Origin of the sequence: Methylobacillus caricis, assembly GCF_020532705.1 — a bacterium.
In the GTDB taxonomy this organism is placed as follows: Bacteria; Pseudomonadota; Gammaproteobacteria; order Burkholderiales; family Methylophilaceae; genus Methylobacillus; species Methylobacillus caricis.
This window is the reverse complement of the sequence record NZ_JAJAVD010000001.1, coordinates 1665708-1781050: the sequence shown is the minus strand read 5'-3', so window position 1 is coordinate 1781050 and position 115343 is coordinate 1665708. Positions and strand designations below refer to the sequence as shown.

Sequence of the window (115343 nt, the reverse complement as noted above, 5' to 3'; positions counted from 1 at the left end):
GTCTCCCGCCAATGCGCTCGCAGTCTGCTCCCGCACCGTCGCCACATTGGCTTTCCAGCCGAAACGCCCGATGACCTGTTGTTGCTGTTCAATACTCCAAACGCGGTTTACCCGGCCTTTGATACTGCCTGGTTTTGGCTGGGCTTGCAGCGCAAGCAAGGTGTCATCCGCAATCGCCTCCAGCAGGCCCATGCCATAGATGGCAGGCGCAATGCGGGCTGAAGTTTGAATATTGCCGGGGAGAGGGCCATAGGCGAGACCGCTGAATTTTAAGGTAGGCTTGCGCAGCCGAACGGTTTCACCGCCATTCAGCGTTACCTCGGTTTCTTCATAATGCAGATGGGCCCGGCCTTCAGCCTCGATGCCGGGAGCGCCGAATTCCTGCAATTGGTCGCCATAGGCTGGATGGGGCACGGGCGCGCCCGTATGCGTTTTGCCCGGCAGGCTCAAGCGTACCAGCATGGCACGCATGGATTCTTCCGGGCCGTCGGGTGCGAAGCCCCGGCCGTTCTTGGCATGACAGGCGATGCAGGCGTTGCGGTTGTATAAAGGCCCCAGCCCGGCAATATCGTTATCCATCGCGGGCGAAATGATCCAGCTCTGCCTGACCAGGCTGCGTCCTTGCAGGAACTGCTGCCTTTCTTCGGCGGAAAGCGGGTTGATCGCTTGGGCGTATGCTTCCCGGCTGGTGTTGTTGGTCACGACCTGCGCTGGCTCATTGCCGCTGGCCTTGATAGTGAACAGGGTGGCGAGGGCTATCGTCAGTGACAGGATGCTGCGCATTGCGTGTTAATGCGGTGATGCAATGCGTATAGCTTCTTCGTAACGGTCATGCATGATGCGCTGCCATCGGGTGATATCGGCAGGACTCAGCGTTTGTATCGCTTCCGCGCCTGCTTCATCAATCGGCAGGGAGTGCAGCAATTGTTTTGCCTTCACGACCGCCGGAGCGTCAGGACCGGATTTATTGCTGGCATCCCGGATTGCGCTGACCGCGTTTTGCAAGGAGGGCAGGTTGAACGTAATGATGGCATCAAACAAGGCATTGGTGATCTCCTGGCGGGCAAGCCCGCGCCGGGTGTCATATACGAACGCAGGATTGTTCTCGAAGGGATTGAAGTAAGCCGCGGGCTTGTCTGCATAGACGGACGGCCTGACCGGCAGTTTGCGGATATCGGGGTGGAACAACAGCCGTTGGCCTTGTTCAGAAAGCACGAATTTGCTGAATGCCCGGGCTCCTTCGAGATTGCCGGCATTTTTCATGATGGCGAGATGGGCGGGCGAATAGCCGGTCAGTTCCGGGTAAACGAACTGCAAAGGGGCGCCGTTGGCGATAGCCGAGGCGGTGAAGAAATCAATGGTGAGCCCGGCCAACAAGCGGCCGCTGGCAACATCGTCGCTGACAAATGTGGCGCCTGAAGTCACCAGTTCGGCATTGGCGGCAATGGCCTGCAACAGGTTCCATCCATCCTGCCAGCCATAGCCCTGGAGCAGGATATCTATGAGGGGAGGCGCATAGCCTACCTTCGAGGGCACGGGTAATGCAATCTTGCCCTTGAGTGCAGGATGGCTGAGGTCTGTCCAGTTTCTGGGAATGGGAAGCCCGGCCTTTGCCAGCGCCTGTGGGTTGCTCACGATGCCATACCCGGCAATTTCAGTGGCGATGTGATTGCCTTCTCGCAAGGCAAACCCGTTTACAGCGGCAGGCAGGCCGTCTAGATCAAGGTTCAGCGGCTGGAACGCCTGCATCTTCTCAAGTTGGGCAAAGTTGCGTTGGGCAGGGGTCCAATAGACATCCACAGGTTGCCCGGACTCCTTGAAGTAAGCCATGGCATCGCGCGACTGCCGCCATAGCACTTCCAGCTTGTATTGCGGATATTGCTTCTCAAATGCCGCTTCGAATTGCGAAACGACTTCCTGAGGGTAGCTGGTCATCACGACGACTTTGGCCTTGTCTGCCAATGACACCTGGCTGACGAGCATCAACCAGATAATGAGAATTCGGATCGGCCAGCGCAATGCTGCCTTGATAGTGAGAGCGCTGGCCATTGGATTTCCTATCTAAATGATTGCTTAGAACTTGCGTGTGACATTGATGAACATATTACGACCTTGAAGATAGAAACCTTCCATATAGGCATAATTCTTGTCAAGCAGGTTGTTCACTCCTAGGTCGGCTACCCAGTCTTGATTGAACTGATAGCTGCCTTTGAGATTAAGTAGGGCATAACCATTACTGGCCGACCAATACGCTGTAGTACCCGGTGGTAGGCTACCAGTGCGTAATCTTGAGTTGTTGCTCCCATCGCTGGCTTCAAGATTGCCGCTTAATGCCAATTGGCTAGTCGCCTGCCAGCGACCATAGGCAAACAGTTTGTTACGTGGTACGCCGAGCAACTTGTATTGTGGTTCATTTTTATTATCGCGGTCTATGTAGCTGTAAGTGAGCCCAAATTCCAATGTTTCACTAGCCTGGTAATTGGCACCAAGTTCAATGCCGGTACTGATGACCTGTCCAACATTCTGCTGCTGGAAACACCCTGATCCGGCGAGACAGCCGGTCAAGCCACTTACCTGCTGAATCATATCCTTTGTGTTGTAATAGAACACCGCTCCCTGCAGGCGCAACTGGGATGTAACCATGCCGGAAGCGCCAATCTCGTAATTGGTGGAGGACTCGGACTTAAGATTGGGGTTTTGTATACCTTGATTGGTAAGGCCGGTAGATAGCCTATCTTTCAAAGTGGCAAAGCGGCTCTTGCGAGCAACAGTGAAATGGATTTCGCTATCCTCGGTTGGGCGATAGAACAATCCAGCCTGGGGGTTCCATGCTTGATCGCTGCCATGCATGAACTGGAATGGCTGATTGCTATTAGTAAACGCCGAGGCATCAAGGTTCTTGCGCTTGTCATAGCTAACGCCAGTGACGAGTGACAATTTTTCACTAAACTCATGGGTGTCTTCAATACCCAAGGAAATGGTGCGGTCTTCAGAACGCTCCTTGGGATTGCCAATTGCATTCGAGCGATGCACATCCCATTTTACGTGAGCAGACAGTTTGAGAGTGTTGTTCTCGCTGAGCTTGGTGCCAAATTCAGTACTGCCACCATAGGAGTGGTCACTGTAGTAGCTTGGAAACCCGTTGGAGTAAACTGTACGTGTCACATTAGTGAAACTTTCCAATTCATTCTTGAATGAGTCATGGAAGCCACGGAATTTGATGTAGCTATCATTTCCCAGCTTGGTATTGGAAATGAAGTAGATGCTTTCCTTGTCCCAGCGTGGCCAGTCCCAGTAGTTGACAGGTTGATCAGTCTTGCCTGCATAGGGAGGCGACCCCTTGGATGCCTGCTGGTTGATGTAGTTGATTGAGTATTCGTCACCTTCGCGTGGCGTGATGCCGAATTTCAGGTTGATCTTGCCATCGCGGCTGTATGAATTATCGCGCACACCGCCATCTTCAAAACGGTTGGGGTTGAAGTCCGCAGACATGCGATAACGGTTGATGTCAATCAGCGAAGCATTCGCTTGCCAGTACCAGGTGCCTTGGTTGCCACCAAAGCTGGCATCAGTAGTATAGCCGTTGTATTTGAAATCGCGGTCGGTCTTAAGGCCAGCGGTTACACTGCCTTCAAACTCCTTGACCGGCTTTCTGCTTACCAGGTTGATGGCTCCCCCGAGGGTATTGGCACCATACAACACGGAACTGAAACCCTTAGAAACTTGGATTTTGGAAAGATCATAAGTCGTGAAGCGGCCTAGGTCGATATAACCGTCATAGCTGACATAAACCGGGATGCCATCAATATAAATGGGCACTTGTCGTAGATTGAAACCGCGGATATTGGCCATCATTTCATTGCGCTGTGCGCCAGCACCATTTTGCTGAGCACCTGTTAGGTTAACGCCGGGTAGCAGATTAAGAGCACTATCTAGGGTCTCGCGATTGAATAATCGCAAGTCATCCTGGGTAATGGTGTCATTTGCCAGTCTGGCAGCGTCTTCTTTGAATGTAGTAACGTTGATTTCGCCTAAGGTATAAGGTGCCACCTCGGCCTGCGCGATATGCGCGTTGGCCGACACTGTGGCTAGTACCGCCAGTGTCAGCGGCTTGATGTAGTTTGGCATGATGCTCCCCGATGATTGTTAACTAACTGAAATAAAGGCGAGATTAGATAATAATTCATTATATTTGTAAATATATAACGATGGCTATCCACGGGTTACTGGTTGAAATACAACACATTTGATTAACATGGCGTTGTTTGGGGTATGCAGGAGGCTGCTTGAAATAATGATCTGATCTGGTAGGCTTGGCTGGATATTATGAAAGGTATTGCCGTGCCGCCATTATCCGAAATTCGCCATTACCTTGAGTCCGAAGCCCGGAGCCCAATGGGGGATGTATATGCAATAAATCCTTCCAGCCTTAAGGTCATGACGGTGATTGTGAATGGCGAGGCAGGTTATACCGCTGATGTGCGGCTTGATGAATTGCTGCATGCTTTGGGGCAATGGCCTGTCAGGACATTATTGGATTCTGTACAACCAGGTCAGTTGCTCATCGATTTGACTTCAAAACTGGTTGAACTGGATAGTTATTTCGACCAGTTCCGTCTGCTGATGGTCACGATAGAAGGGCAGAGGCGGCTGATAGTGATGTGGGACGGCCGTGCATTCAGCCAGCATATCCTAAGGGCCTTGAATGACGGTGAGTCCAAGCTGAGTGCCATGATTTCAAATACGCCTGGTGTGGTATACCAGGCGCGTATGGATATAACGGGAGAGCTTGTGTTCCTGTATTTGAATGATGCATGCAAGCCGTTGCTGGGTCAGGATGCAGAGGCATTTATCCGTCAACCGACTTTGTTTGGCTCAATGATTGATAAAGACGATCTGGCCGGCTATGAGAAAACCATGCGCAAGTCTGCTCAGACTTTAAATGTATTTAACTGGACTGGCCGCTTTTGGATTGAAGAGTGGCAGGATATCAAATGGATCAATCTGCGCGCCAGTCCAAGAAAAATGATGGACGATACCATCTTATGGGAGGGTATCATGACCAACATCACGCAAAGCCGGCAGGAGCAGCAGGCAATCAGGCAGTCTCATCAGCGCCTGTCCGAGCTTTCAGCGCATATGGCGCAGATCAAGGAAAAAGAGCGGTTGAAAATTGCCCGTGAGATTCATGATGACCTGGGAGGCAATCTGACTGCAATTCGGCTGGGTTTGTCTTCAATTACCAAGCATCTTGGACCTGAACAGGAAATATTGCTGGCAAAAGTCCGCCAACTTGAATCAATCGTGAATGATACGTTTGAGTCAGCACACCGTATTGCCAGCGATTTGCGCCCAAATGTCCTTGAGCTTGGGATAGTGGCAGCCTTGGAGTGGCAGGCGGTCCAGTTTTCTGAGCAAATCGGGATTCCTTGCGACTTTGTCAGCAGTCATGCCGAGGTTCCATTGACGACGGAATATGCAATTACCCTGTTCCGTATTTGTCAGGAAGCAATGTCCAATATTGCGAAATATGCACAGGCGACGCAGGTTGAGATAACACTGGAATATTCTGAAGATCAGATCGTGATGCGCGTGATCGACAATGGGATTGGCATTGCCCCTGTGGATACCTTGAAGCCTGATGCCTTTGGTTTGCGTGGCATGGCAGAGCGGGCGGTAGCCTTATCAGGATCTTGCAAGGTGCAGGTGGGGCTGCAAGGGGGTACAATCGTTACAACGACATTGCCTGTGATCGCAGGGTAAGTGATGTGTGCTTTTCAAAAGGGTAGGTTAAAAACAAGATGTCACAAATGATCAAGGTTGTTATTGCTGATGATCATGCCATTCTGCGTGAAGGTTTAAAACAGATCCTCGCAGAAACTGATGATATTCAGGTCATTGCAGATGCCAAGAATGCCGGAGAAGCAATCAAGCTTGCTGCGACCAAGGGGCTGGATGTTCTGGTGCTGGATATTTCCCTTCCTGACCGTAGCGGTATCGAAGCGTGCAAAATCATCAAGCGGGATTTCCCCCGTGTTTCCATCCTGATGCTTTCAATGCACAGGGAGGATGCATATGCAATTCGCGCTCTTCGTTCAGGAGCCTCAGGATACCTGAGTAAACAAAGTGCCTCGGATTCGTTGGTAACCGCTATTCGGACGGTTGCCAAAGGTAAAAAATACATTAGCGAAGAAGTTGCTTATGCCTTGGCAGAGCAGGTGGGCGGGGATGTTGATAAGCCCTTGCATGAATGTTTGTCTAACCGGGAATTCCAGACATTGACCATGATTGCTTCCGGGCTTGCGGTGAGTGATATTGCCCAGAATCTTTCACTGTCAGTCAAAACAGTCAGCATGTATCGCGCCCGACTTCTTGAGAAGCTGAATTTGCGACATAACGCCGAGCTGACGCATTATGCAATCAAAAACAACCTGGTTGACTAGTTTCAGGGAGCCAGACAGCATTGCTCAATGCTGTCCCTAACTGACGATTAGGCCCTTTTTATCCTTCCTGTTATTCCAATTGCTCCTCCTGGTTCGCGGTTAACATACGCTTCATTCAAAATTTTATAGTATTTGATATTAAGGTTTTTCAGGATTTTGATATGTGAAAAACTTTAGGGTTAAATTTAAAATTTTTTATTTATTTAATTTAACTTATTGAATTTTATAAATAATTATGTGATTTTTATTGATGGGAAGGGAGCCGCTCTAAAGATTTAAATGATCAAGCCGACATCAGGGGCATGGCATTGCAATCAGGTGATGGCAGAGAGAAAAGAAGTTGTATTGAAGAGGCTAAATTTTCTCCCAGCTTTACCGATAACAGTCTTAAAGGCAATTGAGATTCAAGGCTGTAAAGCGATACCAAAAGCAACTTCATGTTGTTTTTGACATTAACTAAATCGAAGGAGAATCAAAAATGGCTGCAATTATCAATACCAACCTGGCTTCCCTGAATGCACAACGTAATTTGAGCACTTCGCAAACCAGCCTGAATACTTCACTGCAACGTCTTTCTTCCGGTCTGCGCGTAAACAGTGCTAAAGACGATGCTGCGGGCCTTTCCATCGCAACCCGTATGGATGCCCAGGTTCGTGGGCAAACTGTTGCGATTCGTAATGCGAATGATGCGATTTCCTTTGCTCAAACTGCTGAAGGCGCTTTGGGTAAAGTGACTGACGCTCTGCAACGTATGCGTGAATTGGCTGTACAGTCTATCAATGCCACTAATGGTACTGGTGACCGTGCTAACTTGGATGCTGAATTCCAACAATTGGCCACAGAAATCGGTCGCCTGGGTTCGGATACCAAGTTCAACGGTAGTGCCGTGTTTGGTGCTACAGCAATGACATTCCAGGTTGGTGCAGATAGTGGTCAAACCATTACAGTGAGCGCAACAGCTGCTTCATCTATCAGTGGTGATATCACCACTGCCGACAATGCCAACACTGCGCTTGCTGCGATTGACACTGCATTGGACACTGCCAATACCAGCCGTGCGACCTTGGGTGCCGTACAAAACCGCTTTGAATCCGTGATCAGTAGCTTGCAGGTATCGGTTGAGAACCAGTCAGCTGCCAAGTCTCGAATCCTGGATGCGGACTTCGCGGCGGAAACTGCCAACCTGACACGCGGTCAGATATTGCAGCAAGCGGGTACTGCGATGCTGGCGCAAGCGAACTCCCTGCCCAATAACGTGCTGACTTTGTTAAGAGGCTAATTAATAAGATAGCTCTGCTTGAAGTGGAAACAGCCCGTAGTGCCTGATAAAGGCGCTACGGGAATTTCTTGAGGATAGTTAAAATGGCTATTGTTAATTTAAATGCTTACAGTTCCACCGCTGGCGTAGTGGGCTTGCAGCAAAATACACAGCCCGTGGCCTCACTGCCTGCAGCGCTGGGTAGCAAGCAAGCTAGTCAGGGCCCGGAAGTGGATCCAAGCCAGAATAGCGTAGAGTCTGCTGTTAAGCAGATTAATGAGTTTATTTCACCTGTCATGCAATCGATCCAGTTCTCGACTGATAATGATTCAGGCAAGGTGGTTGTTAAAGTGGTTGATTCGGAAACACAGAAAGTATTGAGGCAGATACCCAATGAAGAGGTGCTGCAGATTGCGAAAACCCTGGGTAAATTGCAAGGTTTGGTGATTAGGCAGACAGCCTGAGTTTTTTTGAGGTTCAAGTAAGCGAGGCTTATTATGGCATCTACAAGCGGAATATCTGCGAGCACAAATTTTGATATTGATTCTATCGTCAGTAGTTTGATGACTGTTGAGCAGCGCCCTGCGACTATACTTGCCCAGCAGAAAACATCGTATCAATCAAAAATCTCTGCTTATGCTACATTAAAAAGTTCGTTATCCACATTCCAGACAGCTTTAGCTAATCTTGCTACTGCTTCAAAATTCAAGGTGCAATCGGCAACTTCCAGCAATAGTGAAATCTTTTCAGCTACCGCTGATGGCAATGCCACACTGGGCAACTATGCGATCAAGGTGGGGCAGCTGGCACAGGCCCATAAGATTGCAACTTCCAGTTTCACTAACACTAGTGCTGCGGTTGGAACAGGCACCCTGACAATTACACTGGGTACTTATGATGCCACCGGGAATGTGTTCACTGCCAACCCGGACAAAACCGCCAAGACACTGACGATTACGGCAGAAAATAATAGCTTGGCTGGGATTCGCGATGCGATTAATGCAGGAGATCTGGGCGTTACTGCTTCGATTGTGAATGATGGTCAGAATGGTGGGCGTTTGGTACTGACATCCAAAGAATCTGGTGCCGCCAATAGCATCAAGATCTCTGTGGCGGATGCAGATGGAGCCAATACGGATGATGATGGCTTGTCACGCTTGGCTTATGACCCCACTGCAAGTGCAGGTGCGGGGAAAAACTTGGGAGAGTTGCAGGAAGCCAAGAATGCCAAGCTCAATATTGATGGCATCGATGTCGAAAGTTCCAGCAACGTTGTGACCGGGGTGCTTCAGGGCATCACCTTGAACTTGTTCAAAGCCAGTCCTGATACCAGTGTTTCGCTTGATATTGCCAAGGATTCTGCAAAGATTGAAGAGTCTGTGAATGCGTTTGTAAAGGCATTCAACGATTTTAATACTACATTACGTAATTTGACCAAGTTTGATGAGAGTACAACCGATTTTACACAGAAAAAATCAGGGGTTCTGCTTGGTGATGCAACAGCCCGCTCTATTTCATCCCAGATCAAGACAGCCCTGACTAGCTCAATCTCGGGCGCTGGCGATTTTAGTTCCTTGAGCCAGATTGGAGTCGCATTCCAGCGAGACGGTTCTCTTGCTGTTGATAGCGCCAAGCTCAAGTCCGCGATCGATACTAATTTTAATGATATTGCAAAATTATTTGCTGCAGTCGGATCTTCAACTGATCCAGAAGTCAGCTATGTCACCCAGGGTGCAAAAACACTGTCTGGTACTTATGCTGTCAATATTACCCAAGCTGCTACCCAGGCTACCCTGTTAGGTAGTGCTGCGCCAGACTTGAATATTGTTGCAGGAGTGAATGACGAGCTCAAGATTCGTATCGGAGATGGTGAGTACACTGTCAAGTTGGCAGCAGGCAATTATTCAACCATAGAGGATTTGGCGGCGGAATTACGTACAAAACTATCCAATGCAAAATCTTCGGCAGCGGTAACCATCGAAGGAGGAGCGCTGAAAATCACTTCCCCAGGCTATGGTAGCGCTGCGACTGTTGAAGTGACAGGCGGAAATGCTGGTGCCAGCTTGTTTGGGTCCAGCCCGGTTTCCACTGCGGGTCTTGATGTTGCCGGCACTATCAATGGGGTGGCTGCCACTGGTAAGGGGCAAGTATTAACAGGTTCCACCAGCGGTAATGCGGCAGAAGGCCTTGCACTACTGATACAAGGCGATACGCTCGGTAACCGGGGTACTGTTACTTTGAGCGTGGGCTATGCTTCACAGTTGAATACACTGGTAAAAAGTTTGGTAAGTGATGATGGTATTCTCGCTGCCAAAACCGAAGGTCTTGATAGTTCGATAGACCGCGTGACCAAACAGCAAGAGGCACTTCAAATCAGGCTGGATGCAATAGAAAAGCGCTACCGTGCCCAGTTTGTGGCACTTGATGTTCTAATGACCCAGATGCAAAACACTCAAAGTTATCTTACCCAGCAACTTGCGGCCATAAGTGCCAATAGCTAATTAATTTAAAAGGAGTATGTATGTTTGGATTTAATGCTGGTGTTAATGAATATGCCCGTGTGGGAGTGGAGACCGGTGTTGTGTCAGCTAACCCTTCACGCTTGATTGTCATGATGTATGAAGGCGCTATAGCGGCATGTAATATGGCGATTAAGCATATTGCCGAACAGGATATCGCTGGCAAAAGCGCCGCTTTGTCCAAAGCCATCATGATCATAGAGAGCGGCTTACGCTTGAGTCTTGATAAAAATGCCGGCGGCGAAATCGCTGAAAGCCTGGATTCTTTATATGCTTACATGAGCAATAGGCTGTATATGGCCAATCTTAAACGCGATATTGAGCCTGTTGAAGAGGTGGTAAGATTGCTGAATGATTTGAATGATGCTTGGGTTGTATTGGCAAATAATCCTGTTGCAACACAATCTGCCAGAAATCCAGCTGCGCAACATAACACTAATTTTGCTAAGGTTTGATTAAATGAGCGTTCAGGACACCCTGTCTTTATATGCTGCAGTGGTCGAAATTACCGATCAGATGCTGGATGCTGCCAAGCAGCATGACTGGGAGAGATTGGCCTTGCTTGAGGCTGAGTGCGCTGAGCGGATCAGGAGTGTGAGTTTAGGCACGTGCGATGAACCATTGATGGAGCCAGAACAAAAACTCAAGGTGGCCCATATCAAGAAAATTCTTGATTCCGACCGCGAGATCAGAAATATCATTGATCCATGGATGGTGAAACTCTCCGGTTTGTTAAGCAATAATGCTGCAAACAGGCAGATGTTTGACACCTACCAGCAGCTCATCCGGCCCAGCAGATGATCATCAAGCAATCTTCGGATCCAACCGGCATAGCACCGCTGGCGAGGGTGACGCCGGTACTGGCGACCGAGGAAATTGCAAACACCAATCAAGACCAGAATTTTCGTGCCGGGCAACTGGTCAAGGGGCAAAGCTATTTTGCGCAAGTAGTCAGCCGATTGCAGCCCGGGGTTTTTCAGGTGGATGTTCAAGGGACCAGCTTCAAAATGGAGTTGGGCCAGCAGGCAAATATAGGGCAGCAGATGATGCTAAGGTATGTACAGGATAATCCTGTTCCTACCTTTCGTATGCTGGGACAGTCTGCAGGGCAGGCGGAGGCTTTAGTTGCAAAACCTTTAAACTCTCCGCTAGCAACGCCTCTTCTACAGGGCAGTGCTAATGATGGTGTTACTACGGCATTAAGTGCTGGAGCCCGGATCCTTAGTCAGCAGCTTGCCCAGGCGGCCAATGGCGAGACATCTCAAACGGTGGCAGCCCAGACGGTACTTACTCATGCCCCACAAATGCCCCGCATCCTTGCTCATGATTTACAACGTGCCATTGTAAACTCCGGTTTATTTTACGAATCCCATCTTGAGCAGTTTGCTGCCAACAAGTTGCCTTTGAGCGTCATCATGCAGGAACCGCAAAACCAGCCAGGAGCGGCGGCAGAATCAATGATCAATAAACAGTTGGCTGTTCTTGAGAACCAACGCTTCCAATGGCAGGGAGAAATCTGGCCTGGGCAGAAAATGGACTGGCAAGTTCAATTGCATGAGGAGAGACTGGATGCGGATGGCCATGCTTCCAACACTGATAATTCTGAGGATGCTCCTGTATCAAGTAATCTCAAGCTGGAGTTGCCGGGATTAGGCAATGTTACTGCTAACATTTTTGTGCACGAAGGACATTTGCGCGTGCGGATTGCTGCCGGTGATGCAGATGCAGTTGCAACGATGCAATCTGCGTTGCCAGCTTTAGCCGAGGCGTTGACCACTCAAGGGCAAGTGCTTGATGTATTGACGGTGGTGCAAGATGAATAATCCTGTCTTACAACAGGCCGTTGCGCTCGCCTATGAGGCTGGAGATTTTGCCCCGCGAATTGTCGCCAAGGGTAAGGGATTGGTGGCAGAGCAAATCATCGCACGCGCCAGGGAGCACAATGTATTTGTGCATGAGTCCCGTGAGTTGCTGGCTTTGCTGATGCAAGTTGATCTTGATGATCATATTCCCCCCGCGTTGTACCAGGCGATTGCCGAAATCCTTGCCTGGCTATATCGGTTGGAGCTGGAGAAATCCGGTGAAGTTGTTTAGATAGTTTTCGATTCGTACTCAGTGCCACGCTGGGCGTGCAATGACTGGTATGCTCAAACCTGCATATTCATGATGTCATGATATGCGGATACCAGCCTGTTACGTACCTGAATGGTTGCCTGCAATGAAATATTGGCTTTTTGCCCGGCAATCATGACATCTGACAAGCTTACCTTGTCATCTCCCATGGCAAAGCTTTTACCCAGTTCTTCAGCCTTGACTTGAGTCTGGTTTACTTGGTTCAACGAGGATTTGAGCACTTCGGCAAAATCAACCCGACCTGTAGCTTCTGTTTTTCCAACGGGATTATTGCCAGCCAGGCCCTTGATTGCCGTTTCTGCTGATGGCTTCTGGGCTGCGGCTTTCAGCTGGGCCAGCATGGACTCGATCCTGCCTGAATCAATGGCTGAGGTTTTCATGGCTATCTCCTTATACTGCAGGTGACGTCTGCACTCATTTCAAGATGACAGCAGGTTAGCATGTAGGCAAACTCCTTATCTTGATGAATAAGGCATAAAAAAGCGCGTTATTCCGCTGATTAGATTTGTGTTGAGATCGTGATAATGGCATCGCAGTGATAAAGCGGTATCAAAACCTTGTAATCAGCCATAGGATTTAGGAGAAGGACCATGGCAGCAGCCAACGATGCGGCATTAGCCCCAGAAGCCCCAGCAAATCAGAGTTTTTTCAACTTCAAGTCCCCATTGGGAAACAAGTTGTTGCTGGTGCTGGGTATTGCGGCTGTGATTGCAGTAATGACAGTATTCTGGCTATGGAGCCAGAAGCCTGAGTATCGTGTGCTGTTTTCCAGTTATTCCGACAAGGATGGCGGGGCTATTGTTGCCGCACTGGAACAAATGAACATCCCTTACAAGATCGCTGACGGTGGAAGTGCCATCCTGGTGCCTGCCACCAATGTGCATGATGTACGTCTGAAACTTGCCTCCCAGGGATTGCCCAAAGGCGGCAATATCGGTTTCGAGTTGCTGGAAAATCAGAAATTCGGTGTTTCCCAGTTTGTTGAACAGGTCAATTTCCAGCGTGGTCTGGAAGGTGAGCTGGAGCGTACGATTCAATCGATAGGCGCAGTTCAGGCTGCGCGCATTCATCTGGCCATGCCCAAGGCCACTGTCTTTACCCGCGATCAGCAGAAACCTACTGCATCGGTGATGTTAAACCTGCATCCTGGCCGGGCGCTAGATCAGCGCCAGGTGAGCGCCATTGTGCATTTGGTTGCCAGCAGCGTACCGGATTTGCCAGTGTCCAATGTCACTGTGGTTGACCAGAATGGCAGCTTGCTCTCTGATAATGGCAAGGATAAAGGCCTGGGCAGCCTTGACGCTACCCAGATTAAATATGTGGATGATCTGCAGCAGAATATAGTGAAGCGGGTGGAGTCGATTATTGCGCCACTGGTGGGTGCCAAGAATGTGCATGCTGAAGCTAGCGCCGAGATTGATTTTTCCACTGTAGAGCAAGCGGCAGAAAGCTATAAGCCCAATCAGACACCTGATAGTGCCAGTGTCAGGAGTACCCAGACCAGCGAGGCGCAAACCCTGCCTGGCCAGGGAAGCGGCGGCGTGCCTGGGGCATTGACCAATCAGCCACCTGTGCCTGCAACTGCACCTATCACTACCCCTGCGCCTGCTGCCGATGCACCGACTACGACAACCAATGCCAATGTTGTCACGACTACGACTACGACACCTCCCGGCACCACAGTGACTACGCCGATCATGAATTCTGAAAAGAACATGATGACCAATTATGAGCTGGATAAGACTGTACGTTATCAGCAGCAGCCCATGGGCGGGATCAAGCGCCTGACTGTAGCAGTAGTGGTTAATCACAAGCAGGTCATTGACGCCAAGGGCAAGGTGACCAGCCGTCCATTGACTGAGGATGAAAAGAAGGAGATCAGTGATCTGGCCAAACAGGCGATGGGATTCAATGCAGACAGAGGCGACTCCTTGAGCGTGGTGAACAGCTCCTTTATGCCGGATATGACTGAGGCCTTTCCGGAAATACCTTTATGGAAAGATCCTGAAAATATTGAAATGGCGAAGGAATGGCTGAAGATGGGCATAGGCCTGCTGGTGCTGTTCCTGCTTTATCGGAAGTTGATGAAGCCCATGTTGCGGAAGTTGGCCCCGCCACCTGAAGAAACCGCTGAGCTTGCGAAAAGCGATGAAGAGGATCAGGATGCCATTGTGAGTCTTTCAAATACTGAAGCGGAAGCAGGAGTAGATGCCAGAAGCCCTGCGGAACGCGGATACAAGAAAAACCTTGAAACTGCACGGCAGATTGCCAAGGAAAATCCCAAGGTGGTCGCCAGTATCGTGACGAACTGGGTGAATAGCAATGAGTGATAATGGGGTAGTCAAAAGCGCTGTACTGATGCTGGCTCTTGGTGAAGACGAGGCAGCAGAAGTCATGAAATACCTGGGGCCGCGCGAGGTGCAGAAGCTTGGCAGCGCAATGGCGTCGATGAAGTCGATCGGCCATGACCAGGTAGAGTCGGTATTGACTGCTTTTATAGAGGAAACCGAGAAGAATACTTCTATCGGCCTTGATTCCGACGACTATATCCGTTCAGTCCTGACCAAGGCCCTGGGCGATGACAAGGCTTCCGGCCTGCTGAACCGTATTTTACAGACTCGCGACTCAAGCGGAATCGAGAGCCTCAAATGGATGGATGCGCAGACCGTAGCCGAATTCATCAAAAATGAACACCCACAGATTATCGCTACCATTCTCGTTCACCTCGAACCCGACCAGTCCGCAGAAATTCTTGGTTATTTCACCGACCGCTTGCGTCAGGATGCCATGTTGCGCATTGCCACGCTTGACGGGATCAAGCCTGCAGCCTTGCGGGAGCTGAACGATGTATTGACCAAGCTGTTAAGTGGCAATGAAAGTATCAAGAAACAGCAGATCGGCGGAGTCAAAGCGGCCGCTGAAATCATGAACTACATGAGCGGAGATAATGAAAGCTCTGTCATGGAAGGCCTGAAGAATTATGACGGCGATATGGCGCAACGCATCATGGATGAAATGTTCGTCTTTGACAATATCATGGAGATTGACGACAAGGGTATCCAGATCATGTTGCGCGAGGTCCAGTCCGAAACACTGATTGTGGCGCTCAAAGGCACAACTGAAGAGCTGCGTGAGAAGATATTCAGGAATATGTCCAGCCGTGCTGCCGAGATGATGAAAGAAGATCTTGAAAGCAAGGGGCCGGTCAAGTTGTCTGAGGTTGAGGCGCAGCAGAAACTGATATTGCAGACCATTCGCAGACTGGCGGACGAAGGGCAGATCATGCTAGGCAGCAAGGGAGAAGATGCATATGTCTAATGTGGTCATTCCCAAGGAGCAACAGACTGCTTATCAGCGGTGGGAAATGGCATCTTTCTCAGATCCTGACCAGGAGGTCAGTCAACCTGCCGTGCAAGTGCAGGAAAGTGAAGATCAGAAGACAGAGCGACTGGCGGCAGAACTGGAAAATGCCAAGCGAGAAGGCTATAAAATCGGTTTGCAGCAGGGTTTTGACGCTGGCATGGAGGATGCAAAAGCCCAAGCCAGGCAAGACCAGGAAAGGCTGCATGCAGTGCTGGACAGTTTCACTGAAGCCATAAAGACCAGTAATGAAGCCATTTCAGAGCAGTTGCTGGCCTTGGCTCTGGACATTGCCAAGGCCATGATCAAGAACCGGCTGCAAGTGGATAACTCCGTGATTCTTCCCATTGTGCAGGAGTCGATCTATTACTTATCTACCGTGCAAAAGCCTGCGAGATTGATAGTCAATCCTGAAGATGCCGCCGTTGTGAAAAAATACATTCGTGAAGATATGGCGGACACGACATGGCAGATCCAGGAAGATGCCAGCATAGAGCGTGGCGGCTGCATGGTGGAAACAGGCGACAACCAGATTGATGCAAGCAATGTTACCCGGTGGAAACGGATTTGCGATGCATTGGCCCAACACAATGATTGGGCAGAGCAGCCATGAGCAGTGCACAACTCCATCAACAGGGTTGGAAAGACTATCTGCGCGATTGCAGGGAGTTGCTGGAAATTGTTGAGCCGTTGGAAGTCTCTGGACGTATTACCAAACTGACAGGGCTGGTGATGGAGGCTGTAGGCATCAAGTTGCCGATTGGTAGCGCCTGTTATGTGCCCTTGGCCGAAGGGCGTCGTGTTGAGGCGGAAGTTGTGGGATTTGATGGCGAACGCATGCTGCTGATGCCCCAAAGCGGTGTGGATGGCGTTACTCCGGGAGCCAAGGTATTTGCCATGGAAGTTGCTGAAGCCCTGCCCAAGCCTAACCAGGCCAAGCATCCAAGACGCCGCGCCATTGATCGTGCAAGGCATTTGCCTGTAGGCGATGCCTTGCTTGGCCGCGTGGTGGATGGTGGGGGCCGGCCATTGGATGATCTCGGTCCCCTCAGTAATGAAAATAGCGTTCCATTAAATACGCGACCTCTCAATCCTTTGTCGAGGGCACCGATTGAAGATGTGCTTGATGTTGGTGTGCGGGCCATCAATAGCATGCTGACAGTGGGACGTGGCCAGCGCATGGGGCTATTTGCCGGTTCAGGTGTCGGCAAGAGTGTATTGTTGGGCATGATGGCGCGCTATACCACGGCGGATGTGATTGTCGTTGGGTTGATCGGTGAGCGCGGCCGCGAAGTGAAAGAATTTATTGAGCAGATCCTGGGGCCGGAAGGACTGGCAAGGTCTGTGGTAGTGGCCGCCCCCGCGGATGTTCCGGCCTTGATGCGTTTGCAGGGCGCAAGTTATGCCACGGCCATTGCTGAATATTTCCGCAATGAAGGCAAGAACGTCTTGTTGATCATGGATTCACTGACCCGTTATGCCATGGCTCAGCGTGAAATTGCGCTTGCCATTGGCGAGCCACCAGCAACCAAGGGTTATCCGCCTTCGGTGTTTGCCAAATTGCCAGCATTGGTGGAGCGTGCCGGCAATGGCAAGCCAGGGGAGGGTTCAATCACCGCCTTTTACACTGTTCTGACTGAAGGTGATGACCAGCAAGATCCCATTGCCGATTCTGCGCGAGCCATCCTGGATGGCCATATCGTATTGAGCCGAAGCCTTGCGGAGAGCGGACACTATCCGGCTATCGACATCGAACAGTCCATCAGCCGTGCCATGCATAATATTACGTCTGCAGAACATCAGAAGAATGCACGCAAATTGAAGCAACTGAATTCGCGCTATACCCGCAACCAGGATTTGATCAATGTCGGGGCCTATGAGGCAGGCAGTGATCCGGTACTGGATGAGGCAATACTCAGGCATGAGGCCATAGAAGCCTTTTTACAGCAGGATATTGCGGAGTCGGCGGCTTGGGGCGATAGTGTGAATGCGCTTGCCAATCTGGTTGATAATGGCGTTGTGCATTAATGATTGAGACTATGAGTGCAATTAGGGGAGTAATGCATGTCTAGCCAAAAAACAGTAGTGCTGAATACCTTGCAGGATTTAGCAGAAAAAGACGTGGATGCAGCGGCGGAGCGCTTGGGCGAGGCCAACAGGCAGTTGGCCGAAGTTGAAAAAAGCCTGGCAATCCTGATGCAGTACCGTGCTGATTATGCCAGCCAACGTGATAATGCCATGACTAATGGCATAACCGCAGAGGTTTACCAGAATTACCAGAATTTTCTCGGCAAGTTGTCCCAGGCGATAGTGAGCCAGACCGAAAGTGTGGAGCGGGTGCGCCATGTTTGCCACTTGCGCAAGCAGGAGTGGCAGGAATGCCAGAAAAAGAAAATGTCTTACGATGTTCTGCTGGAGCGCGCTGAAAAGCGGGTACAGCTGGCAGAGTTGAAAAAAGACCAGAAGATGATGGATGAGTACGCCATGCGTGCCAGTAGGAACAATACCCGACAATAATCGGCCAAGGAAAATATGATGCAGAATATCCCACTTCCCTCCTCAGCCAATCAGGCAGTCATCAATAATGCTGCTGCAACTGCCGCTGCGACGAAAAAGAGCAGTCAGCCCGTCAACGGGGAAACCTCAGAGTTCCAGCGCATGCTGGCCAAACAGGCAAAGCGGGAGGCAAGCGAGGCTGCGCAACATCAAAATGCCAGCGAGCAAGCGGTGCAGCGTCAACGTCAGCAATTGATTGTAAAACCAGGGGAGTCGCAGGGAGCATCTGACACGTTGCCATTGGATATCAATCCGGTTGCAGAGGCAACAGCAGCTGAAGATGATATTGGCATTGATGTGGATGTAGCCGTATTTGATCAAAAAAGCGAAGAGGAAAACCTGGTACTTCAGCAGGCGATGACACAAGTGATGCCGCCTGTGAAAGAAAATGCAGAGATGGTTTCGGTTGTACCGGTAACACCTGAGGCTAAAAAACAGCCTGTGACGGCAGATATTCCTGAGGAAGAGCCAGGGCTGAATAGCAAGAGGGACTTACTGTTTGACAAAGATGCCATAAAAAAAGAATTGATTGGCAAGGCAGAGGCTGGTGTTCCTTTTGAAAAAGCGGCAAAGACAGTGCCGGAGTCTCAATTGGTTGCCGCGCCTGTGCTTGATCACGCTCAAGATGGCGACCAGTTTGCGGATGCGCTGGCCCGGGTCAATGTACAGGCACCCGCGTTAGCTAATCCCGTCACGCAAGCGATTACACCTCAATCCCAGGCTGGAGCTGTAGATATGCGGAGTACGCAGATTGCGGTGCCATTCGGTCAGGCTGGATGGAACCAGGCCATCGGGCAGAAGGTGGTATGGATGGCTGCTGGTGGTGAGCAGACTGCCTCGCTCACACTGAACCCACCTGACCTTGGTCCGTTACAGGTCGTGATCCATGTTCATAATAACCAGGCAGACACCACATTTCTGTCTGACCAGGCAGATGTGCGTCGTGCACTGGAGGACGGTATGGCCAACCTGCGCGATATGATGAGCCAGTCCGGCCTGCAGTTGGGCCAGGCCAATGTGCGTTCTGGGCAACAGGATGCGCGTCAGCAACAGGGAAGCGGTGCCTCGGCAGCCAGCGCAACTGATACCGGCAATGACAGCAATCAGGTAATGGCCAATGCAGCCAAGGTGATGGGCCTGGTGGATACTTTTGCCTGAACATTCATGACCTAGCTCTTGATTCACCCTGATATTAAGGGATATACAAGCCAATTTTTGGATTTGACCTAGTTTCCTCCTTCTATTTCGTGCATTCTATCGTTGCATTTCTTTCATAATATTTCAAACGCGATAGTCATTCGGCAAGAAGGGTAGAAACATGGCAGAGCAAGAGGCGGCAAAAGAAGTTCAGCCGAAAAAGTCCAAGAAAATATTGATCCTGGCAATTGTTGGTGGCTTGCTGGTGGCTGCTATTGCAGGAGGTGCGGCCTGGTATTTTGGCCAGCATTCCAGTGGACATGATGCAAAGCAGAAGGAGCAAAAAAAAGTTGTCAAGGACCCGGTGTTTCTTACCCTTGAAACTTTTACAGTTAATTTGCAGCCTGATCCTGAAGACCAATATCTGCAAACTGATATCAGTGTGCAAGTAGAGGATCAGGCACAGGCTGACCTGATCAAGTTACATATGCCCAGCGTGCGTAGCCGTATCCTGATATTGCTAAGTAGCAAAAAATCTTCCGAGCTGTTAAGTGTTGAAGGGAAAAAAGCATTGACCGCCGAGTTGATTGCACAGCTTTCTGAGCCCTTTGTCGCGGGTGAAAAGCCGCAGCTTGTCAAGGCAGTATTTTTTACTTCCTTCGTGATTCAATAACCTAATACCATGGCGGATAATTTTCTTTCCCAGGAAGAGGTCGATGCCCTGCTAAGGGGGGTGACCAACGAGCAGGAAGATGATACCCCTGCAGCCGATCCTGCCGGGGTACGTAACTATAACCTGGCTACCCAGGAGCGCATCGTCCGTGGGCGTATGCCAACGCTGGAAATTATCAATGAGCGGTTTGCTCGCTTGCTCAGGATCGGCTTGTTCAACTTCCTGCGCCGTACTACCGAGGTATCGGTCGGCCCGGTCAAGGTGTCCAAATACAGTGAATTTATCCGTAACCTCGTAGTACCCACCAACCTCAACCTGGTTCAGATGAAGCCCCTGCGCGGTACTGCCTTGATGGTGTTCGATCCGACACTGGTTTTTCTGATCGTCGATAACCTGTTTGGCGGGGATGGACGCTTTCATACCCGTGTGGAAGGACGTGATTTTACCCAGACTGAGCAGCGGATCATCCAGCGGATCCTGGCGATTGTGTTCGAGACCTATGCCAAGTCCTGGGAGCCGGTTTATCCGTTGGAGTTTGAGTACATCCGTTCGGAAATGAATACCCAGTTTGCCAATATTGCAACGCCCAATGAAGTAGTGGTTTCTACCACGTTCAATATCGAGCTTGGTGCCTCCAGCGGCGAGGTGCATTTCTGTTTCCCCTACTCGATGATAGAGCCGATACGGGATGTGCTGACATCGCCTTTGCAGGGTGAGACCCTGGGGGTTGATAAGCGTTGGGTACGGCTGATGACACAGCAGATCCAGAGTGCCGAAGTGATGCTGGTGGCGGATCTTGCCAAGGCCGACATGATGCTTGGCGACATACTCAACATGAAGGTCGGTGATGTGATACCACTGTCGATTTCGGAAAATATAGAAGCTAAAGTGGACAATGTGCCGGTCATGCAGTGCAAGTACGGAATTTTCAATGGTCAATATGCATTGCGGGTGGAAAAGTTGCTGCGATCGAATTCAACCGAATATGTAAAAGGAGAGGAACCCTATGGCGATTGATCCAAATGACGCAGAAATAATGGATGACTGGGGCGCAGCCATGGCGGAGCAGAGCGAGGCCGAGGCAGCTGTGTTGCAAGACAGCAAAGCTGAGCAAGCACCGGTATTTACCGAATTTTCTGCCAAGAACAAACTGCATGAAACACAGAACGATATTGATTTCATTCTTGATATCCCGGTACAGCTGACGGTTGAGCTGGGCAGAACCAAGATTGCGATCAAAAACTTGCTGCAACTGGCCCAAGGCTCAGTGGTTGAGCTGGATGGCATGGCTGGTGAGCCTATGGATGTGCTGGTCAACGGTTGTCTGATTGCCCAGGGCGAAGTGGTGGTGGTCAATGATAAATTTGGTATTCGCCTGACCGACATCATTACTCCGGCTGAACGCATCCGCAAGATCAACAAGTAAGCCCATGATGCCACGTGTGTTCATCAAGCCAGTTTGCTTGACAAGTGTCTTGTTGCTGGGAATGCCTATTTTGATACAGGCGGCCGAGACTCAGGAAGTATCGCCTACTGGCAGCCTGCTGAGAATGATTCTTGGCCTGGCTATCGTTCTTGGGGTAATGGTAGCCATTGCATGGCTAATGAAACGCATGACGCCTGGTTTGAACCAGCATCAGTCGGTCGCACGCATTGTCGGAGGCGTCAATGTGGGCAGCCGTGAAAAAGTGGTGGTGGTTCAGGTGGCAGATCGCTGGATTGTGGTGGGTGTTGCTCCCGGGCAGGTCAGCAGCCTGGCCAACCTGGAAGCTGGGGCTGATATTTCTGCCATTGTTGCCGAGCAGGCTGCAGCTACCCCGAGCACACCTTTCTCAGCCTGGCTGAAAAAGGCCATATCAAAAAAATCTATGTCAGAAAATCCCTGAAGCATCATGCAAAAACGCCTGATCCAATATCTGTCTTTTGGTCTGTTGTTGATTCTGCCAGTGCTGTCTGGTGCAGCCGAGCCTGGAGGTGTTGGCCTGATCAATAGCCAGCCTGCAGCTGGCGGTGGGCAGAACTACTCGCTCAGTATTCAGACGCTGTTGTTATTGACATCGCTGTCATTCCTGCCGGCAGCATTGCTCATGATGACAGGGTTTACACGCATCATCATCGTACTGTCCCTGCTGCGCCAGGCATTAGGCACCCAGTCATCGCCGCCCAATCAGGTATTGGTAGGTCTTGCGTTGTTTTTAACCCTTTTTGTCATGAGCCCGGTATTTGATCGGATCTATACGGAGGCTTACCAACCATTTGATGAGGATCGCATTTCCATGCAAGAGGCCATGGTGAAAGGGGCGGTGCCGCTCAAGGAATTCATGCTCAAGCAGACGCGTGAGTCTGACTTGGCCCTGTTCCTCAAAATGTCCCGCAGCGAAGCCGTGGAGAAGCCTGAAGATGTACCCCTGCGAGTGTTGGTACCTGCATTTATGACCAGTGAGCTGAAAACAGCATTCCAGATCGGTTTTGCTATTTTTATTCCCTTTCTCATCATTGATATGGTGGTAGCCAGCATCCTGATGTCCATGGGGATGATGATGGTTTCGCCTGCCATTGTGGCATTGCCATTTAAGCTGATGTTGTTTGTGCTGGTGGATGGGTGGCAGCTGCTGCTTGGTTCACTGGCGCAGAGTTTTTATTGAGGCCTGACGATTATGATGAGCCCTGAAAGTGTCATGACCATAGGCCAGCAGGCCATGGAAGTATTGTTGCTTATAGCGGGCCCGGTGTTGCTGGTGGTGCTGATGATTGGCCTGCTGGTCAGTATTTTTCAGGCGGCCACCCAGATTAACGAAGCTACTTTGACGTTCATTCCTAAACTGGTTGGCGTATTTGCTACCTTGCTGATTGCAGGCCCATGGATGCTATCCGTATTCACTGATTATCTGCGCCATGTACTGACAAGCATCCCCTCCTTGGCAGGCTAGACAAACTCTATGGTCACAGTCAGTAGCGAGTTCCTGCAGGTATGGATCGCCACGCTGTTCTGGCCTCTCACGCGCATTCTTGCCTTTATGGTGGCAGCTCCCATATTCAGTCACCGGGCATTGCCCAATACCATCAGGTTGGGATTTGGCTTGGTGTTGACATTGATGCTGATCCCCACCATGCCGGATATTCCTCCATTATCGATATTTTCCATGAGTGGCCTCTTGATCCTGGCGCAGCAGATACTGATAGGGGCCGCCATGGGGTTCAGCTTGCGTATTATTTTTGCTGCCATTGAAATGGCAGGCCAAGCTTCCGGAATGACGATGGGGCTTGGGTTTGCCAGTTTTTATGACCCTCAGACCCAAGGCCAGAGCACGGCAATTGGACAGTTTCTGGTTGTACTATCCATGCTGATATTCTTTGGGATTAATGGACATCTGGTTGTGATTTCCACGCTGGCTGACAGTTTTCAAAGTTTTCCGATTACAGCTGAGCCCAATTTTCATATAAATCCATATAAAATTGCCCTATGGGGCGGCAAGATATTCAGTGTAGGCTTGCTGATATCACTGCCGATTGTAACTGCACTGCTGATGGCCAATATGGCATTGGGTATTCTGACAAGAACGGCACCACAGCTTAATCTTTTTGGGATAGGTTTCCCTATTACCATAGGGCTGGGCTTTTTGGTGCTGACGCTGGCTTTGCCACATATGTTGCAACCTGTGCAGAAATTGATGTATGAAAGCATGAGCTTTATGCAGGAAATAGCGCAACCTGTGCGGGCAACCCTGCCTCGCCCTGATTAGCAGATGGCGATAAATGCCAAGCAGCAGAATATCAATATTGAGAGTTTGATTGTATGAGACAAGACCAGGCATTCATTGGCCGACAGCCAATCATGAATATTAACCAGGATATCGTGGCGTATGAGCTTTTCTTCCGGCATAGCGGAGAAGCGACTACAGCTGTGTTCGAGAGCAGCTTGCAGGCCTGTACCCGGGTGCTGGTGAATACAATCAGCGATATGGGCGCCCAATGGTTGCTTGGCGACAAGATGGCTTTCATCAACGTCAGCGAGGAAATGCTGCATAGCGAATTCCTGGAGTTGTTGCCGCCTGCAAGAACTGTGCTGGAACTGGCAGATATCACAGTGCCTGGACCTGCAATGGTGGAACGTTGTCAATTTCTGCGCAAACGTGGATACAAGATAGCGCTCAAGGATAAAGGCACTTCATTGCTGGGATCGCCGCTGATCGATTGTGCCGATTTCATCAAGATCGATATCCTTGCATTTTCAATGGATGAGGTTGCCAAGCGCTTTCTGGATTATCAAAGCTTGACTCTGAAGATAGTGGCAGAAAAAGTTGAGCATCAAGAGCAATATGAACTCTGCAAGAAAATAGGCTTTCATTTGATCCAGGGGTTTTATTTTGCCCATACTGAAACCTTCACGGCCAAGGTAATCAACCCCGCATTTACCGCAGTGCTTGATCTACTTAACATGGTCAGCCGCGATGCGGATATACAAGAGATAGAAAGCGGATTCAAGCGCGATGCCGCACTTTCTTTCAAACTTTTACGTTATATCAATTCTGTCGGGTTTGGGCTTTCATGTGAGATCCAGTCAATTCGCCATGCCTTGACTATTATTGGAACCAAGCAGCTTTACCGCTGGTTGACACTGCTCATGGTGACGGCTGGGGAGAATTCCGCAGCTCCTGCCCTCATGAAAACCTCGATTACCCGTGGGCGTCTGACTGAATTATTAGGCGAGGGTTATTTTGACAAGGCCGGCCGTGACAACCTGTTCGTAGTGGGAGTGTTTTCCATGCTGGACCGCATGCTGGAAATGCCGATGGAGCAGGTTTTGGAGAAGGTGGACCTGCCTGAGGCTGTGCATGATGCCTTGTTGCATCGAACAGGGGTTTACGGACCATTTCTTGAACTCGCAGAAGCCTGCGAGAGCCAGGATGATACGCGCATGATTGCACTTGCCAACAACCTGCAGCTTGACCCGAATAAAGTGAACGATTGCCATATTGCCTCGCTCTCCTGGGTGGAGGAGTTGGGCATCTGACCATGCTATGCATCCATAGCCTGGGCTATGGATGCTGTATTACAACAGGTTGAACAGGGACAGGCTGGTGATGGCAACAAACGACTTTTGTGCTGCTTCCAGCACCGTTTGTTGCTTGGTCAGGTCAGACAGTGCCTTGGCATAGTCCAGGTCCTGGATTTCCGATAAGGACTTTGCATATTGCAGGTCACGGTCGCTACCGTCGGTATTGAGGGATTCCAGCTCTTTTAAACCTGAGCCATTGCGTGCACGTACAGTCAGTACATTATCCATGGTAGCTTGCAACGAATTGATAGCGGTATCTAGCCCATCACGCAGCGCCTGGGCTTCTGCATCATTGGTCACTGGGGTATCAAGCAGGTTGGCGATCTGGGTCAGGGTAGCAAATACATCATTGCCATTGGACTGGAAAATATTGGGAGCGGTATCGGTCACTGCCAATTGTCTGCTGCTGGATACCTGCAGCTTGCGCACTTGGTCATCGCCGTTATAAGCCACCCCGGTTACTGTTTGCGTATAAGGTGCAGTATCGGTCTTGTATCCAGAATAAAGGTAATTGCCACTACCATCCTTGGCATTGGCAAGCGCTATCAGTCCTTCCAGGTTATTGCGCAAGTCTATGGCAAGATAGCTCCGCTGGGTATTATCGTAAGAGGCATTACCGCCTTCCAGCAAGGTGGATTTCATTGCCAGCAGCATGTCGGTGACGCTGTTCAGGTTGCTTTCAACGGTATTCATGCCGTTTTCTGCAAACTGGCGGTTGCGGGCAAACTGGGTATTGATACTTTGTGAATTCTGTATGCCCAACGCCCGGGCAGAGCCTACAGGATCATCGGCTGGCGTCAGGATGCGTTTCTTGCTGGAAATCTGCTCCATCAACTTGCTTTGTTCAGCCTGTATCTGCGAAAGCCTGGTTACGCCGTTCTGATACATGGTATTGGTACTGATGCGCATGATAGACCTCGTGTTTAGCGTATGGACAACAATGTGTCGAACAGGGTACTGGCGATTTGCATGACTTTGCCTGCTGCCTGGTAAGCCTGCTGGTAACGAAGGAGGTTAACCGCTTCCTCATCCAGGTTGACGCCGGACTCGGATTGCTGCGTAGTCAATGTCTGTTTGAGTAGTTCATCTTCCGCGGCACCGGTCACCTGTAATTCACGCGTACGGTTGCCGACGAAGCTCACCAGCTGGTTGAATACATCCTGATAGGAAGCAGTGCTGTTATTCATGGTCTTGCCTGTTTGCAGGGCTGCGAGCTGCAAGGCGTTGCGGTTGTCTCCTGAAGCATTGCTGGTATTGGCGCTAATGGTGAACTGGTCGCCAGTTGCCGGTGTGCCGCTGATACTGAAGCTCAGCCCGGCGACACTGATGCTTGCACCCGCTGTATATGGCACGCTGCTACCGGCTGGATAGGTAGTCGAGCCGCTGGAAGTCGTGACAGTGATGGCTTGGCCAGCGGGAAATCCACTCAGGTTGCCGCTACTGTAATTGACGGTGAAAGGCGTGGTCAGCGGTGCGCTGGCATAGTTGCTGTCAACCTTGATGCTGCTGATGGAGCCGGAGCCGGTATTGGCAGTGTCAGCGACTCCTGCAACGGCTGGTGCACCGGCCGCTATATCTGCGATCTGTGATATGGCCATGCTGATATTATTGGCTGCATTGGCCGTTGGGCGAATAATAAACTGATCTCCAGAGTTCATGCTCCCGGAGCTGATGGAGAAGCTGACGCCGTCCATAGTCTGGGGCAGGCTGGTAAACGATTGCGTTACACCATCGCTGATACGCGTGATGGTGTAGTTGGTGCCATCGTAGCGTAAGCGGTAATCGCTGGCGGCCAGCACATTCGCATTGGTGATGCTACTTTCCACATTTGCAGTGCCAGTGTTGTAGGTACTACCGTTAACTTCAGGCGCCGGGATGTTGAAGAAATTGCCACCTGGGATACCATTTGCAGTCAACCCCTGCTGGTGCTGGGTATTGAATGATTGGGCAAGTGCAATCGCAATCTGGCCCAAGGTGTTCTGGGTCGTATCCAGCGATTGGCTGCGATATTGCAGTACGCCACCTATAGTGCCGCCCTGCAGGCTTTTTTCCGACAGGATGCTGGTAGTGCCTCCTGACTGGTATGCGACTTCTAGCCTGCTGGGATCGGTGGGGGAGGCAACAGTGGTCAAAGAATATGACTTCATCCCGGAAACCAGCGGAATGCCGTTGCCGATGAATACATTGTATTTATTGCCATCCTGTACCACTACAGTGGCCTTGATTTCCTTATTGAGCTGCAATACCAGCTGGTCACGCTGATCAAGCAAATCATTGGGAGGCTGGCCGGTACTGCTTGTGGCTGCATCAATGGCCTCATTAAGGCGCGCAATTTCCTTGGCATAGGTATTTACCGAGGCCACGCTGGTGGTGAGTTGTGCATTGACGTTGCTCTGCATTTCCTGCAGACGTTCTCCCAAGCTTTGGAAGCGGCTGACCAATGCTTCACCTGAAGAAATGACCGCTTGGCGTGCAGCAGGATCATTGGCGGCCGTGGAAAGATCATTGATGGAGTTGAAGAAGTCCTGTATCGCAGGTGAAAGCCCCGCGCTGGAGTCTGCCAGCATGCTGTTAATCTGGTTGATATTGCTGAGCTGCGCATTGATTGCGCTGCTGATTGACTGGCTATTGTTGAGTTGCTTGGTCAGCAATTCATTATAAACACGCTTGACCGTATCGACTTGTGTCCCCTGGCCGATAAAGCCGAAGCCCCAGTTCTGTGCTTGTGCAGTGGACTGCACAATTACCTGGCGCGAGTAGCCATCAGTGGATGCATTGGCGATATTGTGACCAGTGACATTGATGCCGACCTGGGCCGCATTCAATGCCGTTTTGCCGATGTTGAATATACTGGACATGATGGTTATCGATCAGTTTACCTAAGTGTCAATTACTAGAATGAACGGCATAAAATCTGGAAACTTTATCCAGGGATGCTGCAACAGCGGCAATAGTCCTGGTAATTCAGTGATCTATACTGTCCGGTTCACGTTTTCTATTACGCGCTGTAGTTTGCTGGCATACTTTGGATCAGTGGCATAACCAGCATCCTGCATGGCCTGGGCATATCCTGCTGCACTATCCGTATTGGCCAGCACTTTCTGATAGCGCGGATTGTTCTGCATCATGCTGGCAAAATCGCGGAAAGAATCTGCATAAGAGTCATAAGCACGGAACTTCTCTATCCGTTTTTGCGGCATGCCATTAATGTATTCCGTAGTAACGGCTTCTACCGTCTTGCCCTTCCAGCTCGCCCCCGCCTTGATGCCGAACAGGTTATTGCTGGCAGTGCCATCAGTACCTACGATCTGTCGTTTGCCCCAGCCGCTTTCCAGCGCGGCCTGTCCAAGCATGAGGTTTGCAGGAATGCCGCTGTCATTGCTGGCTGCTTCTGCATGTTGCGTCATCTGCTGCATGAATTCCTGTGCGCTGCGGGGAATGCTGGCATGGCTAGTATAGGCTGCTGTCTGTGCGCTGCGGGAAGTAGCGGAAAAGTTGCTGGGTGCAGAAGGGGAGAACGAGTTATTGCTTTCATCCTCCAAGTTTCCTGTGCCATCACTGATCCCGCCTTGTAACTGGCGTGCCAACATATCGGCCAGCCCAATGCCACGGTTGGCGATTTTCTGACTCAGTTGCTGATCCAGCATGGTGGTGAATGTGCGGCTTTGTTCACTGTCAAACATGCTTTCCTTGGGAGTGGCATCGCGCATGCTCTTAAGCATCATATTGACAAACAGGGCTTCAAACTGCGTGGCTGCTGCCTTGATGGATTCCGGGCTATTTTGATGCGCAGCCTGTTTTAATGTATTCAGGCTGTTGGCATCGGCGGCAATCTTGCTGCCGTAGTCGGGGGTGAAGTTGGGAATGGCCATCACATTGCCCTAGATGATTTCCAGTTCTGCGCGTAATGAGCCAGCGGCCTTCATTGCTTGCAGAATGGCTAGCAGATCCTGGGGTGTGGCACCTATGGCGTTTAATGCCTTGACCACATCGGATAAGGAAGTGCCTTTATCCAGCTTGATCACTTGACCTGGTTCCCTGTTGATTTCAACTTGAGACACTTGGGTCGCTACAGTCTGCCCGCCAGAGAATGGGCCGGGCTGGCTGATGGCTGGGGCCGTATTGATGACAACGGATAAGTTGCCATGGGAAATAGCGCAGTCATCCAGTGTGACGGCCTGGTTCATGACGACAGAACCTGTGCGCGCATTCAGAATGACTTTTGCCATGCCTTGTGCAGGCTTGATATCCAAATTTTCCAGATTACCCAGAAATGCCACACGGCTGGTATTGGTAGGGGGCTGAACCTGGATTACACGACCATCCAGTGCGGTAGCCGTACCAAGCCCGAAGCGCTGGTTAATCGCATCCACTACCATGCTGGCTGTGGAAAAGTCCGCTTCCCGGAGTTCCAGGTTGATGGTGCTGCCTTCGGTGAGCTGGCTGGGCACGGCGCGTTCAACTGTCGCTCCGGCGGAAATGCGGCCTGCGCTAAGATGGTTGATCTGCCTACTGGTGCCGCTGGCACCCGCGCCTGCGCCGCCCACCAGCAGATTGCCCTGGGCCATGGCATAGACCTGGTTATCCGCACCTTTGAGTGGGGTCATCAATAGCGTACCGCCGCGCAGGCTCTTGGCATTCCCCATGGATGAGACAGTCACATCCATGTTCTGCCCTGGTTGCGCAAAGGGGGGCAGGCTTCCTGTCACCATGACAGCTGCTACATTACGCAGCTGCAAATTGGTTCCCACAGGCAGGTTGATGCCCATTTGCTGCATCATGCTGATAATGCTTTGTACGGTAAATGGCGTCTGTGTTGTCTGGTCGCCTGTACCATCCAGGCCAACTACCAGCCCGTAACCGATCAACTGGTTGGTACGTACGCCTTGTATGGTGGTAAGGTCCTTGAGACGCTCCGCTGCAGTTGGGGTTGCCAGTATCAGGCTGCCCAATGCTATAAAGGCTAGGATATGTTTTTTCATGATCATGCTCATAATGGTGCAATGCTCAAGAAGAAGCGGGTGAGAATAGACATTACCTGTGATGCATCGATATTGCTGTTGGTGCGGTACTCTATCCTGGCATCGGCTACCCGGCTTGATGCAATGCTGTTGCCGGCAGCTACATACATGGGATCCACCACCCCGGAGAAGCGTACGAATTCAGTACCACGGTCAAAGGCCACCTGTTTTTCACCGCTGACAGCCAAGTGACCGTTCGGCAATACTTCCGTCACGGTGGCGCTGATAGTGCCAGTAAAGACATTACGCGAATTTGATGCGGCTGCATCATCATAGGAGTTATCGGAACTTGCACTGGCGCTCAGTCTTGGGAATGTCCGTCCCAGGAAGCTGGCAACACCGGCATTAACCTCACCTGACTTGCTGGCAGAGTTGGTACCTGACTTGGTGGCAGAGGTGTTCTCCGTAATGTTGATGACAATGGTATCTCCTACTAGGCGCGCACGCTTGTCTTCAAGCAGCGGGCGGTAGGTCGCCGGACTGTAAATGCCACCGCTGTTGTAAGCGACAGCACTGGGCTGGAGTGGGCGCGCTGTGCTTGGGCCGTTGGTAATGGTTTTAGGCGTGACAGCGCAACCACTAGCCAACAGCAACAGGCTGGCAGTTAATAAATATCGAGCACATTTTGTATGCAGATTGTGGCGTGATCGCATGGTGGTTCCTTTGCGGCCAGATAACTCATTCATGATGAATTGTTGTTACCTAAAGTTGTGAAAGCCGTTGCAACATCTGGTCTGAGGTAGAAATTGCCTTGCTGTTGATTTCATAAGCACGCTGTGTCTGGATCATGTTCACCAGCTCTTCCACAACATTGACATTGGAAGTTTCCACATATTGCTGGACCAGCATGCCAGCGCCGTTACTGCCCGGCTCGTTAATGTTGGCGGTGCCGGAAGCAGCTGTTTCAACATAAAGGTTTTCACCGCGTGATTGCAGGCCAGCCGGATTGATAAAAGTGGCAAGCTGGAAGCTGCCGATTTGTACCGCATTGGGGCTGTCCGGCAATACGACGGAAACAGTGCCGTCACGTGCAATGGTGAGGCTCTGCGCATTTGGGGGAATCACGATTGCAGGCTGTATGGTAAAGCCGCTGGCGGTAACCAGCTGGCCCTGGTTATCCATCTGGAAAGCACCGTCCCGGGTATACGCTGTAGTGCCATCTGGCAACAATACCTGGAAGAAACCGTCGCCACTGATCGCAACATCCTTTGAATTGCCTGTTTGCTGCAGGTTGCCCTGGGTGTGGATACGCTCCGTGGCAACGGGGCGCACGCCAGTGCCGAGCTGCAAGCCGGATGGAAGTTGTGTTTGCTGTGAGGATTGAGCGCCTGGCTGTCGGATGTTCTGGTAGAGCAGGTCTTCAAATACGGCGCGGGTTTTCTTGAACCCGTTGGTGCTGACATTGGCCAGATTGTTGGCAATCACATCCATCTGTGTTTGCTGGGCTTCCAGTCCGGTTTTGGCAATCCATAGCGAACGTATCATGATCTGCTCCTTGTTTCTGTTTCTGGCAACCGTGATTGCCGGAATAATCGAATTTAATACTTATGCTATAACACCAAGCCTTAACTCAAACTGAGGATTTGACCGGCTTTAGTGGCGTTATTCTCCGCGTTCTGCAATAGCTTGGTTTGCAGGTCGAACTGCCTGGCAAGGGTAATCATATTGACCATTTCCTCGACCACGTTGACATTGCTGCTTTCCAGTGCGCCGCTTGCAACGGTGACATTGGCATCTGCCTCAAGGGGCGTACGGTTTTTCATCTCAAACAGGCCGTCGCTGCCGCGTACCAGGTCGCTATCATTCGGATTGACCAGTTTGAGCCGGCCGATCAGATTGGTAATAATGGGTATGACATTGGTTGATACGGCAGATACGGTGCCATCATTGGCAATTGCTATCTTGGATTCCGGCGGAATGGTGATCGGACCGTCATCGCCCACCACCGTCAGGCCTTCCTGCGTTTGCAGCACACCGTTTTCATTGAGCTTGAAATTGCCATTGCGTGTATAGGCTTCGGTGCCGTCCGTGCGTTGTACGGCAAACCAACCGCGATCACGAATGGCCACATCAAGTTCGCGTCCAGTCGTTTGGATGACGCCACTGTTGAAATTCGCCCCAACGGTAGAGTCCACTACAAATGTCCGCGTTGGCAGGCCGTCACTTATCACGGGAACCGCACGGAAGCTGTCTATCTGCGAGCGGAATCCGGTTGTTGTGGAGTTGGCCAGGTTATTCGACGTAGTCGCCTGTTGCTCCATGATGTGCTTCATTCCGGTCATCGTCGTATAGATCAAGCGGTCCATAGCGGCTCCTTATGCATGTAGCGGTGATTCAATCAGCGATTAGCGCAGGTTGACCAGGGTCTGCATGATCTGGTCCTCTGTCTTGATCGTCTGGGCATTGGCCTGGTAAACACGTTGCGCAGTAATCATGTTGACCAGTTCTGCCGTCAAGTCTACGTTGGACTCTTCAAGCCGGTAGGATTGCAATACCCCCAGGCCACCGGAGTTTGCCACCCCTACAATAGGAGGGCCGGACTCTGAAGTTTCTGCCCAGAGATTATCGCCCAGCGGTTGCAGCCCGTTCAGGTTGCGGAAATTGGCGAGGGCTACTTGTCCCAGGACAGCGCTTTTACCATTCGAGTAACGACCCAGAATGGAGCCGTCATCCCCCACACTGAAGCTGGAAAGGCGCCCAGCGGCATAGCCATCCTGCCCCAGGTCGCTTTCATTGAATGAATTGGCAAATTGTGTGCTGCCTGCAAGATTCAATGAGATTGACAGTGGTGAGGTTCCACCAGTGGTTACGGGAATACTCAATGGAGTTGTGGTGATCGTCGGATTAACACCTGAACCGGTGAAGGACATCGTGCCTACGGCTGTTGGAGGTGAGCCCGGAGGCACTTGCGCACCATCAGCACTCGCCATGATGCTCCATTCGTTGGCGGCAGTCTTGATGTAATACAACTGTACATTGTGCGCATTGCCTTGGGAGTCGTACACTTCAATCGGTGTGGAGTGGCTGTAGGTAGTAGGGTCATTCAGGTTGAAATCAGCAGGATCCATGATGTCTGCACGAGAATCCAGGTTCAGCGGGCCGGTAATGGATGTTGATGCCCTAGGAGCCAGATCCGACGCATCAATCTGCAATTCAGTCAGGGCACCGGTCTGTACCACGCCATTAACGACTGCATAACCTGTCAGCCTTTGTCCTGAGGCATTCTGGATATAGCCTTCCTTGCTCAGTTGGAACTGACCATTGCGTGAATAACTGATGGTGCCGTTATCGCTCATGCGGAAAAACCCGTTGCCATTGATGGCCACGTCCAGCGGGTTTGTCGAATTGGAAATATTACCCTGGGTAAACTGCTGGGTGACGGCAGCAATCTTGGTGCCAATACCAATCTTGGATGCATTGCCGCCACCCAGCGAATTAGCGTAAACATCCGCAAACTCCGCGCGTGATTGCTTGAAGCCGACCGTGCTGGCATTGGCAACGTTATTACCAATTACTTCGATGGTCTTGGATGCGGCATTGAGGCCGCTTAAACCTTGTTGGAAAGCCATATTGTTCTCCTGGTGAAATTACATGCTGCCATAGTGCTGCAATCAGAAAATCTGCTTTATCTTGTCCGTGGTGATTGCTGCCAAATTGCTCAGGTTGAGTTTGATGCCATCCGTACCTGAAGACACACTCATAACCTGCTCATAACTTAATGTAGTCGATGCTACCGTGCTGTTGCCAGTCGTAGCAGTTGCCTCGATGGTATAACGACCATTTGCGAGCTTGGTTCCATCCTCACTGTAGCCATTCCAGCTGAGCTGGGAAATGCCGGCAGCCTGGTTGGTCAGGTTGATCGTCTTGACCACATTGCCGCTGGCATCCTTGATGTTGACCTTGAGGTTGTCCGCGCCAACTGGCAGCTCAACACCAAAATAGGCTTCCGACTCCCCCTCTGTCTCGCTGGCCGCAAGATAAGTGCTGCTGCCTTCCACCAGTACGGCACGGCCAATCAGGCTTGATGCCTGCAGTGCCTGGGTGGATTGCATGCTGCTGATGAAAGCCGAGAGTGTGCTGTTCATCTTTTCAATCCCGGTCACGGTGGAGAGTTGAGCCATCTGGCTGGTCACTTCAGCATTGTCCATGGGATTGAGCGGATCCTGATTTTTCATCTGGGTAATCAGCAGTTTCATGAAACGATCCTGTGTTTCAGAAATGCTGCTACTCGACGATGATGAGCTTGTCGGATTCATTGTATTCAGCAGATTGTCAGAAATTCCAGAAGTACTTGCCATGATCTTGTCTCGCTTTCAGGGTTATTGACCTATGGTCAGGGTCTTCAGCAGCATGCTCTTGGCCGCATTCATGGTTTCAACGTTGTTTTGATAAGAGCGCGAGGCTGAAATCATATCGACCATCTGCTCGGTCACATTGACGTTGGGCATGGCGACATAGCCGTTTTCATCAGCCATGGGGTGCTTGGGGTCATATTTCATTTGTGGCGGTGATTGGTCTTCCCTCACTTCTTTTACCCTAACTCCCTGAGCATCTGCAGAGTTGAGCGGTACTGCAGAAAATACAATCTGCTTGGCTTTATAGGGTTGCCCGTTGGCACTGGTTGCGCTGTCTGCATTGGCCAGGTTGCTGGCTACCACGTTCAGGCGCTGCCCTTGTGCGCTCATGGCTGAGCCGGAAATATTGAATACATTAAAAAGTGACATGGAAGTCTCCTTTAAGTATTGAGCCGTTAAATCTCATATTTATTGCCCCTGGACCGCAGCCAGCATTTTCTTGATCTGACCGCTGATCATGGTAATACTGGCTTCATATCGCAAGGCATTGTCTGCAAACTGGGTGCGCTCCACATCCATGTCCACGGTATTACCATCTACGCTCCCCTGAATAATTGAGCGGAACATGACGCCGCCAGGCTGGCCGTTGGAAGGCGCGTTTGCTTGAAGATGAGCAGAGTTGGTAGTGGCTGCTGACAGGCCACTATGATCAATACCAGCCAATGCCTGTTTGAAAGTATCGGCAAAGTTGATATCGCGAGCTTTATATCCTGGCGTATCCGCGTTGGCGATATTGGCCGCCAGCAGTTCCTGCCGCTGACCGCGAACGCGCAGAGCAGTTTCGTGGAAGTTGAGTGCCGCATCCAGCTTGTTCATCATGTGTACCTCCAGTTGGTAACGACAGATATGCGCGGTCGAGAAACACGGAATATTGTCGTTATTACAGATGATTGCGAGTCTAGAGTGCCTGCTACAAATTCTATTGATTGAATAAGGGGGTAAATCTAGTCCTGTTTCATGTTTTTGTATTGGATCGCCTGGGTACAATCCACCTTGAATATTTTGTCAGGGCCGCTCAATTCTGAAGGCCTTGAGATTGTACGACAGGAGGCGTGTCATGAAGTTGAAACAATATGCAGGAAAGCTAGTGGCTGCATTTTGCTCCTTGACACTATGCTCGTCCCTATTGGGCGTTACACCGGTATATGCTCAAACTGCTTCTCAAGATCTTACGCTGATCCGTCAGAAGGTCGAGGATTTTTTACTGGCCCAAAGTGCAGGATATCCAGGCAAGGTCTCGGTGTCTGCCGTTGCCATTGACAGTCGTCTCAAGCTGGCAGATTGTGCTTCCATGCAGATGTTTCTTCCTCATGGTAGCCGGGCATGGGGGAGAACCTCTGTTGGGGTAAGGTGCAATGCCCCTTCGGTCTGGACTGTATATGTGCAAGCCAATGTACAAGTGATGGCTGATTACCTGATTGCTGCTGCTCCCCTCGTTCAGGGACATATCATCACTGAACGGGATCTTGCAACCAACCGGGGCGATCTGGCTAAATTGCCTCCGGGAATCTTTACCGATAGCACCCAGGCTGTTGGCATGAGGGTAGGGCTGTCATTAAGCGCGGGCACGGTATTGCGTCAAGAAATGCTGCGTATCACTCCGGTCGTGCAACAAGGTCAAAAAGTGATTTTGAGTTCAGCTGGCAGGGGCTTCAGCATTTCAGCCGAAGGTACCGCACTCGGCAATGCGGGCGAAGGGCAGCGCGTCAAAGTCAAAGTGGCCAATGGCCAGGTGGTAAGTGGATTGGCCAGGCAGGGCGGTCAAATCGAAGTGGTATTCTAAAAGCCGGATATGCTATGAATGGATACAGTTGATTTATTGGTGGAAATCTTTAACGATTTTTACTAAAGTTAACACAAACCAAGCCGATAAGAGCAATATATCGGCATGTATCTATGCTGTGAATAAGCTTAAGGAATATCGCCATGAAAATAGATGACGCACTTCAGAAAGCAGTAGCGCTCAACAATGAAAAGGCAGAGAACAAATCCTCCGCCAAGGCTAACGAAACAAAATCTCCAGCTGCCGCTGGTGAAAGCGTGACGTTGTCACCATTGGCTTCACAATTGCAATCACTGGAAGCTGCTGTTGCCAGTGACAATGTATATGACGCTGACAAGGTGAGTGCAATTAAATCTGCCATTTCCAGCGGTCAGTTCAGAGTGGACTCTGAAAAGGTTGCTGATGGCCTCATCAACACTGTAAAAGACTTGCTGACAACACCTAGGTAATTGGTTGGCTGCAGGGGAAAGGCAATCCTGAGCATGACTTCTCAACTTGGCTTTGATGTAGAAATTAAACTGGTAGATGCCTTGTTGCTGCTATTAAAGCGAGAACAGGCAAGTTTGATCAAAGTGGATGTGGATACCATGGAAGGATTGCTGAACGAAAAGGCTCAGGTATTGCAGGACTTGAGTAGCAATACGCAGTCACGCTACAAGTCTGTGGCGGCTCTTGGTTTTGATGCTGATGAGCAGGGGCTGGCAAAATGGCTGGCTGCTCAGGATTCCGGCATCCAGGCATCATGGGGCCGATTCCATGCCTTGCTGGATCAGGCGAAAGAGCTTAATCGCCTGAATGGCATATTAATTAACAAGCATTTCAATCTTAACCAGAATGTATTGAACACTCTGGGACGTCCTTCATCCAACCAGTTCTATGGCCCCAATGGCCAATCCAGTTCTGGATCTGGTTTTTATAATACGCAGGCTTGAATGTTAGGGTAGCTTCTCGCTAACTGCATTGTTATTTAACGAGTCGACTTTCTCTTTAGTAGTCAACGGCTTATACAACACCATGATAGATACCCGGCGATTTTTCGCACGTCCTTCCTCTGTGGTGTTGTCTGCAATTGCTTGTGTATCGCTGTAACCAACCGCGCTCAATCGAGTATCCGTGATACCTTCCTTGATCATCTGCCTGACAACGCTACTTGCGCGCGTGGCAGACAGTTCCCAGTTTGAAGGGTATTGACTATTCTGGATGGGGACATTGTCAGTGTGTCCTTCCACTTGAATGTCGTAATTTGTTTGTAATAGTACCTGGGCAATATCATTGATTGGTGCAACAGCATCTTGCTTGATTTCCGAAGATCCTGGAGTGAACAGCAGGTTGTCATAGATATCAATACGCACCCCCCTGTCATTGGTTGTAATGTTGATTTTTCCACTCCGTGCAAGGGTGGCGAGAGATCTGGACAGGCGCGAGGCGATTGCGGATATTGCTTCTTGCTCGCGGCGTAGTTTGTCTTTTTGTAAACGTGCCAGTGGCAGTAAACGGATGAGCGAGGTTTGTGAGGATACCTGGTCTGCAGGACCCTTGCTGTCATTGTCTGTTGGCTGTTCGATACTCGTGCCATTGGTTGAACTGGTTCCGCTGAAAGCAGTGCCCAAGGCTGAGGTCAGTTCTTTGTATTTGCCTTCATTGACCGAGGAAATGCCATACATTACAACAAAGAAGGCAAAAAGCAGGGTGATAAAGTCTGCATAGGAAACCAGCCAGCGATCATGATTCTCTGGCTCTTCTTCAAATTTTCTTCTTCTCCCCATAGATTGATGCAGGGGTTATCTTAAGTAAGAGGCCAGTCGATCCTCGACTACCTTGGAGTTTTCGCTATGGGCAATACTGACTATGCCTTCTATCAGCATTTCTCTGCGGGTTGTTTCCACCAGGATCAATGCCTTGAGTTTGTTGCTGATCGGCAGAAAGAGAAGGTTGGCAAACCCGACGCCATAAATGGTGGCTACAAAGGCAACAGCGATCCCGCTACCCAGGCGGCTGGGATCAGACAGGTTTTCCATTACGTGGATCAGCCCCAATACCGCCCCCATGATTCCCACTGTGGGCGCATAACCGCCTGCAGACTCCCAGATTTTAATGGCATTACGCTGTGAGGCTTCGTAACGGTTGATATCAACATTGCATATATCGCGGATTTTTTCAGGAGGAGTCCCATCAATCAACAGACGTAATGCTTTTTTAATGAAAGGGTCCTGCTCTGAATACATGTAATTTTCCAGCAGTAGCACACCATCCTTACGGGCAATTTGACTCCAGATACCAATGCGGCGAGCCAGTTTTACACGATCATCCTCTGGAGGCTTTATAATCCATTTGGCAAGGCGCACGCCTTGGATAAAGTGGGATGGACGTGTTTGCAACAAGACGGCACCTATGGTGCCAAATATGACAATCATGAATGCGGCGGGCTGTATCAGTGAGCTGATTTTCCCGCCTTCAAGAGCCTGGCCAAGCAGTATTCCGCCAAGCGCCAGTGCTATACCGCCTAGGCTGCTCCAGTCCACAATTTTTCTTTCAGGTTGGCACGCAGGCGGGCAACTGCTTGAGTATGCAACTGGCATACCCGTGATTCGGAAACACTCATGATGGCACCAATTTCTTTCAGGTTCATTTCTTGCTCATAATACAGGCCCATCAGTATTTTTTCGCGCTCCGGCAAGGTCTCAATGGCATCAATCAGGGCTTCACGGAAATCGCCTGACAAGAGGATCTTGAGAGGGTCGCCAGAGTCATCGGTATTGTAGCGATCAAGGAAGTGGTCTCCGTTGTCTTGCTCGCTGAAATCTTCATAGTAAATGAGTTGGTGCCCGCTGCAGTCGCCCAGCATTTCCTGAAAGTCATCCATAGAAAGGTTGAGTTGCTTGGCAATTTCACCTTCGCTCGGAGGGCGTCCCAGCTTCTGTTCCAGCCCTTGTATTGCACTTTCAACATCCCGCATGTTCTTGCGCACACTGCGTGGCAGCCAGTCGGCGCGACGCAGTTCATCTATCATGGAACCACGGATGCGCTGGGCTGCATAAGTCTCAAATTGAGCGCCATGCGTATCTTCGTAACGGTTGGTTGCGTCGAGCAGGCCCATCATGCCTGCTTGCACCAGATCGTCAATGTCAACGCTCGCAGGCAGTTTAGCTTTAAGCTGGAAAGCTATTTTTTTTACCAAACTTGCATGCTGTTTAAGCAATTCTTCCTTGTGATTGGTTTTTCCATGCAAGGTGTACATCAGATATCCTTATTAGCTGAAAGACGCCTGTAGTAGACCGTGATTATGGTCTATTTTCCGGGCTAATGTCTTGAAAGCTGTTGAGGCTTTTGCCATGGGGAAGGCGTCGATCACTGCGCGTCCCAGTTTGGCTGCGCGACCAAGATGCTCATCATTGGGAATCAACCCTACGAACTCTAATTCTATATGCAGATAGCGCTGCGCTACTTCTGCAATGTTATGAAAGACAACTTTAGCCTGCGCTTCTGTCGCATGCGATACCAAAACACCGAACGAACGCCTGCCGACTTGATTGCAAAGCTGCTTGATAAGCCTGTAAGCCGCAGTGATTGAATCTGCATCGCGTGTCATGTGAATCAGTATCTCCCCCGTGTTCAGCATATTGAGAGGCATGGTGTCGTTGCTGTTGAGTGTTGCATCAACCAGCACGATTTCATGTTGCCTGGCCATATTGATAAACATGCGTTCCATATGCATCATGGTATTTTCCTTGCCCAATAAGCGGGCATCAGAAGCACCTGACAGTAATTTTGCAACAGAATAGCCTAGTTCGGTAGTGTTTATTATCTCATGATGCAGGTCTGGCCGCCGTGCTGCATCGATCCAGGAGGATTGTGCAGGAGAAAACTCATAGCCTTGACAAGCATTCAAGGGGGTCTGGGTCGCCTCCAATACCATTACATCACTGCCTTGTCTAAGCAGTGAGGCTGCGAGATTGGTCAACAATCTTGTTTGTTCACTGGCCTGTGCTGCCGACAAGATTGACAGTATTTTCGGGCGGGGCCCTGCCATCAGCCGCCGGAGGCCAGTGGCCTGATCGCGATGGTTAATCATGTTTCATTCCCACTAATTTAGCAGAGGCCGTATCAGCGGCCATATTGGCCATGATGAAAGGGATTTCTTCTTCTCTGAAGCTGAAATGCTCGGTTTTCTTGCGTGCAATTTTGAATGCATGATGAACCAGCAGGTTTTTATTGGCAATGTGGATATCTTCAGGGACACGCTGGCCGTTGGCTACGTAATAAAGCCTGAGCCTTTCACGAATGATGACATCCAGCACACTACCGATAGAGGCAGCCTCATCCAGCTTGGTGATGATGCAGCCTTCCAGGCCACGGCTCTTGTATGCGTCAATCACATCGGTCAGCGTTTCTCCTGTGCTGGTCGCGTTCATGCAAAGAATTTTCTTGATTGGCATGCCAGTACTGGAAAGCATGGCAATCTGCTCGGCTACCATACGGTCGCGCTGGCTGACACCGACTGTATCAATCAGGATAGTGTGCTTGCCTTTAAGTTCGTTAAGTGCGAGCTTGAGGTCAGCTTCGTCTTTTACTGCATGTACCATCACACCTAGTATTTTTCCGTAGATGCGCAGTTGTTCATGCCCGCCGATGCGATAGGAGTCTGTTGTGATCAAGGCCAGCTTTTTGGCGCCATGCTTCATGACAAAACGTGCGGCCAACTTAGCCGTAGTAGTAGTCTTGCCTACCCCGGTTGGTCCTACCAAGGCAAAAATACCGCCTTCATCGAGGATTTGCTGCTCATCGCTAATGGTATTGATATTCTTGCCAATGACATTCTGCAGCCATTTCATTCCATCTGCTTCACTGCTCTGAGCCGGGATATGCTCCGCGATTTGGCGTGACAGACCTGCACTGAAGCCGGCAGAAATCATGGAGCGTAACAAGCCGGATTTGACAGGGTCGCGTTGCTGAATATTGCCCCATGCCATCTCGGTCAGCTGCGATTCGATAATGCTGCGCATTGAGCGCATTTCCCTCATCATTGATGAGAGTTCATTGGCATGTTTTTCGTCAGTTGCCGCATGGTTAACAGGCCTTGCTTGGTTCTGTACCCGAGGTTTAGCCATCTCGATAACGGGGCTCATGCCTGCTGTTTGCGCCTGTGGAGCTACCGGTGTCTTGGCGGGATTCCTTTGCTGTTTCAGTGCCTCATGGTTCAAAGGCTCAGCAGTTTTGACTGTACGCTTGTTACGACTCAATATGGAAACCAGAGTTTCCGGACCGGAAGCTGATTCAGCAGCCAAAGTCGTGGATGGCTTGGGCTTGCTCTCGCTGCCTGCTACCAGCTTAGCCATGTCTTCTTCTCGGAAGGCGAGAATCTCGTTGCCTCCTTCTACAGCACGATTGGATAGAATGACGGCATCTGCTCCCAGTTCCTGGCGCACCATATTCAGGGCTTCACGGGAATTCTTGCCGAAATAACGTTTGATGTTCATGCTTGGCCTCCAATCAGACTGGTAACGCGTATGGTTTTCGTATCAGGTAGCTCTTCATGAGCCAGTACACGCAAGCGTGGTACAGCTCTTCTCAGGAATCTGGACAGGGCGGTGCGTAAGGCACCGGGTACGAGCAATACCGGTGCCATGCCCATCTGCTCTTGTTGTTTGGCGGCATTGGCAGTCTGTGTGGACAATGTATCGGCCAAGCCTGGTTCAATTGCGGCACCGCCTGATGCTGTGGACTGCAATGCCTGCAGCAGCAGGCGTTCAAGGTTGTGGTCCAGCGTCATGACCGGCACTTCATTGCCGCTAGGGAACAACTGCTGCACAATTGCACGTCCCAATTGGATGCGGACCAACGCAGTAAGATCATCAGTATCTTGAACCCGTGGCGCATGTTCGGATAGTGTTTCAATGATTGTCCGCATATCGCGAATGTGCACACCTTCAACCAACAGGTTCTGCAATACCTTTTGCACGACCGAAAGGCTAAGTAACTTCGGTACCAGGTCTTCCACCAGCTTTGGTGACTCTTTGCCGATATGATCCAGAAGCTGCTGTACTTCTTGCCGCCCCAATAATTCTGCTGCATGAGAGGTAATCATGTGATTCAGGTGCGTAGCAATCACAGTGCTGGTATCGACTACTGTATAGCCCATGGCTTGTGCCTGGTCACGCATATTGGCTTCAATCCAGACTGCGGGAAGGCCAAAGGCAGGATCTGTCGTGACAGTGCCCTGCAATTGACCAGTCACATTGCCTGGATCTATTGCCAGGTATTGGCCCGGATAGGACTCGCCACTTGCGAGCTCAACGCCTTTGAGTGTAATCCGGTAGCCTGCCGGTTTCAGCTCCAGGTTGTCACGGATATGGATGGCAGGAGGCAGAAAGCCGACTTCCTGTGCGAATTTTTTACGCAGGCCCTTGATCCGCTTCAATAGATCACCGCCCTGGGCCATGTCCACTAGGGGGATGAGCCGGTAGCCTACTTCCAGGCCAATGACATCTACCGGCATGACATCATCCCAGGTCGCCTCGGGGGAGTCCGATACTGGGGCTGGTGCGGACTCTTTTTCTATTGCGGGGGATTGCTGCTTCTGTTCTGCGAAATAGGCAACACCGCCCAATATCCCAGCCAGCACCAGGAATGCGAAATGTGGCATGCCTGGAATCAGGCCTAGGCCGGCAATAATGGCCGCGGTGACGTAAATAGCCTTGGGTTTTGAGAATAACTGGCCAACCAGCTGGTTGCCTATGTCCCTATCATCAGCAACACGCGAAACGACAACACCGGCAGCCACGGAAATAATCAGCGCAGGTATCTGTGCCACCAGGCCGTCACCAATGGCGAGCAGGGTGTAGTTCTTGACCGCCTCGCTAAAACTCAGGTCGTGCTGGGCAACACCAACAATCAGACCACCGATAATATTGATGATAATAACCAGAATACCGGCAACCGCGTCACCACGCACATACTTACTGGCACCATCCATGGCACCATAGAATTCCGCTTCCTGGCCGATTTCCTTGCGGCGGCTACGGGCTTCCTCTTCTCCAATGAGGCCGGCATTGAGGTCGGCATCAATTGCCATCTGCTTGCCAGGCATGGCATCCAGGGTGAATCTGGCACCTACTTCTGCGATACGACCTGCACCTTTGGTGACTACCACAAAATTGATGATAGTCAGGATGACGAAAACGACGATACCCACTGTGTAGTTACCGCCAATCAGGAAATGACCGAAGGCTTCAATAACCTTGCCGGCGGCATCCGGCCCAGTATGGCCTTCCGTCAGCACCACGCGGGTTGATGCTACGTTGAGTGACAGGCGCAACATCGTGGTGACCAGCAGGATAGTGGGAAAGGCAATAAAATCCAGCGGTTTTGCAGTTTGCAGGCCAACCAGCAATACCAGGATGGAAAGCGCAATATTGAAGCTGAACAAGGCATCCAGGGCAATGGCTGGCAACGGCAGGATCATCATTGCCAGCAGCATGACAATAATGAGCGGTGCAGCTAGCGAGCTGCCGCCAATCAGCCAGGCTGGTAGTTTGATCGCATTCATGCATTGGCTCCTTTCAGGTGTGGATCAAGGGCATCAGGTACATCCAGCGCCATTGGCATGCTTGGGTAATAGCCCCCCTCGGTTTTATAAGTACGGAGCTGAAAGATGTAAGCGAGAATTTCAGCTACTGCGGCATACAGTGCTTGTGGGATCTCATCGCCAAGGTCTGTATGGGCATAGAGTGCACGTGCCAGCTTGGGAGATTCCAGAGTCGGTACTTTATGCTCGCCGGCAATTTCACGGATTTTCAGGGCAATATCGTCAGCCCCCTTCGCGATCACTCGCGGGGCACCCATGAAGCCATCGTCATACTTGATTGCTACTGCATAGTGGGTAGGGTTGGTAATCACAACATCTGCTTTTGGAATTTCCGCCATCATGCGGCGGCGCGCCATTTCCCGCTGTTGTTGGCGAATGCGGGCCTTGATCTCTGGATTACCTTCGCTTTCCTTGGATTCCTGCTTGACCTCATCCTTGGTCATTTTGAGTTTATTGTTGTAATTCCATAGCTGATAGGGGACATCAATAGCCGCAATCAATACCAGAGCCGACACAATAAACAAAAAACCTTTGATCAGGATGCCATCAACCTGCGCAATGCCGCTCGCCAATGGCTGGGTGGATAGTGACAGGATCATATCCATGTCATGTGCCATGACCATATAGGAGACAGATCCCACCAGCGTGGCCTTGAGGACTGCCTTGACCAGTTCGACCAAGGAGTTTTTGGAAAAAAGATTGGAAATGCCGTTGATGGGATTGAGCTTGCTGAATTTTGGCATGAATGCCTTGCTGCTCACATTCCAGCCACCAATCAAAGCAGGGGAACCAATAATGACGATTAACAAGATCAGGGCGAGGGGCGAAAAAGCAATCAGCAGATCCAGAATGCTGGCGCTGATTTTGCTGATTAATAGGTTGAAGTCGAAGGCTGCTTCCCGGCTGATACGCAAATTGGAGTTCATATTGCCAAGCATTGCCTGGTTAAGACGTCCTCCCAGCATGTATATGCCTATGCCGCCAGTTAACAGGACAGTGCAGGTCGCCAGTTCGCGAGAACGAGGAACGTCGCCGTCTTCGCGCGCTTTTTCTATGCGTCGAGCCGTCGGCTGTTCAGTTTTTTCGAGATCGCTATCCTGCGCCATGTCATTGGTTCCTGTGCTGCAGCATGCCGGTCTAAATCATGCTGCTTTGATCAATGGCTGCATTATTGGATACGGGGTAGGCAATGAAATCGAAGAATAGAAGGGATAAAACCACGCAGTCTTTTTTGAAATAGTTAAAAAATTTTAAAAAAATGCCTAAAGTTTTCTTGAATAGGGTCGTTAGTGGTATTAAGTAGAAAATACTTATATTTATTTTATTAAATTAATCAATAGGTTATAAAATAATTTAAATTTTTCTACAAATTACCCTAAAGAATATTTAAGCGCTGCCGTTAAGTGCTTATGAATCTGAAAGAACAACTAAGGACAAATTAATTCCAGAATTTTTAACATAAGTTAACAGCTGGTTTGTTTGGTTTAACCCCCTGAAAGTCTTGTCTACCAAGGCCGATACAGTGTTTGTAAGACAAACACTGTATCGGCTGCGCCTGTTCGTCTTACGATAAAAACCGACGAACGCCAGTTTTTTCATTAGCCCATAACGCTCAAAGTACGCCTCACCTGCACTGCACATTTTGCAGCGCTAAATTCTCGGTAAGGGGACTGAAATGAACGAACAAGAAATCATGGCTGAAATTAAAGATGCCAATCTGAGCTACCTCATGCTTGCTCAACAAATGATTCGTGCTGACAAGGCCATGGCAATTTTTCGTTTAGGCTTGAGTGCTGACATCGCTGACCTGCTCGAAAGTCTCAGCAATGCTCAATTATTGAAGCTGAGTAGCTTCAACATGATGCTGACCCGTTTCCGATTTGATGACAGTGCCATCCTTGGCATGCTGACAAGCTATACCAAGGACCGTATGCAGGCCCAGGCTCATGCAGCTATTTTGATGGCTGGTCAAGGTGTGGAAGAAATAGCATAACCAGACTCAATCTGGCACACCAATATATATCCGGGGGGATAAAATGAGCAAAAGCGTTATCAATGAGTCTGAACAAATTCAGTTAGCGATTCAAATGATTAATCTAGGGGCCAGGTTGCAATTACTGGAGTCCCAGACAACTCTGTCGCGCGAACGCTTGATCAAGCTATACAAGGAAATCAAGGGGATGTCCCCGCCCAAAGGGATGCTGCCGTTTTCCACTGATTGGTTTCTAACATGGCAGCCTAATATTCATTCCTCGATTTTCGTGAATATCTATTATTTTCTGATTGACCATGCTGGCATTGAAGGCATTGTCGCTATCATGAAGGCTTACAAACTTTATCTGCAGCAAGTGGGTGGCGAGCCTAATGACGATGCTGTGCTTTCACTGACCCGAGCCTGGACGCTGGTGAGATTTCTGGACAGCAAAATGCTGAAAACTCAGAGGTGTAGTTGCTGTGGTGGTAATTTCATTGTCAACGCATATGACTTGCACGAGCACTACCAATGTAATTTATGTCATGTGCCATCGCGTGCAGGAAAAACTAAAAAGTCTAGAGAGCAAGCTCTGCAGGCTGCAGCGCTTATTGCCTGATATATTAAGTATGGTACCGTGATGGGATGATCATTTCTCCATCAAGTTACCATGCAGCATGAGCAAGGCCCTATTTCCGAGTTAAGTGGTGCCAGGAAGCGGATTCCCCCCGCTATCCTGGCTTTTTTTATTCAACTGGGCGCGCTTGGCCTCACGTGGCTCATTGTACAGGTGAGCTTGGTGTTGTTTGAGTGGCGATGGCTTGGCTGGGTATTGTTTTTGTTGCAGGCCGTGCTTGCTTCCCTGCTGGCTATCGTATTTCGAATGCCAGTGTGGTGGCGCCTTATCCATTTCATTTTTCCAGTAGCGATTTTCCTGATGCTGCAATGGGATGTGCCCGCCTGGGTTTATCTTTCAGCTTTTATCTTTACCCTCACTTTATTCTGGAGCGCTTTCAAGACCCAGGTTCCGTTTTACCCTTCGTTGCCTGCGACCTGGTATCAGGTCAAGCAGTTGATTCCAGAGGACAAACCGGTCAGTGTGTTGGACATAGGCAGTGGGCTTGGTGGACTGGTCATATATCTGGCACGTGAAAGACCCAATGCCATATGCGCTGGAATTGAGGTGGCTCCTTTGCCATGGCTGGTTAGCGCCCTGTTGTCGGCTGTAAAAAAATCTTCTGCAAGATTCAAGTATGGCAATTATCAAGCCGTTAATCTTTCTGAGTACGACATAGTATTTGCGTATCTCTCTCCAGCTGTCATGCCAGATTTGTGGCAAAAGGCAGTCAAGGAAATGCGGTCGGGTAGTTTGCTTATCAGTTACGAGTTTGAAATCCCGGGAGTAGCTCCCAAATGGCAGATTCAGGATAGGTCGGACTCACCATGCATTTTCGTGTGGGAGTTTTAACTGGCGTGGTATATACGTCATTGGTTGTAGTGTTCAAGTTTATGATGTTGAAGGTGACGGAAATCCATGAGTCTGGTTTCTTCATCTTTGGATATGGACTTGGTTGCTATTCTGAGGCTAATTTTAAAGTGGACGATCTTAAGTCTGCACGGAGCTCGCACTCATGCTGGTAATTATTGGGTATTTGGTGGTTTTGGGGAGTGTGTTCGGTGGCTTTGCAATGGCTGGAGGCCATCTTGCTGCGTTATTTCAGCCGATTGAATTGCTGATGATCGGCGGGGCTGCAACTGGGGCATTTCTTGTAGGGAATGATGCCAAGGCGATCAAGGCTACTCTCAAGGCATTACCCACAGTATTCAAGGGGTCCAAATATACTAAAGCTAGGTATATGGATCTACTGGCACTATTGTTTGAAATTCTCACCAAGATCCGCCGTGATGGCATGATGTCAATTGAGAACGACATAGAAAATCCCGAGAGTAGTGCAATTTTCTCCAAATATCCCGATTTGCTGTCTGATCATCATTTGGTAGATTTTGTTTCAGATTATCTGCGCTTAATGTCATCCGGCAATATGGATGCTTTCCAGATCGAAAATCTCATGGATAACGAGATTGAAACCCACCACCATGAAAGTATGGTGCCTTCCCATTGTATTGCCCGGCTTGGTGATGGTATGCCTGCCTTTGGCATTGTCGCAGCGGTGATGGGCGTAGTGCATACCATGGAGTCTGTGAGCTTGCCACCTAATGAGTTGGGCATGTTGATAGCACATGCGCTGGTGGGTACTTTCCTTGGTATTTTGCTCGCTTATGGTTTTGTTGGTCCTCTGGCCAGTTTGCTGGAACGGAAAGCAGATGAGTCTGCCAAATTGTTCCAGTGTGCCAAGGTAACATTTCTTGCGAGCTTGAACAGTTATGCTCCAGCGATTGCTGTTGAATTTGGCCGAAAAGTACTTTATTCCACAGAGAGGCCTGAGTTCGCTGAACTGGAAGCCCATGTCAAACAGGCCAGGGCCCGCTAAGCTTTCAGGGTGTCGGAGAAGAATATGGCTCAGGAAAACGTCAGGATTATCGTTAAGCGTATTAAAAAGCATCATGGCGGTCGTCATGGCGGCGCTTGGAAAATTGCCTATGCTGACTTTGTGACTGCAATGATGGCGTTTTTCCTGTTGATGTGGCTGCTCGGATCTACTACCAAGGCAGACTTGCAAGGCATTTCCGAATATTTTAAAACTCCTTTGAAAGTAGCAATGCAAGGTGGTTCTGGTGCGGGCGCCAGCGATAGCGTGCTCAAGGGCGGCGGTAACGATATGACCAAAAAGCAAGGTCAGATCAGAAAAGCGCAAGACATCGAAGGCAGGAAAAAACCGGATCTCCAATCTGCAAAGGAAGCTGTCGCAAAAGATGAGCAGCAAAAGCTGAAAGAGTTAAAGAAGCGGATAGAAGATGCGATAGAGGCCAGCAAGACTTTGCAGCAATTCAAGAAGCAATTATTGCTGGATATTACGACGGAAGGTTTGCGTATCCAGATTGTTGATGAGCAGAACCGTCCAATGTTTGCCTCATCCAAAGCCGAGTTGCAGCCATATGCCAGACAGCTGCTGCATGAGATTGGGCAGTTGTTGAATGATGTACCGAACAAAATCAGCCTTTCCGGCCATACCGATGTAGCCCCCTATCCTAGTGGCGACCGTTATTACAGTAACTGGGAATTATCTTCTGACCGTGCGAATGCATCCAGGCGCGAACTGGTGGCCGGGGGGCTCAAGGAAGAAAAGCTGCTGCGTGTGGTGGGGCTGTCATCAGCCGTGTTGTTTGACAAGACTAATGGGCTGAATCCGATTAATCGCCGCATCAGTATTATCATTATGAACAAGAAAACAGAAGAAGAAACTATCAGCGACAATAGTTCATCAGTTGATATTGATTCGGCGGAAGATATTTCCGGCGCGACTGAAGGCATAAACAAGCCATGAACTTGATTAAGTGGTGTTTTTCTCTTGTATTTAGCAGATTGAATTGAGCAGAGACAGGATAGCTTATATGACAATTCAGACTATACCGATGGAAGAACTAAAAACACTTCTGGTTAGCCTTGGTGCTTGGGGTGAGGAGCATCTGGAGCATGTGGAGACCGATATTGAGCGCACAAATGTGTTATTGCGTGAGGCAATTAGCATGTTGGTGCAGGGATTCATGGAAATTAACCGTGCTGCCCAGGCCCAGCAAAATCTCTTAATCAGTTTGAGTGCGCGTGATCAGTTATCTCAGAAGCAGATCGCAGAAGTTGCTATGCATAGCAGGCAGATCGAGAGTGAGGTCAACAAAGTGGTAACTGGCTTGCAGTTTGAAGATATGACCAACCAGCTACTGACTCGTGCCTTGCGGCGGGTAGGTGGCCTGAAGGTACTGTTGCTTGCACTGGCTAATCAACATGAAACCTTGGCGCATGCGCATGGAGCTGACGATCTTGCTGCCATATTGCAGAAGATGAGTGAATCGATAGATGAGAGAAGGGCTTCCATGCATAAGGATTTGCAGTCTTCAGTGAATCAGCAACATATGGGCGCGGGTGAAATCGAGCTGTTTTAGTTTCTTTAACAATGGTAATCAGTTTCAGGCCAGAGAGTCTGAAAACGCAAAGCGGGGAAAGAATATATGGCAAAGACAATACTGACTGTGGATGATTCTGGATCATTGAGACAGATGGTTGCATTTAGTCTCAACGCCGCCGGATATCAGGTGATAGAGGCCGTGGATGGCGAAGATGGACTGAATAAGGCTAAGGCCACTTTGGTTGATTTGGTGCTCACAGATCAGAATATGCCGAATATGGATGGCCTGACGCTGATTAAATCACTGCGTAGTCTCAGCAATTACCAGAAAGTGCCGATATTAATGTTAACCACTGAGTCCAGCGATGAAGTAAAGGCTCTTGGAAAAGCAGCAGGTGCGACAGGATGGTTGGTCAAGCCATTTGACCCCAAACGCCTGCTGGATATTGTGCAACGGGTGATCGGCTAGCTTTCCCCCGGCGAAGAATAATTAATCCAGGCCATATGTTACAAGGTTGGACTTGGCAAGTGAGAGTTAATGTGGAGCAAGACCATGACAATTGATATGAGTCAGTTTTATCAGGTGTTTTTTGATGAGTCAGATGAATTGCTGGCAGAAGCAGAGCGGTTGCTTCTGGAGTTGGATATTGAAAATCCCGCATCTGAAGACCTGAACGCGATCTTCCGTGCTGCCCATTCAATTAAGGGTGGGGCTGCGACATTCGGCATGAATGACATGACCGAAATTACGCATGTGCTGGAGAATCTGCTGGACCGTATCCGTAAAAATGAAATGGCATTGACAGCTGAGCATGTCGATGTGTTTCTTGCTGCCAAGGATATTCTCAAAATGCAGCTGGATGGCCATCGACACGGTGCAGCTGTAGATCTTGACGCTGTCAGCGATATCAAAATGACATTGCAAAACCTTGCGCAGCAGGGAGGTGGACAGGCGCATCTCCCACCAGTGTCGCAACCTGTGAGTGAGGTTGTTCAGCCGGTGGCAGTTGAAAAACAGCCATCCGCACATCCTGCGGGTAAAGGCTATCTCATCCAGTTGCCTGAGTTGCCTGAGAAAGATGTGGTTGCATTGACTGCAGAGCTGGAATTGCTAGGAATCGTAGAAAAAAAGCCATTGAAAGATGGCAAACATATTTTGTCGCTGGTAACTGATGAAAGCCTGGATAATATTGTTGCCATTTGTTCCTTTGTTCTGGATCCAGACGATTTGATTATCACTGAGCAGGCAGCGGGGCCAGTAGCAGCTGGGGCTAGCGCTGTAGAGGCTTCTTCAACGGCAATGGACTCTGGGAAAAGCTTTCTGCTGGAAATTTCCGATCTTTCGGACAAGGATATGCAAACCCTGGTTTCTGAGCTGGAGTTGCTGGGAAAAGTCCAGCAGCAGCCTGTATCTGGAAACAAACAATCATTGCTGCTGGCAACCGAGGACAGCAAGGAAAACATTCTTGCAGTCAGTTCATTTGTGGTCGATGTAGACAAATTGACCGTTACCCAGCAAGTCCATGCTGTTGCAGCTGCATCGCCCGTATCTGTTTCGACATTCGATGAAGGAGATTTTGGCCTGTTTGACAGCATACCCGCCCCCGTTGCCACTCCGCAGATATCGCAGCATGAGACCAAGGCAGTGGAGGACAACAATGCGGCAGTACCTGTAGAAAATAAACGCGTTGCGCCACGCCGCGAGGCTGACAAGGCGGTTGCCAGTCAGGAAACAACCTCTATTCGTGTCGGGATTGAAAAGGTAGACCAATTGATCAATTTGGTAGGCGAATTGGTCATTACCCAAGCCATGATCGAGCAACGTACAAGCACGCTGGACCCGATGTTGCATGAACGGTTATTGAACAGCGTTGGCCAGTTGACACGCAATACACGTGATCTGCAGGAAGCTGTCATGTCTATCCGCATGATGCCGATGGATTATGTATTTTCACGCTTTCCCAGAATGGTGCGGGACTTGGCTGGCAAATTGGGTAAAAAGGTTGAGTTTGTTACCAATGGTGCTGCTACTGAGTTAGATAAAGGACTGATTGAGCGGATTGTCGATCCATTGACCCACCTGGTGCGCAACAGTGTTGATCATGGAATTGAATCCCCCGAGATCCGTAGTGCCGCAGGTAAAAATCCGGTTGGTCGTTTGTCATTATCCGCAGGCCATCAGGGCGGCAATATCATTATTGAAGTCAGTGATGATGGCGCAGGATTGAATCGAGAACGAATTCTGAATAAAGCCAAATCTTCAGGCCTGAATGTATCTGACAACATGCCAGATGCTGACGTCTGGCAACTCATCTTTGCCCCTGGATTCTCCACAGCTGAAAAAGTGACAGATGTTTCCGGAAGAGGTGTCGGGATGGATGTGGTGAAACGAAATATCACCGCCATGGGAGGAGTGGTCGATATCCGCTCTGCTTTTGGCTACGGTACGACAATTTCGATTTCCTTGCCGCTGACGCTTGCGATACTGGATGGTATGTCCGTACGGGTTGGTGATGAAGTCTATATCTTGCCTTTGAGCTTTGTCATGGAATCCCTACAGCCAGCGGCTGACGACGTAAAGGATGTGACCGGGCAAGGCCGGCTTGTGAAAGTGCGTGAAGATTATTTGCCCCTGATTCCGCTTTATCAGATGTTCAATATTGAGCCGCTGTATCGCGAGCCCGAAAAAGGCATCCTGGTCGTATTGCAAGTGGATGGTAAAAAAGCAGCGTTGTTTGTCGATGAACTCGTCGGACAGCAGCAGGTAGTAGTTAAAAACCTTGAATCAAATTACCGCAAAGTTGCAGGTATCTCAGGCGCCACCATTCTGGGTGATGGTGGGGTTTCATTGATTCTGGATGTGGCCAATTTACTGCGTTCCAGCAGGCAGTTGATCACTGAGCCATCAATTCATTAAGAGGTGTTGTCATGTTAGAGCCAGTTAGTAATCGATCAGAAAGCCAATCACAACAGTCTTCGCAAGGAGGAGCTCAGTTGGAGGGCAGTGAGTTTCTGGCATTTACCTTGGGGAATGAAGAGTACGGCATTGATATTCTCAAGGTACAGGAAATCCGCGGCTATGAGAGTGTGACGAGGATTGTAAATGCGCCGGAGTTCATCAAGGGCGTGATCAATTTGCGCGGCATTATTGTGCCTATCGTGGATATGCGGATCCGCTTTAACCTCGGCACACCCACCTACGATCAATTCACGGTAGTGATCATCCTCAATATTAACAGCCGGGTGACTGGTATCGTCGTGGATAGTGTGTCGGATGTCACGACATTGAGCGCCGATCAAATCAAGGCAGCACCTGAAATGGGGTCGGTATTGAGTACTGATTATCTGATCGGGCTAGGCACACTTGATGACCGCATGCTGATCCTGATCGATATAGATAAATTAATGACAAGCTCCGAAATGGGATTGCTTGATGCGATAACAGTGAACGGTTAAGCATCGACTGAAGTAAATTTAGAAGGGCGGAGAGAGATAATGAAACTACTAAATCCATTGATGAATTACATGTACGGTCAAAAAATCACCAAGCGTTTGGTGATTGGTTTTGGCACCCTCCTTTTGCTGTTGGCCGTCATTGTAGTATTGAGTTTTACTTTGATGACATCGATGTCATCAAAAACGGACACCATCGTGCAAGATTCTGCCATCAAGCAGCAAGTGCTTAATGATTGGAATCTTTATACCAACATGAACACGATCAATACACTGGCATACCTGAAGAACAGAAGCAAAGATAAAGAACAGTATTTCCTGGACAAGATGGCTGAGAACTCGAAGGAAATTGATAAATACCAAGCTCAGGTCACAGAACTTATGACAGGTGCTGAATATCAAGTGTTTCTTGACAATATTCAGAAAGCCCGTGCCGATTATCGTACCACCCGCGAGGATACATTCAAAATCAGGCAGGCACTCAATATTCGGGTCAATGCGTTCGAGAACTGGCTAACGAGTGAACAGGTCAGCCTTGAGGAAAAGAAAAATGTCAGCAATAGGTTGATCGAAGACGAAAAAGCATTGGATAACAGTGTCAATCAGACATTCCAGCCAGCTCGGTATGCTTACCAGGATGCACTGAAGAGCCTGCTTGAATTTGAGCGTGCCAAGGTGGTTGAACTTGCCGCTGATAACAAAAAATCCAGTAACCGTGGCCGTATCCTGATTGCCGTGATTGGTTTGGTTGCTTTGGTGCTCGGAGTGATATTTGCGCGCGTGATTACTGTTTCCATTATTGAGCCGATTAATTACGGTATCCGTGTTATCGGTCGTGTTTCCAAGGGCGACTTGGCCCCCAGACAGAACGACCTTCTGGATATGATCAACGAGAACGCATCGGATGAGCCAGGGAAGTTATTGGTCGGTGTTCGTTTCATGATACAAGAACTTCGCAAATTGGTGTCTGAGGTGCGTGGCAGCACCGATACCATGCTGGTGGCAACCAGTGAAATTGCTTCGGGTAATGCAGACCTGTCTTCGCGTACCGAATCACAAGCTTCAAGCCTGGAGGAAACCGCCAGTTCCATGGAGGAGTTGACTTCTACTGTGCGGCAGAATGCTGATAATGCACGCCAGGCTAACCAACTGGTCATTTCTGCATCTGAATCTGCCGTAAAAGGCGGACAGGTCGTCGACCAAGTTGTGGATACCATGGGCTCCATCAAGGAAAGTTCACGCAAGATTGTCGATATTATCGGGGTGATTGATGGTATTGCTTTCCAGACAAATATCCTGGCATTGAATGCTGCTGTTGAGGCTGCGCGTGCTGGTGAACAGGGACGTGGATTTGCTGTTGTGGCATCTGAGGTGCGCAATTTGGCGCAGCGTTCTGCCGCTGCTGCCAAAGAAATCAAAGGGCTGATCGGCGATTCTGTTGAGAAGGTGGATATTGGTAATAAACTGGTCGACCAAGCTGGCATTACCATGAACGAAATTGTGACTTCAGTGAAGCGCGTGACCGATATCATGGCAGAGATTACCTCTGCCAGCCAGGAACAAAGCTCAGGCATCGAGCAGGTCAATATTGCAATCGGGCAGATGGATGAGATGACTCAACAAAATGCTGCATTGGTGGAGCAGGCTGCCGCCGCTGCAGAGAGCCTTGAGGAGCAAGCACAAAAGCTTTCAGCAACGGTGAGTGCATTCAAGGTTAGTTAAGCAAACAATACAATTATAAAGATATTAGTTTTTCCTCGAATAAAAAGGCAGAAAAACCGCAATTCGGTCACGTCATCCATTCATGGATGGCGTGACCGATAAAGGATTGGTATCTAGGAGATAAACATGCGTGTCAATATGCCAGTGACGAATAACGAGTTCTTCTTGCAGGATGGAGAGTCCATCGTTTCGACCACAGATTTGCAAGGGAAAATTACTTATATCAATCAGGATTTTATAAGAGTCAGTGGATTTGATGAGGACGAGCTTCTTGGGTCACCGCATAATCTTGTGCGGCATCCCGATATGCCTAAGGAAGCGTTTGCTGACATGTGGGAAACGCTCAAGTCGGGTTCCCCTTGGACCGGGATGGTCAAGAATCGCCGTAAAAACGGTGATTTCTACTGGGTAATGGCAAATGCCACGCCAATGAGACAGAGTGGCAATGTGGTTGGCTATATGTCCGTCCGCACCAAACCTGCACGACATCAAGTCGAGACAGCCAATAAAATCTACGCCAGTCTACGCGATACCAAAGATCACGGACTGAAAATCTACCGTGGCCAGATACTCCAAACAGATATAGTCTCAAGGATGAAAAGGGCGTTACAAATGACCTTGAAAACAAGGCTTGCTGCAACCACTGCAGTCATTGTGTTGGCAATGTTGCTGGTGGTTGCGGCATCAGTTTTTGGTTTTGGAAGTGCTTACATTATTGCAGGCGCTCTGATAGCTGCGATTGCTGTCATTGCTTTTGCATTGTCATTGACGAGTTCCGTCATTTATCCGTTACGTGAGGCAACCAATATTGCCAATGCCCTGGCAAGCGGTGATCTGTCGCAGCAGTTCAATCAGTCAAAATCTGATGAAACAGGGATGCTGCTCAGGGCGCTGAGCCAGATGAATGTCAATATCGTGGCGATGGTGTCAGATGTCCGTGCCAATGTTAATCGCATCAATGCGGGCGTGGTTGAGATTGCAAAAGGCAATAATGACTTGTCTGCCAGGACAGAATCTCAAGCAAGCTCTTTGGAGGAAACCGCCAGCTCCATGGAGGAGTTGGCGTCCACCGTCAAGCAGAATGCTGATAATGCACGTCAGGCAAATCAGCTGGTATTGTCGACTTCCAGTGTTGCCATGCGTGGCGGCGAGGTTATAGGTGAGGCCAAAGAGCGAATGAGGCTGATCAGTGAGTCTGCTAACAAGATTTCTGACATTATTGGCGTCATTGATGGCATTGCCTTCCAGACCAATATTCTTGCCCTCAATGCTGCAGTTGAAGCTGCAAGGGCTGGGGAGCAAGGCCGCGGATTTGCAGTGGTTGCTGCCGAGGTAAGGAACCTGGCTCATAGGTCTGCCGCAGCTGCGAAGGAAATCAAGGCATTGATTTCAGATTCTGTCGAGCGCGTGGAATCGGGAGTGCAGTTGGTGGACCAAGCCGGTATCACCATGACTGAAATTGTGTCTTCAGTGAAGAATGTCACCGATATCATGGGTGAAATTTCTGCGGCGTCCATTGAGCAAAGCTCCGGTATTGATCAGGTCAACCTTGCTGTCACGGAAATGGATGAAGTGACTCAGAGAAATGCAGCATTGGTCGAGGAGGCCGCTGCTGCTGCCGAAGACTTGAAAACTGATGTGCTCAAACTGGACCAGGCTGCTGGTGTATTCAAGCTGGGCAATGCACAAAACCAATTGTTGGCTCAAACGGCTGTCAAGCCAGTTACCCAATCCCACGCGAGCACTTCCAGCACCGAGGTTCTAAAAGCGAAGGCAGAAGGATTGGGCGTAACAAAAGGCAAAAAATCATCGGTTCCGACAATCAAGCCTAAAACCGCGGCAAGCGCAGTAAAACCTGACAATGTAGCTTCTTCCAAGACAATTGCCAGCACTAATCTTTCCAGCGACGAGTGGGAAGAGTTTTAATGAAGTAGTGGGTTGTTGTGATCAACGATAAGGAAGTCTAGTCAATTGAAGCCAATTACATCGGTTAAGGCGGGGGCAGGTAAAGAGTTTGATTTTACGGCCGAGGATTTTTCCCGTGTGCGTAAAATGATTTACCAGGTGGCTGGTATTTCCCTGGCGGAGTCCAAGCATGAAATGGTTTATAGCCGGCTGGCAAGACGCTTGCGCGCAACCGGCATCTCGAATTTTCAGCAATATCTTGATCAATTGGAAACAGCTGGCGATACAAGTGAGTGGGAGGCTTTCACTAACGCGCTGACGACTAATCTGACTTCATTTTTCCGGGAACATCATCATTTCCCGATTCTGGCAGAACATATCAAGGCAACCAAGCAGCCTATTTCAATCTGGTGCTGTGCCAGCTCCACTGGGGAAGAGCCTTATAGCCTTGCCATTACTGCATGTGAGGCATTTGGTACACTCAGGCCGCCAGTCGAGATTATAGCAACAGATATTGATACCAATGTATTGGCCACCGCTGCTAACGGGGTCTATCCGTATGATCGTATAGAGAAGCTGCCAATAGAACAGAAAAAGAAGTTTTTCCTGAAAGGGACGGGGGCACAACAAGGGCTTGTTCGGGTCCGAGATGATTTGCGTAAACTTGTCACCTTCAAGCCATTAAACTTGTTGGCAAATAGCTGGCCTGTTACTGGCCCTTTCGATGCGATTTTTTGCCGGAATGTCATGATCTATTTTGACAAGCCCACTCAAGCCAATATTCTCAAGAAATTTGCACCATTGATGAAGCCTGATGGATTGTTGTTTGCAGGCCATTCTGAAAACTTTCTTTATGCGACGGATGCTTTCCGGCTGAGGGGGAAAACGGTTTACGAGCTAAGTCGTAATGTGAAGGCTGGAGCTTGATTATGGCAAACCCCATTGAAGAGCAGCTGGCTACCAATTTGTATTTTGATAAAACCTTCAATTGCGAAGCTGCCAAGATATTGCCGGGCGAATACTATACGACGAATAAAGACATCTTGATCGTGACAGTGCTGGGCTCATGCGTGTCTGCTTGTATCCGTGACAAAATCTCAGGGATTGGCGGGATGAATCATTTCATGTTGCCTGAGGGGAGCGGGGCTGATGCCAACAGTCCTGTATCGGAATCTGCACGCTATGGTACTTATGCTATGGAAGTGTTGATTAACCAGTTATTGAAGAGCGGTGCACGCAGGGAAAATCTTGAAGCCAAGATATTTGGTGGAGGGAACGTCTTGAGTGGCTTTACCTCGATTAATATTGGTGAAAAAAATGCAGCCTTTGTCCGCAAGTATTTACGCAACGAAAATATCCGCGTAGTGGGAGAGGACCTGAATGACATTTATCCCAGAAAAGTCTATTTTTTCCCACGTACCGGGCGTGTACTGGTCAAAAAACTCAAGCAAATGCATAACAACACCTTGATCACTCGTGAGGAAAGTTATGCCAAGAAGTTGAAAACGAATACTGTCGCTGGTGATGTTGAGTTGTTCTAAAAAAACATAGTAGAAAAATAGAGGAAGAGTATGCCATGACCATCAAAGTGCTCATTATTGACGATTCAGCACTGATTCGCAGCCTGTTGACCGAGATTATCAATCAACAGCCAGGCCTTGAGGTAGTTGGTGCTGCACCAGACCCGCTGATTGCGCGTGAGATGATCAAGCAGAAGAATCCTGATGTACTGACACTGGATGTTGAAATGCCGAAAATGGATGGGCTGGATTTCCTTGAGCGCCTGATGCGGTTGCGCCCAACCCCAGTCGTGATGATTTCATCCCTGACCGAGCGAGGTTCTGAGATCACAATGCGCGCATTGGAGTTGGGGGCTGTTGATTTCATTACCAAACCCAAAATGTCGATTGCAGATGGCATGCACGAATATAGCGAATTAATCGCCGATAAAATCAGGGCGGCATCAAAAGCCCGGATGTTTGCGAGAAAACCGCCTAGTGCGGCGGATAATAATGCTGCTCCTACCTTGCCGACCCTTGGCAATCCATTAACCAGCAGTGAAAAGTTGATTATCGTTGGCGCTTCTACTGGTGGTACGGAAGCCATCAAGACCTTCCTGATGCGCATGCCTTCGGACTGTCCCGGCATACTGATTACACAGCATATGCCTGCTGGCTTTACCAAGTCGTTTGCCAACCGGCTTGATAACTTATGCAAGATATCAGTCAGCGAAGCTCAGGGCGGGGAGCGTATTTTGCCCGGACATGCATATATTGCTCCTGGACACGCCCATTTGCTACTGGCACGTAGTGGGGCGAATTATGTGACTCAGCTTGATGAAGGGCCGCCTGTCAGCCGGCACCGCCCTTCGGTTGATGTGCTGTTTGAGTCTGCAGCAACCTATGCAGGCAAGAATGCAATTGGTGTTATTCTGACAGGTATGGGCCGGGATGGAGCAAGTGGCATGCTTAAAATGAAAGAGGCAGGAGCCTATAATTTTGCGCAAGATGAAGCGACCTGCGTCGTTTTCGGGATGCCTAAGGAGGCGATTGCTGCTGGAGGGGTCCATGAAGTGGCGCCATTGCAGGATATTCCTGGCAAGGTCTTGCAGCATCTTGCAGCAAGTGGTTCACGTGCGTTGCGGGTATAAGATGTCCAGATGATTTGACTGTAGTTGATGTGTTGGCCGGATAGATAAATAAGTTGAAATGGAGTAAGAAATGGCAAATCCCAATACCAAATTTCTCGTGGTAGATGATTTTTCTACCATGCGCAGGATTGTTCGCAATCTACTCAAAGAGCTGGGGTATAACAATGTAGACGAGGCCGAGGATGGTGTGATGGCGTTGGCAAAATTAAGAAGTGGCAATTTTGATTTTGTCGTTTCCGACTGGAATATGCCCAATATGGATGGTTTGACCATGCTGCAGCAGATTCGCGCAGATCCTGCCCTGTCGTCATTGCCAGTCTTGATGGTAACCGCAGAGGCCAAGAAGGAAAATATTATTGCCGCGGCGCAGGCAGGTGCGAATGGCTATGTTGTCAAGCCGTTCACTGCGGCAACACTGGATGAAAAACTAGGCAAGATTTTTGAAAAGCTTGAAAAAGCAGGGGGCTAGCATGAATAACTCGCTTCACACTACTGGTAACACGAATAACGAAGCCGAGAATGTGCTTAACCCGCAAGATGAAATGCTGAAGCGCATTGGCTTAATGACGCGTAGTCTCCATGAAAGCTTGCGTGGACTGGGGTTTGATAAATTGCTCGAGCAGGCTGCGCATGGCATCCCCGATGCCAGGGACAGGCTTAACTATGTCGCGCGTATGACGGAGCAGGCTGCTGAACGTGTGTTGAATGCCACTGATATTGCGACACCTTTGCAGGCTGAATTGAATCAACAGGCTACTGATCTGGAGTCACGCTGGAAAGCCCTCCTGTCTGTTCCTTCCCTCAAGAAGGAGTATGACCAGGTAGCTGATGAAACCCTGGCCTTTCTATCCAAAACTGTTGTGCATACAGACGTTACCAAAGAGCAGTTACTGGATATCATGATGGCTCAGGATTTCCAGGATCTCACGGGGCAAGTGATTAAAAAAATTACGGAGCTTGCACAGGAAATAGAGAAACAACTATTACAGGTTCTCATTGATTTTTCTCCTGGACATGCAAAAAAAGAAGATGACGGCGGTTTGTTAAATGGGCCGCAAATTAATCCTGAAACAGCAGTAGATGTAGTCGCCAGTCAGGAGCAGGTCGATGATCTGCTGGATAGTCTTGGTTTTTGATTATTATTAAAATCTCATTGTGAGTGTGCATAAGCCCCATTTTATCTCCGGGGCTTTTTATTGCCTGTCGTCCTCGTGCGCGATATGTGGATACCTTGGTTGTAATGCACTGTTATGCTGCCAAAGACATAACATCTTAAAGCAGGATAAATAGCGGACCTGATTAGGTGACTGCTGCCAGCTCATCAATGATAAATATCATCAACCCGGCATAAACAGCAGAACCCTATACTCTCTGAGCAAAGCTGATGTATGGAAAACCAGTTAGCCAAGCTGGCTTCGACGGCGGTTTCTTAAATCACCAAGATAGCTACTTACCATTCTTGCCTAGGCTAGTCCAATCGGGCTATTGTGGTTTGGCTCGTGATCAACGACTATGCTCCCATAAAGATTAAAAAAAGAGTGTGTGAGGAGAAAATGCACTTTTTTGAATTTCATTTCTATTTAAGGGGCAATTCCATGATCGCTACATCTTTTAAAGCCAAGGCAATCGCTTTGGCATTCGGTTTATCAATGTTTTCTGCGGTCAGTGCTTTCGCAGCTGACAAAACACTTGTTATTAGTAATGGTGAAGCATATTTTGGCAATGACTTTGGAGCTGGTGGTATCTATACCGATACATTCAAGTTTAGCCTGACTGGTTTAACTGATGTAAGTGGTACGGCGAGTTCTTACTACACTACAATCGGCGATATTATTACCAAAGGCTTTGATATTACCAGTGTGACTCTGGCTTCTGTACCTGGTCAAGAATACACCCAGATTGACGATTTCATTATTGTTAAAAATACACTTGATACTTGGACTTTTTCCGCGCCCACTTTAGCCCCTGGTGATTACTATCTTACTATCACAGGTGTTGCTGGTACTAATACAAACTCTGTATTTAAAGCTTCTTATGGCGGTAGCTTATCTTTTGTTGCTAGCGTTCCAGAACCAGAAACCTATGGCATGCTGGCATTGGGTCTTGGCCTGATCGGTTTTGCAGCGCGTCGTCGTCAGAACAACGTTAAGTTCTTCTAAAGCGTGGGTATAAAGTTTTAGCAATTAAAAACGGCTGTGAATTTCACAGCCGTTTTTATGTCCAGTATTTGTTTATCCATCTATTTATATAATTCTTTTTCAGGATGCTTTATTTCCTGAATTTGGAAACAGCCTGTGCACGGTTGAGCACGTTGAGTTTCTTGAATATACGCTGTAAATGATTTTTAACGGTGAAAGCACTGATGTCAAGAATCATGCCGATTTCCTGATTGGTTTTACCTTTTGTGACCCAGTCCATGATTTCCAGCTCACGCGCTGAAAGCATGTTGAGGTTTTCATCCTGGACATCAGGCTCATGTTTGATCGCGACTGGATGTTGTTCTGGCAGGTGCTCTATTTGCCGCAATGCGCTGTCAATGTATGGCAACAAGGCCTCTAGCATGGGGCGGGAAGCATGGGGGAAGCTGGTGTTTGAGCTAAGGAGCACATAAAGGCAGTCGTGTCTTCCACGATGATCCTTGATGGCGTGCACCAAGGCTGATTTCATGTTCTTTAAATAATAACTGGATTCAACATTTGCAAACTTGCAGTCATGCATGATGTTGTCTGAAGCTGCAAGCGTAAAGGGTGCTTTTGCATGGTTCAGCCAATAGTTAAAGAGATTCTGTAGGAATGGATGTATCTCGTGATTTGAGATCTTGTCAGAGCGAATGCCAGGTAGAGGCGAGACTATATTGAAGTATATAACCCCTAATGAAAAGTCTCCCCAAGCCGTAATCATGATTTCATGCGGTAGGAAAATTTGTAATTTTCCTTGCATCCAGAGAAAAAGCTCAAAATGGGAGCGGATTCTCAAAGACTCATGCATTAACTCAATTAGCTGGCTTTTCTCAATATCATTTAAGTTTTTATTTAAGGACATGAGCTCGGCTATAACTTACTAGCAATAAGTATGTAATTGTAGTGCCATAATGGATCAGCTTGCGATATTATGGCGTAAATATTAATAATAATCAGGTTTTTTAAGCGGGTTAACATTTTTTTCTTGGTGACTGTAGTTGTTTTCTTAATTATTCGCATATACATAAGAAATAGAAAGATTATATGTATTCCGACTTGGTCCATTTGGGCGGCGCTGATAAATACTTCGAAGAAATCCTGGAGATTGTCAACACAATCAAATTGTTTGGCGATTTCAGCGACGAAGAGGTGCGTTACCTCTGCTCTTACATGCAATGCTATGCTGCCCCCAGAGAGTGTGAGCTGTTGACTGAGGGGGATACTGGCGATTATCTACTTCTGATACTGACGGGTGAGGTTGAGGTTGTAAAAGACATTCCTGGCAAGGGGAAACAGGTGATTGCCAAAGTGGGTGCCGGCACTGTGATTGGTGAAATGTCGATGATTGATGGTTTGCCCCGCTCAGCAAGCTGTATTACCGGCCTCCCATCTGATTTTGCAGTTTTGACTCGAGAATCTTTATATGAGCTGTTGGCCAATATGCCCAAGCTGGGAAATAAGGTTCTCCTCAAGCTCTTGCAGTTGCTCACGTCTCGCTTCAGGGAAAGTTCTGATAGGTTCTTGCCAAAAACAATGGGGGAATTGATTTAGATCTGGATAGTTGCTGGCAACTATCCAGGTTTGTTTCAGCCAGACTGTTTGTATATGCCTAGCAATGCTCGAATGATGGATTCCCATCATTTTTAGTATCTTTAAAATCGAACAAGACATGTGAATTGCCTGCATGAATCAATTTCATCCCGCTTGAATCTGTTTCAATCTGGTTCACGGTGAACATGGTAAAATCTCGCCTATTAATTTCATTTTCCGGAAGAGAATATGTTTAGCACGGCAAAAACCCTGAGCGTTGTCGACCCTGATCTATGGAAGTATGTAGAGGCTGAGCGTAATCGCCAGGATGAGCATATTGAGCTGATCGCCTCTGAAAACTACACCAGTCCTGCCGTGATGCAGGCTCAGGGCTCCCAGTTGACCAACAAGTATGCTGAGGGTTATCCCGGCAAGCGTTTCTATGGCGGCTGTGAGTTTGTTGACCAGGTTGAGCAACTGGCAATTGACCGTCTGAAGAAGCTGTTTGGTGCCGAGTATGCCAATGTGCAACCGCATTCCGGCTCCCAGGCTAACCAGGCCGTCTATTTCTCCATTCTCAAGCCCGGTGATACTGTCATGGGCATGAACCTGGGTCACGGTGGCCATTTGACCCATGGTTCTCCAGCCAACCTTTCCGGCAAGCTCTTCAATATTGTGGCCTACGGTCTCAATGACAAGGAAGAGATTGATTACGACGAGATGGAGCGTATTGCCATCGAAACCAAGCCAAAGCTGCTGATTGGCGGTGCGTCTGCCTATGCTTTGCGTTTCGACTGGGCGCGCATGGCAGAGATCGCCAAGAAGGTGGGCGCTTATTTCATGGTGGACATGGCCCACTACGCAGGCCTGATTGCGGCGGGCGTTTACCCTAACCCGGTGCCGCATGCCGATTTCGTGACCTCAACCACCCACAAGACCTTGCGCGGCCCGCGTGGCGGTTTGATCATGGCCAAGGCCGAGTTCGAGAAGTCCCTCAATTCCAGTGTATTCCCCAGCCTGCAGGGTGGCCCGCTGATGCACGTGATCGCTGGTAAGGCGGTGGCCTTCCTGGAGGCTGCGCAACCTGAATTCAAGGTCTACCAGGAACAGGTGCTGAAGAATGCTGATACCATGGCCAAGACTCTGGCAGCACGCGGCCTGCGTATCATTTCCGGCGGTACGCAATCCCACGTTTTCCTGGTTGACCTGCGTCCAAAGGGGCTTACTGGCAAGGCAGCCGATGCATACCTCGGTCAGGCGCATATCACTGTCAACAAGAATGCAATTCCTAATGACCCGGAAAGCCCATTTGTCACTTCTGGCATCCGTATCGGCTCGCCCGCAATCACAACCCGTGGTTTCAAGGAAGAAGAAGCTGCGCTGGTAGCCAACCTGATTGCCGATATCCTGGATAATCCTACCGATGAATCCGTGATTGCGGCTACCAAGGAAAAGGTACATGCCTTGACCTCGCGTTTCCCCGTGTATGGCAAGTAAGCCTGGTCCGGAATCAGCAACGTGAAATGCCCATTTTGTGGTGATGACGATACGCAGGTGATTGACTCGCGTGTCAACGACGAAGGCGACTCCATCAGGCGTCGCCGCCGTTGTTCTGCCTGCGACAAGCGTTTTACCACATATGAAACTGCCGAGTTGCATCTGCCGCAGGTAGTGAAGCAGAACGGCAACCGTGAAGAATTCAACCGCGATAAACTGCGCCTCTCTTTTACCCGGGCGCTGCATAAGCGCCCGGTGCCTACCGAGTATGTTGATCGTGCACTGGATCATATCGTGCAGAAAATCCTTGCCAAGGGTGAGCGTGAAATCATCGCGCGCGACCTCGGCGAGATTGTCATGCAGGAGTTGAAGGCGATAGACAAGGTGGCGTATATCCGTTTTGCCTCGGTTTACCGGAGTTTCCAGGATGTGGATGATTTCAGTGACGTCATCCGCGACCTTGACTAGGATCAATAGCTAGCGTCCTCAATGCCTGCCTGCTTGTGTCAGTTGGCAAGCCCAGGGCCATTAATTCTTCTGTATGTTGGGCGCATTCCTTGTTGTGCCATACCCAGCCCAGCCTTTATCATGGCTGCATCATGATGACTTCTACCGGTTTTAGCGCTTTAGACCATCAATACATGGCCCTTGCCCTGCGACAGGCTGCACGTGGCCTGTACAGCACCAGTCCCAACCCACGTGTCGGTTGCATTATCGTCAAGAATGGCCAGATTGTCGGACAAGGCGCCCATTTGCGTGCTGGTGAGTCGCATGCAGAAGTACACGCATTGCGTGAAGCTGGTGCGATGGCAGCAGGTGCGGATGCTTATGTAACACTAGAGCCGTGCAGCCATTTTGGCCGCACCCCTCCTTGTGCCGATGCCTTGATCAACGCTGGGGTGCGCCGCGTTGTGGCGGCGATGCAAGATCCTAATCCGCTGGTGGCAGGCAATGGACTCAAGCGCTTGGCTGAACACGGGATACTGGTGGCATCTGGATTGCTGGAGGCTGAAGCGAAGGCATTGAATGCAGGTTTTATCTCGCGGATGACCAGAAAACTCCCTTTTGTCCGCGCCAAGATCGCCGCCAGCCTGGATGGCAAGACAGGCCTCCTCAATGGGCAAAGCCAATGGATTACGGGACCTGAAGCGCGTCAGGATGTACAGCGCTGGCGTGCCCAGTCTTGTGCCATATTGACTGGCGTTGCAACGGTGCTGGCAGATGACCCGCTGATGACGGTACGCGATGAAGCATTGCTTGAGCTGAAACAGGTTCAGCCCTGGCGAGTGATTGTGGATAGCCATTTGCGGATGCCAGTTGATGCCAGGATACTGGCAAGCGGGCGCGTGCTGATTGCCCATGTGGATGGCAAGCAGGAGCATATTCACGCTTTGCAGCAGGCGGGAGCTGAACTGGTGCAGCTCCCTGAACATCAAGGCCGTGTCTGCTTGTCCAGCCTGCTTGGACTGCTTGGTGAGCGGCAGGTCAATGAGCTGATGGTGGAAGCAGGGCAGGCGCTCAACGGCAGTTTGCTGCAGCAGGGGTTGGTAGATGAACTGTTGCTCTATTACGCTCCTGTGATTCTGGGAGATCGGGCACGTGGGATGTTTGCCATGGACATGCTGACTGATATGCAGCAGAAGTTGCAGTTGAAAACATTGGACACCAGGCAGGTGGGTAATGACCTTTTTATTCGTGCCAAGCCAATATTCACGGGATAGGCCGTGCTGATCGATACCCACTGCCACCTTGATGCGCCAGAGTTTGACCATGATAGGGCTGAGGTAGCTCAAGCCGCCTTGGCTGCGGGTGTGAAATGCATAGTCATTCCTGCCGTGGAGCGTAGTAATTTTGCCGTGGTGAAGCAGTTGCGGGATCAGTATGCGCATTGCGCCATGGCGCTGGGTATCCATCCCTTGTTTGTGGATCGTGCCCAGCCTCAGGATTTGGCTGGTCTGGAACAACAGATTATCAAGGAGCTTGATACTGGCGGCATTGTCGCCGTAGGCGAGATTGGCCTGGATTTTTTTATCGACAATTATGACCGTGAGCGGCAGGAGTTTTATTTTGTTGAGCAACTCAAGCTTGCACGCCAATATGATTTGCCCGTATTGCTGCATGTCAGACGTTCGGTTGACCAGGTGCTCAAGTATGTAAGGCGCTTCGGGGTAAAGGGTATTGCCCATGCGTTCAATGGCAGTCAGCAACAGGCAGAAGCATTTATCAAGCTTGGGTTCAAACTTGGATTTGGTGGAGCGATGACCTATGAGCGGGCGCTCAGGATAAGAAAGCTGGCGCAGACCCTGCCTCTGGATGCCATTGTCCTCGAAACGGATGCTCCCGATATTCCCCCTGAGTGGCTTGGGCACCATGGGCGTAATAGCCCTGATCAGCTACAGGAAATCGCTGCGGTACTTGCAGAATTACGCAAGGAAAATATTGCTCAGATTGCCGCAATAACAACGAAAAATGCTATTGACATCCTGCCAAAACTGGCTGACTTATGCACATCACCTCATGTGCCACTTTAAGTTGTGTTAAAAAATGTTAACAATCCAATGACATACGGTAACTATATGATTAGTATAGGAAAAACATTGGATTAATTTTTAAGCGTTTTTAAAAAAACGTTATGGAATGGTAGCTTACGTTTTCAACCCACAGCTATCCACAAAATTATCCACAGATTTTGTGGATAGCTCTAGCTCGTTAAAAATACCTAGTTCAGTGACTCCGTCAAGCTATTATCCGTCTCTGGCAGGTAAGCAAATATCCATTCTATGTAGGCTTTTTTCTTTTCAAAATCCTTATAGCGCTCGGGGAAGTTCTTTGTCTTGAATGGCTGGTCGGAAGACAGGCTGTAAACGCCCATGATCCCTCCGCTGGGAGCATACAGCAGTCCCCATCCAGGCCTGCCGGTAGTGGGATCCATATAAAGCTGGCGCAAATAACGTTGGGGCACGGGAAACCTGTCATCCTTCAGCAGGGCTTTCAATGTGGGGGGGAATTGTTTGACCATGCCGGGCGACTGGTTGTAGTAATTGCCTATGGCATTGCGTATGGTGTCGCCTACTTTCAGCAACTCCTGCTCCCGTTCGCGTTTGCGGATATTGCTCCATGTGTTGCCTGCCTCGGCAAGGCTAAAGCCAACCAGCATGATGATGAGTAAGGCTCCTATCAGGCTGAACCCTTTTTGTGGGCGGTTACCATTCCGCATAATAACTGCCATCCGAGGCCACGCTTTCTGACCCGCTGCGTATGTCATATACCAGCCCCTTGGCCTGCGGGTCCTCTGGCGGAACCAGAATCCAGCTATCCGTACTTTCAGTGATGGGATCTTCCGGGACGGCGCGCAGATATTTGCGTTCCACCAGGTCATACAAGGTGTCAGGATAAGCGCCGGTGTCACTGTAGAATTTATCAATCGCGTCGCGCATGACGATCAGGTCATGCCGTAGCGAGGTTTCCCGGGCGCGGTCTATACTCTGGAAATAGCGGGGTGTGACGAGGCTGAGCAGGGTAGCGATAATGGCCATGACCACCAAGACCTCGATCAGGGTAAATCCATGCGGTTGCCGGTTCATGCCTACCATTCCCGGTAAGGCCGCTGGTCAAGGCCTTTGTCATTGGAAAGTGAGTAGATGTCATAAACGTCATCACCTTCAGCAGGTTCATCAAAAGAGCTGGCATAGCTGCGCTTTCCCCAACTGGCTTCTGCGGATAGTTCCGGGTCATTGGCAAACGGGTCGCGTGGGATGCTGCGCAGGAAATAGATTTTTCCTTTTTTGGGATCACGTGGATTTTCTACCCCTTGCACCAATATTCTCAGGTTGGGAGGGTAGCCTGACTGTCCAGGCGATTTTTTGATCAGGCCGTCATCCACCGCTTTTTTGTAGGCATCAATCGCGTCACGTAGCTGCCATAAGTCCCGCTTGAGTTCCTGCTCCTTGGCACGTTTGGCATTGATCTGCATGACCGGTGCGGCTGAGCTGAGTATGAGCGCAAGCAGCACCAGCGTCACCAGCAGTTCTATCAGCGTAAACCCGCGCATATGCCTGATAGCGTACATTATCGTGGAGTTCCGTTATCCGGGCTGGATATCTCATCCATGGGCCGCATGACTGAGCCTGCAAATGAACGGTCGGATTCTGCGCGTTCCGCCTGTATCTCCTGTGGCGTTTTTACCGGGGGAGACTGAACTGCCACATTGTTGTTGATTTCGACATTCGGACGTCCATTGCGATTGGCACCGCTGCTGCGATCAACCCCTGCCGGGAAAGCGGTATAGATGGCATCCGCCGGGGTCAGGTTGTTGATGATATGCGGAGTGATGAGAAGCGCGATTTCCTTCTTGCTATGGTCGTTGTTCCTGTCGTTGAACAGCCTGCCTATCAATGGCAATTTGGACAGGCCGGGAACACCGTTGGATATTCTCTGTTCATCATCCCTCAGTAAGCCTGCCAATATTTGTGTTTCGCCATTCTTGAGGCGGAGTATGGTATTGGCATTGCGGGTGCCGATGGTATAGGTAACGGTACCGGTACTGGAAGTGAGCCTGTCGGTCTGGTTGCTGACTTCCAGGCCAACCTTGATCGACACTTCGTCCTTCAGCAGTATGGTGGGTTCCACATCCAGCTTGATGCCAACTTCAATGTAATTGACGGTTTGCGAGACAAACCCCGTGGAGTTGGCCACGCTGGTGAGGACCGGAATGCGGTCGCCCACGTGGATTTTGGCCTTCTCCCGGTTCTTGACCCGGATATGCGGGTTGGCAAGCAGGTTGGTGTCAGTGTCCTGCTGCAGCAGGTTTAAGGCCAGCACCGGGTCGCTGATGCTGAATACGCCCAGGTTGGAATTGAAATTCTTCAGTTCATTCACGGTCAGCTTGCCCGGTGACAATGTCGTGGTGCCGTTTACTGTGTCACGTCCCTGTACTCCCAGCGAGACTGAAGTGGGATAGCGTATGCCTATGTTCTCCAGACTGCGCCGGTTGATTTCCAGCACTTCCACCTGCAGCACCACTTCCGGTTCCGCCATGTCTTGCGAGATGATGAGTTTTTCCGCAGTGCGTATCGCTTCTGCAGTATCGCGCATCACCAGGGTATTGAGCTTTTCATCAATGTAGATGTCCTTGGTCTTGACCACGGTCTTGATCATGCTCATGAGCTTTTTGGCGTCGGTATTGCTCAGGTAGAAGCTGCGGACAAAGGTTTCCTGGTATTCCTGGCTCCGGCTCAAGGGATAAATCAGCAGCGTATTGTCGTTCAGCACTTTCTTTGCCAGCTGGTTGCTGGTCAATATCACTTCAATCGCTTCTTCTATTGGTGTATTGCGCAGAAAAACGCTGGTCCGCTGGTCGCCGCGCAGCTCCTGGTCATAGGTAAAGTTGATGCCGGCTGCCTGGGAGATGAACTCGAAAATGGACTTGATCGTCACATCCTTGAACTCCAGGGAGATCGGACGCTTGAAGGCCGAGCGGATGTGTGGCGGGTTGGTGAGTTTGTCCATGCGTTTTTGCTCTATCTGTTCAAACAATGCCCGTGCGCCCGTGTGGCTGGCATCTTCCGCCAGTACGGCCCGTGCCAATTGCTGTGCTGCTTCACTATCATTGTTGCTGAACAAGGTTTGCGCTTGCTGCATCATGGCGTCATGCGTGCTGGCAACGCGCATCTGCTGGATGCCGTTTTGCGCCCGTTGGTTCTGCTCATCCATGTCCAGGACTCGGCGGTAGGCAATATCTGCCTCTCCCCAGCGTTTCTGGTATTTGAGCTGGTCAGCCTCTTTGAGCAGGATGGCCAGCTGCATATCCTGTTGCTGTTTGAAGTAGGCACGGTATTCCGGGTTCTGGGGGAAGCTGCGCATCAGGGTTTGCAGGCGTTGCATGCCTTCTTCAACCTGTCCTGAGTTGATCAGTGTTTTGACTTGCTGGTATTCCAGGTCACTTTGCTGCTGCTTCATTTCCTGGGAGGAGCAGGCAGAGAGTGCGATCACCAGCAATGTCAGGCTGATGTGCTTGTAAGGGGCTGCTTTCACTTGCTGTCTCCAATCATTAAGGGCACTCCTGCGCGCAATGGCAGATAACTCAGGACCATGTTTGGCGGGTTGATGCTCTGTACTTTCCATTCACCCACCACATCCCCAATCTTGACGCTGTAATTTTTTTCTCCCATGGACAGGAATACGGTGAATTGGCCGTTATCTTCGAGCTTACCGGCATAGGTAAAAGGCAACGGTGGAATTTCCATGACCTGCTGTGCCACTGCTTGCTGACTTTCCGCAGCTTGTTGTGCTCTGCGGGAATCAACGCTGAAGAGGTTCTGGGACAGGTCCGTCATGCGTTCGCGTTTTAATTTCTGCACGTCCAGCAGCAGCGTATCCATGTCCGGCTGGACTGGATTGGTCCGTTGAGAACCGGGCAGGGCTGGCGCAGGCCTGTTAGATTTTTGTGTTGCCACTTCAGAGTCGTCTTCTGCCATCGAAGTCCAGACAGTAGCCAGCACACTGAGCGCTAGCGCCGCCCATATGATGAGTTGCCTGGGAGCTAGGGGCACGCTCATGCATCACCTTTTTGCAGGTATAGCGTAAAGCGCAGCTTGGCTTCGACTTCCTCGCTTTGGATATCTTCCCGTTTCAGGCTGATGTCATTCAATGCCGAAGACGGGATGGTATTCAGTACGTGGCTGATAAAGCTGCGGATATCTACATAATGGCCGCGTACCGGCAAAGTCATCTGGTATTTTGAGAAATTGGCCGCATTGTTGCGGCTGAGGGTGTAATCCACTTTCTCTGCGATCAAGCCATGCTGCTCAGCTGCCTCAATGACCTGGGCAAGCAGGGTGGTAGCCTCGTTTTCACGGGGTAGAAACTGGTAAAAGGTATTGATGGAGGCCTGGGGGGATCGGTCTATCCACTGGCCCTGATGGCGAGGCATGGCCTGATGCATCATGGCCACATCTGTTTCCAACTGCTCCAGTGCACGCGCCCTGGGCCACAGCAGCGCAATGGAAGCAATCAGGCTCAAGCCAAGCAATCCCAATCCCGTGACTCCTTGCCAGCCAAGTTTTCCCGCCTGATATTTGACCCATAGCATGAGCCGTTGCCGGGTTACTGAATCCATATTGCCTCCACTACAAAACGTACAGGTATCGCACTATCGTTATGAAATTCGTGCGTCAGCAGCAAAATGTCGTTGAATATGGATTGGTTGCCCAGGCTGCGTACATAGCCGAACATGTTGGCGACATCGCTGGTCTCTGCCGTGATGCGCAGCTTGCGCTGCCTGGGGTTGGGTTCAACTGCCACCAGCTTTATTTCTGGAGATGCAAGGTTTTCCAGAGCCTGGAACAAGGGCTGCCACGGCAGTGAAAGTTCCTCTATCGCACTCTTCACGGCTGCAATTTCTTCCAGCTTGGCCTTGCTTTCCTTGCCGCTGAGTTTCAGGCCATGGCTGGGTTGCTGCATCTGGGTGATATCCAGTTCCAAGATGCTGTTTCTCTGATTGATTTTCTGTAGGCTGGCCAGCAATGCCAGTGCGCTAATGCCACCGATGACGAGCAAGGCCAACCCCCAGGCATTTTTGTGTTCGCCTGGTAATGCATGATTGAGGGATATGGGTGGCAGCATCTTAACTCCAGGCCTCCATATTGATTTTTGAACTATTCAGCGGCGTAGCTTGGGCGAGCGAGAAAATATTGCGTACCTTGCGACCTTGCAGGGCGATATTGATATTCGGTTCCGGCCAGTAAATAAACACAGGCCAGGTGCCGGCATCAATCCCTGCAATGATGGCCTCCCGCTCTATCAGGGCTTCCAGCTGGATCTCGATGTCTGATTCCGCCGCGTAGTTTTGCAGGCTCAGCCATTTTCCGCTTTCTACCAGTGCGATCAGCAATCGCCCGTGTTCAAGCATGACCATGCACATTGAAGGCGGCAGCGGTTTGCGGCCGAATTGCTGGCGGATGACATTGATCGCCATCATCAAGTGGGGGTGAATATTTCTGAGTGGCATGCCTGCTTGCCTGAACTCGTGGCGTAAAGCCTGCAACAGATTGTCCTCTATGGCGCTGGCTAGGGTGGGATTGCCGTAAGGAGCCGGGCTGGCGCGCACATCCCAGCTGCGTGAAAAATCACCGTAAGCCTGCATGAAGCAATGGCGAACGAACGCTTGTTGCTCTTTATGGCTTGTCAGGCCAGCATTCCAGGGAATGATGGAATAATTGGCAAAATGATTGGATATCACGACCTTGGGCTTGCAGCCGCGCCACTTGGGATCCTTCAGCGCTTTATGCAATGTGGTGACCGCAGGTTGCCAGAATTCGTGACTGGCAGCTTTTGCCAGGCTGTTTTCTGTTGCCGCCAGGGGTAATTCCTCGATTGCCACAGGCAAGCGCTTCATTCCTCCCTTGACTCTAAGCAGGGTGAGTTTGTGTGGTTGTATCAGCACACGTAATTCATCCCGCCAGGGCGGGGACCAGTTAAACGAGGGAGGTAACACGATTGATCTCCTGCAAAGTGGTTTCACCGCGTTTCACCATGTCGAGAGCCGCTTCACGCATGGTGCGGGTGCCGTTGGCACGAGCGGCTTCCTTCACTTTGCGTACCGGCTCACGGGTGACGATGAGTTCGCGGATGAGGTCATTGAAAACAAGCAATTCGGCAATGGCTTTGCGGCCCTTGTAACCGGTGCCATGGCATTGGCCACAGCCCTGTCCGTGGCGGAACCTGTATTCCCGTGCAGCTTCGGGGCTGATGCCTGATTTCTGCAACAGCTCGGCATCAGGCTGGTCATCGGTTGAGCAATGCGGACACAATATGCGGACCAGGCGCTGGGCCATGATGCCGTTGATGGCAGAAACGAAACTGTAGGGGTCCACATTCATGTTGGTGAAGCGGCCGATGACGTCAAATACATTGTTGGCATGGACCGTGGTCAACACCAGGTGACCGGTGAGCGCGGATTGCACAGCAATTTGCGCTGTTTCCGGGTCGCGGATTTCACCGACCATGATTTTGTCCGGGTCGTGACGCAAGATGGAGCGCAGGCCACGCGCAAACGTCAGCCCTTTTTTCTCATTGACCGGAATTTGCAGTACCCCGGGCAGCTGGTATTCCACCGGGTCCTCAATCGTGACAATCTTGTCCTGGCCGTTATTGATCTCGGAAATAATGCCGTACAGCGTGGTGGTTTTGCCCGAGCCAGTGGGGCCGGTGACCAGGAGCATGCCGTAAGGCTCTTCCGCCAGCAGGCGGAAGCGGGCCATGATGGCGGGTTCAAAACCCAGCACATCCAGGCTCAGCCCCTGTGCCTGGTCAGAAAGGGCCTTGCGGTCCAGGATACGCAGTACGGCATCCTCGCCAAATACGCTGGGCATAATGGAAACGCGCATATCCACTTCGCGGCCAAGCGCCATTACCTTGAAACGGCCATCCTGCGGAACACGGCGTTCGGCGATGTCCAGTTCCGACATGACCTTGATGCGTGAAATGGCCTGTTCCGCCTGCATGATGCCGTTGATGCTGCCCACCATGCTGAGCACGCCGTCTATGCGGTACTTGATGGTGAGGCCATGCGGGTCGGTCTCCATGTGGATGTCGCTGGCGCCTGCCTTGAGGGCGTCATACAGCGTGGAGCGCACCAGCTTGACTACCGGGCTGGTGTCTTCAGAAATGGAACGCAGGGAAATGTCCTCGATACTGCTGCTGCCGTTCTCGATATCCCCATGTTCCGGCAGCAGGCCGTCCATGGCGCGCATGCTTTCTTCATAACGCGACAGGAATGCGGCAATATCCTTGCGATGTGCCAGTCCCCAGCCAACAGGTTCCCTGGCAATCTGGCTCATGCGGCTATGCAGGTACGGGTCAAACGGGTTGGCATAGACCATGTGCAGCTTGCCATCCGTTGCCCGCAAGGCGATGCACTCCTGTTTGCCAGCCTCGGGAAAGCTCAACAGGCTGAAATCAGGCTGCATCTCGTAAAGTTCCAATATGCCGTAAACCGGGTAGCGCATCAGGTTGCCCAAGGCCAGCATGAAGCTTTCCGAATCCATCGCGGAGATTTCTTCCAGCACATCCAGCAGGTGCTGCTGGCTTTGCGCTGCCAGCTGGCGAGCATGCTGGACCTGCTGCAGGCTAAGCCCGGAAGAAGCCTGCAAGATGGGCAGATGGTCCAGCGGCTGGTTCATTGTATGCTCCCGGCCAGGTCGAATATCGGCATATACATCAGCACAACCACAATGCCGATGATCAGGCCGATGACCACCATCAGCAGCGGCTCCAGCAAACGTGTGAACCAGTCCACGGCGCGGGCGATTTCCTCATCATAGAATGTTCCTATGCGTTCCATCATCTCGCCCATGCGGCCTGTACGCTCGCCCACACGCAACATACGGATGGCAATCGAGGTGGTCATGCCATGTTCCTCCATTGCGCTGGAGAGCGGCTTGCCTTCGCGGATATCATGCTCGGCCAGCTGCAGGCTGTGGCGCAGGCCGGGTTGCAGCAGGGAGGCCACCATCTGCATCCCGGTGACCAGGGGAATGCCTCCACGCAACAGCATGCCCAGCGTGCGGTAGAACCTTGCCAGTTGATAAATGCGCATGGTTTCACCCAGTGCCGGGATTTTCCAAATTTGCCGCATGATGGCGGCACGTACAGCCTGCCGGCTCAACAAGTAGCCCAGCAGCACTGCTACGGCCACTGAAACAGTGAGCGCAGCCGAGCCATGGTCATGCAGCAGCCGGCCCCATGCCAACAGCATTTGCGACATCCATGGCAGGTCATTGCCTGCACTTTCATAAATGGTGCTGAAGCGGGGAACCACGTAACCCAGCAAGAACAGCATGACCAAACCACCTACCAGGATCAGCAGCACTGGGTAGATGGAAGCAGTGACTATCTTCTTGCGAACCGCATCCAGCTGGCCCTGGTAAGTGACGTGGCGTGCCAGGGCCTGCACCATGTCGCCGGTGCGTTCGCTGCTGCGGATCAGGGCGACATAGAGCGGGGAGAATATCGCGGGAAATTTTTCCAGCGCACTGGAAAGCGGCAACCCTTCATACAGCAATGCCATGATCTGGTTCAGCAGGCTGCGGGATTCTGCATTGGCCTCTTTTTCTGCCAGTGCCTCTATTGCCTCAACCAGGCTCAGGCCTGAGTCCAGCAACGACAGCAATTCCTGGCTGAACAGCATGAGGTTGAACCTTGACTTGCGCAAGCGCCTGCCAGCAGCCATCTTGCCCTGGGCGCGCAATGCCAGGACACTGTAACCCTGCGCTTCGGCCAATATCTGTGCCTGCAGGGTATCGCCAGCCTCTATCGTCAGCGATTCCACTTCTGCCCCGCGCGCTACTTTCAGATCAAATTTCATGCATGTTTCCCGTATACCCAGGGGTCGCCTTACTGCCAGCTCACCACGTCGGCGGATTCTTCAGTGCCGCCAAGCTGGCCGTCCTTGCCGAACGACCACAAGTCATATTCGCCATGCTCTCCCGGAGAGCGGTATAGATAGGGCTTGCCCCATGGGTCTATCGGCAGGGTTTTCTGCAGATAGGGTCCATGCCACCTGGTTTCGTCCGATGGCGCATTGTTGAGCGCTTCAAGACCCTGTTCCGAGCTGGGGTAATGGCCGGTATCCAATCGGTATTGGTCCAGTGCTTTGCTCAATGCATCAATCTGTGCCTTGGCCGTCTTGGTTTCTGACTTGCCGATCTGGGCGAAATACTTGGGGCCAACATAGCCCGCCAGCAGGCCGATGATGACCATGACCACCAACAGCTCAAGAAGCGTAAAGCCACGGCTTTCGATGGCTGTTCCCATGCGCTGGCTCTGGTGACATGATGGGTAGTAGGGGAACATATGGCCTCCTTAAAATGGTTGAAGAGTCTGATCTCGAGAATCCGTGGTCGCTGTCGGTACCGGACCGGCTTCTATCTTGCCGCCTGGCGGCACAAAGCCAGGGACGCTCAGCTCAATGAAAGGGGCTGTGGTCTGGCGCAGCCGGATGGCGTCCGGCAATGTCACCGGCGCTTCTGCAGAGCAGGCGGTTTTGACATAGAGCATGGCTGAAGCCGGGCGTTTGGGCAGGCCGATTACCGTGGTGAAGTTCACCCAGTTGTCATTCAGTGAGGCGGATTGCTGGGCTGCAGTGGGAACAGCGCTATTTCGGCCCGGGTCTGCCAGCCCATTGATCGCCTGCTGATATGCGGGGCTGGTTCTGGGCTGCCTGGCATAGTGCTGGCCGTTTTTATATTGCACTGCCGTAAAGGTGCGCCCAATCCGATAAACCGGTTCTGCCGTTGAAGAATAAAGCGAATAGGCCGCTTCAACCGGCAAGCCGCTCAATCCGCCCCTGGCTACATCGCTGATACGGAAATATTGGCGGCCTTTTTTCTGTTCGTTGAAATCGGCATCAGCGCTGGAAAGCGTAATGACCCTGGTGCCGTAGATGCATTCGGTCTGCGCTTGGTTGCGCCAGACAAATTCAGTGACGCTTGCGATCTTTTTGTCCTTGTAAGCGGTGTAAGCATTGTTCATCACGGCCTGGCGTACGGCATGCGTGACCAGCGTGTATCCTTCCAGGGGAGCCGTGATTTCGTTTGAAGGAAATACGGCGCAGGTATTGCTCACCGCCGGTGTAGGCTTGAGCGGAATATTGGAACGTGGAATATCAGCCTGTCCATGCGGGCTGAATTTTCCGCTGCTGTTGCAGAGGGTGTAAGCACTGGTTCCATCTTCTACTGCAAAGCCTTCGGCAGGGAGTTCGACAAAGCCGGTGGCCAATGCTAATGCCGGGCATAAATTCGCCAGGCCCAGGAGGGTGGGCAAGGGATTTGAAATCAACGGTGCTGTCCTGGATATCTGCATATGCCTGGCCTTAGTTCACAGCAAAATACTGATTAAGGGCATGCAGCTGTGCTTCATTCAGCATGCCCGCCGCCTGCTTCAGGTTGATGATGTCGTTCACCAGCACATATTGCACACGGCTCAGCTCCAGGCGGCTGCCATAAAGCTTTTGCTGGGCGTTCAGCACTTCAATATTGGTGCGTGTGCCTGCGGCAAAGCCCTTCTGTGTGCCTTCCAGGGCAATCTCGCTGGATTTGACCGCCTGCCGGTAGGCCGACAATGCCAGCAGGCCGCTGCGTATGCTGTTGACGTATTTCCTGGTGTTGGCTTCAGTATCCCGGGTATGCAGGTTGAGCAACTCCTCGGCAGCATCCATGCGGCTGTTGGCCTGCCTGACGCTGGCGCTGGTGTATCCGCCTGCAAACAGCGGCATATTGAGTTGCAGGGCTACCGTTGTGGTGTCGAAGCGTGAACCCAGGGTGTTATTGCTGTCGTTTTCGCTATAGGAACGTATGCCGACCAGGTCGAGCGTCGGGTAATGGCCCGCCCGTTTTTTTTCCACTTCCTGGCGCGCCGCCTCTACCGAAAGACGGGCGGCTGTAATCTCGGGGTTATTGCCCAGGGCCTGTTCCAGCCAATAATCCAGGCTTTCGGAGTCAGGAATGGCAAGCGGCAGTTTTTCTGTATTGAGCGGGGCTATCCTCTCGACCTTCTCGCCGCTGATGGTGCTCAGGTTCTGCTTGAATACATCCAGCGAGTTCTGGGTGCTGATGAGCTCGGCCTGTGCCAGCTCCAGCGCAGCCTGCGCCTCATTGATCTCGGTGACGGTGCCTTCGCCATGCTCGTAACGTTGCCTGGCCTGGTCGCGTTGCTGGGTAGTGGCATCTATCCTGTTGCGCAGCACATCCACTTTTTCCTGTGCATAGAGGGTCTCAAAGTAAGCTGAGGCCAGCCGCGTGATCAGGGTGGCATTCTCCTTCAGCAACAAGGCTTCCTTGCTTTTGATATTGGCTTCCGCACCCCGGTAGGTGGCAATGCTTTCCTTGTTGAACAGGGATTGCCGCAAGCTCAGGGTGTAGTTATGGATGTCGTAGTTAAGGCGTGTCTCGACGGCGCCAAGCGAGGTCTGCGTGGTGCGGTCGGTGTTGCCGTGCCCTACGTTGGCGCCAAACTGCACCCGCGGCAGAAAGAGGGCGCGGCTTTTGTTGATTTCTTCACGTTCTGCCTCTGTGATCGCTTCTGCGGCCTTGTATTGGGCATCGTATTGCAGCGCTTTTTGGTAAAGGCTCAATAGGTTCTCCGCGGCACTGGCAACCTGGCTGCTTGTCAGCATCACAGCCAATAACAGGGCGGTTTTCGTTGGGCGTGATGTGCACATGGGATAACGCATGGTGAAAATGCTCATTCTTCTTTCATGGAAGCGGCAATCCGCTTGACCAGTGGATGCATGAGATAGGTGAGCAGGGTGCGCTCGCCGGTGCGGATGACAATCTGTACCGGCATGCCAGGCTGCAGGCGGCGGCTGCCCAGGGTTTTCATGCCATCCTCCGTGATATTGACGCGTGCCAGGTAGTAACTGAACGGCGCCTGGCTGCCGCTGCCGGGTTCCAGCAGCAGGTCGGTGGAAACAGTCTTGACCTTGCCTTCCAGCAGCAATTGCGGCGTGTTGGAAAAACTGGAGAAACGCACATCTGCATCCTGGCCGACATGAATCTTGTCTATCAGGTGCGGCGGGATCTTGGCGTCAAGGATCAAGGGTTCGTCAAATGGCACGATATCCATGATCTTCTGGCCGGGCTGGATCACGGCGCCTATTGTGTGCACTTGCAGGCCAACTACCTGGCCACTGACTGGCGCGGTGACGGTCACGCGTTGCAGCTCATCTTTCAGCGGCTTGTACTTTTCCGCATCTGCCTGCACTGCCAGCTTGACCTGGGCCATTTCGGTGTCTATCTCTTTTTTCTCGGTCTGCTGGCGCGCACTGATGCGCTGGTTGAGCTCCAGTATGCTTTTCTGGCTGCGCAGGATGTTGGATTCGGTGCTGGCAATCTGGCCATAGGTCTGCGCCAGCTTCTGCTCCAGCTCATTCTGCTGGTTGCGCGGGGCATAGCCTTCGCTCACCAGTTGCTTGATGCCTGCCAACTGTTCGTTGAGCAACTGGCGCTGGGATTCATAACTGCTGAGTACGCCTTTGTAACCCTCTATCAGCACCGTCTGCCCCTGTATGGATTCACGCATGGCTTCAACATCGGCAAACAAGGCTTGCTGGCGCGCCCGCAGCAACTGGGACTGATTGAGCATGAGCTGCTGGATGTAAGGGTCATCCTGGCTCTTGACCAGGTCTTCATGAAAGCTGATGCTGCCTGCACCGGATTTCTCCGCTGTCAGGCGGCTCTCCTGCGCGCGCAATCCCATATAGCGCTGCCTGACTTCATCGAACCTGGCCTTGCTGGCCGTGTCATCCAGGGTGAACAGCACATCGCCCGCCTGGACTGACTGGCCTTCATGCACCATGATCTTGCTGATGATGCCGCCGCTGAGGTGCTGCACGGTTTTGTGGCTGCTTTCCACATTGACCACGCCATCGGTTGGTACGCCTTCATCCAGCGGGGCCAGTGCTGCCCACAGCAAGAATCCACCCAGCCCGAGCAGCAGTATTGCCAGCCCCAGCCTGGTGGCATGCCTGTTATTGCCATAATCGTGGAGCGCAACCACTTTTGACTGTCCTGCCTGGGAGATATCTCCGTCATGGATTGAAGGGTTTTTGATGGCAGGACCATTGATGATCTCTGGTGTTGTCACGGGCAAACTCATTGCAATACTCCTTAGGCCGCTTTTGATGCCAGCTTCTGCCTGGCCTGGTTCAGTTCTGCAATCACTTCGTCACGCGGGCCGTGATGGACAATCTCGCCATTGCCCATGATCAGCAGCGTGTCGGTGATTTTCAGGATGTTGCTGCGGTGTGAGATGACGACGATGGTCTTGCCCTGGTTTTTAAGCAGCACCAGGGCTGCCAGCAGGCTGGCTTCACCGTGTTCATCAAGATGCGAGTTGGGCTCATCCAGCACGATAACGGCGGGCTGCTGATAAATGGCCCGGGCAAAACCGAGCAACTGGCGTTGCCCGCCGGAAAGCACGGCATTGGCATCATCCAGGCGGGTGTCGTAACCTTGGGGCAGGCGCAAAATGCCTTCATGGATGCCTGCCGCCTGGGCCGCTTGTATGACTTTTGCAGTATCCGGCTGCTCAAAGCGCGCAATGTTTTCTGCAATGGTGCCCTCTATCAGCGCGATATCCTGTGGCAGGTAGCCTATGGACTTGGCATAGGTCTGGGCCGGAACCTGGTTGATGGGGCGGCCATCCACCAGAAAATCCCCAGCCTGCCACGGGCAGACGCCCACCAGGCAGCGTGCCAGCGTGGTCTTGCCGGAACCGGAAGGGCCCATTACGCCCAATATCTGTCCCGGTTGTATTTCCAGGTTGATGTTCTTGAGCAGGGCTTTGCCGGTTTTCTCAAGTGTGACGCTGAGGTTGTCAAGCGCCAGCCTGCCCTTGATCTCAATGGGCGATGTACCAAACACTGGCTCAGGCTGTTGCTCGGTGGCAAGCAGGCTATCGATCTTGCTTGCAGACTGCCTTGCCTGGATGAACTGCTTCCAGGTGCTGACAATAATGTCGAAAGGTTGCAGCGCCCTGGCAATCAGCACATTGGATGCAATCATTGCGCCTATGCTGATTTCACCCTTTACCGCCAACAGGGCGGCGATGCCCAGCATGGCGGATTGCATGGTGTAACGGGCAAACTTGTTGATTTGCTGGTTGCGGTTCTGTACCTGCATGGCGCTGGCATCCATCTGGTTCCAGCGGTTTTGCAGCGCCTGCCAGCGCGCGCGCAAATGCGGCAGCATGCCCAGCACGTGCAGGGTTTCAATATTCCGTATCTTGCTGTCCAGGAACTGCATGGCAGTACTGCGAGCCTGGCCTGCGTCCTGCAAGGGTTTTTCACTACTGCGTTGGTTCCACAACGCCAGCCCAAACTGGATGGCGCACAAGGCAATGGCAAGCATGCCCAATACCGGGTTCAGTATGAACAGCACAGCCACGTAAAGCAGCGTCCATGGCATATCGAAGAATGCAAACAAGCCATTGCTGGTGAGGAATTGACGGATAAAAGTCAGGTCTTGCATTGCCTGGCTGGCTTCGGGCCCGGTAGGCTGGGAGTTACGTGCAAATCCGAGCTTGAACAGCCGGTCGGTCAACAGGTGGTCAAACTTCACTCCGGCCTTGATGGCAGTCATGGAGCGCACCCATTCAGAAAATGCCATGACGACAAAGAAAAAACAGGTGATCAGGGTGATGGCATATAGCGTCAGCTCGTTTTTGCTTAGCATCACCCTGTCGTATAACTGCAGCAGGTAAAGCGTGGGAGCCAGCATCATGAGGTTGGTCACCATGCTGAAAATGGCCACAGACAACAGCTCGCTCCTGAATAATGGCAGATAGCCGCGCATGGATTGCCTGGCGCTCATGAGCCGCTCCTGGCGCTGTTGCCGGGTTGGTATTGCAGTGAGGCGATCACTTCATCAGGCTTGCCGTAACGCAGTATCTGCCCCTTGACCATCACCATCATGGTATCTGCCACCGCCTTGATCCCTTGCAGGTGGCTGATGATGACAAACGTGGTTTTGCGGCTCTTGAGCACTTGCACCATCTGCTGCAGGGCCTGTTCACCAGCGTCGTCCAGGTTGGCGTTGGGTTCATCCAACACCACAATGGCAGGATTGCCGTAAATGGCTCTTGCCAGGCCGACCAACTGGCGTCTCCCACCGGACAGAAAGCTGCCCTCGGCACCTATGCGTGTGTTAACGCCTTCCGGCAACTCATCCAGCATTGTTTGCAGCTGGAGCAGCTCGATCACCTGGTTGAGTTTGTCAGCGTCAGCCTCGCCAAAGCGGGTAATGTTTTCTGCAATGGTGCCGTCCAGCAGTTCGACATTCTGGGGCAGGTAACCTATATGCCGGCCCAGTTCTTCCTTATCCCATTGATACGCGTCCACGCCGTCAAATCTGACCTTGCCATTGCTTGGCGGCATCAGACCCACGAGCAGTTTTGACAGCGTAGTCTTGCCCGAAGCAGAAGGGCCGGTAATCAGCAATACCTCGCCTGCATGGAGCTTGAACTGGATATTGCGCAGCAACGGCTCACGGATGTTTTCATTCAGGGCATAACTCAGGTTTTCCACCGTGATCTCCCCACTGGGGACAGGCAGTGTCATCCCTTGCTCACGGGCAGGGTGGCTATCTAGCAGCTCCTGCAATCTGTCGTAGGATTCCAGTGCCCCGGCCAGCGTACGCCATTGCGCAATCAACTGGCTGAATGGGGCAAGTACACGGGCAGCGAGAATGGAAGCCACGATCATCATGGCAGCGCCATTCTCCAGTGCATGATTGATCACCAGGTAACAGCCCAGGCCCAGCACCAGCGAGGTTTGCAACACTTGCAGCAGTTTGGAGAAGGCAGCATTCCTGCCTGCAATTTCAGAGGCAAAAGCCTGGTGCAGCAAGAAGCCTTGCTGCTTCTCCTGCCAGCGGCTTTGCAGCGCATCCAGCATGCCCATGGCCTGGATCACCTCGGATTTTTTACTGATGCTGGAAAAATAGCTTTGGGCCGCCAGGGCATAACGGTTGGCCTCGATCATCTGCGGTTGCACGCGGTATTGGTTGATGCACGCAATGATCGTCTGCAATGCCAGCCCAACCAGGGTGAGGTAACCCAGGCTGCTATGGATGCAGAAAATGGCGACAATAAAAATCAGAATAAAAGGGACATCGATCAGCCCGGCAAGGGCGGGGGAATAGAGGCTTTCCTTGAGGCTGCGGTAGTCCGAAAATGCACGTTGCGCGGGAAAACTAGAGGCTTTTAGCCTGGCTGCCGCGACAGCGTTGAAAACCTGGTCATTCAGCGTTTGGTCCAGTTGAACCGATGCCTGGAACATCATGTTGCGGCGTATCCATTCCAGACTTTCCATGATCATGTAAATAAAGACCACCATCATGGTCAGCATGAGCAAAGTGCCAAGATTGCGACTGTAAATCACGCGATCATAGACTTCGAGCATGTACCATGACGGGGCTAATACCATCAGATTGGTAAAAAGGCCGAAAAAAACCACCTTGCGGTAATGAGGGGTAAGCCTCATCAAGGCTTTTTTCAGTACAGCTGTGTTGTTATTGTGTGTCACGTAAGCAGTATTCCTGGAAGTAGAATTAGGAAATTGAACAGGCCGGTGCAAGACCGGCCCAGCCTGCCTAATTAAACAACCGCGATATCCGCTGCTGTGATCGAAGTGACCCCGGTAAGGATCGCGATATCCACCGCTGCGCTTCCGCCATTGCCGTCTGCGTAATACTGCAGAGTGTTGGTAGAAGTGTTGAAGACAAGATAGTCATCCGCATCGAGTGGGCCTGAACCAACCACCAGGTTGCCCGCATTGAAGCCGACAAGGGAAGCGAACTGATCAGTGTTGAGCTCAATCTTGTCCACTCCGCTATCGAAGTCGGTGATGGTATCCACGCCAGTGAGGTCGAAAGCGGTATCGACATAAGTCTGCACCTCATTCGAAGCGCCAGTCACCACCTGCGTCCACACCTTGCCGAACACAAACGTGTCTGAACCAGCGCCACCAGTCAGCGTGTCATTGCCGCCATTGCCAATGAAGCGGTCATCCTGCGTTGTGCCGATAAAGGTCTGGGTATTGCCATTGCCTTCAAAAATCAGGCCGTTGGCTGTCACGCCGGAAGCATCGACTACTACATTGTTGATGGTGCCGCCATTGTTGCCCAGGGTATTGGAAAGGTCGGAAACAGTGCCTCTGGCATTGAAGTAATAGTGGTCATTCAGCAATTGCAGTGCTGCGTTTTCCACATTCAACCGGCCCACAGTGCCACCCACTTGTACCACTTCCATTTCCTGGAAATTGGCATCGTTGAGAATGATGGTGCCAGCAGCCTGGGTGTTGGCGCCGATGCCAGTGGTAATACGCAGCGTATCAGTGCCTTCACCACCAATGATCACATCATGCTTGGCACCTGTGGCAATCCACTCAGGGTTGCCGTCATCAGCCTTGGAAGTGGTGCCTTGCACACCGCTGCCAAAACCGCCGATCAAGAAGATGTCGTCACCTTCGCCGCCATCCAGGTAATCAGCACCACCATGACCAACCAGCAGGTCATTGCCGCCATTACCGTAAACTACGTCATCGCCCAGGCGGGCAGTGACATAATCCACGCCATCGCTACCCAGTACGATCTCGCGGGCACCATCAGTTTCATTGGCACCATCGATACGGACATAGCTGCCTGCTTCACCTTCTGTGGCATCGTAGATGATGTCTACGTTATGGAAGAGCTCGGCAACGGAGTAGTCGTCTACTTCAAATACAGCAGATTCATACTCCACCTCTTCGGCCCCATCGACATCAGGCTCGAACTCTTCTTCCTCAAATTCCAGTTTGATGGTGACGGATTCGGTTGGGCCGCCGGCAACACCATAGATATGGGTGCCGGGGTTGAGGAAGCCGGTACTTAGAGACTCGCCATTTTCTTCTAACTGTTCAGCCGAAAGAACGATGTTGACACCGCTAGCTAGTTCAATACGCTCTATACCGCTGAAACCAAGCGATTCTGAAAAATCACCAGAAACTTTGAATTCAATGGTATCAACGGCATTATAACCTGCAATAGTTGTAGCAAAAGTACTGATCGCACTAGAGCCGGGGCGAGTGACAATATTTAGGCGCACATCGGTTTCAGCTTGTTGGGATTGAGTGATACTGGTAATTGGAACAATGGTGCCAGTTACAGTGTCAAATGCCACTAACCCCGCATCTTCATCTTCTTCATCGGCTTCCTCTAGTTCGATATATCTAGCTTCGTTGCCAGCATTATCAAGATCAGAAGTGCCACCACTAATATAAGTATTGGTAATTTCTGAACTTATGACGAAAGTATCATTGCCTTCACCGCCACCAAGGAAGTCATCTGAGGTAACTAAAAATAAGTTACCAACAACATTTGCACCACCTGCACTACTACCATCGCCAAAGATGATATCGGCTCCATCCCCACCGCTTAAGATATCATCTCCATCACCGCCATATATATAATCATCACCACTGCCACCAAAGATTGTATCGTTACCATTACCACCATAAATATTGTCGGTACCGGCTCCACCGTAGGCAAAATTATTGCCATTGCCAAGGTCTATTACATCATCACCCGCGCCTCCTAAGATCGTATCGTTGCCTTCACCGCCGAAGAGGAAGTCATCACCGTCTCCACCACTGATGAAGTCATTGCCATTGCCACCATCAATATAATCATTGCCTCCATTACCAAAAATTACATCATTGCCTCCATTACCAAAAATCTGATTGTCTAAATCATTACCAATGACTAGGTCGGAAGATGATGTTCCTGTATAGCTTGTTTCTGTAGAATTAAAAATCTTGATCGCCATTTTGAAACTCCTTCAAAGATTTAAGAGTGCGGTGAAACATCTCTCACCGCAAAAACGATTCAAACTCTAGTTATTTCTTAGAATGGAACAACCGGTGCTGGACTTGGTGTAGCATTGGTAGGGGCAAAGCCATCCACGCTAACTTGAATAAATCGAGCATATTCTTGTGCAGTTTGGCGTAAGCGGATTGCATTGGTTGCAACAGGTATGGTGCCAGCACTGCAAGGTGCTTGAATATAGGTCATTGGTGATGCAGGATTGGTGGATCCATCGTCATCAGCCCATACCGCATCAAACGTAAAGTCTACCCATTCGCTATTAACGTCTGCATTTTGATTAGCAGCTACAGTCGTTGCGGGAGTTGTTGCTGTAATCGCAAAATCTTCACCATTGATTGCAGCTGCTGATCCTGGTGCCGGCGGTAGTGCTACATAATTAGTGCCAGGAATTGCTTTATTTGTAGCTGTGTCATATTGGAGAGCTCTATGCTGAACAGCTGTGTAAGTTCTACCAATGCGATAAATTGATGAGGATCCTCCTGAGACAAAATAGCCTGCCTGCACAGTACCTGAGCTACTAAAACCGCCACGTGCAATATCATTAACTTCAAAGTACTGATTGCCAACAGTATCAGGATCGCCTGCTACAGTAGGGCGATAGTCGATATTTGCAGGAACGAATTTTGTGCCAAAAATGCACTCTGTCGCTGCCGCATTACGCCATACTCTATCTGTCACTGTTCCTACAGTCACATTTGTGAAGTTAGTGTAAGTATTATTCATGACTACTGGCCTAGATGCATTTGCAGCTAATGTAAAACCAGTAACAGGAGAGGCTGAGTCATTAGCCGGGAATACTGCACAATCATTATTAGATAATGTTGTGGGGGCTGTGGTAATGCTAGAGCCGAAATTGCCTGTGGTGTTACATAATCTATAGGCAGTACCGCTAAAGCCTGTTGCTGGAATCGGCTCTAAACCTGTAGCCGTCGCCTGTGCTGAAATCAAACCTAAGGCACTTAATACAGCTAGTCTTAATGTGATCTGTTTCATGCTTTTCTCCAATCGTTTAGAATAAGCAGGCATTTGTGGCTGCCTGCAACACCAATTCACCACAATCAATTAGTCCCTTGTAAGCTCTAAGTAGGTTGCGGTTGAATGCTGGTAGGTGGTTCACAAATGCTTTTTTTCAATTGATATTCCTTTTACTTGCGTTTATTTTCGTGGATCGAATTGGTAATTTAGGCTGAACCATATGCCTCTTGGTGCCCCTGGAGCGATGAAGTTGGTACTACGCCAATCATCCGAATTATGGTTGTAGCCACTAGGCCCTATTGCTCCCAAGATAGATGGTGAGAACGGATTGCGACCTAGACGGCCAGCACTAAAATACTCAGTGTCGAAAAGATTGGTAATAAGTAGCGTTGCTGTCCACTCGCTTGAAAACTTATAACTGCTTTGAAGGTTGAATACGGCATAGCCCGGGACTTTGCCTGGATTAGTAGTTGGTGGTAAGGTACGCGTATATGGCTCTGCAACGCCATTTACATAGCGAATAGACTGGAATGTACGTGCCACGCCTGCTTCATGCTCGTTATTTTCATTGCCACGCAAGTAGCTTTCTGAATGCAATACTGCACTCAAGCCAATTTGCCATTTGTCTGTGATTTCGTAACGGACGCTTGCATTAAGGTTGTGCAAGGGAACCCCAGGCATACGACTGCCAGGCTTAACTCTAATTATTCCACTCCCCATTCCATTAATAAATCTTGCGCTGCTATTGTCGGCGCTAAACATATCAAATTCATCTTGAAATGTAGCGTCTGTAAGACTGTAATTTAAACTGAAATTTGTTTTCCCTAGTTTGCCTGATATACCCGTTTCTATACCGCGGCGACGAGTATTTCCAATGCTGTCAAAAAATCCTCTTCCATCCTGGACAGAAACAAAATATATGTCATCTTTTAAGTTGGTTTGATATGCACCAATATTCCATTCAAAATTCTCTCCCAATCGACCTCTTGCTCCTATGTCAAAAGTTGTAGCTTTTATCTGAGGTAAGTAGGGATCTCCAGATAATGTTGTTGGAAGATAGCATTCACGTTTCTCAGCAACACTTTTAGGAATAATGTAGGTGTATTGATTGCCGTTTTCATCAATGCCTGTGCCAGTTCCTCCTGGAGTTCTATCTAGAGCACATCCAAGTTCAATGACACTAGGAGTTCGGGTTCCCTGGGCAAAATTGGCAAAAATATTTAGATTATCTGTAGCTTGCCATGTTGCACCTAAGGATGGATTAAATGAGTAGTAGCTAAATTTCTCAGTTTCAGCTTCATCAAGCACATTTGATAAATCAGGTAATTTATAGCCAGTTGGTACATTGCTACAATCTTTATTTGGACATAATGCCAATGTATCTGGTAGTGAAAGTAATTCACCGATTTCAAAGTTGTTTGCGCCATAACGCGTGGCAATTTTATTTTTTGTTTGAGTTTCATTGTAGCGTGCAGCCAAGCTGAAATTCCAACTTTTAACTGGTGACCAAGTTTCGCTGAAGTAAATACTCTTGGTTGTATTGGTACCTTTGAAATTATTGTTACCTAATGAAATATCAGCACCTGAGAATTGCGGGTGAATCTCGTCTGGTGCTAGGTAAGCATTACGATCTGTATCCAGCAAGCCCAGACGCTGTGAGTTGGTGTATTTTGCGCTTGCATCGTCAATAGATGCCCCTATCATGAATTTGTGATGTTCATAATTCCAGTTGAATTGTATAGAAGCTCCTTCTACCAACTGATTTATTTTATTGTCAGTGATGATGGCTGTAGGTGTACCTTCAACAATTCCTCTACCGCCAGTGTAAGCACCATCGACAGTTGCAATTGCGCCAGTCTGTGGATCAATATAAGTATATGGGCGTTGAGTGCTATCCTGAACTGCATCTAATGCCTGGGTTGTTTTGCATTCATCATTATTTCTTGGGGAGATGGGCATGATGAAGTGTTTTTTTACTACGCCGTTTTCGTTAGTGTAGTAAAAACTGTCTAGACCAGCGAAGGTATTGATTTGACTATTAGGAACTCCCAGTGAAGAAAAAAGACTCGGATCTATTTTGTAGCTTGATTCACCTAAAGAGTAACTAGTTTCTTCTCCTATAGTAGGGGCTGTGGCCCCGCTTATTTGTTTATAATAGTCAGAATTTAGATTAGACATCAGCTTAAATTGCTGTTGCATAACTAATAAAACATCAGCTGGTATATCTTCTTTGTTTTTTTCAAGATTCAAAAAACTTGGAAGTTGAGTACTGTCTGGATCAGTAATTCCGCTATTGAAAAATGAATCCATAAATAAATCATTAAATGGATCTGTTGGATTTTCTATTGTCAAAACATAGAAATCTGGAAGTCCAACTGTGTTAGTGCTGTCAAGTAGACATGTGTAAGGCATTGCCTCTAATGTTTTATCGCGTGCAAAAACGCCTTCTTCCTGATTTGCTAATCCTGTAAATACATCAGCACCAATTTGATGACGTTTACTATCTCGGCGATACACCTGCGCTGTCACTGTAAAGTTTTCACTGACGAAATAACTGCTTGATAGCTGGAATTGTACTAAATCATTCTTGGTAGTATCAGGGGATGTAAATACACCATTACTATCCTGCTTATACATATCAGTAGGATAGAGGCCATTGCCAACAAGATTGTTGTGGACAAGTAATGTGCTCAGATTTAGGTCTAGTTTTTCCCCTCTGTAGCTGGCTTTACCAAAAGCCTGATTTACTCTGCTTGGCGAGTTTTCTCTCCAGCCATCTTCAAGGAAGAAATTGCCAGCCCCAAATAAAGCAATTGTTCCGTTATTCCAACCAGCAGTTGCTTGTAATTGTTTTCTATTAAATGACCCTGTCAATACATTGGCATCTATTCCTGTATGATTAAAACCGTCTTTGGTTTTGACAGTAAATGCTCCACCTAAAGTATTAAGACCGAAGATAGGATTGGATCCTGGAAACACATCAACTCCAGCTAGCGCATTCATGGGAATCATGTCCCAATTCACGACATCACCAAACGGTTCATTAACACGAATGCCATCAAAGAAAACCGATAGGCCTTGCGGTGTTCCAATCTGAGGGCCGGCAGTAAATCCTCTATAAGTCACATCCATCTGGAAAGGATTACCTTGGTAGTCGTTAATATTGACTGACTGCAATTTGCGATTAAGTAAATCAGTCAAACTTAATGAGTTTGCTTCCTTGATTTCTTTGGCAGTGATAGTTTGCACATTGCCCGGGATTTGTTCCTTGGTAAGGCCTAATCCAGGCAAGGGGCCGATTTCGTAGAAGCGTTTGCTGCGTACCTCAATAGACTCTAGTTTCATATCCACATCGGGTTTTTGAGCAACAGGCTTGATGACAGCGTTGTCTTTATCAATTGTGGATTCCAGACCGGTGCCTGCCAGCAGCATCTTGAGCGCTTCATCCGCTTTCATGCGGCCCTTGATGGCCGGGGCGGTTTTTCCGCTGGCGAGGTTGCTGTCAAAAGCGACGCTCATGCCTGTGGTGCGGGCTAATTGCTTTAAGGAGACGTCCAGCGGTTGGCTTGGCATATCGACATTGACCGGGGCCAGTGAACCGTTTTGTTGCTCTGTTGCTGGCAGTTTTGTGTTGAGTTCAGCTGCTTGAAGAGCAAAAGAAGCGACGGTTAGCATGGTGACCAGCAGCATTGCTGCTGAAAGAACCACTAGTCGATATAGCAGGTTAAATAGGTCCAACGGTTTTCCCCCTCTGAGAAATATCTTTCTTATACCGATATAACTTTTGAGGAAGAAAAACCCTGATGTCGATTTTGAAAATTTTTTAAATATTTTTACATGGGCGATCGTTCTGCTGTGTAGAAGAGTATTGCTCGAGTTGAGGGGGTTAGGGTTGGGAGGCGTCAATTGGGTGGAGCGGGGCAGTTGGGGTCAATATTTAACCAGTTTTGATTGGATCAATATTTTTATCAAAATAACTTGTTTAATTTTTTTATTTAATTGTTTTATATGGATAATTTGTAGTATATTCTTATCATAACTTATTAATTAATGATAAATGAGACCTCGTAACTCAATTGCTCGCATCCAAGTTGATCATCGTTTGCGCTATCAAGGGTTTGCTTCTGCAGCAGATTTGGCGGCTGTTGCCGGGGTCAGCGTGCCTACTGTGTTACGTATTGTGCAGGCCTATGGCGATGATGTGGTTCGCTTGGGGATCACTAAGGGTGCACGGTATGCATTTCGCCGACCTTTGAGAGGCCATTCAACGCCAATCCCGGTTTACTGGGTGAATGAGCGAGGGCAGGGAGTTTCAGGAGGTGCGCTGCATTTGCTGGCGCCTGAGGGCAGTTTTTTTGCACTTGGTTCCCTGGGTTTTCCGGTAGATGTTGAACATGCGGAAGGTGTGTGGGCGGGATTGCCGTACGTTTTGCATGATATGCGGCCCCAAGGGTATCTGGGGCGCAGTTTTGCGCGCAAGGCGGCGGTTGAGCTGGAGGTGCCGAGTGATCCGGATAGCTGGTCTGATGACCAGGTGGCTTATGTATTGAGCCGCCGTGGGGCGGATACTTCCGGGCATTTGATTATTGGAGATGAGGCTTATGCCTTGTGGTTGCGTTCTGTGTCCGTGCCAGAACCTGCCATTACAGCAGGACAGTTGGATGCCGAATATAGGCGATTGGCATCTGAATCGGTTGCATTGATCGGCGGTGGTTCCAGTGCGGGAGGTGAGTTCCCCAAGTTCACGGCCAAGCGTGAACTGAAGGGTAGTACAACACCGCATGTCATCGTCAAGTTTTCAGGTGAGGATGGTTCCGGGGCCGTGCAGCGATGGGCTGATCTTTTGGTGTGCGAGCACCTAGCGCTGGAGGCAATCCGTAAGCATGTTCCGCTTCAGGCAGCATGTAGCCGTGTTCTGCAGGTTGGCAGTAGAACTTGCCTGGAAGTTGAGCGGTTTGATCGGCAAGGTGAATTTGGGCGATTGCCGCTGATTTCATTATCTTCTCTGGACGCCGCCTTGTTGGGCAAGGGCAGTGGACGCTGGCCTGATCTGGTTGCCCAGCTTGCCAAGCTCGGAATGTTGCCTGAAACGCTGGAGTTTGCCACACAGATATTATGGTGGATTGGACAACTGATCGGAAATACGGACATGCACCTGGGTAATTTATCCTTTCAGTTTGATCCCCCGGCTGGCAGTGATACCAAAGCGAGTGCGCTGCGCTTGTCCCCTGCCTATGACATGTTGCCGATGATGTATGCGCCGCTGTCTGGTGGCGAGGTGCCGGTGCGGCAGTTTATTCCTTCGCTGCCCCTGCCCAGGGAGGCCGAGGCCTGGAAAGTGGCTTATGTCGCCGCAATTGCATTTTGGGAGTCGGCCGGTGTTGATTCCAGGATAAGTGCATCTTTCCGGCAGATATGTCTTGAAAACCTGGCGCAATTACAAAGGGTCAGGCCGGCTGTTTTATAGGTTTAAATTTATTTCTTTTTGTTTTGCCTGACGCTCAGTGTGGTTTCAGTGGCGTGATGTTCAACCTTTACCGGAGTGATGCTGGGTAGTTCCATGATGAAGCTTTCGATATTCCTGGCCTGGATCACTGCGGTAATGCTGGCATCCTGGCCTTGAGCGGTTTGGGCGCTGATGGATGGTTTGCGGTAACGCGATAGGGTTTCGGCAATTTCTTCAAGGCCTGCCTGGTCAAAAGTGATGATGCCACTCTCAAAGCTGAAGGCATCAGCTGCAGGGCGTTGTATGCGTTTTGCCTTGCCGTCTAAGCTAATTTCTGCGACTTCATTATCACGCAGGGTCAATACGTTCTCTGCATTGCGGTTGGGCGAGGTTGGGTCTTGCCGGTCTATGCTTTGCGGTTCAACGCGCACAGTGCCGTGGTCTACGCTGACGCGTACTTTTTTCTGAAAGCGGTTGACTGCGAAGCGGGTGCCCAGAACGGTGATTCTGGCTGGGCCGCTTTCCACTACAAAGGGACGGTCGGGGTTTTTGGCTACATCAAAGCTGACTTCCCCGCTGTTCAGTTTCACCAGGCGCTGCTTGCGGTAATAGGTGATCTCGATATCGCTGTTGGCATTGACGACAATCTTGCTGCCATCCTCAAGTACCTGGGAGCGAATCTGGCCAATTTCAGCCTTGGCTACCATGTGCATGGTGGGTTGGGTTTGCCAGGCATCGTAGCTGTAATAAGCGATGATGCCTGTCGCGGCAAAGAACATGACACTCAATGTGCGGGTGACTACATTGTGTATTTTTTTGCGCCGGTCGGCCTTTTCAATGAATTCTTTCTGCTGCATGGCGCTTGCCAGCGAGAACAATTGTTCAGGGGAGTCCAGGTCTTCCCACAAGGAACACACTTCACGATAAGCCTGCTGGTGGGAGGGGTGGGAGAGCAGCCATTCCTCAAAGCGGCTACGCTTGGGATGCTCGATGTCGGCATCCTGCATTTGCACAAACCATTTGATGGCGGCTTCGCGTGCGGCTCTGAGGGTCGGGTTACTGCTCATTTCAAGATTTAGCTGATGAGGTCCTTGGCTTCAAGTAGATCCAGCATTGCACGCATGATATGTCTTTGGACCATGTTGAGTGAAATGCCGAGCTTGTCAGCGATATCCTGTTGTGCCATTCCTTCTATGCGGTACAGCCAGAAAGTTTCCTTGCAGCGTGGCGGCAGATGATCGATGATTTTTTGCAGTATATCCAGACGTTGCTGAATGTCTACTAAATGTTCAGCAGAAGGCACGCGCGGCTGGTCAAGCTCATAGGCCAGCTCGGATTCAATGTCTTCCGTTACCAGCGGGATAAAGCGCGCTTGCTCTTTGTGATTATCGATCAGCAAGTTGCGCACTATGGTGTGCAAGTATGCATGGGGTTGCTGCAATCGATCCGGGTTGGTCGAGATTGCAAAACGTATCAAGGCATCATGCAGGATATCGTAAGCGGAGCGCCTATAGGAGGTTTGCCGATAGATAGTCGGTAACAGGTCCATATATGCCCAGCGCAAATCTATACCGTGCCATGTGGGATTTAACATCATGCTAATTCACCACCGAATCTAGGGGAGACGATTTGCAAGTAGCAATAAACGGACCTGTTTTGTAGGTGTAAATTAATGTAATGATTATTAATGACTTTTGTATTTCCGTGATTTACGGATTGAGCAAGTTGGTTGTTATGTGGTGGCTGTAAACAGCCAATTGGTTGTTGTAAAAATCTTGTCATGCTTGACATTGATGAAAATACCGAGGTTATTCACACAACTTCATGTGATACATCAGCTTTTGCCAAGAAACATAAACAATCCAAAGAGATATAATTTTTATTATTTAAATCAATGACTTAATTTTTAGTTCAAAAAATGGGCATTTTAAAAATATCCTTTCAATTACAATAGTTACATTTTTAAGTCACAGCTATCCACAAAATTATCCACAGATTTTGTGGATAGGAATTCTTATTATTTCCAACACAAAAAATGAAAATCGGTCAACAACAATTTCGCACAATCTGGCCCGCTGGCAGCGAGGAATTCCAGGGAGTGGCAAACCGGGTCAATATTATTGACCAGACACAATTGCCGCATGAGTTCAGGGTGGTGGAAATTGCTTCTGTTGAGGCCATGGCAAACGCAATCCGAGAGATGCAGGTGCGTGGTGCGCCATTGATCGGGGCTGCGGCAGCTTATGGCATGGCGTTGGCAGCATTGAAGGATGCGCGTGATGAAAGCCTGCGTTTGGCGGCTACCTTGTTATTGCTCAGCCGACCCACAGCAGTGAATTTGCGCTGGGCGGTGGAGCGTATGCTGGAGAAGCTGCTGCTGTTGCCGGAGGCGTTGCGTTGTGCCGTTGCATGGAGCGAAGCAGCAAAGATTTGCGATGAGGATGTGGTGCTGAACCAGGCAATTGGCCGGCATGGATTTGATATTCTCAAAGTGCTGGCTGAATCCAGGTCCGGCAGGCTGAATATTCTCACGCATTGCAATGCGGGTTGGCTGGCTACTGTGGATTGGGGGACGGCGCTTGCCCCGGTGTACACCGCAGTTGAAGCCGGGCTGGATGTGCATGTGTGGGTGGGTGAAACCCGGCCGCGCAACCAGGGCGCCAGCCTGACAGCCTGGGAGCTGGCCCAGCATGGCATTGCGCATACCGTGATCACGGATAATGCGGGTGGTCACCTGATGCAGCATGGGCAGGTGGATTGCGTGATTGTGGGGGCTGACCGGGTGACGCGCAACGGGGACGTTTGTAACAAGATCGGCACTTATCTCAAGGCGCTGGCCGCCTTTGATAATGGCGTGCCTTTTTATGCTGCCGTGCCTTTACCAACAATTGATTGGCGCATCACTGACGGATTGCGCGATATTCCCATCGAAGAGCGGCATGCCGATGAAGTGGCCATGGTATACGGCCTGGATGAGCGGGGTGAGGCAAAGTCGGTGCGCGTGATTCCGCAGGGTAGCCAGGCAGCCAATCCGGCTTTTGATGTGACCCCGGCAAAATTGGTCACCGGCATCATCACCGAGCATGGCTGTTGTGAACCAGCGCAGTTGCAGCAATGGATGCCCTCCACTGAAATGACAGACTGAAAGTGCATGATGAAACCTTTATATAGTCTTGCCCGGCTACGCGAGTTGGAGCAGCAGCACCAGGCAGAAGGTTTGATGGAAAAGGCAGGCCTTGCTGCCGCAGGTTTAAGCAAGGAGCTGTTGGGTAAGGATGGCTATGCCGTGCTGGTGATGGCGGGTCCTGGCAACAATGGCGGGGACGCACTGGTCGCGGCAAGACATCTCAAGGCCTGGTGGCACCAGGTGACCGTGGTATTCACCGGCCAGCGTAACAAGCTGCCAGACGATGCTGCGCATGCTTATGATGCCTGGCTTGCCTGTGGTGGCGAGGTGCTGGCGGAAATACCGGCAGGGCAAAGCTGGCACCTGGTGATTGACGGGCTGTTCGGCATAGGCTTGCAGCGCGATCTGCACGAACCTTATTGCCGCCTGGTCGAAACGATTAACCAGTTGAAGGTCCCCGTTTTGTCACTGGATATCCCCAGTGGCTTGTGCATGCAGAGCGGGCGTGTGTTAGGCGCCGCAGTCCAGGCGAGCCATACGCTGAGTTTTATTGGCCTCAAGCCCGGCTTGTTTACGCTGGATGGCCCAGACCACGCAGGCCGCGTGCAGTTGGCAGACCTTGGTATTGAATCGGGAAAAGCGCAGGGATATTTGCTTGATGACGTTCCTGCCAGCTTGCCGCCCCGCAAGTTGAATAGCCATAAGGGAAGCAATGGCAGTGTGGGGGTGGTAGGCGGTGCCGAACACATGGTAGGCGCGGCATTGTTGACCGGGCGTGCAGCCTTGCAGCTGGGGGCTGGGCGCGTTTATTGCGGGTTGCTGGCCGGACAGGCTGTGGGTGTTGATTATGTACAGCCTGAGCTGATGCTGCGGCAGGCGCAATCGCTCATTGAACTGGATGCCTTGACTATACTGGCTGTTGGTCCGGGAATGGGGCAGTCAGTGGTTGCCGCTGCATTGCTTGAGCAGGTGTTGCGCAGCTCCCGGCCTTTGTTGCTGGATGCGGATGCACTTAATCTGGTTGCCGGCAGTGTGGCATTGCGTCGTTTGCTGCAGCAGCGCCAGCCTGGAACCGTCGTGATCACGCCACACCCTGGGGAGGCAGCAAGCCTGCTGTCATGCAACACGACCGGGACACAACAAGACCGTATCGGCAGCGCCCTGAGGATGGCTGAGGAGTTGGGTGCCGTGACTGTGCTCAAGGGCTGCGGCAGCGTGATTGCATTCCCTGATGGCCGCTGGTTCATCAATCACAGCGGCAACCCCGGCCTGGGAAGCGCGGGTATGGGGGATACCCTGTCAGGCATGATCGCTGCGCTGGCTGCACAAGGCCTGAGCCTGGAGCAAGCGGCCTTGCTCGGTGTCTACCTGCACGGCGTGGCGGCAGATGAGCTTGTTGCGCAGGGCATAGGCCCGGTCGGCCTCACAGCCACGGAGGTGGCGTTGCATGCGCGCGCGTTGTTGAATCGCTGGGTGAAGGATGCGGTGAATCAGCATAGATGATCATGCTGGCTGAAGCCGTTGGTCAAGAGTCTTTTCTTAGTGGTTGAATATTAATCACTAGCTGGAAGGGCACGGCCAAATGCAGGGGGAGCGATGGCCCGTAGGCTGCAATTCTCATTTGTCGCCAATGGGTGTTTACAGTAAAATCTAACCCCGTCCGCAATGTCCCAAAGTTTTTATTCCATGACCAAATTTGTATTCGTTACCGGCGGGGTTGTTTCCTCATTAGGTAAAGGCATTGCAGCTGCCAGCTTAGGCGCAATTCTAGAGTCGCGTGGCATCAAGGTGACCATGCTCAAGCTTGACCCCTATATCAACGTTGATCCAGGCACCATGAGCCCGTTCCAGCACGGTGAAGTTTTCGTGACTGATGATGGCGCTGAGACCGACCTGGACCTTGGCCACTACGAGCGCTTCATCAGCGCCCGCATGGCAAAGCGCAATAACTTCACTACCGGCCAGATCTATGAAACCGTGATCAAGAAAGAGCGTCGCGGCGAGTACCTGGGCAAGACCGTGCAGGTGATTCCCCATATCACCGACGAAATCAAGGCACACGTCAAGCGCGGTGCCGAAGGCGCAGATGTCGCGATTGTCGAGGTCGGCGGTACGGTAGGCGACATTGAGTCCCTGCCTTTCCTTGAAGCCATCCGCCAGATGGGCATAGAAGAAGGCCGTACCAATACCTGTTTCATGCACTTGACCCTGTTGCCATGGATTCCCACTGCTGGCGAGCTGAAAACCAAGCCTACCCAGCACTCCGTCAAGGAGCTACGCGAGATCGGTATCCAGCCGGATATCCTGCTCTGCCGTGCAGACCGTGCCATCCCAGAGGATGAAAAGCGCAAGATCGCGTTGTTCACCAATGTGCCGCATGAAGCGGTGATCTCGGTGATCGATGCTGACAGCATCTACAGTATCCCGCGTATGCTGCATGACCAGATGCTCGACGAGATCGTCTGTCACAAGCTCAACCTGCTGGCCCGTGCCGCGGACTTGTCGAGCTGGAACCGCATCGTGCATGCATTGAATAACCCGAAGCATGAGGTCAACATTGCCTTTGTCGGCAAGTATGTGGACCTGACCGAATCCTACAAGTCGCTGACTGAAGCCTTGATTCACGCTGGCATTCACAATGAAGCCAAGGTGAATATCCACTATATAGATTCCGAAGATGTGGAAAAGGGCGGTACTGCCGCACTTGAGCAGATGGATGCCATCCTTGTGCCGGGCGGCTTTGGCAAGCGCGGTACGGAAGGAAAGATTGCCGCCATCCGTTATGCGCGTGAAAGCAAGACGCCTTATCTTGGCATATGCCTAGGGATGCAGCTGGCGGTGATCGAGTTTGCCCGCAACGTGGCCAAGCTCAAGGATGCCAACAGCACCGAGTTCGACCCCAAGACACCTCATCCGCTGGTAGGCCTCATTACCGAGTGGAAGAATGCCGACGGCAAGGTGGAGCAGCGCAGCGAGGATTCAGACCTGGGTGGCACCATGCGCCTGGGCGCGCAAAAGTGCCCTATCGTTCCTGATACCAAGGCGGCCGCGATTTACGGCAGCGAAGTCAACGAGCGCCATCGCCACCGCTATGAAGTCAATAACAACTATGTGGACCAGTTGCAAGCTGCTGGTTTGGTGATTGCTGCGCGCACACCGACTGAACAGCTGTGTGAAATGGTGGAATTGCCGGAGGCAGTCCATCCATGGTTCCTGGCCTGCCAGTTCCATCCGGAATTCACATCCAATCCCCGTGCCGGTCACCCGCTGTTCAATGCCTATATTGCAGCCGCGCTGACCAACCAGGCAGCAAGAAAGGCCTAATGCAATGAAGCTTTGTGGTTTTGACGTTGGTATTGAGCATCCGCTGTTCCTGATTGCCGGCCCCTGTGTGATTGAGTCCAGGCAGATGGCCATTGATACCGCAGGCCAGCTCAAGGAGCTGGCTGATGCACTGGGAATTCCTTTTATCTACAAGTCATCGTATGACAAGGCCAACCGCAGTTCCAACAAGACTTTCCGTGGTTTTGGCATGGAAGAAGGCCTGAAGATTCTGGCTGATGTACGCAGCCAGATTGGTGTGCCTGTCCTGACAGATGTGCATACTGAAGAGCAGGTGCCGCATGTGGCTGCGGTGGTGGATGTACTGCAAACCCCGGCATTTCTCTGTCGCCAGACCGATTTCATTACTGCCTGCGCAAAATCCGGCAAGCCGGTGAATATCAAGAAAGGCCAGTTCCTGGCACCTGGCGATATGAAGCAGGTGGTGCAGAAGGCCAAGGAAGCCAATGGCGGCGCAGATACCATCATGGTGTGCGAGCGCGGCGCCTCCTTTGGCTACAATACCCTGGTATCCGATATGCGAGGGCTCGCCATCATGCGCGAGACCAACTGCCCGGTGGTGTTTGATGCTACCCATTCAGTGCAGCAGCCTGGCGGCCAGGGTGACAAGAGCGGAGGCCAGCGCGAATTTGTCCCTGTGCTGGCACGTGCTGCCGTGGCTAGTGGCGTTGCCGGCTTGTTCATGGAGACGCATCCTGATCCAGCTCTGGCCATGTCCGATGGCCCTAATGCATGGCCCTTATCCAAGATGAAGGCGTTGCTTGAAGTATTGGTCGACCTCGACCGCGTGGTGAAAAAAGCCGGGTTTATAGAACATACCTTGTAAACACTGGCATAAAAATCCAAGTTTTTAATTGAGGAAATAAAAGCATGAGTGCAATTGTAGATATTATTGCCCGCGAGATTATCGATTCACGCGGTAACCCCACAGTTGAGGCCGATGTATTGTTGGAATCCGGCGTTATTGGCCGTGCAGCAGTGCCTTCTGGCGCTTCCACCGGCACCAAGGAAGCTGTGGAGTTGCGTGATGGCGATGCCGGCCGTTACTTGGGCAAGGGTGTGTTGCAGGCAGTCGAGAACGTCAATACTGAAATCACCGAAGCCATTATTGGCCTGGATGTTGAAGAGCAGAGCTTTATCGACAATACACTGATTGAGCTGGATGGCACGGAAAACAAGAGCCGCCTTGGCGCTAATGCCATCCTGGCAGTATCCATGGCGTGCGCACGCGCTGCGGCCGAAGAGTCCGGCCTGCCGCTCTATCGCTACCTCGGCGGTTCCGGCTTTATGCAATTGCCTACCCCGATGATGAACATCATCAACGGTGGTGCCCATGCCGAAAATAGCGTGGATATGCAGGAGTTCATGATTATCCCGGCTGGCTTGCCCAGCTTCCGTGAAGCCTTGCGTGCCGGTGCCGAAGTGTTCCATGCGTTGAAGAAAATTTTGCACAAGCAAGGCCTGGCAACCACCGTTGGCGATGAAGGCGGTTTTGCCCCTGACCTGCCATCAAATGAAGCGGCTATCCAATACATCCTGGAAGCGATTTCTGCTGCTGGCTATGAGCCGGGCCGCGATATTCTGCTGGGCCTGGATTGCGCCAGCTCTGAATTTTACAAGAACGGTCTTTACCACCTCGAATCAGAAGGCTTGCAATTGAACTCCGCGCAGTTCACTGACTACCTGTCTGCCTGGGTAGACAAGTATCCTATCATCAGCATTGAAGATGGCATGAGCGAACATGACTGGGATGGCTGGAAGTTACTGACCGACCGCATGGGCCGCAATGTCCAGCTGGTGGGTGACGACCTGTTCGTGACCAATGCCAAGATCCTGCGTGAAGGCATCAAGCGTGGTGTTGGTAACTCCGTGTTGATCAAGGTCAACCAGATCGGTACCCTGACCGAGACCTTCACAACAATTGAAACCGCCAAGCGTGCTGGTTACACCGCCGTGATTTCGCATCGTTCCGGTGAAACCGAAGATACCACCATTGCTGATATCTCAGTGGCGACCAATGCCCTGCAGATCAAGACTGGCTCGCTCTCGCGTTCCGAGCGTATTGCCAAGTACAACCAGCTGCTGCGCATTGAAGAAGAACTCGGCGACGCGACCAGCTACGCAGGTAAAGACGCATTCTATAATCTGAAGTGAAATTCCTGACGCTCATCTTTGTTGCCATTATCGCCTTGCTGCAGTACCCACTGTGGCTTGGCAAGGGCAGCTGGGTGAAAGTCTGGGCGATCAACCAGCAAATCGTTGCGCAGAAGGCCGACAATGTCAGGCTCAAGCTGCGCAATGACACGCTGGATGCTGAAGTGCGCGACCTCAAGCAAGGCTATGCAGCCATTGAAGAGCGTGCGCGCAGTGAGCTGGGGATGGTCAAGCAGGATGAAGTGTTTTACCAGGTGATCGACCAGATCCCAAGCAAGCCCAATCCCCAACCAGTAGCGCCACCCCCCGCTACGAATGTTCACTAGCGTCTGCCAGCAGGGTTTTGCGGGTATGAGGTATGATAGATAGGGAACCCTTATCTTGTCTGTCTATGACTCATATCCATGAACCGATATAAACTGATCCTGCTGATTAGCGTTATCCTGGCGACAGGTTTTCTGGCGACATCCATTGTCAGCTATCAGGTTTCCCGGTTATCCATTCACGACTCCATAGTCAATAGCACGCTGCCGCTGACTTCAGACAATATCTACTCTGAAATCCAGAAGGATCTGGTACGCCCGATCTTTGTGTCATCCATGATGGCATCGGATACTTTCCTGCGTGACTGGATCATTGATGGTGAAGCCGACATCGGCAAAATCAGCAAGTACCTGCAGGAAGTCCAGACCTCTTATGGGGCTTTTGTTTCCTTTCTTGTCTCTGAGAAAACCGCCAATTATTACTATGGTGAAGGGCTGTTGAAGCAGGTCAGCCCCGAGGAAGAGCGCGATGCATGGTACTACCGTGTACGCGAGTTGAAATACCCTTACGAAATCAATGTAGATCGCGATATGGCACATGCTGATGTGCTGACCATTTTTATCAATTATCGCGTATTGGATTATGCCGGGGAATATTTGGGCGCTGTTGGTGTTGGCCTGGCAGTAAATTCAGTGCAAAAGCTGATTATTCATTACCAGAAAAAATTCAAGCGTAATGTGTATTTTGTGAATGACCAGGGCGAGGTCCAGCTTTCCGGCAATCCGATTCAGCCATTGGGCAGCAATATCATGGAAGGCTCGGTCTTGCAGAAGCTGTTTCAACGAGCCAAGGCCAATGGCACTGAAACGTTTGAATACGAGTACGATGGCACGCAGCAGCTCATCAATATTCGTTATATTCCTGAACTCAAGTGGTTCCTGTTCGTGGAGCAAAGCGAAAGTGAAGCCACCAGCGATATCCGGCATGCACTATATATCAATGTACTGCTTTGCCTGGTGGTGACCGCGATAGTGGTATTGCTGACCCACATTGCACTGCGACGCTACCAGGCCGAACTGGAGACGATGGCAACTACCGATACGCTGACCGGCCTGCCTAACCGCAAGGCATTCGATATCGTGATTGATATCTTCCTGAATGAAAGTGCCCGCACCAGGGGGGCTCTGGCGGTGATTGTGCTGGATATCGACCATTTCAAGTCGATCAATGATCGACTGGGGCATTTTGGCGGCGACCATGTGTTGGTTGTCACCGCGAAAACCATCAGGGCTGGGACGCGGGCGGCTGATTTCATCTGTCGCTGGGGTGGAGAGGAATTTCTGATTGTCATCAAGGATTGCGATGAGCACAGTGCCATGTTGCTGGCGGAGAAGATCCGCAGCGCAATAGAAAACGAATTGATTGCCTACAAAGGTGAGCAGATCAATATTACTGCCAGCCTGGGGGTCGCCGTGGCGCGTACTGGCGAAAAGATTGAACATGTGCTGGATAGGGCAGACGTCGCCATGTATGCCGCCAAGATGGCTGGGCGCAACCAGGTCAATCTCAGTCGCTTTGACGGATAACGGTGGCGTGTCTACTTCACGGTTGCCCTAGTTGATGCGTGCCTTTCATTGGCAGTTTTGCTGCATCTGCGCAAAATCATGCGCTTCCAGTGCTCCGGTTTTCCTGAAACAGATGGCTTCATGGCGATCAACCACCAATGTGAATGGTAATGCACCAGTGCGATTGCCCGCAGCCCGCATCAACCCGCTGATATTCAGGCCTGGCCTCAACACCGTTGCTTGTACAGGATGTTGCTCAAGAAATCGCTGTGCCAGTGCGGGCGTGTCGGTATTGACCAGCAGGACAGTCCATCCAGGATTGAGCCTGGAAAAGTTGTCCAGCGCTGGTAACTCATGGACACAAGGGGGGCAGTCTACTCCCCAGAAGTTGATCAGTGCCGGCTTTGTGACATGCTTGAGTTGAATGAAACGATCGCCATCCAGCGTAGGCAAGGTGAAGTCCCAGCTTTCACCCGCATATGCGGGAAGGAACACCAGGCCAGTCAGCAGCAGGCTGCGTATCATAGGGATATCTTGAAACCTGTGTAAAGGTAGCGCCCGCGTCCTGGCCCCCACAAGTGTGTGAAATCTATGCCTCCAGCGCCATCTATCCAGAGGAAGTTTTCATGGTCGGTCTGTTTGAAGTCAAACAGGTTGTCAGCACCTGCATACAAGGCCAGCCGTTTGTTGACCTGGTATTCAGCCCGTATGTCTGTTGTGGAGTATGACGGGCTTTTATCGCGTTTGCGGCTGCCGTCAAAGTTGTAGCGCGGATTGTTTTCATAATCATAAAACTTGGCAAGGTCGTGCGGGCCTGTCCAGTTAAGGCGGAAATATGCCGTCCAGGGGCCACGTTCGTAATCCACGGTGAAAAAGGCCCTGGCTTCAGGCCGGGAGAAAATCAGCGTGCCCGGTGCAAACTCATAATGAAAGCGTTCACCGCCCACGCTTACCACAGTGCTGGGAGTGAGCTGGTAGGACATATTGATGTCCACGCCTTGCACGACTACTTGATGAGGTGAGTTTTCAAACAGGGTGACTGTGCCACTGCCGCCTGCCGGATCGGCAACACCAGGCGTCAATATGGCCATATGGTGGATACGGTTGTAGTTGTATGAGCTGGTGACAGCCAGACGCTCATCCGCATAGCTCAGGGCATAGCTCAGGTTATCGGACTTCTCCGGCTTGCCCAGCATGCGGATGATGCGTATATCGTCGAGTATGCCATGGTCCTGCTCAAAAAAGCTTGTGGGCGCGCGAAAGCCACGGCCTATGCTGAAACGGCTGCTGACTTCATCTGTGTGGTGGTAGAGCGCGTTGAACCGTGGGGAAGCGATATTGCCAAACACATTGTGATGATCCAGCCTGACTGAACCATTTACTTCAAGTTTTTCGTCAAGATAGGTACGATAAGCCTGCAAGAACAGGGCAGGGGTGCGATAGCGGTAGTTATCCACTCCTTTGACGTTGGTGTTGTTGGCTGCGGAAAAGCCGTGGCTGCGTAAATCCTCAAAACGGTAGTTCAGGCCGGCAGTCATCAGCCAGTCAGCCACTGGGAACTGATAGGAAGCCTCCACATAGTATTGCTGCTGCTTGGCCTTGTAGGTGGTAATCTCGTAAAAACTGTCCTGCTTGTGCTCGGCTGCGCCAAAGGCCAGGCGAAGCTTGCCTTCCCCCAGGAGCTTTTCCGCAGAGGTAACCAGTTGGTAACGGTCTGTGAATATGATTTCAGAAAGCCCGGCGCGTCCCTGGTCGTAAGGCTGGAATGCGCCGGTGTCCGGTGCCAGCCAGCCGTTGCTGAATGGTGAGCCGTGCCTGCCGCGGCTGAAGTCAAAGGGATTGCCGCTCTGGTCAGCCTTGATGGCATTGTAGTGGGTGCCCAATGCACCGCCGCTGCGCTGCTCATCCACAATATCCAGCCGTCCGCGCACCTTGAAACCTCCAAGATCATCGGCAAACCAGCCCAGCCCAAGCATTTTCCTGTCATAACCTGTGTATTCCGAGACCCCTTCGCCACTTTCATCGACGGAGTCGTGCTGATTCTTGCTGAAGGTGGCGGTCAGGGCACTGTTTTCCAGCACGGTAGCGAGATAGCCCTCATATAGCCTGGCACCATAACTGCCGGCTTGCATGCGCAGTCTTGCCATGTCTTGCGTGGGCCGTTTGCTGACAATATTGACCGAACCAGCCAGCGCTTCCGGGGCGATTAAACTGGCACCGGCCCCGCGCGCGACATCGATGCGCTCTATGCCCCAGACGCTGACGCTATCGAGGCCATAAGCTGACGATACCGAGGAATAAATGGGAATGCCGTCTATCATCAAAGTGGTGTAGCGCCCGGGCAAGTTATTCAACAACACATTGCGGACATTGCATATCGAGCATTCCACCTGCACCGCAATGCCGGGTTGTTTTTCCAGCGCCTCTGTCAGGTTGGTGGCACCTGATCGTTCTATGCGACGCTCACTGATGGATTCAGTCTTGACGATATCTTCCCGCAATGCCCCTGGTCGAGTCGAGCCCTGATTGGTTTTGCTTTTGATCGTGATCGGATCAAGGACCAGCGTGCTGGTTTCCGCAGCGTCTGCTGACGTACTCAGCAATAGCAGCGCCATGGTAAGTGAAGATGGGGAGCGATATATTTTGCTGGCACTCATGAAGTGAAAAACCTTAATTATTTATATAAATGATAATCATTATCACTATATGGGTCAATGCATCCATGCTTCGCTCTCTTACAGCGGCTTTTGAAAAATATCTATTTTTCAAGTGAGTAGGGTAATGACAGCAGTCCCATCACATTTCCCTGCCAGGACACAGGCCCATTTTCCAGGCTTTCCAGGCGTATTTCTGCCAAGACATCATATCCTCCTCCTGGGTTTGGTGCGCTACGAACGATTTGCCCTGTCACAGCACCAGTTGCATCCTGCACCTCGTCGCCAGCATTAGGGCGTGAGTCGGTAGCGATATGGGCCAATTGTGTACGGCGCTTGACCTTGCCGAGGTAATGCGTCCTGGCCACGATTTCCTGGCCGGTGTAGCAACCCTTCTTGAAATTGATGCCGTTCAGCGCATCCAGGTTGATCATTTGCGGTACAAATGCTTCTTGCGTGGCAGGCACAATCTCGGGGATGCCGGCGTGGATCTCCCGCAAGTCCCAGTCTGTCTTGTTGGCAGGAGTGGCATGCTGACTGAGGGCAGACCAAATGCCAGCCGCTTTTTCAGCGGGAATGATGATTTCATATCGAGCGAGCGCGCCAGGCAGCCGAATGATCATGACATCCTCGAATGTGCTTGTTGCATATTCAGTCTGTGGAACGTTGCCAAACAGGGCCTGCAGGGCGCTGCTGGCCTGGTTACCGGCAATGCCCAGGCGCACCGTGGCATCACTGATATCCTTGATCACGACTTTTGAGCGTAATACGTACATTCTTAAACGCTTGCTGACCGCCTCCAGCAGGGCGCGGTCAAATTGCAGGTAAACCGTGTCCTGGCGGGCAAACGCAAGGAACAGTGCCAATAGCCTGCCTTTAGGCGTGCAATAACCACTGTAATGGCCTTGTGTGCCATCCAGCTTTTTCACGTCGTTGGTGACTTGACCTTGCAGGAAGGTGACGGCATCCTCTCCCTCCAGTGACAACAGCCCATAATGTGACAGGTCTGTGAGGATAGTGGCATCGCTGGCCGGCTTGTGGCTGAAGCTGACATTGCCATCATTGACTGATGCGTCCTGGGTAAGCAGGAATTCGTGCCATAGACTCATGAATAATCCTTGGTAAATACAAATGGATATGCAGAAAAGAGTTCAATATTATAGCGTGAAGCCGCTGACCTTGATCTTGCGGCCATCCCGCATTTTAGCCTTTGGTTTTGCGATTGCAGGTGTAGTGACAGGCATAACCGCGTTGTTAATTCCTATGATGTGGTGGCTGAAGGGCATCTTGCTCTTGGCTGTTGCGTGGCAAGTCATGCGGCACGCCCGTCATCAGGCGTTGAGGGCGCATCCAGAGTCGTGTATCCGGCTGGAATTGGACAGCAAGGGCGATCTGTATGTATTGAAACGCAGCGGAAAAAGAGAAAAAGCACAAGTGCTGGGCAGCAGTTTTGTCAGCAGCTATCTGACCATGCTCAATTTAAAACTGGGGCGTGGCCGCACCCATTGCGTGATTGTGCCTGACGCAGTTGACCCAACCGAGTTCAGGCGTCTGCGGGTATGGTTGCGCTGGGGAGTGCATGGGAGAGTGGAAGGGCATGAGCTTTGAGCGGCATAGCAAAAAGCTGCGGAATTTAGATCGGTGGTTTGCGCTTCCTATGCGGATTGTGAATGATCATCGTTTCAAGTTCTGATTGACCGTCAATATTTATCACATCCTCAAACACTTGCATGTTTAAATAAAGATCAATAAAATGATTTTTAAGTTAATTTAAATTTATTTTATTGATGTCAAAGCGCTCAAGCTCTATTCTCGGCACCCATAGCGAAGTATCAACTTCATTGGAGTTGCTCGGCCACAGACTACGTGCGCATCGCATTGCACAAGGCTGGACTATCAAGGAAATGGCCGAGCGTTTGTTTTGTTCCCAGAACACCTACCGCGCCATTGAGACAGGCAAGCCCACGGCCAGCATCGGTATCATGGCTAATGCATTATGGCTGTTTGGCCAACTCGACTCCCTTGATCATCTCGCGCCTCTGCCTTATCCAACAACGCTTGCCAAGCGCGTGAGAAAACCAGCCAGCAAGTTTGCAGCTGGTGCCATCAGTGAGGATGAACGTGATTTCTGAGCGCAAACTGTACGTGGGACTTGCCACTGAGACAAACCAAGCACCAGTGGCAACAGGATTGCTGAAGCTGTTGCGTCGCGGCAATATCGAGTCAGGCGAGTTTGCCTATGGCAAACAATATCTTGCCTTGCCTTCCTCCATTGCACTCAACCATGACTATCTGCCTTTAACACCAGGAATACTACCGTTGTCCGAGAGTCGTCTGCGTGACGGCGGTGCTTTGCCCTTGACATTCAAGGACGCATTGCCCGATAGCTGGGGGCGTAGAGTGCTTGAGGCCCAACGTGGTGGTCCTTTGGATGATCTAAATGTATTGCTGCTGACCAATGCAGATCGGGTTGGCGCAATGGTATTTAGTGAGGCACTGCCAATGTTGCCAGAGCATGACGAAACTGCCCTGGTTGCTCTAGAAGCACTCGCCAAGTCAGTGAGAGCGCTTGAACTGGGTATGGAAGTTACTCCCCAAATGCGCAGGCTACTGCATGGGGGTGGCTCACTGGGAGGAGCCCGACCCAAGGCCACCTTTACTCATGACCAACGACGATGGATTGCCAAGTTTCCATCCGCAGCAGATACACACGATGTTGAGTTACTGGAAATCAGCCTGCTGAAACTGGCATCTCTGTGTGGCATCGAAGTATCTCCTGCGCACCTGGTACCCATCCTTCAGGGACATGCCATCCTGATCCAGCGCTTTGACCGTCATGGGGCAATCGAGAAAGAAAGCCGCCAGCATTATCTGTCGGCTGCGGCGTTGCTGAATGTGCCATATGAGAATGGCATGGGCAGTTATGAAGAATTTGCGCAGGTGATACGTAGGCTATCCATCAATCCACGCGAAGATCTGCACCAGCTCTATCGTAGAATGATATTCAACCTGGTGGTGGACAATACGGATGATCACGTCAAGAATCATGGCATGCTGCATGTCGGTCATGGGCAATATCGACTTGCTCCGGCATTCGATATCGAAATGCAGCTCAGGAACCTGGGTTATCAGGAGCTTGCTATCATCCCCGGTCAACAGCAATCCAGCATTCGACTGGCGTTGGAAGTGTCAGCGGCCTTTGGCATCAATCAACAGCATGCCGCAACCATCATTCGAGAGATTGAAACTACTGTGCAGCAGCATCTCACCTCAATTGCTGCATCCCTTGGCGCAACTCTAGCGTTTCAATCAACAATTGAGGAATGCCTGAAACGGCAACGTGAGATCATTCATGGCGCGGTGTAGGTCAAGAATGCACGATGTCAATGACACGAAATAGCTAAAACTAAGCCCTCATCATGAGGGCTTGGGTGTACTGAGCTCAGATAATGGATTACCTTATGCTTGAACAACGGCGATCCCAATAGGTGTCAAATTGATTCCTTTTGAATTCCTCGACTTCTAAGATTGGGTCATCAGGTTCTATCCATACCGAATTAAAACTTTCAGTTTCTTTATCGTAAATTTTCATGAAGCGAACCCATTCCGGCTTGCTTGTCCTGAGAATTTCACCACAGAGGTTCAGGCTGTCGCTGAACTCCGTCACAATCAACTGCCTAAGTTCAATGTTTTCACGGCTGGATTGCTCTTTCAATATATCTTGCTTGGCATCTGCTTCGAATACTTTTTTATCTGAATACGAGGTTGCATGGGCTTGGCATTGAAATGCCATCATCCACATCGTCAAGGCAATTGCAAACAACTTCATACTATTTTCCTGATAATGCATAGGACTGGGATTGTAATAGATTGATGCGCTTGGTTGACCTTTTTCAACTTTTCATCGGTTGGATAGCATTGCCTGTTGGTTATGGCGCCTGCCAAGCTATTGCCACCAATTTCCTGTCATTCCGCTAACTTAAAGAGTTAGTTTGCTGTTCTACGACTCAATATTCGCCTGAGTAATTTAATCAGGCGTTGCGGAGCATAAGAGCTGAGTACCAGCAGGCCGGAGACCAGCACCAGCAGCCAGTCTATCTGCATGGGTGAAAAATCGCGCCTGCTTGGCTTGAGGTCGTCCATGGCAGACTTCACATTCATCATGCTCTCGCCATTGACATAATTTGCGCCAATTTCCTTGCTTAGTTTGAGCAGGTATTCCTCATCCAGCCTGGACTGGTACCTGTCATTTTCACTGCTGGCAGTGCCGTCATCCCGGTTGCCGAAGTTCTGTTGGGAAATTTGCGCAATGCCGGGTTGCATGGTGAAGTTTTCTGCAGACCAGTAGCCGATCACTTTGTTGCTTTCATCCAGTTTGGGGATGGGCTTGGGATCCTTGCTGCCAATGCCGACGATCAGCCAGCCGTTGCCGCCCTGGAAGTTGCTGAGGTCGCGCGTGTTGAATGCATGGAGGCGCGGCGCTTCTTCACCGTCAGTAAAGAATATCGGCTGGGTGGGTTCCGGCATGGTGCGCAGCAGGCGGCTCAATGAATCCACGCCTTCCCGCAGGCGGGTGTTGCCTGACCATGCCTGGCGCCACTCGGCACGGGCGATTGTGTCCTGGATGGCGGCATAGCTGGCGCATACCTCGATCGGGGTATAAAGCGCGGCTACACTGAGGCCTGAAAAGAACGTGAGGCTGACGCGACTGCCGCAGGGCATGGCGGCTACCAAGTCATGCATCATGTGCTTGGCATATTCCAGCCTTGTCACTTCCCTGCCGCGCCAGAACATGCCTTTGGTGTTCATGCTCTGGCTGATGTCGACAACCAGCATGTAGCTATAGATATTCCGCGGCATGGGCACCGTGGGCTTGAATGCGGCTGCAACCAGCAACAGCATGGCGATCGCAAGCAGCGCGGTGTCGCGATGGAAATACCGGCGCAATAATGAAAGCAGGCGTTTCAGCATACCGGCCTTCAAGGCAACCCTACCGGGATGTTGCCCATGATCAGGCCAGGTGAGTCGGATTCACCCACGCCTGGAGTGGGGGTCGCAGGAAGCATGCTCAATACACGGTCAAGGTTATGCTTGGCATCCCAGAAGGTATGGTCCAGCCTGAGTGATTGTTCATAGGCGGTGCGCGCCTGGTTGAGCAGGTATTCCGTTTCGTCACGCACCGTGATGTCGCGGCCGTTGATGGCCAGGCCGCGCAGGAAGAAAATGTTGCCGGTATTGTATTGCACTGCCGATTTCTGGGTGTCCGACCCTTGTTCCAGCAACTGGCCGAATAGTTGGGTGGCTTCCTGGAAACGGCCATTGTTGGCCTGCCAGTAGGCAACAGCAAACTTGGCCTCGTAAGACTGCTTGTGGCTGGTGGGCGTCTTGCCTTCCTGGATCGCCTGATTGAAATTGCGGATTTCACGGATCTCATTGGCCTGCCATATGGCGATGGCGGCAGATGCCAGTGCCACGCCTGCCAGTACCAATGTCAGTTTTCTTGCGCTTAATGCCATGTTCTTACCTCGATGAATTTTGCCGCCAGCAACAATGCCAGCAGAAATGCTGCCAATGCGTAGCAATAAGGAGAGTAGTCGCGCCCAGGGATTTCCTCCAGATAGCGGATCGGCTTCTTTTCCTTGCGATTGATGTCTTCTATCGCGGCAGCCAATGACTTGGGGTCTTCCGCTTCATAGGCCTGATAGCCGGTATTCAGGGTCTTGAAGAATTCGTTGAGTTCAATCGAGGGAGGCAGCGGCCTGTCTTCCTGAGGCTTGAAGCTGGTGTCGAAAATACTGATTGCACCTGGCTGGCGCAGGACAATCCAGTACAGCGTGACATTCATGCGCTCCAGCCAGTCACGGATTTTCTGCTGGGTGTTGGCGCCAATACGGCCGCCGCCATCTGATAACAGAATGATGGCGCGTGAACCGGAATCCGGTGTTTTGTCGAATTGGGCCAGGCCGCTGGTGAGGCCGCTGCCGATATTGGTCTGGAACAACGCAGCGCCGCCTGCCGCCCGGATGGCCGCCAGGATGGCTTCGCGGTTGTCATTGAGGGGAAGCGCATGCATGGCCGAGTTGCTGAAGGTCACCATGCCGAACATATCGTTAGTCCGTTCTTTCACAAAGTGGGTGATCAGGCGTTCAGCCGCGCCAGCCTTGGATTCACCCGCAACCCCGCTGGATTCGGCGCCTGAGAACGGATCGTCCATGCTCGCGCTGCGGTCTATGACCAATACCAACTGTGCTCCCTGGCCCATGCGCTCTATATACTGCGCATCCGTCGCCGGACCGGCAACGCCCAGCGTCATGAAGAACAATGCCAGGGCCGCCAATATCTTCAGCAGCAGGCCGATAAGGTCTGACAACCGGTCGCGTGGCAACAGGCCCAGCCAGGAATAGCTGCGGCTGTGCTGGCGTTCCAGCAACAGCGGTGCCAGCGACAGGGGCAACAGGAAAAGTAGCCACAGGTGTACAAAGCTCACTTACTTCATTCCTCTTTCGCAATCACGGCATCGGCGGCTGAATTTGCGTAGCCATACATGGGATGGCTCCTGGATGGGACTGGCTGTCGATGCATCAAAAAACACGGCCCGCGAAAGCATGAAGAACTGCTCGATTTCCTGCCTGATGGGGGCAAAACCTGGTTTGAGGTTGATGAACTCATCCGCGGTGAATACGCTTTGTCCGCTGCTCTGGTTGAAAGCCTGGTGCAGGCTGCCAAGGGCCGACTTTATGCCGCTATCGTCAGTGGTGGATTTGCGTACCTTGCGGTTGGCCTTGGCGAATGGCCCGCCCATGCGTGGCAACCAGGCACGGTTGCCCAGTATGTAAAGCAGGCCCAGCAAGGATAGGCTGAGTACTGCAACAGCGGTGTGCAAGGCCTGGCGATGCAGGCTGTCATCCAGCAACAGCGGGCCACGAAGGGGGCTCATGTCTTTTTCTATCTTCACTGAGCCATATACGGCCAAGGGAGAGATGCGGAAGCTCCAGCTCGGGATGCGAACGCGGAATAGTTTCCCATTGCCGGCAAACTTGACGAATTCAGGAGGTAACGCCGCTGGCTTCGCGACAATGCTGGAGGTAAATACCTGGTAATTAAGCTCCAGTGTGTAGATATTAAAGCCGCCTTGATGGCTTTCGCTCATTTTGCTGGAGTAAATCTCAATGCCCTGTTCTTTGTTTCGGTATTTTTTCTGGTTGCCGACCAATGGCAATGAGGTAGGCAGGAGGTGATAAGTGTCCGCCACCTTGAGGGTGATGGTGCGCTTAAGCACGTCACCCACATGATAGCCCACCTCACGGTCCGGATTGATTTCCGTGATTTCTACCGGAGGATGATCCTTGTTGATGGCCGGCTCCTCAGCCCACGCCGATGATAATGAGCCTAGCAGGAACAGGGAAAACGCAATAAAGGTGGGGAGTTTCATGGTCATGCCGTCACAAACTGGTAGAAGTATTCGGTAAGTGCATCGGCATCAAAGCCTTGCTCTATAAAAAATGGAGGCAGGTCATAACGCATGAACAAGGCCTGCAATGCGGCATGCCGCTCTGCAAATGCTGCTTGAATGCGGGCATGAGTCTGTTTGCGCAGTAACAAGGTGCGTTTCTCGCCGGTTTCGCTATCGGTGACATGGGTAAGGCCAAACTCCGGCATGGCCTTGTATTCCGCTGCATCCCATAACACGATGGGCACCACATGATGCCGCTGCATCAGGATCAGGGCTTCTTCTATGGTATCCAGGGGCATATGGAAGTCGGATATCAGCAATACCAGCGAGCGTTCACGCGGCAAGTGCTGGGCGACCTCGAGCAATCCATTGCCGTCCACATGGGGCGGGCGGTAGTGCTGCAGTTGTTCTGCCAGTGCATAGGCTGCCTGCACACGTACGCTGGGCTGGCTGATCCAGTCCTCGCGCACCACGGTATCAAAGCCGATAAAGCCAAATGGATCATTGATCCTGGAGGCTGACTGAGCAGCGGATGCCGTAATTTCTGCTGCGATTTTCAGTTTGTTTGTATGGCCGGAAAAGCCCATTGAGCCAGATAGATCGCAAGCGACAAAGACAGGCGTGGCGCTGCGCTGGTTATAAATCCTGACATATATCTGCTCCATTGGGTCGCGCAGTGTGAGGCGCAGGTCAATGCGGCGTGGATCGGGATAGGAAATCAACGGCGCATGGCCGACGAAGTCCATCCCCAGCCCGCGCTGCACACTGACATGGCGGCCAGGGTGGCGGCCACGGGAGCGCCATCCGACCTGGTAGGTAAATTCTTTTGCGAGTTCAGGCACCATCCTGTTCAACCCTGCTTATGGGGCGGTGATCAAGCAGGTGAGCTGGTTCAGCAGGTCACGGGCGATTTCGCTACGGCGCATTTCATAGATCGGGCTGAATACCAGCCGGTGTGCGATGGTTTCATGGAATACGGCGTGAATATCTTCCGGTACCACTGCATCACGATTATTCAGCCACGCATTAACGCGTGCGGCACGCATCATCATGGCGATACCGCGGGGACTCGCTCCAGCCAATACCAGCCGCTTGATGTCTACGCCTTCTATCTTGATGCCATATTCTGCCGGTTTGCGTGTTGCCAGCCAGAGGTCAAGTGCGTAACGGCGCAGGGTGGGGCTGGCTTGAACATTGGATTGAATCAGTTCGGCAATATGGTTGAGCTGGTCGAATTGCAGAATGTCCGTACTGACATTGCCGACCAATGCATCCACGTCATGGAAACGGGTATCGAAAATCAGGGATTCCATGATGTCGGCATCATTCGGTACTATGATCGGTATTTCCATCATAAAACGGTCACGTGCAGCTGATGGAATCTCGAAGGTCTCTTCCTTTTCCACCTGGTTGCGGTCGGCAAATACCAGCATATGCGGGAAATGATGTTCGCGATTGAATGCTGACAGCGTCCGTTCTGCCATGACTCGCAGCAACAATGAGTGTACTTGTGGCCGGGCACGGTTGATTTCGTTAAAGAAAAATACCGATAGATTGGTGCCGTGAGATAATAGTGGGCCTGGGCTGACATGAGGGCGGCCATCATCACCTAGATAGGTGTGGTAAACCAGATCGTTTGGCATCAGGTCTATGGTGCCTTCTATACGCTGGTAGCCGCCGCCTATGCCTCGGGTAAAGGCGCGTAGCAGGGTGGTCTTGCCAACACCGACGTCACCCTCAAGCAATACATGGCCGCGGGCAAAGATGGAGGTAGTAATCAGGCGTACGGGAGTTTGCTGACCTACGACGACTTTATTGACTTCATTTTCCAGTTGCAGCGCTTGTGTGCGCCAATCGGCCAGTTGACGGTCGCTCATTGGTGAATTCCATAAGAATAGGGTTGAGGCTGGATGCCGGAATTTTTCCCGTATGTTATGGTTTTTAATTCACGGTGTAAACAGATCGGTATACCCGTTTTGGAAAAGTGGGTCATCCAGCCTCAGAAAAGGTTTGAGGACTAGGTACACAAAGTAGATTGCACAGCTTGTACAACTCGATGTGGCAGTAGCGCTGACGGGAATTGATGAGTTGTTTTTAAAATAGTTTCACTGTCTGGGCTTTTGTTAAA

The 115343-nt window shown here is 50.8% G+C and carries 113 protein-coding genes (1 of these 113 only partly in view); 59 read left to right on the top strand and 54 right to left on the bottom strand.

Annotated elements, in window-relative coordinates; genetic code table 11:
- The 3 genes in view from LG200_RS08400 to LG200_RS08390 are tightly spaced (at most 24 nt apart) and all read right to left on the bottom strand, a layout consistent with a single transcriptional unit that may run on beyond the window.
- On the bottom strand, positions 1–783 hold the 5' portion of the coding sequence (locus LG200_RS08400; protein ID WP_226757115.1) for a di-heme oxidoreductase family protein. It extends 570 nt beyond the left edge of the window; only the first 783 of its 1353 coding nucleotides appear in the window; its start codon is at positions 781–783; its stop codon lies off the left edge, out of view.
- A gap of 6 nt (positions 784–789) precedes the next feature.
- On the bottom strand, positions 790–2049 hold the full coding sequence (locus LG200_RS08395; protein ID WP_226757114.1) for an ABC transporter substrate-binding protein: 1260 nt from the start codon (positions 2047–2049) through the stop codon (positions 790–792).
- 24 nt (positions 2050–2073) lie between these two features.
- Positions 2074–4128, bottom strand: a complete 2055-nt coding sequence (locus LG200_RS08390; RefSeq protein WP_226757113.1) for a TonB-dependent receptor plug domain-containing protein — start codon at positions 4126–4128, stop codon at positions 2074–2076.
- Positions 4129–4326: 198 nt separating this feature from the next.
- On the opposite strand from LG200_RS08390, the gene LG200_RS08385 reads away from it, so the two are divergent.
- From LG200_RS08385 to LG200_RS08345, 9 genes are all read left to right on the top strand, one after another.
- Positions 4327–5763: a PAS domain-containing sensor histidine kinase gene (locus LG200_RS08385; protein ID WP_226757112.1), complete on the top strand. Its 1437-nt coding sequence runs from the start codon at positions 4327–4329 to the stop codon at positions 5761–5763.
- Positions 5764–5801: 38 nt separating this feature from the next.
- Entirely contained in the window at positions 5802–6443 is a 642-nt protein-coding gene (locus LG200_RS08380; RefSeq protein ID WP_226757111.1) for a response regulator, read from the top strand.
- Between the two features lie 478 nt (positions 6444–6921).
- Positions 6922–7722: a flagellin N-terminal helical domain-containing protein gene (locus LG200_RS08375; protein ID WP_226757110.1), complete on the top strand. Its 801-nt coding sequence runs from the start codon at positions 6922–6924 to the stop codon at positions 7720–7722.
- 83 nt (positions 7723–7805) lie between these two features.
- Complete coding sequence (locus LG200_RS08370) at positions 7806–8165, top strand: flagellar protein FlaG (RefSeq protein ID WP_226757109.1); 360 nt, start codon at positions 7806–7808, stop codon at positions 8163–8165.
- 33 nt (positions 8166–8198) lie between these two features.
- On the top strand, positions 8199–10202 hold the full coding sequence (fliD, locus tag LG200_RS08365; RefSeq protein WP_226757108.1) for a flagellar filament capping protein FliD: 2004 nt from the start codon (positions 8199–8201) through the stop codon (positions 10200–10202).
- 20 nt (positions 10203–10222) lie between these two features.
- Positions 10223–10675, top strand: a complete 453-nt coding sequence (fliS, locus tag LG200_RS08360; RefSeq protein ID WP_226757107.1) for a flagellar export chaperone FliS — start codon at positions 10223–10225, stop codon at positions 10673–10675.
- Positions 10676–10679: 4 nt separating this feature from the next.
- On the top strand, positions 10680–11021 hold the full coding sequence (locus LG200_RS08355; protein ID WP_226757106.1) for a flagellar protein FliT: 342 nt from the start codon (positions 10680–10682) through the stop codon (positions 11019–11021).
- Positions 11018–12043, top strand: a complete 1026-nt coding sequence (gene fliK, locus LG200_RS08350) for a flagellar hook-length control protein FliK (RefSeq protein ID WP_226757105.1) — start codon at positions 11018–11020, stop codon at positions 12041–12043. Before LG200_RS08355 ends, fliK begins: the two co-directional genes overlap by 4 nt.
- A complete protein-coding gene (locus LG200_RS08345; protein WP_226757104.1) occupies positions 12036–12314 on the top strand; it encodes an EscU/YscU/HrcU family type III secretion system export apparatus switch protein in 279 nt (92 codons plus the stop codon). Before fliK ends, LG200_RS08345 begins: the two co-directional genes overlap by 8 nt.
- 53 nt (positions 12315–12367) lie before the next feature.
- On the opposite strand, the gene fliE is transcribed toward LG200_RS08345, so the two are convergent.
- Positions 12368–12733, bottom strand: a complete 366-nt coding sequence (gene fliE / locus LG200_RS08340; RefSeq protein WP_226757103.1) for a flagellar hook-basal body complex protein FliE — start codon at positions 12731–12733, stop codon at positions 12368–12370.
- A gap of 210 nt (positions 12734–12943) precedes the next feature.
- Between fliE and fliF the strand changes: the two genes are divergently transcribed.
- The 14 genes from fliF to LG200_RS08270 all read left to right on the top strand — a co-directional run bounded on the left by fliF (position 12944) and on the right by LG200_RS08270 (position 25093).
- Entirely contained in the window at positions 12944–14683 is a 1740-nt protein-coding gene (gene fliF, locus LG200_RS08335; protein ID WP_226757102.1) for a flagellar basal-body MS-ring/collar protein FliF, read from the top strand.
- Positions 14676–15671 carry a flagellar motor switch protein FliG gene (fliG, locus tag LG200_RS08330; RefSeq protein ID WP_226757101.1) on the top strand — a complete coding sequence of 332 codons (996 nt, stop codon included), beginning with the start codon at positions 14676–14678 and terminating at the stop codon, positions 15669–15671. The genes fliF and fliG overlap by 8 nt, the downstream gene beginning before the upstream one ends.
- Entirely contained in the window at positions 15664–16326 is a 663-nt protein-coding gene (locus LG200_RS08325) for a flagellar assembly protein FliH (RefSeq protein ID WP_226757100.1), read from the top strand. The genes fliG and LG200_RS08325 overlap by 8 nt, the downstream gene beginning before the upstream one ends.
- Positions 16323–17741: a flagellar protein export ATPase FliI gene (gene fliI / locus LG200_RS08320; RefSeq protein WP_226757099.1), complete on the top strand. Its 1419-nt coding sequence runs from the start codon at positions 16323–16325 to the stop codon at positions 17739–17741. The genes LG200_RS08325 and fliI overlap by 4 nt, the downstream gene beginning before the upstream one ends.
- A 36-nt stretch (positions 17742–17777) precedes the next feature.
- Positions 17778–18230 (top strand): flagellar export protein FliJ, encoded by a 453-nt coding sequence (fliJ, locus tag LG200_RS08315; protein WP_226757098.1) that lies wholly within the window; start codon positions 17778–17780, stop codon positions 18228–18230.
- 15 nt (positions 18231–18245) lie between these two features.
- Positions 18246–19427, top strand: a complete 1182-nt coding sequence (locus tag LG200_RS08310; protein ID WP_226757097.1) for a flagellar hook-length control protein FliK — start codon at positions 18246–18248, stop codon at positions 19425–19427.
- Between the two features lie 160 nt (positions 19428–19587).
- Complete coding sequence (gene fliL / locus LG200_RS08305; RefSeq protein WP_226757096.1) at positions 19588–20079, top strand: flagellar basal body-associated protein FliL; 492 nt, start codon at positions 19588–19590, stop codon at positions 20077–20079.
- 9 nt (positions 20080–20088) lie between these two features.
- The gene (gene fliM / locus LG200_RS08300; RefSeq protein WP_226757095.1) at positions 20089–21096 is read left to right on the top strand and encodes a flagellar motor switch protein FliM; all 1008 of its coding nucleotides are present in this window, start codon (positions 20089–20091) and stop codon (positions 21094–21096) included.
- The gene (gene fliN, locus LG200_RS08295) at positions 21086–21505 is read left to right on the top strand and encodes a flagellar motor switch protein FliN (protein ID WP_226757094.1); all 420 of its coding nucleotides are present in this window, start codon (positions 21086–21088) and stop codon (positions 21503–21505) included. The genes fliM and fliN overlap by 11 nt, the downstream gene beginning before the upstream one ends.
- A 61-nt stretch (positions 21506–21566) precedes the next feature.
- Positions 21567–21965, top strand: a complete 399-nt coding sequence (gene fliO, locus LG200_RS08290) for a flagellar biosynthetic protein FliO (RefSeq protein WP_226757093.1) — start codon at positions 21567–21569, stop codon at positions 21963–21965.
- Positions 21966–21971: 6 nt separating this feature from the next.
- Positions 21972–22724, top strand: a complete 753-nt coding sequence (gene fliP, locus LG200_RS08285; protein ID WP_226757092.1) for a flagellar type III secretion system pore protein FliP — start codon at positions 21972–21974, stop codon at positions 22722–22724.
- Positions 22725–22739: 15 nt separating this feature from the next.
- A complete protein-coding gene (fliQ, locus tag LG200_RS08280; protein ID WP_226757332.1) occupies positions 22740–23009 on the top strand; it encodes a flagellar biosynthesis protein FliQ in 270 nt (89 codons plus the stop codon).
- 9 nt (positions 23010–23018) lie between these two features.
- The gene (fliR, locus tag LG200_RS08275) at positions 23019–23822 is read left to right on the top strand and encodes a flagellar biosynthetic protein FliR (protein WP_226757091.1); all 804 of its coding nucleotides are present in this window, start codon (positions 23019–23021) and stop codon (positions 23820–23822) included.
- Between the two features lie 92 nt (positions 23823–23914).
- Positions 23915–25093 carry an EAL and HDOD domain-containing protein gene (locus LG200_RS08270; protein ID WP_264193817.1) on the top strand — a complete coding sequence of 393 codons (1179 nt, stop codon included), beginning with the start codon at positions 23915–23917 and terminating at the stop codon, positions 25091–25093.
- A 39-nt stretch (positions 25094–25132) separates the two neighbouring features.
- Here LG200_RS08270 and flgL read toward each other — a convergent pair whose 3' ends face one another.
- The 11 genes from flgL to flgB all read right to left on the bottom strand — a co-directional run bounded on the left by flgL (position 25133) and on the right by flgB (position 35333).
- On the bottom strand, positions 25133–26047 hold the full coding sequence (gene flgL / locus LG200_RS08265) for a flagellar hook-associated protein FlgL (protein ID WP_226757089.1): 915 nt from the start codon (positions 26045–26047) through the stop codon (positions 25133–25135).
- A 14-nt stretch (positions 26048–26061) separates the two neighbouring features.
- Entirely contained in the window at positions 26062–27996 is a 1935-nt protein-coding gene (gene flgK, locus LG200_RS08260; RefSeq protein ID WP_226757088.1) for a flagellar hook-associated protein FlgK, read from the bottom strand.
- 114 nt (positions 27997–28110) lie between these two features.
- Positions 28111–29010, bottom strand: coding sequence for a flagellar assembly peptidoglycan hydrolase FlgJ (gene flgJ / locus LG200_RS08255; protein WP_226757087.1), 900 nt, complete (start codon positions 29008–29010; stop codon positions 28111–28113).
- A gap of 9 nt (positions 29011–29019) precedes the next feature.
- The gene (locus LG200_RS08250) at positions 29020–30120 is read right to left on the bottom strand and encodes a flagellar basal body P-ring protein FlgI (RefSeq protein WP_264193816.1); all 1101 of its coding nucleotides are present in this window, start codon (positions 30118–30120) and stop codon (positions 29020–29022) included.
- 8 nt (positions 30121–30128) lie between these two features.
- Entirely contained in the window at positions 30129–30845 is a 717-nt protein-coding gene (locus LG200_RS08245; RefSeq protein WP_226757086.1) for a flagellar basal body L-ring protein FlgH, read from the bottom strand.
- Positions 30846–30861: 16 nt separating this feature from the next.
- Positions 30862–31644: a flagellar basal-body rod protein FlgG gene (gene flgG / locus LG200_RS08240; RefSeq protein ID WP_226757085.1), complete on the bottom strand. Its 783-nt coding sequence runs from the start codon at positions 31642–31644 to the stop codon at positions 30862–30864.
- An 80-nt stretch (positions 31645–31724) separates the two neighbouring features.
- A complete protein-coding gene (flgF, locus tag LG200_RS08235) occupies positions 31725–32465 on the bottom strand; it encodes a flagellar basal-body rod protein FlgF (RefSeq protein ID WP_226757084.1) in 741 nt (246 codons plus the stop codon).
- Between the two features lie 39 nt (positions 32466–32504).
- Complete coding sequence (gene flgE, locus LG200_RS08230) at positions 32505–33728, bottom strand: flagellar hook protein FlgE (RefSeq protein WP_226757083.1); 1224 nt, start codon at positions 33726–33728, stop codon at positions 32505–32507.
- Positions 33729–33770: 42 nt separating this feature from the next.
- On the bottom strand, positions 33771–34457 hold the full coding sequence (locus tag LG200_RS08225) for a flagellar hook assembly protein FlgD (RefSeq protein WP_226757082.1): 687 nt from the start codon (positions 34455–34457) through the stop codon (positions 33771–33773).
- A gap of 21 nt (positions 34458–34478) precedes the next feature.
- Positions 34479–34883, bottom strand: coding sequence for a flagellar basal body rod protein FlgC (gene flgC / locus LG200_RS08220; RefSeq protein WP_226757081.1), 405 nt, complete (start codon positions 34881–34883; stop codon positions 34479–34481).
- 39 nt (positions 34884–34922) lie between these two features.
- Complete coding sequence (gene flgB, locus LG200_RS08215) at positions 34923–35333, bottom strand: flagellar basal body rod protein FlgB (RefSeq protein ID WP_226757080.1); 411 nt, start codon at positions 35331–35333, stop codon at positions 34923–34925.
- A 238-nt stretch (positions 35334–35571) separates the two neighbouring features.
- On the opposite strand from flgB, the gene flgA reads away from it, so the two are divergent.
- From flgA to LG200_RS08200, 3 genes are all read left to right on the top strand, one after another.
- Positions 35572–36297, top strand: coding sequence for a flagellar basal body P-ring formation chaperone FlgA (gene flgA, locus LG200_RS08210; protein ID WP_226757079.1), 726 nt, complete (start codon positions 35572–35574; stop codon positions 36295–36297).
- Positions 36298–36440: 143 nt separating this feature from the next.
- Complete coding sequence (gene flgM, locus LG200_RS08205) at positions 36441–36746, top strand: flagellar biosynthesis anti-sigma factor FlgM (RefSeq protein ID WP_226757078.1); 306 nt, start codon at positions 36441–36443, stop codon at positions 36744–36746.
- A gap of 33 nt (positions 36747–36779) precedes the next feature.
- The gene (locus LG200_RS08200; RefSeq protein ID WP_226757077.1) at positions 36780–37229 is read left to right on the top strand and encodes a flagella synthesis protein FlgN; all 450 of its coding nucleotides are present in this window, start codon (positions 36780–36782) and stop codon (positions 37227–37229) included.
- A gap of 3 nt (positions 37230–37232) precedes the next feature.
- On the opposite strand, the gene motD is transcribed toward LG200_RS08200, so the two are convergent.
- The 7 genes from motD to flhB are packed head-to-tail and all read right to left on the bottom strand — an operon-like array spanning position 37233 to position 44988.
- Positions 37233–38063 (bottom strand): flagellar motor protein MotD, encoded by an 831-nt coding sequence (gene motD, locus LG200_RS08195; RefSeq protein WP_226757076.1) that lies wholly within the window; start codon positions 38061–38063, stop codon positions 37233–37235.
- A gap of 15 nt (positions 38064–38078) precedes the next feature.
- Positions 38079–38819, bottom strand: coding sequence for a flagellar motor protein (locus tag LG200_RS08190; RefSeq protein ID WP_226757075.1), 741 nt, complete (start codon positions 38817–38819; stop codon positions 38079–38081).
- Complete coding sequence (locus tag LG200_RS08185) at positions 38801–39535, bottom strand: RNA polymerase sigma factor FliA (protein ID WP_226757074.1); 735 nt, start codon at positions 39533–39535, stop codon at positions 38801–38803. Before LG200_RS08185 ends, LG200_RS08190 begins: the two co-directional genes overlap by 19 nt.
- A gap of 12 nt (positions 39536–39547) precedes the next feature.
- Positions 39548–40369 carry a MinD/ParA family ATP-binding protein gene (locus tag LG200_RS08180; RefSeq protein WP_226757073.1) on the bottom strand — a complete coding sequence of 274 codons (822 nt, stop codon included), beginning with the start codon at positions 40367–40369 and terminating at the stop codon, positions 39548–39550.
- Positions 40362–41774 carry a flagellar biosynthesis protein FlhF gene (flhF, locus tag LG200_RS08175; RefSeq protein WP_226757072.1) on the bottom strand — a complete coding sequence of 471 codons (1413 nt, stop codon included), beginning with the start codon at positions 41772–41774 and terminating at the stop codon, positions 40362–40364. Before flhF ends, LG200_RS08180 begins: the two co-directional genes overlap by 8 nt.
- Entirely contained in the window at positions 41771–43843 is a 2073-nt protein-coding gene (flhA, locus tag LG200_RS08170; RefSeq protein ID WP_226757071.1) for a flagellar biosynthesis protein FlhA, read from the bottom strand. Before flhA ends, flhF begins: the two co-directional genes overlap by 4 nt.
- Positions 43840–44988, bottom strand: coding sequence for a flagellar biosynthesis protein FlhB (gene flhB, locus LG200_RS08165; protein ID WP_226757070.1), 1149 nt, complete (start codon positions 44986–44988; stop codon positions 43840–43842). The genes flhA and flhB overlap by 4 nt, the downstream gene beginning before the upstream one ends.
- 569 nt (positions 44989–45557) lie before the next feature.
- On the opposite strand from flhB, the gene flhD reads away from it, so the two are divergent.
- From flhD to LG200_RS08070, 17 genes are all read left to right on the top strand, one after another.
- The gene (gene flhD / locus LG200_RS08160) at positions 45558–45875 is read left to right on the top strand and encodes a flagellar transcriptional regulator FlhD (protein ID WP_226757069.1); all 318 of its coding nucleotides are present in this window, start codon (positions 45558–45560) and stop codon (positions 45873–45875) included.
- 43 nt (positions 45876–45918) lie between these two features.
- Entirely contained in the window at positions 45919–46473 is a 555-nt protein-coding gene (gene flhC, locus LG200_RS08155; RefSeq protein ID WP_226757068.1) for a flagellar transcriptional regulator FlhC, read from the top strand.
- A 51-nt stretch (positions 46474–46524) separates the two neighbouring features.
- Entirely contained in the window at positions 46525–47322 is a 798-nt protein-coding gene (locus tag LG200_RS08150) for a class I SAM-dependent methyltransferase (protein ID WP_226757067.1), read from the top strand.
- 163 nt (positions 47323–47485) lie between these two features.
- Entirely contained in the window at positions 47486–48346 is an 861-nt protein-coding gene (gene motA, locus LG200_RS08145; protein ID WP_226757066.1) for a flagellar motor stator protein MotA, read from the top strand.
- Positions 48347–48370: 24 nt separating this feature from the next.
- Complete coding sequence (gene motB, locus LG200_RS08140; RefSeq protein ID WP_226757065.1) at positions 48371–49300, top strand: flagellar motor protein MotB; 930 nt, start codon at positions 48371–48373, stop codon at positions 49298–49300.
- A gap of 67 nt (positions 49301–49367) precedes the next feature.
- Positions 49368–49916 (top strand): chemotaxis protein, encoded by a 549-nt coding sequence (locus tag LG200_RS08135; protein ID WP_226757064.1) that lies wholly within the window; start codon positions 49368–49370, stop codon positions 49914–49916.
- Between the two features lie 66 nt (positions 49917–49982).
- Positions 49983–50348 carry a response regulator gene (locus LG200_RS08130; RefSeq protein WP_226757063.1) on the top strand — a complete coding sequence of 122 codons (366 nt, stop codon included), beginning with the start codon at positions 49983–49985 and terminating at the stop codon, positions 50346–50348.
- Between the two features lie 84 nt (positions 50349–50432).
- Complete coding sequence (locus LG200_RS08125; RefSeq protein ID WP_226757062.1) at positions 50433–52796, top strand: chemotaxis protein CheW; 2364 nt, start codon at positions 50433–50435, stop codon at positions 52794–52796.
- An 11-nt stretch (positions 52797–52807) separates the two neighbouring features.
- Positions 52808–53335 (top strand): chemotaxis protein CheW, encoded by a 528-nt coding sequence (locus LG200_RS08120; protein WP_226757061.1) that lies wholly within the window; start codon positions 52808–52810, stop codon positions 53333–53335.
- A gap of 39 nt (positions 53336–53374) precedes the next feature.
- The gene (locus tag LG200_RS14145) at positions 53375–55054 is read left to right on the top strand and encodes a methyl-accepting chemotaxis protein (protein WP_319004549.1); all 1680 of its coding nucleotides are present in this window, start codon (positions 53375–53377) and stop codon (positions 55052–55054) included.
- A 126-nt stretch (positions 55055–55180) separates the two neighbouring features.
- The gene (locus LG200_RS14140) at positions 55181–56980 is read left to right on the top strand and encodes a methyl-accepting chemotaxis protein (protein WP_319004548.1); all 1800 of its coding nucleotides are present in this window, start codon (positions 55181–55183) and stop codon (positions 56978–56980) included.
- 45 nt (positions 56981–57025) lie between these two features.
- On the top strand, positions 57026–57886 hold the full coding sequence (locus LG200_RS08095; RefSeq protein ID WP_226757059.1) for a CheR family methyltransferase: 861 nt from the start codon (positions 57026–57028) through the stop codon (positions 57884–57886).
- A gap of 2 nt (positions 57887–57888) precedes the next feature.
- A complete protein-coding gene (cheD, locus tag LG200_RS08090; RefSeq protein WP_226757058.1) occupies positions 57889–58500 on the top strand; it encodes a chemoreceptor glutamine deamidase CheD in 612 nt (203 codons plus the stop codon).
- A gap of 35 nt (positions 58501–58535) precedes the next feature.
- Complete coding sequence (locus tag LG200_RS08085; RefSeq protein WP_226757057.1) at positions 58536–59609, top strand: protein-glutamate methylesterase/protein-glutamine glutaminase; 1074 nt, start codon at positions 58536–58538, stop codon at positions 59607–59609.
- A gap of 70 nt (positions 59610–59679) precedes the next feature.
- Positions 59680–60078 (top strand): chemotaxis response regulator CheY, encoded by a 399-nt coding sequence (cheY, locus tag LG200_RS08080; RefSeq protein WP_226757056.1) that lies wholly within the window; start codon positions 59680–59682, stop codon positions 60076–60078.
- Position 60079: 1 nt separating this feature from the next.
- Positions 60080–60745 (top strand): protein phosphatase CheZ, encoded by a 666-nt coding sequence (gene cheZ / locus LG200_RS08075; RefSeq protein ID WP_226757055.1) that lies wholly within the window; start codon positions 60080–60082, stop codon positions 60743–60745.
- A gap of 363 nt (positions 60746–61108) precedes the next feature.
- Entirely contained in the window at positions 61109–61768 is a 660-nt protein-coding gene (locus LG200_RS08070) for an FxDxF family PEP-CTERM protein (protein WP_226757054.1), read from the top strand.
- Between the two features lie 109 nt (positions 61769–61877).
- On the opposite strand, the gene epsA is transcribed toward LG200_RS08070, so the two are convergent.
- Positions 61878–62651 carry an XrtB/PEP-CTERM-associated transcriptional regulator EpsA gene (gene epsA / locus LG200_RS08065; RefSeq protein WP_226757053.1) on the bottom strand — a complete coding sequence of 258 codons (774 nt, stop codon included), beginning with the start codon at positions 62649–62651 and terminating at the stop codon, positions 61878–61880.
- A 203-nt stretch (positions 62652–62854) separates the two neighbouring features.
- Here epsA and LG200_RS08060 point away from each other — a divergent pair, with 203 nt between their 5' ends.
- From LG200_RS08060 to LG200_RS08040, 5 genes are all read left to right on the top strand, one after another.
- Entirely contained in the window at positions 62855–63340 is a 486-nt protein-coding gene (locus LG200_RS08060) for a cyclic nucleotide-binding domain-containing protein (RefSeq protein ID WP_226757052.1), read from the top strand.
- Positions 63341–63568: 228 nt separating this feature from the next.
- Complete coding sequence (gene glyA / locus LG200_RS08055) at positions 63569–64816, top strand: serine hydroxymethyltransferase (protein WP_226757051.1); 1248 nt, start codon at positions 63569–63571, stop codon at positions 64814–64816.
- A 21-nt stretch (positions 64817–64837) separates the two neighbouring features.
- Positions 64838–65284 (top strand): transcriptional regulator NrdR, encoded by a 447-nt coding sequence (gene nrdR / locus LG200_RS08050; RefSeq protein ID WP_226757050.1) that lies wholly within the window; start codon positions 64838–64840, stop codon positions 65282–65284.
- A 131-nt stretch (positions 65285–65415) separates the two neighbouring features.
- Positions 65416–66537 (top strand): bifunctional diaminohydroxyphosphoribosylaminopyrimidine deaminase/5-amino-6-(5-phosphoribosylamino)uracil reductase RibD, encoded by a 1122-nt coding sequence (gene ribD / locus LG200_RS08045; RefSeq protein ID WP_226757049.1) that lies wholly within the window; start codon positions 65416–65418, stop codon positions 66535–66537.
- A 3-nt stretch (positions 66538–66540) separates the two neighbouring features.
- The gene (locus LG200_RS08040; RefSeq protein ID WP_226757048.1) at positions 66541–67347 is read left to right on the top strand and encodes a TatD family hydrolase; all 807 of its coding nucleotides are present in this window, start codon (positions 66541–66543) and stop codon (positions 67345–67347) included.
- A 188-nt stretch (positions 67348–67535) separates the two neighbouring features.
- Here the strand turns inward: LG200_RS08040 and LG200_RS08035 are convergent, their stop codons facing one another.
- The 19 genes from LG200_RS08035 to LG200_RS07935 all read right to left on the bottom strand — a co-directional run bounded on the left by LG200_RS08035 (position 67536) and on the right by LG200_RS07935 (position 90900).
- Positions 67536–68045 (bottom strand): type II secretion system protein, encoded by a 510-nt coding sequence (locus tag LG200_RS08035; protein ID WP_319004547.1) that lies wholly within the window; start codon positions 68043–68045, stop codon positions 67536–67538.
- Positions 68020–68400 carry a type II secretion system protein gene (locus LG200_RS08030; protein ID WP_226757047.1) on the bottom strand — a complete coding sequence of 127 codons (381 nt, stop codon included), beginning with the start codon at positions 68398–68400 and terminating at the stop codon, positions 68020–68022. The genes LG200_RS08035 and LG200_RS08030 overlap by 26 nt, the downstream gene beginning before the upstream one ends.
- Before the next feature lie 2 nt (positions 68401–68402).
- A complete protein-coding gene (locus LG200_RS08025) occupies positions 68403–68867 on the bottom strand; it encodes a prepilin-type N-terminal cleavage/methylation domain-containing protein (protein WP_226757046.1) in 465 nt (154 codons plus the stop codon).
- A gap of 17 nt (positions 68868–68884) precedes the next feature.
- A complete protein-coding gene (locus LG200_RS08020) occupies positions 68885–70849 on the bottom strand; it encodes a secretin and TonB N-terminal domain-containing protein (protein ID WP_226757045.1) in 1965 nt (654 codons plus the stop codon).
- Positions 70846–71373 carry a hypothetical protein gene (locus LG200_RS08015; RefSeq protein ID WP_226757044.1) on the bottom strand — a complete coding sequence of 176 codons (528 nt, stop codon included), beginning with the start codon at positions 71371–71373 and terminating at the stop codon, positions 70846–70848. Before LG200_RS08015 ends, LG200_RS08020 begins: the two co-directional genes overlap by 4 nt.
- Positions 71370–71933, bottom strand: a complete 564-nt coding sequence (gene pilO, locus LG200_RS08010) for a type 4a pilus biogenesis protein PilO (RefSeq protein WP_226757043.1) — start codon at positions 71931–71933, stop codon at positions 71370–71372. Before pilO ends, LG200_RS08015 begins: the two co-directional genes overlap by 4 nt.
- Positions 71921–72439, bottom strand: a complete 519-nt coding sequence (locus tag LG200_RS08005; protein ID WP_226757042.1) for a hypothetical protein — start codon at positions 72437–72439, stop codon at positions 71921–71923. The genes pilO and LG200_RS08005 overlap by 13 nt, the downstream gene beginning before the upstream one ends.
- Before the next feature lies 1 nt (position 72440).
- Positions 72441–73310 (bottom strand): hypothetical protein, encoded by an 870-nt coding sequence (locus LG200_RS08000; RefSeq protein WP_226757041.1) that lies wholly within the window; start codon positions 73308–73310, stop codon positions 72441–72443.
- Positions 73291–74997 (bottom strand): GspE/PulE family protein, encoded by a 1707-nt coding sequence (locus LG200_RS07995; RefSeq protein ID WP_226757040.1) that lies wholly within the window; start codon positions 74995–74997, stop codon positions 73291–73293. The genes LG200_RS08000 and LG200_RS07995 overlap by 20 nt, the downstream gene beginning before the upstream one ends.
- A complete protein-coding gene (locus LG200_RS07990) occupies positions 74994–76181 on the bottom strand; it encodes a type II secretion system F family protein (protein ID WP_226757039.1) in 1188 nt (395 codons plus the stop codon). The genes LG200_RS07995 and LG200_RS07990 overlap by 4 nt, the downstream gene beginning before the upstream one ends.
- Before the next feature lie 29 nt (positions 76182–76210).
- Entirely contained in the window at positions 76211–76669 is a 459-nt protein-coding gene (gspG, locus tag LG200_RS07985) for a type II secretion system major pseudopilin GspG (RefSeq protein WP_404809792.1), read from the bottom strand.
- A 9-nt stretch (positions 76670–76678) separates the two neighbouring features.
- Entirely contained in the window at positions 76679–77677 is a 999-nt protein-coding gene (locus tag LG200_RS07980; protein WP_226757038.1) for a hypothetical protein, read from the bottom strand.
- A gap of 10 nt (positions 77678–77687) precedes the next feature.
- Positions 77688–79061, bottom strand: a complete 1374-nt coding sequence (locus tag LG200_RS07975) for a TolC family outer membrane protein (protein ID WP_226757037.1) — start codon at positions 79059–79061, stop codon at positions 77688–77690.
- Positions 79058–80470, bottom strand: a complete 1413-nt coding sequence (locus LG200_RS07970; RefSeq protein WP_226757036.1) for an HlyD family type I secretion periplasmic adaptor subunit — start codon at positions 80468–80470, stop codon at positions 79058–79060. Before LG200_RS07970 ends, LG200_RS07975 begins: the two co-directional genes overlap by 4 nt.
- Before the next feature lie 11 nt (positions 80471–80481).
- A complete protein-coding gene (locus tag LG200_RS07965) occupies positions 80482–82185 on the bottom strand; it encodes a type I secretion system permease/ATPase (protein ID WP_226757035.1) in 1704 nt (567 codons plus the stop codon).
- Positions 82182–83897, bottom strand: a complete 1716-nt coding sequence (locus tag LG200_RS07960; protein ID WP_226757034.1) for a type I secretion system permease/ATPase — start codon at positions 83895–83897, stop codon at positions 82182–82184. Before LG200_RS07960 ends, LG200_RS07965 begins: the two co-directional genes overlap by 4 nt.
- Before the next feature lie 71 nt (positions 83898–83968).
- Complete coding sequence (locus LG200_RS14135) at positions 83969–86176, bottom strand: calcium-binding protein (protein ID WP_319004546.1); 2208 nt, start codon at positions 86174–86176, stop codon at positions 83969–83971.
- Between the two features lie 77 nt (positions 86177–86253).
- Positions 86254–87228 (bottom strand): hypothetical protein, encoded by a 975-nt coding sequence (locus LG200_RS07940; RefSeq protein ID WP_226757033.1) that lies wholly within the window; start codon positions 87226–87228, stop codon positions 86254–86256.
- Positions 87229–87390: 162 nt separating this feature from the next.
- Positions 87391–90900, bottom strand: a complete 3510-nt coding sequence (locus LG200_RS07935; protein WP_226757032.1) for a TonB-dependent receptor domain-containing protein — start codon at positions 90898–90900, stop codon at positions 87391–87393.
- 367 nt (positions 90901–91267) lie between these two features.
- Here LG200_RS07935 and yjjJ point away from each other — a divergent pair, with 367 nt between their 5' ends.
- Entirely contained in the window at positions 91268–92677 is a 1410-nt protein-coding gene (gene yjjJ, locus LG200_RS07930; protein WP_226757031.1) for a type II toxin-antitoxin system HipA family toxin YjjJ, read from the top strand.
- An 8-nt stretch (positions 92678–92685) separates the two neighbouring features.
- Here yjjJ and LG200_RS07925 read toward each other — a convergent pair whose 3' ends face one another.
- Positions 92686–93723: a FecR family protein gene (locus tag LG200_RS07925; RefSeq protein ID WP_226757030.1), complete on the bottom strand. Its 1038-nt coding sequence runs from the start codon at positions 93721–93723 to the stop codon at positions 92686–92688.
- Between the two features lie 8 nt (positions 93724–93731).
- Positions 93732–94253 carry a sigma-70 family RNA polymerase sigma factor gene (locus LG200_RS07920; RefSeq protein WP_226757029.1) on the bottom strand — a complete coding sequence of 174 codons (522 nt, stop codon included), beginning with the start codon at positions 94251–94253 and terminating at the stop codon, positions 93732–93734.
- Between the two features lie 438 nt (positions 94254–94691).
- On the opposite strand from LG200_RS07920, the gene mtnA reads away from it, so the two are divergent.
- The 7 genes from mtnA (at position 94692) to LG200_RS07885 (ending at position 103129) form a co-directional block, all read left to right on the top strand.
- Complete coding sequence (gene mtnA / locus LG200_RS07915) at positions 94692–95801, top strand: S-methyl-5-thioribose-1-phosphate isomerase (RefSeq protein ID WP_226757028.1); 1110 nt, start codon at positions 94692–94694, stop codon at positions 95799–95801.
- Between the two features lie 6 nt (positions 95802–95807).
- The gene (locus LG200_RS07910) at positions 95808–97286 is read left to right on the top strand and encodes an NAD(P)H-hydrate dehydratase (RefSeq protein WP_319004545.1); all 1479 of its coding nucleotides are present in this window, start codon (positions 95808–95810) and stop codon (positions 97284–97286) included.
- A gap of 183 nt (positions 97287–97469) precedes the next feature.
- A complete protein-coding gene (locus LG200_RS07905) occupies positions 97470–99107 on the top strand; it encodes a CTP synthase (RefSeq protein WP_226757027.1) in 1638 nt (545 codons plus the stop codon).
- A gap of 4 nt (positions 99108–99111) precedes the next feature.
- Positions 99112–99951: a 3-deoxy-8-phosphooctulonate synthase gene (gene kdsA / locus LG200_RS07900; protein WP_226757026.1), complete on the top strand. Its 840-nt coding sequence runs from the start codon at positions 99112–99114 to the stop codon at positions 99949–99951.
- Positions 99952–99995: 44 nt separating this feature from the next.
- Positions 99996–101279 carry a phosphopyruvate hydratase gene (gene eno, locus LG200_RS07895; RefSeq protein WP_226757025.1) on the top strand — a complete coding sequence of 428 codons (1284 nt, stop codon included), beginning with the start codon at positions 99996–99998 and terminating at the stop codon, positions 101277–101279.
- Positions 101276–101605, top strand: a complete 330-nt coding sequence (ftsB, locus tag LG200_RS07890; RefSeq protein WP_226757024.1) for a cell division protein FtsB — start codon at positions 101276–101278, stop codon at positions 101603–101605. Before eno ends, ftsB begins: the two co-directional genes overlap by 4 nt.
- 78 nt (positions 101606–101683) lie before the next feature.
- A complete protein-coding gene (locus LG200_RS07885) occupies positions 101684–103129 on the top strand; it encodes a sensor domain-containing diguanylate cyclase (RefSeq protein ID WP_226757023.1) in 1446 nt (481 codons plus the stop codon).
- A 45-nt stretch (positions 103130–103174) separates the two neighbouring features.
- On the opposite strand, the gene LG200_RS07880 is transcribed toward LG200_RS07885, so the two are convergent.
- The 3 genes from LG200_RS07880 to ygfZ form a co-directional block, all read right to left on the bottom strand.
- Complete coding sequence (locus LG200_RS07880; protein WP_226757022.1) at positions 103175–103633, bottom strand: TlpA disulfide reductase family protein; 459 nt, start codon at positions 103631–103633, stop codon at positions 103175–103177.
- The gene (locus LG200_RS07875; RefSeq protein ID WP_226757021.1) at positions 103630–105765 is read right to left on the bottom strand and encodes a TonB-dependent receptor plug domain-containing protein; all 2136 of its coding nucleotides are present in this window, start codon (positions 105763–105765) and stop codon (positions 103630–103632) included. Before LG200_RS07875 ends, LG200_RS07880 begins: the two co-directional genes overlap by 4 nt.
- Before the next feature lie 101 nt (positions 105766–105866).
- A complete protein-coding gene (gene ygfZ, locus LG200_RS07870) occupies positions 105867–106871 on the bottom strand; it encodes a CAF17-like 4Fe-4S cluster assembly/insertion protein YgfZ (RefSeq protein ID WP_226757020.1) in 1005 nt (334 codons plus the stop codon).
- A 28-nt stretch (positions 106872–106899) separates the two neighbouring features.
- Between ygfZ and LG200_RS07865 the strand changes: the two genes are divergently transcribed.
- From LG200_RS07865 to LG200_RS07855, 3 genes are all read left to right on the top strand, one after another.
- Positions 106900–107370 (top strand): protein YgfX, encoded by a 471-nt coding sequence (locus LG200_RS07865; protein ID WP_226757019.1) that lies wholly within the window; start codon positions 106900–106902, stop codon positions 107368–107370.
- Positions 107371–107549: 179 nt separating this feature from the next.
- Positions 107550–107894: a helix-turn-helix domain-containing protein gene (locus LG200_RS07860; protein WP_226757018.1), complete on the top strand. Its 345-nt coding sequence runs from the start codon at positions 107550–107552 to the stop codon at positions 107892–107894.
- A complete protein-coding gene (locus tag LG200_RS07855; protein ID WP_226757017.1) occupies positions 107878–109128 on the top strand; it encodes a type II toxin-antitoxin system HipA family toxin in 1251 nt (416 codons plus the stop codon). The genes LG200_RS07860 and LG200_RS07855 overlap by 17 nt, the downstream gene beginning before the upstream one ends.
- Positions 109129–109216: 88 nt before the next feature.
- On the opposite strand, the gene LG200_RS07850 is transcribed toward LG200_RS07855, so the two are convergent.
- The 7 genes from LG200_RS07850 to LG200_RS07820 all read right to left on the bottom strand — a co-directional run bounded on the left by LG200_RS07850 (position 109217) and on the right by LG200_RS07820 (position 115092).
- Complete coding sequence (locus tag LG200_RS07850) at positions 109217–109591, bottom strand: hypothetical protein (protein WP_226757016.1); 375 nt, start codon at positions 109589–109591, stop codon at positions 109217–109219.
- Between the two features lie 158 nt (positions 109592–109749).
- Entirely contained in the window at positions 109750–110733 is a 984-nt protein-coding gene (locus LG200_RS07845) for a VWA domain-containing protein (protein ID WP_226757015.1), read from the bottom strand.
- Positions 110734–110741: 8 nt separating this feature from the next.
- Positions 110742–111278: a tetratricopeptide repeat protein gene (locus tag LG200_RS07840; protein ID WP_226757014.1), complete on the bottom strand. Its 537-nt coding sequence runs from the start codon at positions 111276–111278 to the stop codon at positions 110742–110744.
- On the bottom strand, positions 111269–112249 hold the full coding sequence (locus LG200_RS07835) for a vWA domain-containing protein (protein ID WP_226757013.1): 981 nt from the start codon (positions 112247–112249) through the stop codon (positions 111269–111271). Before LG200_RS07835 ends, LG200_RS07840 begins: the two co-directional genes overlap by 10 nt.
- Complete coding sequence (locus tag LG200_RS07830; protein WP_226757012.1) at positions 112250–113194, bottom strand: hypothetical protein; 945 nt, start codon at positions 113192–113194, stop codon at positions 112250–112252. It abuts the gene before it with no gap.
- A 2-nt stretch (positions 113195–113196) separates the two neighbouring features.
- Positions 113197–114060 carry a DUF58 domain-containing protein gene (locus tag LG200_RS07825; protein WP_226757011.1) on the bottom strand — a complete coding sequence of 288 codons (864 nt, stop codon included), beginning with the start codon at positions 114058–114060 and terminating at the stop codon, positions 113197–113199.
- Positions 114061–114075: 15 nt separating this feature from the next.
- Positions 114076–115092 (bottom strand): AAA family ATPase, encoded by a 1017-nt coding sequence (locus LG200_RS07820; RefSeq protein ID WP_226757010.1) that lies wholly within the window; start codon positions 115090–115092, stop codon positions 114076–114078.
- Between the last annotated feature and the right edge of the window lie 251 nt (positions 115093–115343).

Bases quoted from the DNA above. Each gene is read 5' to 3' on its own strand.
- LG200_RS08395 (WP_226757114.1), bottom strand. From the start codon at position 2,049: ATGGCCAGCGCTCTCACTATCAAGGCAGCATTGCGCTGGCCGATCCGA.
- LG200_RS08390 (WP_226757113.1), bottom strand. From the start codon at position 4,128: ATGCCAAACTACATCAAGCCGCTGACACTGGCGGTACTAGCCACAGTG.
- LG200_RS08385 (WP_226757112.1), top strand. From the start codon at position 4,327: ATGAAAGGTATTGCCGTGCCGCCATTATCCGAAATTCGCCATTACCTT.
- LG200_RS08380 (WP_226757111.1), top strand. From the start codon at position 5,802: ATGTCACAAATGATCAAGGTTGTTATTGCTGATGATCATGCCATTCTG.
- LG200_RS08375 (WP_226757110.1), top strand. From the start codon at position 6,922: ATGGCTGCAATTATCAATACCAACCTGGCTTCCCTGAATGCACAACGT.
- LG200_RS08370 (WP_226757109.1), top strand. From the start codon at position 7,806: ATGGCTATTGTTAATTTAAATGCTTACAGTTCCACCGCTGGCGTAGTG.
- fliD (WP_226757108.1), top strand. From the start codon at position 8,199: ATGGCATCTACAAGCGGAATATCTGCGAGCACAAATTTTGATATTGAT.
- fliS (WP_226757107.1), top strand. From the start codon at position 10,223: ATGTTTGGATTTAATGCTGGTGTTAATGAATATGCCCGTGTGGGAGTG.
- LG200_RS08355 (WP_226757106.1), top strand. From the start codon at position 10,680: ATGAGCGTTCAGGACACCCTGTCTTTATATGCTGCAGTGGTCGAAATT.
- fliK (WP_226757105.1), top strand. From the start codon at position 11,018: ATGATCATCAAGCAATCTTCGGATCCAACCGGCATAGCACCGCTGGCG.
- LG200_RS08345 (WP_226757104.1), top strand. From the start codon at position 12,036: ATGAATAATCCTGTCTTACAACAGGCCGTTGCGCTCGCCTATGAGGCT.
- fliE (WP_226757103.1), bottom strand. From the start codon at position 12,733: ATGAAAACCTCAGCCATTGATTCAGGCAGGATCGAGTCCATGCTGGCC.
- fliF (WP_226757102.1), top strand. From the start codon at position 12,944: ATGGCAGCAGCCAACGATGCGGCATTAGCCCCAGAAGCCCCAGCAAAT.
- fliG (WP_226757101.1), top strand. From the start codon at position 14,676: ATGAGTGATAATGGGGTAGTCAAAAGCGCTGTACTGATGCTGGCTCTT.
- LG200_RS08325 (WP_226757100.1), top strand. From the start codon at position 15,664: ATGTCTAATGTGGTCATTCCCAAGGAGCAACAGACTGCTTATCAGCGG.
- fliI (WP_226757099.1), top strand. From the start codon at position 16,323: ATGAGCAGTGCACAACTCCATCAACAGGGTTGGAAAGACTATCTGCGC.
- fliJ (WP_226757098.1), top strand. From the start codon at position 17,778: ATGTCTAGCCAAAAAACAGTAGTGCTGAATACCTTGCAGGATTTAGCA.
- LG200_RS08310 (WP_226757097.1), top strand. From the start codon at position 18,246: ATGATGCAGAATATCCCACTTCCCTCCTCAGCCAATCAGGCAGTCATC.
- fliL (WP_226757096.1), top strand. From the start codon at position 19,588: ATGGCAGAGCAAGAGGCGGCAAAAGAAGTTCAGCCGAAAAAGTCCAAG.
- fliM (WP_226757095.1), top strand. From the start codon at position 20,089: ATGGCGGATAATTTTCTTTCCCAGGAAGAGGTCGATGCCCTGCTAAGG.
- fliN (WP_226757094.1), top strand. From the start codon at position 21,086: ATGGCGATTGATCCAAATGACGCAGAAATAATGGATGACTGGGGCGCA.
- fliO (WP_226757093.1), top strand. From the start codon at position 21,567: ATGCCTATTTTGATACAGGCGGCCGAGACTCAGGAAGTATCGCCTACT.
- fliP (WP_226757092.1), top strand. From the start codon at position 21,972: ATGCAAAAACGCCTGATCCAATATCTGTCTTTTGGTCTGTTGTTGATT.
- fliQ (WP_226757332.1), top strand. From the start codon at position 22,740: ATGAGCCCTGAAAGTGTCATGACCATAGGCCAGCAGGCCATGGAAGTA.
- fliR (WP_226757091.1), top strand. From the start codon at position 23,019: ATGGTCACAGTCAGTAGCGAGTTCCTGCAGGTATGGATCGCCACGCTG.
- LG200_RS08270 (WP_264193817.1), top strand. From the start codon at position 23,915: ATGAATATTAACCAGGATATCGTGGCGTATGAGCTTTTCTTCCGGCAT.
- flgL (WP_226757089.1), bottom strand. From the start codon at position 26,047: ATGCGCATCAGTACCAATACCATGTATCAGAACGGCGTAACCAGGCTT.
- flgK (WP_226757088.1), bottom strand. From the start codon at position 27,996: ATGTCCAGTATATTCAACATCGGCAAAACGGCATTGAATGCGGCCCAG.
- flgJ (WP_226757087.1), bottom strand. From the start codon at position 29,010: ATGGCCATTCCCAACTTCACCCCCGACTACGGCAGCAAGATTGCCGCC.
- LG200_RS08250 (WP_264193816.1), bottom strand. From the start codon at position 30,120: ATGAAAAAACATATCCTAGCCTTTATAGCATTGGGCAGCCTGATACTG.
- LG200_RS08245 (WP_226757086.1), bottom strand. From the start codon at position 30,845: ATGAATGAGTTATCTGGCCGCAAAGGAACCACCATGCGATCACGCCAC.
- flgG (WP_226757085.1), bottom strand. From the start codon at position 31,644: ATGATACGTTCGCTATGGATTGCCAAAACCGGACTGGAAGCCCAGCAA.
- flgF (WP_226757084.1), bottom strand. From the start codon at position 32,465: ATGGACCGCTTGATCTATACGACGATGACCGGAATGAAGCACATCATG.
- flgE (WP_226757083.1), bottom strand. From the start codon at position 33,728: ATGGCTTTCCAACAAGGTTTAAGCGGCCTCAATGCCGCATCCAAGACC.
- LG200_RS08225 (WP_226757082.1), bottom strand. From the start codon at position 34,457: ATGGCAAGTACTTCTGGAATTTCTGACAATCTGCTGAATACAATGAAT.
- flgC (WP_226757081.1), bottom strand. From the start codon at position 34,883: ATGTCACTTTTTAATGTATTCAATATTTCCGGCTCAGCCATGAGCGCA.
- flgB (WP_226757080.1), bottom strand. From the start codon at position 35,333: ATGATGAACAAGCTGGATGCGGCACTCAACTTCCACGAAACTGCTCTG.
- flgA (WP_226757079.1), top strand. From the start codon at position 35,572: ATGAAGTTGAAACAATATGCAGGAAAGCTAGTGGCTGCATTTTGCTCC.
- flgM (WP_226757078.1), top strand. From the start codon at position 36,441: ATGAAAATAGATGACGCACTTCAGAAAGCAGTAGCGCTCAACAATGAA.
- LG200_RS08200 (WP_226757077.1), top strand. From the start codon at position 36,780: ATGACTTCTCAACTTGGCTTTGATGTAGAAATTAAACTGGTAGATGCC.
- motD (WP_226757076.1), bottom strand. From the start codon at position 38,063: ATGGGGAGAAGAAGAAAATTTGAAGAAGAGCCAGAGAATCATGATCGC.
- LG200_RS08185 (WP_226757074.1), bottom strand. From the start codon at position 39,535: ATGTACACCTTGCATGGAAAAACCAATCACAAGGAAGAATTGCTTAAA.
- LG200_RS08180 (WP_226757073.1), bottom strand. From the start codon at position 40,369: ATGATTAACCATCGCGATCAGGCCACTGGCCTCCGGCGGCTGATGGCA.
- flhF (WP_226757072.1), bottom strand. From the start codon at position 41,774: ATGAACATCAAACGTTATTTCGGCAAGAATTCCCGTGAAGCCCTGAAT.
- flhA (WP_226757071.1), bottom strand. From the start codon at position 43,843: ATGAATGCGATCAAACTACCAGCCTGGCTGATTGGCGGCAGCTCGCTA.
- flhB (WP_226757070.1), bottom strand. From the start codon at position 44,988: ATGGCGCAGGATAGCGATCTCGAAAAAACTGAACAGCCGACGGCTCGA.
- flhD (WP_226757069.1), top strand. From the start codon at position 45,558: ATGAACGAACAAGAAATCATGGCTGAAATTAAAGATGCCAATCTGAGC.
- flhC (WP_226757068.1), top strand. From the start codon at position 45,919: ATGAGCAAAAGCGTTATCAATGAGTCTGAACAAATTCAGTTAGCGATT.
- LG200_RS08150 (WP_226757067.1), top strand. From the start codon at position 46,525: ATGCAGCATGAGCAAGGCCCTATTTCCGAGTTAAGTGGTGCCAGGAAG.
- motA (WP_226757066.1), top strand. From the start codon at position 47,486: ATGCTGGTAATTATTGGGTATTTGGTGGTTTTGGGGAGTGTGTTCGGT.
- motB (WP_226757065.1), top strand. From the start codon at position 48,371: ATGGCTCAGGAAAACGTCAGGATTATCGTTAAGCGTATTAAAAAGCAT.
- LG200_RS08135 (WP_226757064.1), top strand. From the start codon at position 49,368: ATGACAATTCAGACTATACCGATGGAAGAACTAAAAACACTTCTGGTT.
- LG200_RS08130 (WP_226757063.1), top strand. From the start codon at position 49,983: ATGGCAAAGACAATACTGACTGTGGATGATTCTGGATCATTGAGACAG.
- LG200_RS08125 (WP_226757062.1), top strand. From the start codon at position 50,433: ATGACAATTGATATGAGTCAGTTTTATCAGGTGTTTTTTGATGAGTCA.
- LG200_RS08120 (WP_226757061.1), top strand. From the start codon at position 52,808: ATGTTAGAGCCAGTTAGTAATCGATCAGAAAGCCAATCACAACAGTCT.
- LG200_RS14145 (WP_319004549.1), top strand. From the start codon at position 53,375: ATGAAACTACTAAATCCATTGATGAATTACATGTACGGTCAAAAAATC.
- LG200_RS14140 (WP_319004548.1), top strand. From the start codon at position 55,181: ATGCGTGTCAATATGCCAGTGACGAATAACGAGTTCTTCTTGCAGGAT.
- cheD (WP_226757058.1), top strand. From the start codon at position 57,889: ATGGCAAACCCCATTGAAGAGCAGCTGGCTACCAATTTGTATTTTGAT.
- LG200_RS08085 (WP_226757057.1), top strand. From the start codon at position 58,536: ATGACCATCAAAGTGCTCATTATTGACGATTCAGCACTGATTCGCAGC.
- cheY (WP_226757056.1), top strand. From the start codon at position 59,680: ATGGCAAATCCCAATACCAAATTTCTCGTGGTAGATGATTTTTCTACC.
- cheZ (WP_226757055.1), top strand. From the start codon at position 60,080: ATGAATAACTCGCTTCACACTACTGGTAACACGAATAACGAAGCCGAG.
- epsA (WP_226757053.1), bottom strand. From the start codon at position 62,651: ATGTCCTTAAATAAAAACTTAAATGATATTGAGAAAAGCCAGCTAATT.
- glyA (WP_226757051.1), top strand. From the start codon at position 63,569: ATGTTTAGCACGGCAAAAACCCTGAGCGTTGTCGACCCTGATCTATGG.
- ribD (WP_226757049.1), top strand. From the start codon at position 65,416: ATGATGACTTCTACCGGTTTTAGCGCTTTAGACCATCAATACATGGCC.
- LG200_RS08035 (WP_319004547.1), bottom strand. From the start codon at position 68,045: ATGGCAGTTATTATGCGGAATGGTAACCGCCCACAAAAAGGGTTCAGC.
- LG200_RS08030 (WP_226757047.1), bottom strand. From the start codon at position 68,400: ATGAACCGGCAACCGCATGGATTTACCCTGATCGAGGTCTTGGTGGTC.
- LG200_RS08025 (WP_226757046.1), bottom strand. From the start codon at position 68,867: ATGCGCGGGTTTACGCTGATAGAACTGCTGGTGACGCTGGTGCTGCTT.
- LG200_RS08015 (WP_226757044.1), bottom strand. From the start codon at position 71,373: ATGAGCGTGCCCCTAGCTCCCAGGCAACTCATCATATGGGCGGCGCTA.
- pilO (WP_226757043.1), bottom strand. From the start codon at position 71,933: ATGGATTCAGTAACCCGGCAACGGCTCATGCTATGGGTCAAATATCAG.
- LG200_RS08005 (WP_226757042.1), bottom strand. From the start codon at position 72,439: ATGCTGCCACCCATATCCCTCAATCATGCATTACCAGGCGAACACAAA.
- LG200_RS07995 (WP_226757040.1), bottom strand. From the start codon at position 74,997: ATGAACCAGCCGCTGGACCATCTGCCCATCTTGCAGGCTTCTTCCGGG.
- LG200_RS07990 (WP_226757039.1), bottom strand. From the start codon at position 76,181: ATGAAATTTGATCTGAAAGTAGCGCGCGGGGCAGAAGTGGAATCGCTG.
- gspG (WP_404809792.1), bottom strand. From the start codon at position 76,669: ATGTTCCCCTACTACCCATCATGTCACCAGAGCCAGCGCATGGGAACA.
- LG200_RS07980 (WP_226757038.1), bottom strand. From the start codon at position 77,677: ATGCAGATATCCAGGACAGCACCGTTGATTTCAAATCCCTTGCCCACC.
- LG200_RS07975 (WP_226757037.1), bottom strand. From the start codon at position 79,061: ATGAGCATTTTCACCATGCGTTATCCCATGTGCACATCACGCCCAACG.
- LG200_RS07970 (WP_226757036.1), bottom strand. From the start codon at position 80,470: ATGAGTTTGCCCGTGACAACACCAGAGATCATCAATGGTCCTGCCATC.
- LG200_RS07965 (WP_226757035.1), bottom strand. From the start codon at position 82,185: ATGAGCGCCAGGCAATCCATGCGCGGCTATCTGCCATTATTCAGGAGC.
- LG200_RS14135 (WP_319004546.1), bottom strand. From the start codon at position 86,176: ATGGCGATCAAGATTTTTAATTCTACAGAAACAAGCTATACAGGAACA.
- LG200_RS07940 (WP_226757033.1), bottom strand. From the start codon at position 87,228: ATGAAACAGATCACATTAAGACTAGCTGTATTAAGTGCCTTAGGTTTG.
- LG200_RS07935 (WP_226757032.1), bottom strand. From the start codon at position 90,900: ATGCTGCTGGTCACCATGCTAACCGTCGCTTCTTTTGCTCTTCAAGCA.
- yjjJ (WP_226757031.1), top strand. From the start codon at position 91,268: ATGAGACCTCGTAACTCAATTGCTCGCATCCAAGTTGATCATCGTTTG.
- LG200_RS07925 (WP_226757030.1), bottom strand. From the start codon at position 93,723: ATGAGCAGTAACCCGACCCTCAGAGCCGCACGCGAAGCCGCCATCAAA.
- LG200_RS07920 (WP_226757029.1), bottom strand. From the start codon at position 94,253: ATGATGTTAAATCCCACATGGCACGGTATAGATTTGCGCTGGGCATAT.
- mtnA (WP_226757028.1), top strand. From the start codon at position 94,692: ATGAAAATCGGTCAACAACAATTTCGCACAATCTGGCCCGCTGGCAGC.
- LG200_RS07910 (WP_319004545.1), top strand. From the start codon at position 95,808: ATGATGAAACCTTTATATAGTCTTGCCCGGCTACGCGAGTTGGAGCAG.
- LG200_RS07905 (WP_226757027.1), top strand. From the start codon at position 97,470: ATGACCAAATTTGTATTCGTTACCGGCGGGGTTGTTTCCTCATTAGGT.
- kdsA (WP_226757026.1), top strand. From the start codon at position 99,112: ATGAAGCTTTGTGGTTTTGACGTTGGTATTGAGCATCCGCTGTTCCTG.
- eno (WP_226757025.1), top strand. From the start codon at position 99,996: ATGAGTGCAATTGTAGATATTATTGCCCGCGAGATTATCGATTCACGC.
- LG200_RS07885 (WP_226757023.1), top strand. From the start codon at position 101,684: ATGAACCGATATAAACTGATCCTGCTGATTAGCGTTATCCTGGCGACA.
- LG200_RS07880 (WP_226757022.1), bottom strand. From the start codon at position 103,633: ATGATACGCAGCCTGCTGCTGACTGGCCTGGTGTTCCTTCCCGCATAT.
- LG200_RS07875 (WP_226757021.1), bottom strand. From the start codon at position 105,765: ATGAGTGCCAGCAAAATATATCGCTCCCCATCTTCACTTACCATGGCG.
- ygfZ (WP_226757020.1), bottom strand. From the start codon at position 106,871: ATGAGTCTATGGCACGAATTCCTGCTTACCCAGGACGCATCAGTCAAT.
- LG200_RS07865 (WP_226757019.1), top strand. From the start codon at position 106,900: ATGCAGAAAAGAGTTCAATATTATAGCGTGAAGCCGCTGACCTTGATC.
- LG200_RS07860 (WP_226757018.1), top strand. From the start codon at position 107,550: ATGTCAAAGCGCTCAAGCTCTATTCTCGGCACCCATAGCGAAGTATCA.
- LG200_RS07855 (WP_226757017.1), top strand. From the start codon at position 107,878: ATGAACGTGATTTCTGAGCGCAAACTGTACGTGGGACTTGCCACTGAG.
- LG200_RS07850 (WP_226757016.1), bottom strand. From the start codon at position 109,591: ATGAAGTTGTTTGCAATTGCCTTGACGATGTGGATGATGGCATTTCAA.
- LG200_RS07845 (WP_226757015.1), bottom strand. From the start codon at position 110,733: ATGCTGAAACGCCTGCTTTCATTATTGCGCCGGTATTTCCATCGCGAC.
- LG200_RS07840 (WP_226757014.1), bottom strand. From the start codon at position 111,278: ATGGCATTAAGCGCAAGAAAACTGACATTGGTACTGGCAGGCGTGGCA.
- LG200_RS07830 (WP_226757012.1), bottom strand. From the start codon at position 113,194: ATGAAACTCCCCACCTTTATTGCGTTTTCCCTGTTCCTGCTAGGCTCA.
- LG200_RS07825 (WP_226757011.1), bottom strand. From the start codon at position 114,060: ATGGTGCCTGAACTCGCAAAAGAATTTACCTACCAGGTCGGATGGCGC.
- LG200_RS07820 (WP_226757010.1), bottom strand. From the start codon at position 115,092: ATGAGCGACCGTCAACTGGCCGATTGGCGCACACAAGCGCTGCAACTG.